The sequence below is a fragment of the Rossellomorea aquimaris genome (assembly GCF_020172085.1).
Classification (GTDB): Bacteria; Bacillota; Bacilli; order Bacillales; family Bacillaceae_B; genus Rossellomorea; species Rossellomorea aquimaris_E.
Map to the genome: position 1 here is coordinate 346029 of NZ_JAIVAT010000007.1, position 113568 is coordinate 459596.

The 113568-nt window shown below is 44.2% G+C and carries 132 protein-coding genes and 1 pseudogene (2 of these 133 running past the window's edge); 99 read left to right on the forward strand and 34 right to left on the reverse strand.

Features of this window, described 5'->3' with window-relative positions; all coding sequences use genetic code 11:
- From LCL96_RS14245 to LCL96_RS14280, 8 genes are all read left to right on the forward strand, one after another.
- Positions 1-661, forward strand: the final stretch of a protein-coding gene (locus tag LCL96_RS14245) for a response regulator (RefSeq protein ID WP_224942111.1). 860 nt of this gene lie to the left of the window's left edge; 661 of the gene's 1521 nt are visible here — the last part of the coding sequence; its start codon lies beyond the left edge, outside the window; its stop codon occupies positions 659-661.
- Between the two features lie 15 nt (positions 662-676).
- Positions 677-1732 (forward strand): D-xylose ABC transporter substrate-binding protein, encoded by a 1056-nt coding sequence (gene xylF / locus LCL96_RS14250; RefSeq protein WP_224942112.1) that lies wholly within the window; start codon positions 677-679, stop codon positions 1730-1732.
- Positions 1733-2048: 316 nt separating this feature from the next.
- The gene (locus LCL96_RS14255; RefSeq protein WP_224942113.1) at positions 2049-2471 is read left to right on the forward strand and encodes a hypothetical protein; all 423 of its coding nucleotides are present in this window, start codon (positions 2049-2051) and stop codon (positions 2469-2471) included.
- A gap of 106 nt (positions 2472-2577) precedes the next feature.
- Positions 2578-2790: a hypothetical protein gene (locus LCL96_RS14260; RefSeq protein WP_224942114.1), complete on the forward strand. Its 213-nt coding sequence runs from the start codon at positions 2578-2580 to the stop codon at positions 2788-2790.
- Positions 2791-3089: 299 nt separating this feature from the next.
- Positions 3090-3470 (forward strand): hypothetical protein, encoded by a 381-nt coding sequence (locus tag LCL96_RS14265; RefSeq protein ID WP_224942115.1) that lies wholly within the window; start codon positions 3090-3092, stop codon positions 3468-3470.
- A 130-nt stretch (positions 3471-3600) separates the two neighbouring features.
- Positions 3601-4029 (forward strand): DUF6526 family protein, encoded by a 429-nt coding sequence (locus LCL96_RS14270; protein WP_224942116.1) that lies wholly within the window; start codon positions 3601-3603, stop codon positions 4027-4029.
- A gap of 59 nt (positions 4030-4088) precedes the next feature.
- Positions 4089-5012 carry an ABC transporter ATP-binding protein gene (locus LCL96_RS14275; protein WP_224942117.1) on the forward strand — a complete coding sequence of 308 codons (924 nt, stop codon included), beginning with the start codon at positions 4089-4091 and terminating at the stop codon, positions 5010-5012.
- Positions 5009-6100 carry an ABC transporter permease gene (locus LCL96_RS14280; RefSeq protein WP_224942118.1) on the forward strand — a complete coding sequence of 364 codons (1092 nt, stop codon included), beginning with the start codon at positions 5009-5011 and terminating at the stop codon, positions 6098-6100. The genes LCL96_RS14275 and LCL96_RS14280 overlap by 4 nt, the downstream gene beginning before the upstream one ends.
- A 38-nt stretch (positions 6101-6138) precedes the next feature.
- Here LCL96_RS14280 and LCL96_RS14285 read toward each other — a convergent pair whose 3' ends face one another.
- Together LCL96_RS14285 and LCL96_RS14290 are read right to left on the reverse strand one after the other, a co-directional pair.
- The gene (locus tag LCL96_RS14285) at positions 6139-6756 is read right to left on the reverse strand and encodes a sterol desaturase family protein (protein WP_224942119.1); all 618 of its coding nucleotides are present in this window, start codon (positions 6754-6756) and stop codon (positions 6139-6141) included.
- The gene (locus tag LCL96_RS14290; protein WP_224942120.1) at positions 6753-7445 is read right to left on the reverse strand and encodes a GntR family transcriptional regulator; all 693 of its coding nucleotides are present in this window, start codon (positions 7443-7445) and stop codon (positions 6753-6755) included. The genes LCL96_RS14285 and LCL96_RS14290 overlap by 4 nt, the downstream gene beginning before the upstream one ends.
- A 147-nt stretch (positions 7446-7592) precedes the next feature.
- Between LCL96_RS14290 and LCL96_RS14295 the strand changes: the two genes are divergently transcribed.
- The 10 genes from LCL96_RS14295 (at position 7593) to LCL96_RS14340 (ending at position 17062) form a co-directional block, all read left to right on the forward strand.
- Positions 7593-7925, forward strand: a complete 333-nt coding sequence (locus tag LCL96_RS14295) for a hypothetical protein (protein ID WP_224942121.1) — start codon at positions 7593-7595, stop codon at positions 7923-7925.
- 130 nt (positions 7926-8055) lie between these two features.
- Positions 8056-8508 carry a MarR family winged helix-turn-helix transcriptional regulator gene (locus LCL96_RS14300; protein ID WP_224942122.1) on the forward strand — a complete coding sequence of 151 codons (453 nt, stop codon included), beginning with the start codon at positions 8056-8058 and terminating at the stop codon, positions 8506-8508.
- Positions 8505-10910: an MMPL family transporter gene (locus tag LCL96_RS14305; RefSeq protein WP_224942123.1), complete on the forward strand. Its 2406-nt coding sequence runs from the start codon at positions 8505-8507 to the stop codon at positions 10908-10910. The genes LCL96_RS14300 and LCL96_RS14305 overlap by 4 nt, the downstream gene beginning before the upstream one ends.
- A 608-nt stretch (positions 10911-11518) precedes the next feature.
- Positions 11519-13018 carry a malate:quinone oxidoreductase gene (locus LCL96_RS14310; RefSeq protein WP_224942124.1) on the forward strand — a complete coding sequence of 500 codons (1500 nt, stop codon included), beginning with the start codon at positions 11519-11521 and terminating at the stop codon, positions 13016-13018.
- Positions 13019-13260: 242 nt separating this feature from the next.
- Positions 13261-14076: a hypothetical protein gene (locus LCL96_RS14315; RefSeq protein ID WP_224942125.1), complete on the forward strand. Its 816-nt coding sequence runs from the start codon at positions 13261-13263 to the stop codon at positions 14074-14076.
- A 15-nt stretch (positions 14077-14091) separates the two neighbouring features.
- On the forward strand, positions 14092-14268 hold the full coding sequence (locus LCL96_RS14320) for a hypothetical protein (RefSeq protein ID WP_224942126.1): 177 nt from the start codon (positions 14092-14094) through the stop codon (positions 14266-14268).
- An 89-nt stretch (positions 14269-14357) separates the two neighbouring features.
- Positions 14358-15293 carry a phosphotransferase family protein gene (locus LCL96_RS14325; RefSeq protein ID WP_224942127.1) on the forward strand — a complete coding sequence of 312 codons (936 nt, stop codon included), beginning with the start codon at positions 14358-14360 and terminating at the stop codon, positions 15291-15293.
- Between the two features lie 40 nt (positions 15294-15333).
- A complete protein-coding gene (locus tag LCL96_RS14330; protein ID WP_224942128.1) occupies positions 15334-16236 on the forward strand; it encodes an MBL fold metallo-hydrolase in 903 nt (300 codons plus the stop codon).
- A 111-nt stretch (positions 16237-16347) separates the two neighbouring features.
- Positions 16348-16530, forward strand: coding sequence for a DUF4177 domain-containing protein (locus LCL96_RS14335; RefSeq protein WP_224942129.1), 183 nt, complete (start codon positions 16348-16350; stop codon positions 16528-16530).
- A 154-nt stretch (positions 16531-16684) separates the two neighbouring features.
- Positions 16685-17062: a hypothetical protein gene (locus LCL96_RS14340; RefSeq protein ID WP_224942130.1), complete on the forward strand. Its 378-nt coding sequence runs from the start codon at positions 16685-16687 to the stop codon at positions 17060-17062.
- 113 nt (positions 17063-17175) lie between these two features.
- On the opposite strand, the gene nagZ is transcribed toward LCL96_RS14340, so the two are convergent.
- The 3 genes from nagZ to LCL96_RS14355 form a co-directional block, all read right to left on the reverse strand.
- A complete protein-coding gene (nagZ, locus tag LCL96_RS14345) occupies positions 17176-18375 on the reverse strand; it encodes a beta-N-acetylhexosaminidase (protein WP_318246432.1) in 1200 nt (399 codons plus the stop codon).
- Positions 18376-18686: 311 nt separating this feature from the next.
- Entirely contained in the window at positions 18687-19379 is a 693-nt protein-coding gene (locus LCL96_RS14350) for an LrgB family protein (RefSeq protein WP_224942131.1), read from the reverse strand.
- A complete protein-coding gene (locus LCL96_RS14355; protein WP_224942132.1) occupies positions 19352-19747 on the reverse strand; it encodes a CidA/LrgA family protein in 396 nt (131 codons plus the stop codon). Before LCL96_RS14355 ends, LCL96_RS14350 begins: the two co-directional genes overlap by 28 nt.
- Before the next feature lie 168 nt (positions 19748-19915).
- On the opposite strand from LCL96_RS14355, the gene LCL96_RS14360 reads away from it, so the two are divergent.
- The 4 genes from LCL96_RS14360 (at position 19916) to LCL96_RS14375 (ending at position 22958) form a co-directional block, all read left to right on the forward strand.
- On the forward strand, positions 19916-20347 hold the full coding sequence (locus LCL96_RS14360) for a MarR family winged helix-turn-helix transcriptional regulator (RefSeq protein ID WP_224942133.1): 432 nt from the start codon (positions 19916-19918) through the stop codon (positions 20345-20347).
- Positions 20348-20488: 141 nt separating this feature from the next.
- Positions 20489-21094 (forward strand): TetR/AcrR family transcriptional regulator, encoded by a 606-nt coding sequence (locus tag LCL96_RS14365; RefSeq protein ID WP_224942134.1) that lies wholly within the window; start codon positions 20489-20491, stop codon positions 21092-21094.
- Entirely contained in the window at positions 21094-22368 is a 1275-nt protein-coding gene (locus LCL96_RS14370; protein WP_224942136.1) for an MFS transporter, read from the forward strand. The genes LCL96_RS14365 and LCL96_RS14370 overlap by 1 nt, the downstream gene beginning before the upstream one ends.
- Positions 22369-22445: 77 nt before the next feature.
- Positions 22446-22958, forward strand: a complete 513-nt coding sequence (locus LCL96_RS14375; protein WP_224942138.1) for a hypothetical protein — start codon at positions 22446-22448, stop codon at positions 22956-22958.
- Between the two features lie 46 nt (positions 22959-23004).
- On the opposite strand, the gene LCL96_RS14380 is transcribed toward LCL96_RS14375, so the two are convergent.
- From LCL96_RS14380 to LCL96_RS14395, 4 genes are all read right to left on the reverse strand, one after another.
- Positions 23005-23766 (reverse strand): DUF3891 family protein, encoded by a 762-nt coding sequence (locus tag LCL96_RS14380; protein WP_224942140.1) that lies wholly within the window; start codon positions 23764-23766, stop codon positions 23005-23007.
- 98 nt (positions 23767-23864) lie between these two features.
- The gene (locus LCL96_RS14385; protein ID WP_224942142.1) at positions 23865-24329 is read right to left on the reverse strand and encodes a FixH family protein; all 465 of its coding nucleotides are present in this window, start codon (positions 24327-24329) and stop codon (positions 23865-23867) included.
- Positions 24330-24345: 16 nt separating this feature from the next.
- Complete coding sequence (locus LCL96_RS14390) at positions 24346-25677, reverse strand: PepSY-associated TM helix domain-containing protein (RefSeq protein ID WP_224942143.1); 1332 nt, start codon at positions 25675-25677, stop codon at positions 24346-24348.
- Positions 25678-25694: 17 nt separating this feature from the next.
- Positions 25695-26264 carry a DeoR family transcriptional regulator gene (locus tag LCL96_RS14395; RefSeq protein WP_224942144.1) on the reverse strand — a complete coding sequence of 190 codons (570 nt, stop codon included), beginning with the start codon at positions 26262-26264 and terminating at the stop codon, positions 25695-25697.
- Between the two features lie 358 nt (positions 26265-26622).
- Here LCL96_RS14395 and LCL96_RS14400 point away from each other — a divergent pair, with 358 nt between their 5' ends.
- From LCL96_RS14400 to LCL96_RS14445, 10 genes are all read left to right on the forward strand, one after another.
- Positions 26623-27390, forward strand: coding sequence for a 3-hydroxyacyl-CoA dehydrogenase (locus tag LCL96_RS14400; protein WP_224942145.1), 768 nt, complete (start codon positions 26623-26625; stop codon positions 27388-27390).
- 196 nt (positions 27391-27586) lie between these two features.
- Entirely contained in the window at positions 27587-29635 is a 2049-nt protein-coding gene (locus LCL96_RS14405; RefSeq protein ID WP_224942146.1) for a sigma-54-dependent Fis family transcriptional regulator, read from the forward strand.
- A 175-nt stretch (positions 29636-29810) separates the two neighbouring features.
- Positions 29811-31334, forward strand: coding sequence for a class I adenylate-forming enzyme family protein (locus tag LCL96_RS14410; RefSeq protein WP_224942147.1), 1524 nt, complete (start codon positions 29811-29813; stop codon positions 31332-31334).
- A 29-nt stretch (positions 31335-31363) separates the two neighbouring features.
- Positions 31364-32509, forward strand: a complete 1146-nt coding sequence (locus LCL96_RS14415) for an acyl-CoA dehydrogenase family protein (RefSeq protein ID WP_224942148.1) — start codon at positions 31364-31366, stop codon at positions 32507-32509.
- Positions 32510-32538: 29 nt separating this feature from the next.
- Positions 32539-33690, forward strand: a complete 1152-nt coding sequence (locus tag LCL96_RS14420; protein WP_224942149.1) for a thiolase family protein — start codon at positions 32539-32541, stop codon at positions 33688-33690.
- A 39-nt stretch (positions 33691-33729) separates the two neighbouring features.
- Positions 33730-34809: a CaiB/BaiF CoA transferase family protein gene (locus LCL96_RS14425; RefSeq protein ID WP_224943461.1), complete on the forward strand. Its 1080-nt coding sequence runs from the start codon at positions 33730-33732 to the stop codon at positions 34807-34809.
- A 30-nt stretch (positions 34810-34839) separates the two neighbouring features.
- Positions 34840-36459: a long-chain fatty acid--CoA ligase gene (locus LCL96_RS14430; protein WP_224942151.1), complete on the forward strand. Its 1620-nt coding sequence runs from the start codon at positions 34840-34842 to the stop codon at positions 36457-36459.
- Between the two features lie 92 nt (positions 36460-36551).
- Positions 36552-36947, forward strand: a complete 396-nt coding sequence (locus LCL96_RS14435) for a VOC family protein (RefSeq protein ID WP_224942153.1) — start codon at positions 36552-36554, stop codon at positions 36945-36947.
- Positions 36948-37130: 183 nt separating this feature from the next.
- Positions 37131-37571: a hypothetical protein gene (locus tag LCL96_RS14440; RefSeq protein ID WP_224942155.1), complete on the forward strand. Its 441-nt coding sequence runs from the start codon at positions 37131-37133 to the stop codon at positions 37569-37571.
- Between the two features lie 335 nt (positions 37572-37906).
- Entirely contained in the window at positions 37907-38140 is a 234-nt protein-coding gene (locus LCL96_RS14445) for a hypothetical protein (protein WP_224942157.1), read from the forward strand.
- Positions 38141-38171: 31 nt separating this feature from the next.
- Here LCL96_RS14445 and LCL96_RS14450 read toward each other — a convergent pair whose 3' ends face one another.
- A complete protein-coding gene (locus LCL96_RS14450; protein ID WP_224942159.1) occupies positions 38172-39107 on the reverse strand; it encodes a nucleoside hydrolase in 936 nt (311 codons plus the stop codon).
- A gap of 55 nt (positions 39108-39162) precedes the next feature.
- Entirely contained in the window at positions 39163-40131 is a 969-nt protein-coding gene (locus LCL96_RS14455) for a helix-turn-helix transcriptional regulator (RefSeq protein WP_224942160.1), read from the reverse strand.
- A 109-nt stretch (positions 40132-40240) separates the two neighbouring features.
- On the opposite strand from LCL96_RS14455, the gene LCL96_RS14460 reads away from it, so the two are divergent.
- The 3 genes from LCL96_RS14460 to LCL96_RS14470 all read left to right on the forward strand — a co-directional run bounded on the left by LCL96_RS14460 (position 40241) and on the right by LCL96_RS14470 (position 42493).
- Complete coding sequence (locus tag LCL96_RS14460; protein WP_224942161.1) at positions 40241-41077, forward strand: SDR family NAD(P)-dependent oxidoreductase; 837 nt, start codon at positions 40241-40243, stop codon at positions 41075-41077.
- A 104-nt stretch (positions 41078-41181) separates the two neighbouring features.
- Positions 41182-41892: a TIGR02206 family membrane protein gene (locus LCL96_RS14465; RefSeq protein WP_224942162.1), complete on the forward strand. Its 711-nt coding sequence runs from the start codon at positions 41182-41184 to the stop codon at positions 41890-41892.
- A gap of 160 nt (positions 41893-42052) precedes the next feature.
- Complete coding sequence (locus LCL96_RS14470) at positions 42053-42493, forward strand: hypothetical protein (protein WP_224942163.1); 441 nt, start codon at positions 42053-42055, stop codon at positions 42491-42493.
- Positions 42494-42541: 48 nt separating this feature from the next.
- On the opposite strand, the gene LCL96_RS14475 is transcribed toward LCL96_RS14470, so the two are convergent.
- From LCL96_RS14475 to LCL96_RS14485, 3 genes are all read right to left on the reverse strand, one after another.
- Positions 42542-43003: a GNAT family N-acetyltransferase gene (locus LCL96_RS14475; RefSeq protein WP_224942164.1), complete on the reverse strand. Its 462-nt coding sequence runs from the start codon at positions 43001-43003 to the stop codon at positions 42542-42544.
- A gap of 159 nt (positions 43004-43162) precedes the next feature.
- Entirely contained in the window at positions 43163-44905 is a 1743-nt protein-coding gene (locus LCL96_RS14480; RefSeq protein ID WP_224942165.1) for an ABC transporter ATP-binding protein, read from the reverse strand.
- 458 nt (positions 44906-45363) lie between these two features.
- Positions 45364-45954 (reverse strand): dienelactone hydrolase family protein, encoded by a 591-nt coding sequence (locus tag LCL96_RS14485; RefSeq protein ID WP_224942167.1) that lies wholly within the window; start codon positions 45952-45954, stop codon positions 45364-45366.
- A gap of 237 nt (positions 45955-46191) precedes the next feature.
- On the opposite strand from LCL96_RS14485, the gene LCL96_RS14490 reads away from it, so the two are divergent.
- Entirely contained in the window at positions 46192-47874 is a 1683-nt protein-coding gene (locus tag LCL96_RS14490; protein WP_224942169.1) for a restriction endonuclease, read from the forward strand.
- A 144-nt stretch (positions 47875-48018) separates the two neighbouring features.
- Here the strand turns inward: LCL96_RS14490 and dcd are convergent, their stop codons facing one another.
- The 4 genes from dcd to LCL96_RS14510 form a co-directional block, all read right to left on the reverse strand.
- On the reverse strand, positions 48019-48621 hold the full coding sequence (dcd, locus tag LCL96_RS14495) for a dCTP deaminase (protein ID WP_224942171.1): 603 nt from the start codon (positions 48619-48621) through the stop codon (positions 48019-48021).
- Entirely contained in the window at positions 48605-50035 is a 1431-nt protein-coding gene (locus LCL96_RS14500) for a hypothetical protein (protein WP_224942172.1), read from the reverse strand. Before LCL96_RS14500 ends, dcd begins: the two co-directional genes overlap by 17 nt.
- The gene (locus tag LCL96_RS14505; RefSeq protein WP_224942173.1) at positions 50029-50457 is read right to left on the reverse strand and encodes a hypothetical protein; all 429 of its coding nucleotides are present in this window, start codon (positions 50455-50457) and stop codon (positions 50029-50031) included. The genes LCL96_RS14500 and LCL96_RS14505 overlap by 7 nt, the downstream gene beginning before the upstream one ends.
- Before the next feature lie 115 nt (positions 50458-50572).
- Entirely contained in the window at positions 50573-51190 is a 618-nt protein-coding gene (locus tag LCL96_RS14510; protein WP_224942174.1) for a GntR family transcriptional regulator, read from the reverse strand.
- A gap of 221 nt (positions 51191-51411) precedes the next feature.
- Between LCL96_RS14510 and garR the strand changes: the two genes are divergently transcribed.
- The 3 genes from garR (at position 51412) to LCL96_RS14525 (ending at position 55176) form a co-directional block, all read left to right on the forward strand.
- Entirely contained in the window at positions 51412-52311 is a 900-nt protein-coding gene (gene garR / locus LCL96_RS14515; RefSeq protein ID WP_224943470.1) for a 2-hydroxy-3-oxopropionate reductase, read from the forward strand.
- Positions 52311-53738, forward strand: a complete 1428-nt coding sequence (locus tag LCL96_RS14520) for a four-carbon acid sugar kinase family protein (RefSeq protein WP_224942175.1) — start codon at positions 52311-52313, stop codon at positions 53736-53738. Before garR ends, LCL96_RS14520 begins: the two co-directional genes overlap by 1 nt.
- A gap of 94 nt (positions 53739-53832) precedes the next feature.
- Positions 53833-55176, forward strand: coding sequence for a GntP family permease (locus tag LCL96_RS14525; RefSeq protein ID WP_224942176.1), 1344 nt, complete (start codon positions 53833-53835; stop codon positions 55174-55176).
- Positions 55177-55224: 48 nt separating this feature from the next.
- Here LCL96_RS14525 and LCL96_RS14530 read toward each other — a convergent pair whose 3' ends face one another.
- Positions 55225-55551, reverse strand: coding sequence for a YnfA family protein (locus tag LCL96_RS14530; protein ID WP_149154292.1), 327 nt, complete (start codon positions 55549-55551; stop codon positions 55225-55227).
- Positions 55552-55688: 137 nt separating this feature from the next.
- Between LCL96_RS14530 and LCL96_RS14535 the strand changes: the two genes are divergently transcribed.
- The gene (locus LCL96_RS14535; RefSeq protein ID WP_224942177.1) at positions 55689-56057 is read left to right on the forward strand and encodes a YkvA family protein; all 369 of its coding nucleotides are present in this window, start codon (positions 55689-55691) and stop codon (positions 56055-56057) included.
- A 66-nt stretch (positions 56058-56123) separates the two neighbouring features.
- Here LCL96_RS14535 and LCL96_RS14540 read toward each other — a convergent pair whose 3' ends face one another.
- The 3 genes from LCL96_RS14540 to LCL96_RS14550 form a co-directional block, all read right to left on the reverse strand.
- Positions 56124-56795: a DUF3885 domain-containing protein gene (locus LCL96_RS14540; protein ID WP_224942178.1), complete on the reverse strand. Its 672-nt coding sequence runs from the start codon at positions 56793-56795 to the stop codon at positions 56124-56126.
- A gap of 69 nt (positions 56796-56864) precedes the next feature.
- Entirely contained in the window at positions 56865-57263 is a 399-nt protein-coding gene (locus LCL96_RS14545; RefSeq protein ID WP_224942179.1) for a hypothetical protein, read from the reverse strand.
- A 3-nt stretch (positions 57264-57266) separates the two neighbouring features.
- The gene (locus LCL96_RS14550; RefSeq protein WP_224942181.1) at positions 57267-57461 is read right to left on the reverse strand and encodes a hypothetical protein; all 195 of its coding nucleotides are present in this window, start codon (positions 57459-57461) and stop codon (positions 57267-57269) included.
- A gap of 364 nt (positions 57462-57825) precedes the next feature.
- Here LCL96_RS14550 and LCL96_RS14555 point away from each other — a divergent pair, with 364 nt between their 5' ends.
- The 27 genes from LCL96_RS14555 to LCL96_RS14685 all read left to right on the forward strand — a co-directional run bounded on the left by LCL96_RS14555 (position 57826) and on the right by LCL96_RS14685 (position 76546).
- Positions 57826-58440, forward strand: a complete 615-nt coding sequence (locus LCL96_RS14555; RefSeq protein WP_224942182.1) for an HAD-IA family hydrolase — start codon at positions 57826-57828, stop codon at positions 58438-58440.
- Between the two features lie 399 nt (positions 58441-58839).
- Positions 58840-59481: an SDR family oxidoreductase gene (locus LCL96_RS14560; protein WP_224942184.1), complete on the forward strand. Its 642-nt coding sequence runs from the start codon at positions 58840-58842 to the stop codon at positions 59479-59481.
- Between the two features lie 53 nt (positions 59482-59534).
- On the forward strand, positions 59535-60296 hold the full coding sequence (locus LCL96_RS14565) for a hypothetical protein (protein WP_224942185.1): 762 nt from the start codon (positions 59535-59537) through the stop codon (positions 60294-60296).
- Entirely contained in the window at positions 60293-61033 is a 741-nt protein-coding gene (locus tag LCL96_RS14570; RefSeq protein ID WP_224942186.1) for a hypothetical protein, read from the forward strand. The genes LCL96_RS14565 and LCL96_RS14570 overlap by 4 nt, the downstream gene beginning before the upstream one ends.
- 99 nt (positions 61034-61132) lie before the next feature.
- Positions 61133-61558 (forward strand): hypothetical protein, encoded by a 426-nt coding sequence (locus LCL96_RS14575; RefSeq protein ID WP_224942187.1) that lies wholly within the window; start codon positions 61133-61135, stop codon positions 61556-61558.
- A gap of 59 nt (positions 61559-61617) precedes the next feature.
- Positions 61618-62046, forward strand: a complete 429-nt coding sequence (locus LCL96_RS14580) for an NUDIX hydrolase (protein ID WP_224942188.1) — start codon at positions 61618-61620, stop codon at positions 62044-62046.
- Positions 62047-62272: 226 nt separating this feature from the next.
- The gene (locus LCL96_RS14585; protein ID WP_224942189.1) at positions 62273-62503 is read left to right on the forward strand and encodes a hypothetical protein; all 231 of its coding nucleotides are present in this window, start codon (positions 62273-62275) and stop codon (positions 62501-62503) included.
- A 157-nt stretch (positions 62504-62660) separates the two neighbouring features.
- A complete protein-coding gene (locus LCL96_RS14590; protein ID WP_224942190.1) occupies positions 62661-63839 on the forward strand; it encodes a hypothetical protein in 1179 nt (392 codons plus the stop codon).
- A gap of 213 nt (positions 63840-64052) precedes the next feature.
- Positions 64053-64523: an S-Ena type endospore appendage gene (locus LCL96_RS14595; RefSeq protein ID WP_224942191.1), complete on the forward strand. Its 471-nt coding sequence runs from the start codon at positions 64053-64055 to the stop codon at positions 64521-64523.
- Positions 64524-65175: 652 nt separating this feature from the next.
- Positions 65176-65337 (forward strand): hypothetical protein, encoded by a 162-nt coding sequence (locus LCL96_RS14600; protein ID WP_224942192.1) that lies wholly within the window; start codon positions 65176-65178, stop codon positions 65335-65337.
- Positions 65338-65474: 137 nt separating this feature from the next.
- Entirely contained in the window at positions 65475-65702 is a 228-nt protein-coding gene (locus tag LCL96_RS14605) for a hypothetical protein (protein ID WP_224942193.1), read from the forward strand.
- Positions 65703-65934: 232 nt separating this feature from the next.
- Positions 65935-66078: a hypothetical protein gene (locus LCL96_RS14610; RefSeq protein WP_224942195.1), complete on the forward strand. Its 144-nt coding sequence runs from the start codon at positions 65935-65937 to the stop codon at positions 66076-66078.
- A gap of 289 nt (positions 66079-66367) precedes the next feature.
- Entirely contained in the window at positions 66368-66757 is a 390-nt protein-coding gene (locus tag LCL96_RS14615; protein WP_224942197.1) for a hypothetical protein, read from the forward strand.
- 88 nt (positions 66758-66845) lie between these two features.
- A complete protein-coding gene (locus LCL96_RS14620) occupies positions 66846-67289 on the forward strand; it encodes a cell wall hydrolase (protein WP_224942199.1) in 444 nt (147 codons plus the stop codon).
- Between the two features lie 280 nt (positions 67290-67569).
- Entirely contained in the window at positions 67570-67833 is a 264-nt protein-coding gene (locus LCL96_RS14625; protein ID WP_224942201.1) for a CD3324 family protein, read from the forward strand.
- A 165-nt stretch (positions 67834-67998) separates the two neighbouring features.
- Entirely contained in the window at positions 67999-69129 is a 1131-nt protein-coding gene (locus tag LCL96_RS14630) for a serine hydrolase domain-containing protein (protein ID WP_224942203.1), read from the forward strand.
- 187 nt (positions 69130-69316) lie between these two features.
- The gene (locus tag LCL96_RS14635; protein ID WP_224942205.1) at positions 69317-70879 is read left to right on the forward strand and encodes a phosphodiester glycosidase family protein; all 1563 of its coding nucleotides are present in this window, start codon (positions 69317-69319) and stop codon (positions 70877-70879) included.
- A gap of 168 nt (positions 70880-71047) precedes the next feature.
- Complete coding sequence (locus LCL96_RS14640) at positions 71048-71836, forward strand: class I SAM-dependent methyltransferase (RefSeq protein ID WP_224942206.1); 789 nt, start codon at positions 71048-71050, stop codon at positions 71834-71836.
- A 34-nt stretch (positions 71837-71870) separates the two neighbouring features.
- Positions 71871-72455, forward strand: coding sequence for a GNAT family N-acetyltransferase (locus LCL96_RS14645; protein WP_224942207.1), 585 nt, complete (start codon positions 71871-71873; stop codon positions 72453-72455).
- Complete coding sequence (locus LCL96_RS14650) at positions 72452-73069, forward strand: NUDIX hydrolase (protein ID WP_224942208.1); 618 nt, start codon at positions 72452-72454, stop codon at positions 73067-73069. Before LCL96_RS14645 ends, LCL96_RS14650 begins: the two co-directional genes overlap by 4 nt.
- Positions 73070-73098: 29 nt before the next feature.
- Positions 73099-73290, forward strand: a complete 192-nt coding sequence (locus LCL96_RS14655; protein WP_224942209.1) for a DUF4083 domain-containing protein — start codon at positions 73099-73101, stop codon at positions 73288-73290.
- 13 nt (positions 73291-73303) lie between these two features.
- A complete protein-coding gene (locus tag LCL96_RS14660) occupies positions 73304-73591 on the forward strand; it encodes a TIGR04104 family putative zinc finger protein (protein ID WP_224942210.1) in 288 nt (95 codons plus the stop codon).
- A 43-nt stretch (positions 73592-73634) separates the two neighbouring features.
- The gene (locus tag LCL96_RS14665) at positions 73635-73961 is read left to right on the forward strand and encodes a hypothetical protein (protein WP_224942211.1); all 327 of its coding nucleotides are present in this window, start codon (positions 73635-73637) and stop codon (positions 73959-73961) included.
- An 80-nt stretch (positions 73962-74041) separates the two neighbouring features.
- Positions 74042-74578: a GNAT family N-acetyltransferase gene (locus LCL96_RS14670; RefSeq protein ID WP_224942212.1), complete on the forward strand. Its 537-nt coding sequence runs from the start codon at positions 74042-74044 to the stop codon at positions 74576-74578.
- A gap of 124 nt (positions 74579-74702) precedes the next feature.
- Positions 74703-75221, forward strand: coding sequence for a DUF1572 family protein (locus tag LCL96_RS14675; protein WP_224942214.1), 519 nt, complete (start codon positions 74703-74705; stop codon positions 75219-75221).
- On the forward strand, positions 75218-76225 hold the full coding sequence (locus LCL96_RS14680; RefSeq protein ID WP_224942216.1) for a phosphotransferase: 1008 nt from the start codon (positions 75218-75220) through the stop codon (positions 76223-76225). Before LCL96_RS14675 ends, LCL96_RS14680 begins: the two co-directional genes overlap by 4 nt.
- Before the next feature lie 18 nt (positions 76226-76243).
- Entirely contained in the window at positions 76244-76546 is a 303-nt protein-coding gene (locus LCL96_RS14685; RefSeq protein ID WP_224942218.1) for a hypothetical protein, read from the forward strand.
- A 15-nt stretch (positions 76547-76561) separates the two neighbouring features.
- Here the strand turns inward: LCL96_RS14685 and LCL96_RS14690 are convergent, their stop codons facing one another.
- Both LCL96_RS14690 and LCL96_RS14695 read right to left on the reverse strand, forming a co-directional pair.
- Positions 76562-77119: a GNAT family N-acetyltransferase gene (locus LCL96_RS14690; protein ID WP_224942220.1), complete on the reverse strand. Its 558-nt coding sequence runs from the start codon at positions 77117-77119 to the stop codon at positions 76562-76564.
- 80 nt (positions 77120-77199) lie between these two features.
- Positions 77200-77625 carry a YybH family protein gene (locus LCL96_RS14695; protein WP_224942222.1) on the reverse strand — a complete coding sequence of 142 codons (426 nt, stop codon included), beginning with the start codon at positions 77623-77625 and terminating at the stop codon, positions 77200-77202.
- 373 nt (positions 77626-77998) lie between these two features.
- Here LCL96_RS14695 and LCL96_RS14700 point away from each other — a divergent pair, with 373 nt between their 5' ends.
- Complete coding sequence (locus tag LCL96_RS14700; RefSeq protein WP_224942224.1) at positions 77999-78370, forward strand: VOC family protein; 372 nt, start codon at positions 77999-78001, stop codon at positions 78368-78370.
- A gap of 39 nt (positions 78371-78409) precedes the next feature.
- Here LCL96_RS14700 and LCL96_RS14705 read toward each other — a convergent pair whose 3' ends face one another.
- Positions 78410-78886, reverse strand: a complete 477-nt coding sequence (locus tag LCL96_RS14705; RefSeq protein ID WP_224942226.1) for a GNAT family N-acetyltransferase — start codon at positions 78884-78886, stop codon at positions 78410-78412.
- Positions 78887-79028: 142 nt separating this feature from the next.
- On the opposite strand from LCL96_RS14705, the gene LCL96_RS14710 reads away from it, so the two are divergent.
- The 10 genes from LCL96_RS14710 (at position 79029) to LCL96_RS14755 (ending at position 86616) form a co-directional block, all read left to right on the forward strand.
- A complete protein-coding gene (locus tag LCL96_RS14710) occupies positions 79029-80786 on the forward strand; it encodes a M3 family oligoendopeptidase (RefSeq protein ID WP_224942228.1) in 1758 nt (585 codons plus the stop codon).
- 43 nt (positions 80787-80829) lie between these two features.
- The gene (locus tag LCL96_RS14715) at positions 80830-81462 is read left to right on the forward strand and encodes a uridine kinase (protein WP_224942230.1); all 633 of its coding nucleotides are present in this window, start codon (positions 80830-80832) and stop codon (positions 81460-81462) included.
- Positions 81463-81594: 132 nt separating this feature from the next.
- Positions 81595-81990 carry a hypothetical protein gene (locus tag LCL96_RS14720; RefSeq protein WP_224942232.1) on the forward strand — a complete coding sequence of 132 codons (396 nt, stop codon included), beginning with the start codon at positions 81595-81597 and terminating at the stop codon, positions 81988-81990.
- 15 nt (positions 81991-82005) lie between these two features.
- A complete protein-coding gene (locus tag LCL96_RS14725) occupies positions 82006-82242 on the forward strand; it encodes a hypothetical protein (protein ID WP_224942234.1) in 237 nt (78 codons plus the stop codon).
- 58 nt (positions 82243-82300) lie between these two features.
- A complete protein-coding gene (locus tag LCL96_RS14730) occupies positions 82301-82720 on the forward strand; it encodes an NUDIX hydrolase (protein WP_224942236.1) in 420 nt (139 codons plus the stop codon).
- Between the two features lie 83 nt (positions 82721-82803).
- The gene (locus LCL96_RS14735) at positions 82804-83118 is read left to right on the forward strand and encodes a hypothetical protein (RefSeq protein ID WP_224942238.1); all 315 of its coding nucleotides are present in this window, start codon (positions 82804-82806) and stop codon (positions 83116-83118) included.
- Positions 83119-83148: 30 nt separating this feature from the next.
- Positions 83149-83724 (forward strand): GNAT family N-acetyltransferase, encoded by a 576-nt coding sequence (locus LCL96_RS14740; protein ID WP_224942240.1) that lies wholly within the window; start codon positions 83149-83151, stop codon positions 83722-83724.
- A 3-nt stretch (positions 83725-83727) separates the two neighbouring features.
- A complete protein-coding gene (locus LCL96_RS14745) occupies positions 83728-85665 on the forward strand; it encodes a DUF2207 domain-containing protein (protein WP_224942242.1) in 1938 nt (645 codons plus the stop codon).
- A 42-nt stretch (positions 85666-85707) separates the two neighbouring features.
- Positions 85708-86001 carry a hypothetical protein gene (locus tag LCL96_RS14750; RefSeq protein WP_224942244.1) on the forward strand — a complete coding sequence of 98 codons (294 nt, stop codon included), beginning with the start codon at positions 85708-85710 and terminating at the stop codon, positions 85999-86001.
- Between the two features lie 21 nt (positions 86002-86022).
- Positions 86023-86616, forward strand: a complete 594-nt coding sequence (locus LCL96_RS14755) for a non-canonical purine NTP pyrophosphatase (protein WP_224942246.1) — start codon at positions 86023-86025, stop codon at positions 86614-86616.
- 295 nt (positions 86617-86911) lie between these two features.
- Here the strand turns inward: LCL96_RS14755 and LCL96_RS14760 are convergent, their stop codons facing one another.
- A complete protein-coding gene (locus LCL96_RS14760) occupies positions 86912-87880 on the reverse strand; it encodes a nuclease-related domain-containing protein (RefSeq protein ID WP_224942248.1) in 969 nt (322 codons plus the stop codon).
- A gap of 386 nt (positions 87881-88266) precedes the next feature.
- On the opposite strand from LCL96_RS14760, the gene LCL96_RS14765 reads away from it, so the two are divergent.
- From LCL96_RS14765 to LCL96_RS14785, 5 genes are all read left to right on the forward strand, one after another.
- A complete protein-coding gene (locus LCL96_RS14765; RefSeq protein ID WP_224942250.1) occupies positions 88267-88464 on the forward strand; it encodes a hypothetical protein in 198 nt (65 codons plus the stop codon).
- Complete coding sequence (locus tag LCL96_RS14770; RefSeq protein ID WP_224942252.1) at positions 88461-88763, forward strand: hypothetical protein; 303 nt, start codon at positions 88461-88463, stop codon at positions 88761-88763. The genes LCL96_RS14765 and LCL96_RS14770 overlap by 4 nt, the downstream gene beginning before the upstream one ends.
- A complete protein-coding gene (locus LCL96_RS14775) occupies positions 88760-89053 on the forward strand; it encodes an RNA polymerase alpha subunit C-terminal domain-containing protein (RefSeq protein ID WP_224942254.1) in 294 nt (97 codons plus the stop codon). The genes LCL96_RS14770 and LCL96_RS14775 overlap by 4 nt, the downstream gene beginning before the upstream one ends.
- Positions 89054-89186: 133 nt before the next feature.
- The gene (locus LCL96_RS14780; RefSeq protein ID WP_224942256.1) at positions 89187-90014 is read left to right on the forward strand and encodes a hypothetical protein; all 828 of its coding nucleotides are present in this window, start codon (positions 89187-89189) and stop codon (positions 90012-90014) included.
- Between the two features lie 41 nt (positions 90015-90055).
- Positions 90056-91219 carry a hypothetical protein gene (locus tag LCL96_RS14785; protein WP_224942258.1) on the forward strand — a complete coding sequence of 388 codons (1164 nt, stop codon included), beginning with the start codon at positions 90056-90058 and terminating at the stop codon, positions 91217-91219.
- A gap of 60 nt (positions 91220-91279) precedes the next feature.
- Here the strand turns inward: LCL96_RS14785 and LCL96_RS14790 are convergent, their stop codons facing one another.
- Positions 91280-92047: a class I SAM-dependent methyltransferase gene (locus tag LCL96_RS14790; protein ID WP_224942259.1), complete on the reverse strand. Its 768-nt coding sequence runs from the start codon at positions 92045-92047 to the stop codon at positions 91280-91282.
- Positions 92048-92638: 591 nt separating this feature from the next.
- Here LCL96_RS14790 and LCL96_RS14795 point away from each other — a divergent pair.
- From LCL96_RS14795 to LCL96_RS14810, 4 genes are all read left to right on the forward strand, one after another.
- A complete protein-coding gene (locus tag LCL96_RS14795; protein ID WP_224942261.1) occupies positions 92639-93724 on the forward strand; it encodes a CotH kinase family protein in 1086 nt (361 codons plus the stop codon).
- Between the two features lie 110 nt (positions 93725-93834).
- Entirely contained in the window at positions 93835-94728 is an 894-nt protein-coding gene (gene cidR / locus LCL96_RS14800) for a cidABC operon transcriptional activator CidR (RefSeq protein WP_224942263.1), read from the forward strand.
- Between the two features lie 187 nt (positions 94729-94915).
- Entirely contained in the window at positions 94916-95452 is a 537-nt protein-coding gene (locus LCL96_RS14805) for an acyl-CoA thioesterase (protein ID WP_224942265.1), read from the forward strand.
- The gene (locus tag LCL96_RS14810; RefSeq protein ID WP_224942266.1) at positions 95449-95823 is read left to right on the forward strand and encodes a hypothetical protein; all 375 of its coding nucleotides are present in this window, start codon (positions 95449-95451) and stop codon (positions 95821-95823) included. Before LCL96_RS14805 ends, LCL96_RS14810 begins: the two co-directional genes overlap by 4 nt.
- Positions 95824-96049: 226 nt before the next feature.
- On the opposite strand, the gene LCL96_RS14815 is transcribed toward LCL96_RS14810, so the two are convergent.
- Complete coding sequence (locus LCL96_RS14815) at positions 96050-97420, reverse strand: PLP-dependent aminotransferase family protein (RefSeq protein ID WP_224942267.1); 1371 nt, start codon at positions 97418-97420, stop codon at positions 96050-96052.
- 143 nt (positions 97421-97563) lie between these two features.
- On the opposite strand from LCL96_RS14815, the gene blaOXA reads away from it, so the two are divergent.
- From blaOXA to LCL96_RS14840, 5 genes are all read left to right on the forward strand, one after another.
- A complete protein-coding gene (blaOXA, locus tag LCL96_RS14820) occupies positions 97564-98346 on the forward strand; it encodes a class D beta-lactamase (protein WP_224942268.1) in 783 nt (260 codons plus the stop codon).
- Between the two features lie 383 nt (positions 98347-98729).
- Positions 98730-98942: a hypothetical protein gene (locus tag LCL96_RS14825; protein WP_224942269.1), complete on the forward strand. Its 213-nt coding sequence runs from the start codon at positions 98730-98732 to the stop codon at positions 98940-98942.
- A 230-nt stretch (positions 98943-99172) separates the two neighbouring features.
- Positions 99173-99613: a GNAT family N-acetyltransferase gene (locus LCL96_RS14830; RefSeq protein WP_224942270.1), complete on the forward strand. Its 441-nt coding sequence runs from the start codon at positions 99173-99175 to the stop codon at positions 99611-99613.
- Positions 99610-99870: a hypothetical protein gene (locus tag LCL96_RS14835; protein ID WP_224942271.1), complete on the forward strand. Its 261-nt coding sequence runs from the start codon at positions 99610-99612 to the stop codon at positions 99868-99870. The genes LCL96_RS14830 and LCL96_RS14835 overlap by 4 nt, the downstream gene beginning before the upstream one ends.
- Before the next feature lie 25 nt (positions 99871-99895).
- On the forward strand, positions 99896-100084 hold the full coding sequence (locus LCL96_RS14840) for a hypothetical protein (RefSeq protein WP_224942272.1): 189 nt from the start codon (positions 99896-99898) through the stop codon (positions 100082-100084).
- Positions 100085-100214: 130 nt separating this feature from the next.
- Here LCL96_RS14840 and LCL96_RS14845 read toward each other — a convergent pair whose 3' ends face one another.
- The gene (locus tag LCL96_RS14845) at positions 100215-101408 is read right to left on the reverse strand and encodes an MFS transporter (protein ID WP_224942274.1); all 1194 of its coding nucleotides are present in this window, start codon (positions 101406-101408) and stop codon (positions 100215-100217) included.
- Positions 101409-101611: 203 nt separating this feature from the next.
- Here LCL96_RS14845 and LCL96_RS14850 point away from each other — a divergent pair.
- From LCL96_RS14850 to LCL96_RS14870, 5 genes and pseudogenes are all read left to right on the forward strand, one after another.
- Positions 101612-101806 (forward strand): annotated as a pseudogene (locus LCL96_RS14850) (KGG domain-containing protein); the annotation flags it as partial.
- Between the two features lie 211 nt (positions 101807-102017).
- Positions 102018-102395, forward strand: a complete 378-nt coding sequence (locus LCL96_RS14855) for a hypothetical protein (RefSeq protein WP_224942276.1) — start codon at positions 102018-102020, stop codon at positions 102393-102395.
- Between the two features lie 78 nt (positions 102396-102473).
- Positions 102474-103367 (forward strand): DUF6843 domain-containing protein, encoded by an 894-nt coding sequence (locus LCL96_RS14860; protein ID WP_224942277.1) that lies wholly within the window; start codon positions 102474-102476, stop codon positions 103365-103367.
- A gap of 80 nt (positions 103368-103447) precedes the next feature.
- Positions 103448-103897, forward strand: a complete 450-nt coding sequence (locus LCL96_RS14865; protein WP_224942278.1) for a flavoprotein — start codon at positions 103448-103450, stop codon at positions 103895-103897.
- A gap of 413 nt (positions 103898-104310) precedes the next feature.
- A complete protein-coding gene (locus LCL96_RS14870; protein ID WP_224942279.1) occupies positions 104311-104994 on the forward strand; it encodes an adenine nucleotide alpha hydrolase in 684 nt (227 codons plus the stop codon).
- 61 nt (positions 104995-105055) lie between these two features.
- On the opposite strand, the gene LCL96_RS14875 is transcribed toward LCL96_RS14870, so the two are convergent.
- Genes LCL96_RS14875 through LCL96_RS14885 form a run of 3 tightly spaced genes read right to left on the reverse strand, consistent with a single transcriptional unit; the run spans position 105056 to position 108680 of the window.
- Positions 105056-106150, reverse strand: a complete 1095-nt coding sequence (locus LCL96_RS14875; RefSeq protein ID WP_224942280.1) for a Ger(x)C family spore germination protein — start codon at positions 106148-106150, stop codon at positions 105056-105058.
- Positions 106147-107241: a GerAB/ArcD/ProY family transporter gene (locus LCL96_RS14880; protein ID WP_224942281.1), complete on the reverse strand. Its 1095-nt coding sequence runs from the start codon at positions 107239-107241 to the stop codon at positions 106147-106149. Before LCL96_RS14880 ends, LCL96_RS14875 begins: the two co-directional genes overlap by 4 nt.
- Positions 107242-107273: 32 nt before the next feature.
- On the reverse strand, positions 107274-108680 hold the full coding sequence (locus tag LCL96_RS14885) for a spore germination protein (RefSeq protein WP_224942282.1): 1407 nt from the start codon (positions 108678-108680) through the stop codon (positions 107274-107276).
- Positions 108681-108916: 236 nt separating this feature from the next.
- On the opposite strand from LCL96_RS14885, the gene LCL96_RS14890 reads away from it, so the two are divergent.
- Both LCL96_RS14890 and LCL96_RS14895 read left to right on the forward strand, forming a co-directional pair.
- Positions 108917-109780, forward strand: coding sequence for a protein phosphatase 2C domain-containing protein (locus tag LCL96_RS14890; protein WP_224942283.1), 864 nt, complete (start codon positions 108917-108919; stop codon positions 109778-109780).
- Positions 109781-110013: 233 nt separating this feature from the next.
- A complete protein-coding gene (locus LCL96_RS14895) occupies positions 110014-111657 on the forward strand; it encodes a CoA-disulfide reductase (protein ID WP_224942285.1) in 1644 nt (547 codons plus the stop codon).
- A 185-nt stretch (positions 111658-111842) separates the two neighbouring features.
- On the opposite strand, the gene ahpF is transcribed toward LCL96_RS14895, so the two are convergent.
- Positions 111843-113369 carry an alkyl hydroperoxide reductase subunit F gene (ahpF, locus tag LCL96_RS14900; protein WP_224942287.1) on the reverse strand — a complete coding sequence of 509 codons (1527 nt, stop codon included), beginning with the start codon at positions 113367-113369 and terminating at the stop codon, positions 111843-111845.
- 12 nt (positions 113370-113381) lie between these two features.
- Positions 113382-113568, reverse strand: partial view of an alkyl hydroperoxide reductase subunit C gene (gene ahpC, locus LCL96_RS14905; protein WP_034761584.1) — the 3' end only. It continues 377 nt past the right edge of the window; 187 of the gene's 564 nt are visible here — the last part of the coding sequence; its start codon lies off the right edge, out of view; the stop codon is at positions 113382-113384.

Here is a 113568-nt window from a genome sequence, read left to right on the forward strand (position 1 = left end):
ACCATTGGAGCCGGAGAAGCGGAAGCGGGCCATGATGGACCAGAAGGAGTTAATGGAGAAGATCAGGCTCGGCAAGTGGGATCAGGTGCTCTCACAGTTCCATACTGCCTTTTCTTTATTGGAGAAAGAACGAACACCTCTCGTCTACACCCAGCAGCGTACCCTTGAGGTACTGTGGATGATTTCAATGACCTTGAGTGAATGCGGCGTCGAAACGGACACGCCGCTTTTCCCGATACAGCCGATGGATTACCGTCAGCTGCGGGAAGAAACCGAACGACTCATTAACGGGATGAAGGATTCCTATGTAGAGCGCTTCAACCGCATGGAGAGCGATACGTTCCAGCAGATCAAACAATTCATTCAAGATCATTCCCATGAAGACATTTCATTGGATACCCTCGCACAAAAAGTGAACTTGAGTCCCATTTACATCAGTAAGATGTTCAAGGAGAAACAGGGGATGAACTACATCGATTTCCTGACAGAGTGCCGGATGGAGAAGGCGAAGGCACTGATGGGCGACATAGAGAAAAGCATTAAGGAAATCACATTCGAAGTGGGATATCATGACCCGAATTATTTCAGCAAGGTCTTTAAAAAGGTCACCCGATATTCTCCGAAAGAATACCGAAAGAGTTTGCTCGGCCAACATGCATAAAGGGGAAGAGACGCCATGGTCCATTGGAAGAAAAGGTTAAATATAGGATGGATATTGATTATTGTCCTGATTCTTGCTGCGGCCTGCGAGGAGAAGAATCCCGTCGAACAGGTACATCAGGAAAAGGAGGAAGCCCCTCCTGAGGTCGTGAAAATCGGATTCTCAATGGATACACTTGAAGAGGAAAGATGGGTGCGGGATCGTGACCTGTTTAAAAAGGCCGTGGAAGACCTTGGTGCGGAAGTGGACATCATGGAAGCGAGGGGAAACGATGCCCTTCAGGTGCTTCAGGCAGAAACCTTGATCAACCAGGGGATCGATGTACTGGTGATCGTTCCGTATAACGCAGAAGCCGCAGCGGCCATCGTACAAAAAGCCCATCGCGCAGGCATCAAAGTGGTTTCATATGACAGGCTCGTAAAGAATGCCGACATTGACCTGTACGTTTCCTTCGATAACGAAAGGGTAGGAGAACTTCAGGCCAAGGCTATCAAAGAACGTGTACCGGAGGGCAAGTATGTATATATCGGTGGGGCTGATACCGACTACAATGCCCACCTTATGAAGAAAGGCGTCTTCAGCGTCCTGAACTCTTCAATAGATAACGGTGAAATTCAGGTTGTATATGATCAGTGGACGGATAATTGGCTCCCAGAGAACGCTTATATCAATATGAAAGAAGCCCTGAAAGCCAATCACAATCATATCGACGCCGTCATTGCAGCCAATGACGCAACCGCAGGCATGGCATTAAAAGCATTGGAAGAAGTCGGTCTCGAAGGGAAGATCCCGATTGCGGGCCAGGACGCAGAGCTTGCCGCTGCTCAAAGGATCGTTCAAGGCACCCAAACCATGACCGTCTACAAACCGATCAACACCCTTGCACGGGAAGCGGCATCACTCGCCATCGCACTCGCCAAAAACGAGTACATCGATACAGATAAAAAAATCAATAACGGTAAAATCGAAGTTCCTTCCGTCCTGCTGGAACCGATCGCAGTGAATCGGGACAACCTGGATCGTACGATTATCGCGGATGGTTTTCATACGCGGGAGGATGTGTATAAGTAAGTCTAGTAAAATTCGTTTTGATGAGAAAGCCGGAGAAGGGGCTTTCTTTTTTTATTACTATTTTCATATTTTAAGGTGAGGTATCGAACCTCAATCAAGAGTCAAGGAAAGGAGCGGAGGCAATTTCCTTGCAGGGATGTGATGGAAAAGACGGTTGCATCGGTCTCATTTAAGTCTCGAAATATAAGATAAATGCGATGAAAAATTGAAAAGAGGTATCCTGAAATGAATAATTTTCCAATGAATTGGAAGGGTTTTTCCATAAGGGGACCGAAAGAAGTAGGATAGGATGATAAAATTCAAAGGAGGAATTTCCTTGAGTGCAAAAAAAGAAATACAGACGATTAATTGGACGATGTTGGGGGTGCTGGCATTGGCCGGTCTTGTTTCTGCCGGCAGGGCACTTGGCGGCTTAAAGAATATGACTCTAGAAGAAGAAACTCAGGGACAAACAAGTTATGAGATTCAATGGGAACAGCCCGAGATCATGTTTGCAGTGGTATTGGGGGGGATCACCCTTTTGCTTCTTTTCTTTTGGAAAAGACTTTTTCCTTATAATGTTCCCTGTGCCATGGTGGTAGGAGGTGCCTGGTATGCCTTCCTATTTCAAGTGACGACCGTCGGATGGGCACGGTTGATAGGTTTTATGGGATTTTTTATTGCGGTTGCGGTGGGATTAGTCATGATGATGATCTATGCGTTTGGTGCAAGGAAGTGGGGATTGAGAAATCGTGGATAAGGAGGGTTACTCTTTGCGGGAGAAACCTTATAGTGGAATATAATGTTAAAATAGTAGCTATTGAGGTGCTCTGACCTTTTTAAGTGTCGTTTCAAGCGATAAGCGCGTGGCGTACATAGAGGCAGGAATAGGGGCGGATCGAAAAAGAAAAGCAGTCGAAGAGGGGCAGCGCGTATCGTTTCTGTTCCCATACAGTCAGCAGGTCGATCAGCTTGATGCGAAGGCCTTTGATGAAAGTGGGCAGGAGCTTTATTATTATGGGTATCCGAAAGAGGCTGTGAATATTTTTGATGATAAAGATTTGAAGTGGCATGAGTAGTTTTTAAAGGCATTTTGATTGAATATTTTGTGGGTGAGTTATTCTTAGTGTTTGTTATGGGGTGCCAGGATGAAAAGAGAGCTAGAGATAGTATATTAGGGGAGTATTAGGGTTAGAGAATGACATCTGTTGAAGGGGATTGCGTCATTTTTAACATTGATTGCGTCATTTTCGCTGTAATTGCGTCATTTCTAAATTTATTGCGTCGTTTTGGAACATATTGCGTCATTTTTTTCGTTTATTGCGTATTTTAACAAAAAATACCAATTTCATCACTTTTCAACAGGAGAATTCACATCATGAGAAAAAGTCGATTGATAATAATTATATTCATATTTTTAGCACTATCATTAGGAATTGCAGAGGGTGCTCCTGTTCAAGTGCTTACATCCATCATCAAATTGGAACATAGAGATGCAAGTACAGTAATTGTAAGAGAAAAGCAGGACCTTCTGACATACGTTTCAAAGTCAGGAAAAACAGATCCGTACAAAATCATTAAAGAAAAAATGCAGGGAAATGGCTGGGTGTACCAAGGGGAATCACACGCTTCCCTTTTATTTGAGAAAGAGGGTGAAGTCTTTGGTACGGATGTAAGGGAGTATTGGAAGAAGTATGTGGTTTGGTCGGCACCGGAAGAACGTGCAAGTACTGATGAAAGAGAACTAGAAATTCATTGACCTCATATGATCCACCTGCATATCCTGATACACTTCAGAATATGCATATTAAGTATGCTCTTTTTTACACCATTGTCCTATCCACCCGCCATCTGGTATATAATGAATCTATAACCCTCAGGAGGTACATATGAAACAACAAAACTATGAAAATCACAGCAAGGTCGATCCGGTGTTCCATGTAGGGATTGCTCTGTCAGCCCTTGTCACTCTCATTTTGACGATCACGTTTTTTGTAATGAATGTGGGCACGGAGACATTGCTAAGCTTTATCGTGCTATTCGTTGTGATCACGTTGATCCTGGTAGGAGTGAGACTCCGTACCTATGCCCTTCAGGTTCAGGACCGCGTGATCCGTGCAGAAGAGAATTTCCGATATTATCGTTTGACGGGGAATGAGCTGGATAGCAATCTATCTCTGAAGCAGATCATCGCTCTCCGGTTCGCACCGAATGAAGAGTTCCCGGCGTTGGTCGACCGGACACGAACGGAAAATTTATCACCGAATGACATTAAGAAAGCTGTACAAAATTGGCGTGCAGATCATCATCGCGTATAAACAACAAAGATTGGACCGCTCATGACTGGGCGGTTACGTTTTTTTAAAGGAGGCTCGTTATGCCGGAGATCATGGTAGATGTAAAAGATTTAGTGAAAAGATATGGCTCCTTCACGGCGGTGAAGGGAGTCCGCTTCCAAGTGGAGAAGGGTGAAATCTTCGGATTGCTTGGGCCGAACGGGGCGGGGAAGACGACGACGATCGAGATGCTAGTGGGACTCCGTAAGCCCGATGAAGGAACAGCTAGCTTAGATGGTTTCGACGTGCGGAAAGATGTGAACAAGGTGAAGGAAGTGATCGGGGTTCAGCTTCAGTCGACCTCGCTGTTTGAACTGCTCAAGGTGGAGGAGATCCTCCATTTGTATGCGAGCTTTTACCCGAAAAATGTGGATATTGATCAATTGATTGAAGATATGCTGCTGACGGAAAAAAGGAAGGACCGGATCAAGGGGTTATCCGGTGGACAGAAGCAGCGGTTGGCGATTGCCCTGGCCTTGATCCATGACCCGAATATCGTGTTTCTCGATGAACCGACAACGGGACTGGATCCACAGGCGAGGAGGACGTTATGGGACATTGTGCTTCGCTTGAAGGAGCGGGGGAAGACGGTCATCCTGTCCACTCACTATATGGATGAAGCCCATGTGCTCTGCGACCGGATCGGCATCATGGATCAAGGGGAACTCATTGCCCTCGATACGCCTGGTAATCTCGTGAAAACATTGCAATCGACAAGCACGATCGAGTTTCATTTGGACAATCCTCCTGAAGAGGAATGGTTCATGAAGATGGAAGGAGTCGAGGAAGTGGCCATAAAGGATACATTCGTCCAGCTTTATACGGATGAACTGCAACAGGCGTTGACCTCTTTGATCGCCCTTGCGACAGAGCATGACTTGAAGATTGAGGACCTCCAAACACGGCAGGCGACATTAGAGGATGTCTTCATTCATATGACAGGAAGGAGGCTGCGGGAATCATGAGAGCGTATTGGCAGCTGACACTGGCACAGTTAAGGATTTTTGCACGAAACAAGCAAGTAATATTCTTTACCCTGCTTTTCCCCGTGATCCTGATGGTAGCACTGGGGTCGTTCGCAGGCGGTGGTAATTCCGTTTCACTCGATGTCGGGGTGGTCGACAGCGATCAAACGGATGCCTCTAAGGAATTAAAGAACTTATTTCATAAAAATGAGGGAATCGAAACAACGGCATTCGAGAACGACAAAGCCGGAAGAAAAGCCGTGAAAAATGGGGATGTCCAGCTTCTGATCGAAATTCCGGAAGGGTACGGGGAAAACGTGAAGGACAGGGAAGAGGCGTTCTCGATCCCCGTCTATTATAACGAAAAGAACCTGGCGACAGCGGAACTGGGGCTCACGGTCGTGAATGGAATCATCGATCAATACAGTAAGGACCTTGTCGATTACAAGCCCGTCGTAACGGTTGAAAAGGTTGGGATTGAGGCATTGAATATTCGCTATGTCGATTTCCTTGTACCCGGGATCGTCGCGATGATGATCATGAGCAATAATATGAACGGGGTGGCAGGTCAGATCTCCGCGTGGCGTGAACGGGGGATCCTCCGCCGGATGCAGGGAACGAGACTGAAAGCCTCCACCTTCATCGCAGCCCAGATCACGGCGCGCTTGATGCTGAACGGAACACAGGCACTGCTTGTCGTACTGATTGCCGATCTGATTTTTGACATAAACGTAGCAGGCTCGTGGCTTGCGATGATTTTCTTCATCATTCTTGGGACCCTGGCGTTTATGTCACTCGGCTTCATCATTGCCGGTATGGCGAAGAACCCCGAAAGTGCGGGGCCGATTGCGGGCTTCGTAACGTTCCCGATGCTGTTTCTCGGCGGGGTATTCTTCCCGATCAATGATATGCCTGACATCATCCAGCCCATCGTGAAGGTGCTGCCGATTGCCCATCTGAGTTCCGCATTGCGGGAGACGATGAATCTCGGGACGCCGTTTTGGGAATTAGGAACAGAGACGTTGATTCTAGGAGCATGGCTCGTAGGCGGGTTTGCCCTGGCTAGCTATGTGTTTAAGTGGGAATAGAAGAAAAGTCCGATCGTCTCAACCCGATCGGACTTTTTTTATGCTCTTTTCTCCAGATCCTTCGCCGTCTCACTCATCTCCACGTCGTTCCCTTCTTTATAGGTCCCGAACAACACATCAACAAAGGGGGTGGAAACGCCGTACCAATAGTTCTCATTTTTATAATGATGGAGGACATGCGTTTTCTTAAGCCAGCGGCCGAACCGGGTCTTCGGCTTCATAGGCCGGTGTGCGACATAGTGCTTCCATTCGTACACAAAGAACATGAAGAGAATCCCGGTGGTAAAAGCAAGGGTGAGAGACATTGACCCGGTCAGGAAATAAAACACCAGACACAGGACAAAGAGATTGGGAGCGCTGTACCAGATCGGAAGAAACAGAAGCTTCAAGTCATTTGGCATTTTATGATGATCATAATGTAAGCGCTGGATTAATTTTAGTAAAAAAGGGTTCTTCGGTGCCTTGATGTGGAAGAGAAATCGGTGGGTGAGGTATTCGCTGAACATGTAGGTGACAATCCCTACCGCGAAACATAATAAGCTGAATAATGATAGCTCCATCGTGACCAGAAATCCGAGTACCACAAGAAAAATACCCACCATAACCAAAATATCAAAATGCAAAAAGAAATCCCGATACAATCGATTCTTCTTCATTTTTTTCTGCCCCCATTCATTTTTTGTTTCCAAAGCTCTATACTCGTTTCCATCATGTCCCGGACTGCCTGTTCGGCTTGCTGGATATCCCCATCTAACACTCTCTTAAGTAGGTGATCGTAATAATCTCGTGAAGCGGCACGATGGGTGGAATCGTTGAAATATTTCTCCGCCATCCTGATATAAACATCCTTAAAGCTGTTCAGGATTAATAGGTAAATAGGGTTCGGAGACAGCATGGCCACCCCATGCTGGATATGCCAGTCGAATTCTGCATACAACTCTGCTGTATCTGCCACGTCTTCGAATGGAGCGAAGAGAGAAATGACCTTCAGTCTGTTATTCTCCAGAGCGTCCCTGAAATAAGCGGGAGTAATCGCTACGCGCAGTTCCAGCATGTGAATGATGAATGCATCCGGGATCTCCTCCTCATGCTGAAGAATGGTGACAATCGTCATCAAGTTCCCTTGCTTCCAGTAATCATTCACGATAGCGGGCATCCCCTTCCGGCTCGTGATCCAGCCGTCTCGTTCCAACCGTTGCAGGGCTTCCCGGATGGTGGGGCGTCCCACTTTGTAATGGGCAGCGAGATCCCTTTCCGATTGAAGGGATTCCTGGATAGCCAGTTCCCCTCTCAATATGGAGCGGGAAATGTCCCTGGAGATGATATCCGAAGAACGTTCTTTCATTATTGGACCTCCTGATTGGTAATACCAATTTTATATGTGGTAATACCATTATATGACCTTACTAGATGTATTTGTCAATAAATTCTGAAAATAATTGTCTTCTTCCTGATCATTCGAGATAATGAGGAAAAAGGGTGAGGGATGCCGATGAGGAAGGTCATTGTGGTTGTATTATTCATGAGTGTTTTCATGAGCGGGTGTATCCTCGAGGATGATCAAGAAGTAAATCCAATGATCAAAACCGCCTATGATTCCCTGTCATCTTCAGAAAAGAACGAAATAAAAGGAGATTGGAAAAACGCTACCCTGAAAGAGGGGACTGTGAATAGTAAGATGGGTGTCTTAACGGATCATAATTATGAAGGAGAAGAGGCGTACATCATCGTTTTCTATACAGGAAACAATCATTCATTAGGAGATATTGACGTGTACATTTCGAAAGACAAACAGGAAGTCATCGGTAAGGGTTACCGGGATTAAAAGAACCTTGAGCGGCGAATGTTCAGCTCAAGGTTTTTTATTTGTAATCATTTACAACATATTTCTTGACTATAACTAGTTGACCCCCTAAACTATAATCAAGTGATATTTAGTTTAGGGGGTCAACTAGTTGGATAAGCGGTTAATTGAAGCAGTCGAGCTGTTCGAGGATGTGATGGTGTTCGGGACAGATCGTGTGCTGAAGAATGTAAAGGCTGAGGTGTGGCAGGAATATTCCCCTGAGCAGATTCAAGTGTTGAAGTTAGTGAATAAGAACGGACCGATTGCAGCCGGGGTGATTGCAGAGCTTCAGGGGGTCCATAAGAGTGCGATTTCCAACCGCCTGAAGAAGCTGGAGGATAAGAAGCTGATTGAAATCGTGAAGGCGGAAGAAGATCAGCGCACCAAGCTCGTATGCCTCACGGATGAAGGACACAGGGTCGTTTCAGAGTCTGATCAAGCGGTCTATACCTATATTGAAGACTTATTTGCCGACCACGTGAAGGATGAGGAACTGGATCAATTCCTGAGCATGTTCCGCAAGATTAAATCGATCTTGAAACTTGAGGGGGAAAAAGGATGAAATCAATCATCAAATTCAAGTGGCCAATTACGATTGGTTTACTCATTGTAACGGTTTTGTTGTTTATCGTATCGCCGAACCTGACGAAGCAGGCAGAAGAAGCAGGCACGTTCCAGCTCCCGGATGATGCGGCATCGAAGAAGGCGATGGAAATGCTGAATGATGCCGGTGCCGGGGATGAAACGATCTCCCTGGTGTACTCACTGGATGAAAAATTATCGGATTCTCTGAAGAAAGACATAGCATCGAATGTAAAAGAATTGAAAGAACTGGGGGATCCGGTCAGCTCGGTCCTCGATCCGTTTGAAAGCCAAGAACTAGAGAACCAGCTCGTCTCTGAAGACCGGAAGACCGTCCTCGTACCGATCACAGTGGACGGAACACAGGAGGAAGTGGTGGAACTTGCTGACTCTATAAAATCAGACATCCTGAAAGGCGAGTCATCCGTTTACCTCACGGGGGAAGCCATCATCAATAACGATGTAAACTTGAGTGCACAGGAAGGGTTGAAACGGACGGAAATCATTACGGTCGTGCTGATTTTTGCCTTATTATTAGCCGTATTCCGTTCCATCGTGACACCATTGATCCCGCTTGTGGCCGTAGGGATCACCTATTTACTCAGTCAATCGATCGTCGCCTTTTTCATCGATTGGTTCGGCTTTCCCGTTTCGAACTATACGCAAATCTTCCTTGTGGCCATCCTGTTCGGAATCGGGACGGATTACTGCATCCTGCTGTTGAGCCGGTTCAAGGAAGAATTGGGAGCAGGTCAGCCCATCAATGAAGCGATCATCCGTACGTATAAGACTGCGGGACGCACGCTTTACATAAGCGGACTCGCCGTGTTCATCGGATTCTTCGCCATCGGCTTTGCCGATTTTCCAATCTTTAAATCAGCTGTGGCCGTGGCAGTCGGAATTGCGGTGTTGCTTCTGGTGTTAAGCACGGTTATGCCGTTCTTTATGGCCACATTGAAGGAAAAATTGTTCTGGCCATCGAAGAAATCCGTTTCTCACAATGACAGCAAGTTATGGGCGTGGATGGGCAAGCTTTCCGTTAATCGTCCGTTGCTTTCAATGGCAGTAGTGGCGATCATCACGGTGCCGCTATTGTTCACCTATGACGATGCCCTTTCCTTTAATACTGTGGATGAAATCGGGGACAGTTATGATTCTGTCAAAGGTTTGCAAGCGATTGAAGACGGATTTGGTCAAGGGGATTCCCTGCCGGTGCAGGTGCTCCTTTCAAGCGATGAGAAGCTTGTGACCGAGGGTACCGTCCCTTATGTTGAAAAACTGAGCCGTGAGCTTGCGAAAGTCGACGGGGTGAAGAGCGTACGTTCCATCACACGTCCTGCAGGGGATGCAATGGAAGAGTTCAATGCGGACTACCAGCTAGGAAAGATCGCGGAAGGTGTGAACGGAGCCGCTGATGGTCTCGATCAGGCGGTAAAAGGCCTTAGCCAGCAGGCAGCCATGGGCGGTCAGGGGCAGACTCCGCCAGCAGGTGCACCGAATCCGTTGGAGGGGTTGAACCAGATCACTGGTGGACTGAATCAAGCAGGTGATCAGCTTCAAGGAATGAGTGACAGCCAGACGATCCGTGATACAGGATTGTATCTTCCTCCAGGCACATTGGAAAATAAAGAATTTGCCCAAGTGATCGATCGCTATTCCTTCGGAGATGAAAAAGGGATGAAGCTCGAGGTCATCCTGTCCGATAATCCGTATTCACCGGAAGCCATCGATACCGTGGATCGCATCAATGAAACGACGGAGCGCGTCATCAAGGATACGCCACTTGAAGATAGCGAAGTCGCCATCGGAGGGGTCTCGAGCATTAATCGTGACTTAAGTGATATCTCAACGAGTGACTTCACCCAGACGGTTACGATCATGCTCATCAGTTTGTTCGTCGTCCTGGCAATTCTGTTCCGTTCCTTCATCATGCCTCTTTACATGATCGGATCTCTGCTTCTGACGTACTTCACATCTGTCGCCGTAGCCGAGTGGATCTTCGTGGAGGGAATGGGATATGACGGCATCAGCTGGGCCGTTCCGTTCTTCGGATTCGTCATGCTGGTAGCCCTTGGGGTAGATTACTCAATCTTCCTCATGGACCGTTTCCGCGAAGAAACATCAGGCGGCATGTCGGTCACAGACGCCATCAAAGCTTCCATGGCCAAGATGGGAACCGTCATCATCACCGCTGCCATCATCCTGGCCGGAACGTTCGGGGCGATGATTCCATCCGGAGTCCTCAGTCTCGTACAGATCGCCACCATCGTCATTACGGGTCTGCTTCTGTACGGACTGATCGTCCTGCCGTTATTGATACCGGCCATGACCGTCTCATTCGGTAACGGGGTTTGGTGGCCGTTCAGACCGAAAAAAGAGTAGTAGATTGATAGGGGGCCCGCTCTGATGGATGGAGCGGGCACTCTTGATTGGACATTTTTCGACAAACGGCTCATAAAAGGGGAGAAGCAGCTTATAAATTTAGATTGGGGATCATAAATGCTCGAAAGCGGCTCATATATTTGAAATCTGGCTCATAAGTAGGGAAAAGCGGCTCATAACTGAAGGATAGATAATTGGAAAGCCGATAAACTGCCGTAAATTGTGATCTATTAGCTGGAAGTAGGATGTGCTATGAAATCTAGTTCTGAAAATGCCCCGATATAGACTAAAACTTCTAATTTTTCAATGAAAGTGCGATTTGAAAAATATTTTTCTGAAAAACTATTTTTTATCTCTACCAGTATAGTCGGATTACTATGACAACACTGAGGTTGAAGGGTGATATGAGTTCTTCCAGACCTTTATCTTCAAGCGTTTCTGACACTATTTGCACTTTTGTTTTTTCTTAAAATAGTTTATAATAATCAGATAATACTAGATATTTTACCCTATGAATCATTATAATAGACGATGGTATGGTTTTTTTTGGACACATGAGGGTGCTGGATTGAAAGCGCCTGCAAATATAGTGGATGAGGAAGGTTAAAATGAGCAGCTTACAGAAGAAAACAGATGTTATCTTAATTGGTGCTGGTGTCATGAGTGCGACTTTAGGGGTAATCCTGAAAGAGTTGGCGCCGGAATGGGAAATCACAGTGTTTGAAAAGCTCGCGAAGCCGGGAGAAGAAAGCTCGAACGAATGGAATAATGCCGGAACCGGACATGCTGCACTATGCGAGCTCAACTATACATCCGAAAAGCCTGATGGATCTATAGATATTACGAAAGCAATCAAAGTCAATGAACAGTTTCAACTTTCAAGACAATTCTGGTCTTATCTTGTCAACCGCAACCTGATTGGAAAGCCACAGGACTTCATCATGCCGATCCCTCATATGAGCATGGTTCAAGGTGAAGAAAATGTGGAGTTTTTGAAAAAGCGATTGGAAGCGCTGTCAGATAGTCCTTTGTTTGAGGGCATGGAATTTTCCGATGATCCGGTGAAATTGATGGAATGGATTCCCTTGATCATGGATGGCCGTGAATCGGATGAGCCGATCGCAGCAACGAAGATCGATTCAGGAACGGACGTCAATTTCGGGGCACTGACCCGCAAATTGTTTGATCATCTGAAGGATCAAGGCGTCGAAATCAACTATAACCACAGTGTGGAAGATATCAAACGTAAATCCGACGGGTCATGGGAAGTAAAGGTTCATGATATCGACGGCATTAAGATGGAATATCATACGGCGAAATTCGTCTTCATCGGAGGCGGGGGCGGAAGTCTTCCGTTACTTCAAAAGACCGGTATCCCTGAGTCCAAGCAAATCGGCGGATTCCCAGTATCGGGACTCTTCATGGTGTGCAACAACCCTGAAGTCATTGAAAAACATCACGGAAAAGTATACGGAAAAGCGAAGGTCGGAGCTCCTCCGATGTCGGTTCCGCATCTTGACACCCGTTACATCGATAATAAAAAATCACTTCTGTTCGGACCATTTGCCGGATTCTCACCAAAGTTCCTGAAAACGGGTTCGAATATGGATTTGATCACATCCGTGAAACCGAATAATCTTTTCACAATGCTTGCAGCTGGTGTGAAGGAAATGGGATTAACCAAGTATCTGATCCAGCAGGTTCTTCTGTCCAATGAAAAACGCATGGAAGAATTACGCGAATTCATCCCGAACGCCAAGAGCGAAGACTGGGATATCGTCGTAGCCGGCCAGCGTGTTCAGGTCATCAAAGACACAGATGCAGGCAAAGGAACCCTTCAGTTCGGTACAGAAGTGGTAAGTGCTGCTGATGGATCCGTCGCTGCCCTATTAGGAGCATCTCCGGGTGCCTCCACAGCCGTTCACGTCATGCTTGAAGTATTGGATAAATGCTTCCCGCAGCATATGAAAGAGTGGGAGCCGAAGATCAAAGAAATGATTCCTTCTTATGGAGTGGCATTAGGAGAAAATCCTGAACTCTTCAGAGAAATCCATACGTCTACTGCGAAGGCGCTGGGTTTGAGAGATAAAGAGGTAGCGTATAGCTAAGTGAATAAGGAGAAATGCCCTGTGGATGCAGGGCGTTTTTTAATTAGGGATCGTTTATTGTAATGAGATTTTTATCATGATTTTAATTGAAGTAGCACTAGTCATCACCATCTTATCTATTGAAGTATAGCTGAGAAAAATGAATAAGACGAACGAGCGGATCGTGGAGCTGCTAGTGGAGATAAAGGAAAAGAAGGAACAAGGATAATAGCTCTGAAATGGAAGGATAAGGGGTGCGGATTTTGAACACAAATCTAATTATCGTCGAGGGGGTCCCTGGCTCAGGGAAGTCGACAACAGCTCATTTCATTAAAGATCACTTAGAGGAAAAAGGGGTCAACGTTAAACTCTTTCAAGAAGGAGATACAAGTCATCCTGCTGATTATGAATCGACAGCATGTTTAAATGAAGATCAGTTCAACGACATGATAGAAAGATTTCCTGAAGATCGGAAAGTCATCGAGGATGTTGCCGAAAAGAAAGGCGAACTGTATTTCATTCGATATCGTAATCTAGTGAATGTTGATTCTGCGCTTGTGGATGCATTGGCTTCCAAGGATGTCTACGAATTGGACCTCGATCGGTTTGAAGAAGTCTCCTTCGATTATTGGGAAGAGTTCGTTGATACCGACTTTGGTGATGAAGTGTACATATTTGAATGCTGTTTCCTGCAAAATCCGTTTACCAAGTTCATCGCCATGCATAATGCAGAGCCAAAGAGGCTGGAAGACCATTTAAAGAAAATCAGTTCATTGATCTTTCCATTGAACCCTCTATTGATCTATTTTTATCAGGAGGATATTGGTCAATCGTTCCAACATGTCTATGAAGAACGCAGTCAGGAGTGGCGTGATTTCTTCACGGATTATCATGTGAATCAAGGGTATGGAAAAGAGATTGGCTTGAAGGGGTATCAAGGGCTCGTGGAGTTTCTTGAGATGCGGAGGGATCTGGAGATGAGGATTCTTGAGGGTTTGCCGATTAGGACCGTGTTGATTGAGAACGGTGATAAAGACTGGGATGGATATTACAATAAAATCACGGAAGAAATAAAGTAGTCGGAGGTCAAATTTTTGTTTTTACTATTTCTCATCATTACAGCCTCCATCATCGGGTTCTTATTAATCCCATTGCACGTTTTCGGCCTGGTCATCGGTTTTGGGATCATCATGGGTTGTCTGGTGAGAGGGTTGTATCTGTTGCATGAAATCAATCAGAAGTTAGATAAACAGAATAGCGAAGGAAAGTAGACGGCTCGAGTAGGGGCCGTCTTTATTTGTGTTGATACCAATAATTTGAAATAATGACATTAAAAGGGATAGGAGGAGGAGGGAAACATGTGAGTCATGTAGTCCGCAGGTTCAAGGAATTGAACTTGAAGCTTCTGAGCAAGAAAGAAATTGTCGGTGCCCATGCAGGAAAGATCTATAAAGTGGAAGCCCTGTGTGAAAGTGAGAATGCAAGACTCCGATACATCTATAAAGAGTTTGCTCACGGTCGGAACAAAGAAGTAGAGATACATATGGATCTAGCAGATCGGGTGAAGCCATTTAGTAGAGTCGTGAACGTATGGGATGGTCCTCCACAAGCAATGTTGATGTGGGATTTGGGGTCTCCAGTAAAAGAGGGATTTTATGCACTGTCTGCAGAGGAAAAGAAGGTCATGATCGGTGATGTTTTAACAAGATTAGCTTTACTTCATAATATGAGTCCCTCTCAAGATAAATTGCCTGTTCATAGAATCAGCTCGGAATGGCGGGATTGGTGCCTGGATCAATTAAGGAGATTGAGCTCTAGAAAATCGTGGGCACTTCCAGGATGGGAGAAAACCATCCGGGAAGCATATGAGCAATTGAATATCCCTTATTATCAAACAAAGTGTCCAGCTGTCATCACTCACGGGGACCCTCATCTGGAAAATGTCTTCTATAAGGATGACGAGATTTGGTTCATCGATTGGGAATGGGCAGCCATGGGATCTCCTTTAAGAGATGTCACGATCCTGATGCAGGATTTATACGACAATGATCTGGTGTCATTCGTTCCTGCATTCTACAGGGAATGTTTACGAGAACGTGGGATAGACCTGACTGACGACGATTTTTGGAGTGATTGGAACTATCTATACATAGACCATTTGACGATGATGCTTGCTTGGGAAGTGGAGAAGTATTTTCAAGGATATGCGTCGGATGAGAGGATTCAAAAAATCATAGATTGGAAGATTGGGGAGGTTGAAAGGGTGAAAGAAAATATAGCGGTGAGGGAATCCTGATCATTCTATACACTAATTGAAGAAAAAAGAGGTGAAACAGATGAACGATGAATTAAATAGTAAACACTTTATGCTAGAAAAGATCAAGGATGGCATCTATGCAGCCATATCAAAGCTTGGTGGCGGGGCAGTAGGAAATGCCGGGTTTGTGGATTTGGGCGATGTGCTAATTGTGTTTGATACGTTTAACACGCAGCAAGCTTCGAAAGACCTGAGGGATATCGCTGAAAGAATCACGAATAAGAAGGTCACATTTGTTATCAATAGTCATTGGCACGGAGATCATATTCGTGGTAATCAAACGTTTAAGGATCTTCCTATCATCTCAAGCGAGACCACTTTGGCAAAAATGAAAGAAATCCATCCTCCCAGAATAGAGAAGCAGAAAGCGGACCTCGATGGACTCAATCAATATATAGAATCTCTTGAAAAGCAGCTTGATGATGAAGACGGTGATTTGAAGCTTCAAGATCAGATTAGCTTTTTACATGAATTGAAACGTTCGTTGCCGGACCTGGAGCTGGTCTTACCTAATGAAACATTTCTGAAAGAGGGAACTTTGACGGGAACAAAGCGAAGCGCAAAATGGTTTACTCTGGGGGGAGGACACTCTTTCTGTGATAGCATGCTTTATATTCCTGAAGAGAAGGTAATCTTCATGGGAGATTTGGTATTTGTTCAGTGTCATCCGACATTCTTTGATGAAACTGATCCAAAGAAGTGGAGGGGGATTTTAAAAGAAGTGAGGGAAATGGATATCGAAAGGGTCATTCCAGGACACGGGCCGATCGGGATGAAAGAAGATATTGATAAAATGATTGACTATATTACGCACCTATTGTCCATTCAAGATATAGAAAATGCTGAAATCCCTCCGTTGTTTAGCGATTGGTCTTCTTCAGAAGTCTACTTCGAGAATATAAAGAGGATTCATACCTATTAAAAACAAAATCGTATGATTTTCTTTTTACATGGAAGTGGAGAGTTGCATAAACAACATGAAACCAACACGTACTCTCATTCGTATAATATGAAAACCCACGGAGGTGCAACCATGTACGAATATACATTTGTTCAAACCAGTTTAGGAGGATTCTTCACCGAGCCGAGGCACAGGGAGATCATCGAGGAGTATGCTGCTGACGGATGGCGATTGGTCCAGGTGCTGCCGCTCAAGTACAACGGGAACGGAAAACCGACGGATTATGAAATCATTTTTGAAAGATCGATATCGTGAATGGCATAAAGAAGAAAGTTGATTGAAAGATAGAGGAATCCATAGAAACCATGGGTTCCTCTATCATTTTTTCTATCACAATGGTTATTCATCTAAGCAATGAAGCTACTACGATCATATACTACATCATCCTCTTACAAAGGAGGTGAATAGTATGCCTTATGCTGTAAAGTTAGTAGGAGCACCGTCTTTCACGACTGTTGGGCAGCAGCAGCCTCTTCAGGTTTGTGCTTTGTCAACGGAAGAAGTCGAAGTGCCAACATATGTTCAAGTGACTTTAGGTGACAAGGATCAAAGGCACGATATTGAATTTTCATTCAGTAATGGATTTCCGATTGAGTTTAATAGTGTCGGAGTTCATATATTTGATCCTGCTACGCTAAACTCTTGTGCAAATATTGTCACCACGTTTAATCGACGAGGATTATATTATTTTTATGTTGAACTAAAAAATAGTAATAATAATGAAACGCTGGATAGAGAAGTAGTAGTTGTGAGAGTGAGTAGAAATAAAGAGTGTGCAAAAAAATAGAACATGTAAGGGGCATTTAGAAAGTTATCGGCGATTCTTTCTAGTAGGGTAGGTAGATTAGGGCTGGCCAAAACATCGATTGATATCGATGTTTTGGGTCAGCCCTTTTTGAATTATTCAAGGATTTTTGAGTTGACTGAGTCGATTGATTGGTTTAGATCCGTCAGGTCGACTTCGCCAGTCTGGGTATCTTCCAGACTGTATGATCGTTTTAATTGAATGATTCTTTTTACACTTTCATCAATCCGTTCCTCTGAGATCTCACCCTTTTCCACCGCTGATTTCAGTGCTTCCAAAGCCGTCACGGCCTTTTGGGCATCATGGGCGATGAGGATCAGGTCGCTGCCGGCTTTGACGGCTTGAACTGCGGCGTCTCCCATTCCGTAGTTATCCGCAATGGCTTTCATGGTCATATCATCGGTGATGACGACGCCTTTGTAGTCAAGCTTTTCCCGTAAAAGCTCTGTCACGACGCTCTTGGATAATGATGACGGATAGGTGTCATCAATCTTGGGAAGCAGGATGTGTGCGACCATGACGAGGTCTGCTCCGTCATCGATGGCACGCTTGAATGGGATCAGCTCAAGGGACTGGAGTTCTTGCAGGCTCTTGTTGACAACGGGGAGCGCAAGATGGGAGTCGACGGAAGTGTCTCCGTGGCCGGGGAAGTGCTTGATCGACGAAATGACTCCTTGGGACTCTATTCCTTTCATCGTCTGGATCCCTAATTCGCTGACGATATCCGGATCAGCACTGAAGGAGCGGTCTCCGATGATGGGATTATCCGGATTGCTGTTTACGTCCAGTACGGGTGCGAAGTTCAGGTTGAATCCGAACTCTTTCAGCTCTTGACCAAGAAGGGTACCCACTTCATAGGAGATGTCGGGATCGTTCGCGTTTCCGATCTTTTGATTGGTAGGGAAGTTGACAAGCCCTCCAGGGAGTCTCGTCACATTCCCCCCTTCCTGGTCGACGCTCAATAGAAGGGGAAGAGGGTTATCGGTGTTGGCGTCCTTCAGTTGGTTCAGGAATCGGACGGTTTGTTCCGGTCCCTTCAAGTGATCCGAGAAGAAGATGAATCCTCCGACTTTGTGTGTCTGGATCAGTTTTTTCGTCGGTTCATCCATCTGGGTCCCATTGACGCCGGCTACGAGCATCTGGCCGATTTTTTCATCGAGGGTCATGTCGGAGATCAAGGAATGGTGGTGATCTTCCCGGTTTTTACCCCCAATCGGATTGATGGCGAAATAGGACAGAATGAATACTAAGATCATGACGGTTAAAAGAGAATAGCCAATCTTTTTTTTTGACATATTGATGTTCCTTTCGATATTGGATACTTGGTATCATTCTGTTCGTATCTGCTGTGCTGTAAACGGAAAAATAGAAAAAGACCCGGTATGAACGGGTCTTTTAGTCATTTTCACTCTTTTTCTTCCAGCATAACACTCCTGATGTACGCTGGAATCCGTTAAATAAACCAATTTTTCTTAGATTTAATCCTTATCTCGGATTTATAATCCTGATATCCGATAATTAATCCTCGATTCGAATAATTGATCCAGACTTTCAATTATTCAACCGTTTTGTCGAAAAATCTTTGCGGACACTCAGAACGCATCATCTAAATCTGAAACATCCACACCACAATCGGACCAAACACTGATCCAAAGAGGGCACTGAGCGTCATGGACACGGAACTCATGGAAACAGTCAGCTCCCCGTATTCCATTGCTTTCGAGGTACCCAGGGCGTGGGATGCGCTGCCGAGGGCGATGCCGCGTCCAAGGGAACTGTGGATGCGCACCATCTTTAGGATCATCGGTCCGAGTATGACGCCCGAGAAGCCGGCGATCATGACGAAGACGACGGTCATGGATGGAACGCCGCCGATACCTGATGCGATCTGGATGGCGACGGGTGTCGTGATCGATTTCGGAACGATGGACAGGATTAAGTCATGGTCGATGCCGAGAATCCGGGCGAACAGAAGTCCACTCACCATTCCGGTCAGAAGTCCGGCGAAGACGCCACCGATGATCGGGAACCGGTACTTCATCAGGATTTTCCGCTGTTTATACAGGGGATAGGCGAGGGCGACGACGGCCGGACCAAGGAGGGAATGAATCCACTTCCCGCCGATCATATACTCCTCATAGGGTATATGCATAGAGATCAACAGTCCGACGATTACGATCGTGGTCGTCAGTACCGGGATCAGTACGGGATACGAAAACCGCTGATACACCTTTACCATGGCAAAATAAAGGACAGCGGTGAGGGTGATGATCAGGATTGCGATAAATGCTTGCTGCATAGATGTTCCCTTCTTTCAGATCGTTTCTCTAAGTGCTGGCTGGCAAATCCGGATGCGGCCATGGTCACGACGGTACTCACCACAACGATGAAAAAGAGCATGGCACCGGTCCCGGAAAGTAGAGACGGATAGTTTATGACCCCGGTCATAGCCGGAATGAATAATAACGGAAGGATGGCGAGTAAAAAGCTTGCTCCATCTTCCACGATCATCACGGGGACTATTTTGAACGACAAGCATGCAAGAAGCAGGATCAACCCGATGATGCTCCCGGGTACAGGTAGATCAAGGACTTGTTCGACGGCTCCCCCTATAAAGGAAAAGGCATAAAGAATGCCGATTTGGATGAGTATCCGAATGATTTTCATAACACAGGGCTTCTACTGGAAAGCCCTTTTTCCCCACCTTTCAATGAAAACGCTTTACTTTTCCTGGGATTACTTGTACGATACAACTATATATATTTGTATTATACAAGTACTTGAATTGATGTCAATGAATCTGTTAGATTGACTGACAAAAAAAGGAGGATATCTGTGTCCGAAGAGAACTCTATTGAGCGGATTGAATATGAATTGACGACCCTGATCAGAAAAGCAGTATTCCGGGATCAGTCCGAACGGAAAATCGGGATATTGGAGCGGTCCGCCTACCTGCTGATGAGGCAGCTGGATGAACACGGGCCATCACGATTGAAGGAGCTTGCCGAAGCGTTCCAACTCGATATTTCGACGTTGTCCAGACAGGCGGCCACACTTGAATCGAAGGGGCTCATTCAAAGATTCTCAGATCCAAGTGACGGAAGGGTAAGCGTATTTGATCTGACGGAGGTAGGAAAGGAAAAGCTTGTTATCGACAGTCGGAAGAGGCTCGAGTGGTATGAAGACCTGCTTGAAGGCTGGTCCAATGAGGAGAAGAAAGTATTCGGGGAACTTTTGGTCCGGATGAACGGGGCATTTGATGAATGAAATAGGTTTGCTTTCTGGTATGTGCAGATATCAGGAGGCAGCCTTTTTTTTGTCGAAAAATAACCGTTGACTATGGAAATATCTAACAGTAAAATAAAAATTGATTAATCAATCATTTTTGAGAAAAGAGGGGGGAGCATTATGTCACGAGAGGAAAAAATGATGAAAAAGAGAGCGGCGATTCTAGGGGCGGCCGTTAAAACATATAGCGAAAACGGATTTGCCGAAACGACCATCTCGGCTATTGCCAAGGAAGCAGGGGTCAGCTTCGGATCCGTGTTTACGTATTTTGCCACAAAGGAAGTGCTCTTTGAAGCGGCGATCCTGGAGCCCCTGGAGGAAATCAAGCCGTACTTTAGTGAGATAGAGGAACGGTACAGCGGGAGCCCGATGGAGATGGTCAGAAGCATGATCGATTGCCAGCTGGATGTGTTTGCAAGAAATAAGGATTTCCTCCGCCTCTCCCAGCAGGTATTGGCGAGGCCTGACCGCTATCCTGTGCTGTTTGCAGACTTGAGTGCCTTTGTCGATGTCTTTGCAGAGCGTATTTATCCCGTCATCGAGAAGGGACAGAAGCAAGGGGTTTTCTATGAAGGATCGCCGGTATTGATCGCTCAATCCTACATATCCCTTTTGAATGGATTGCGGCTAACCTTTGTCGATGACCACACGAATCTGATCTGGAACAATATGAAAATACAGGCCCTGCGGCTATTTGGTCCTGTAACGGAAGGGTGGGAATCGTAATGAGAATACGGGATATTCATCCGAATCTGAAGTTGCGGCTTGCCATGCAGTTCATCGGTGGACTTGTATCCATGGCCGTCATTCCATTCATGGCCATCTATTTCGCCCAGAAAATCGGTGCCACCCAAACAGGGGTCATTCTTGTCCTGATCGTCATCAGCGGAATCATCGGCGGATTTATCGGCGGGCATATTTCCGATAAGGTAGGGCGCAGGAAGATTATGATTTATGCCGAACTCGGAATCATGGCGACGTACTTATTCATTGCCCTGTGCAATTCACCGTGGTTCGACCTTCCGTACGTCACGGCGACGTTCTTCGTATTCAATATGTTTGCCGGCGGGATGTTCCAGCCTGCTGCACAGGCGATGATCATCGATGTGACCGATTCGGTTTCAAGAAAGCTCGTGTTCACGGTCAGCTACTGGCTTGGGAATCTTGCCACGGCCATCGGGGGCATCGTTGGAGCTTTTCTATTTAAAGCGTACCTGTTTGAATTATTCCTCGGGATTACTGGGATCACACTCCTGTCCGTCCTGATCACCATTTTCTTCATCTCAGAAACCTACACACCGGAACCTTCTACTACTCAAAGCAGTTCTTCTTCCAATAAGATGGTTCAGAGCTATTCAATCGTATTGAAAGATAAATTATTCATGATGTACATCATCGGTGCCGTCTTTATTTTGACGCTGGAGCAATCATTGACGAATTACGTCGGGATCCGTCTGGAGAGGGATATCCCTGAAGAGCAGTCTTCTCTCTTAGGCTTTGACTTCACCCTTGACGGTACGCGGATGCTCGGATTCCTGCGGACGGAAAATACGATTATCGTCGTGCTGCTATCCGCCGTCGTCTTATTTCTCTTTAAAAAGTGGAAGGACCGCTGGACGCTTGTGACTGGGATGTTCATCTTTTCTGTGTGTTTCAGCGCCTTTGCCTTCACAAACAATATTTTATTCCTCTTTATCCTGGGGTTTGTCGGAACGTTCGGGGAGCTCATGTATGTGCCGATCAAACAGGCGATGATCGGGGATCTGGCTCCGTCCAACGCCCGCAGTACGTACATGGCCTTTTACAGTCTGACCTTTTATGGTGCCATGATCATTGCATCCCTTCTCATCATTGTAGGCGAATGGGTCAGCCCGCTGATGATGGGAGGTATCCTGTTGATCCTCGGTATGGCCGGGACCGTCATGTATCATATGATTACGAAAACGCTGGAAGCAAAGGGTGAAGTGGTGCAGGAAGTGAAAGCATCGGTTTCTTCGTAGCAACAACTCGAGTTTGAGGAATGATTCAAAAATGAATCGAATATAAGCAGAAATAAAGGAATCAGAGGGATGGCGGGATGAAAAAGTATCTCAAAAGATGGGGAATCTTATTCCTATTGATCATGAGTTGTCTCGGAGCATTCAATCTATTAAGTCATAAAGGAAGGTTCGAAAAAGTAAGTCACGTGTCAGTTGATAAAGGAATTTTTAACGAAAACCAGGTCGTTTATCTTGGCTACTTAATCAAATGGGAGGGGATCGGGACCCCTATCCTGGAGAAAGTAGAGCTGATTCTGAGTGATGGGACAATATTTAGAACAGAAGATGATCCCGATTTCGTTCAGTCTTTTATAAGTAAAAGGGATTTTGGATCAATGGAAGAGAATGAAGCAATAAAAGAAGGGCTGGTTCAATCCTTGCTTCCTGTGAAGGGGTACAAACCAGATAACGACTTCTCCTTAGTATTAAGGGTAAAACCAAAACATATTGAACCTGATCACGATATCAGTTCTGTACGGATATTCTATAAAAAATTTGGTCAGTCTCAAACCCAAACCATTTTGTTTGATGAAGGAATTGTAACAGAGTAACGCTTAATGAGGTCAGCCCCTTTATAAACATGCTGACCTCGTTTTCTTATTGCTTCAATATAATCATCCTTTCCTCCATCTCACTTCTTTCATAGGCCTCCGCAATCCCCACCTTCTCAGTGGCACTCTTAGAGACTTTTTTGTAAGGTAAGTTCACTCGGAAATCCCTTTCAAAAGGATAAGCATCAAACGTCACCTCATGCTCATTCACCCACCTTGCCTGTAGCTTTTGATTATCAGGGTGAAAGCTCTCTGTATTCTTGAATCCGTCCCTGAACCAGGGATGCTCGGTTTCTTTCACAACTCCCGGTTCGTTCAGGCAAAAGTATAGGGAGAGATTATCGGACAGTTGAAGCAACTGAAAATGTTGGGTGAGCAGTTCTTCGTCGAGATTCTGCAGGTGCTGACGGATGTTCTTCTGCCTAATCGCTTCATCCTGTAAAAAATGCAGGCAGTTTGGATCCTTGGATTTGGCAAAGAAGGAGCAGAAATGGAGACTGCACAGGAGTGCCGCATAGAGGTTAACCTCCTCAACCTCATCCACACCAATCTTATAGAATGCAAGTTTAGGGAGGAGGGGATAGTCTGAAAAAGTAAAGGGAATCTGCTTCACGTCATTCCAGATCGGCGTGTCGTCAAGTCCGATCCAGCTCCGGTCGTGCTGATGGGCTGCATATACGAAGTCATCGAAGAGATCTTCGGATTTTAGTAGATTCCGATTGAAATGTTTGATTGTTTCGCCGGATACATAAGCGTGGTCGTGTTGTTTGACCATAAGGAAGGATTCTTCGGTTTCTCGGATAATCATCGAATCAACACCCTTTTTATGACCATTATAGCAAACTAGACATCTTCTATTCAGTCAAAAAAAGATCGAAAGTAGCATGTACTTTCGATCTTTTATCGTTAATGGTGTTGACTGTGATCTCCACTCTCAGCCGGAGCTTGATCATTCAAGGCTTCAACGTCTGCTTTGGATAGTTCACCGACGGCAAAGGGCAGTGTCGGCATGATGGTGGAGCCGTTGTTTCCTGCGTGGACTTTGATGTAATACAGTCCGTCTTCCGTCAGTTTCTTCTTGTATGTGTACTCACCATCTCCGGCATTCTCCGCTTCTTCCATTCCATCATGGAAAGTTCCGTCATTCTTCCATATTTCCACATGGACGAAGTCGGCATCAGCCACTTTTTTCTCGTTTTGTGTAAGTTCGACCTTAATCGGCTCGTTACCGGAAAAATTCTTTGGCAAGCTGATATCAGCCTGTAACGGCGATTCCTGATGATACAATTCCGCTGCATCTTCTTTCGGGGCGCAGGCTCCGAGAAGGGTGCATAGGAAGAGGATACTAATGGTTTTAACAGTTGTTTTCATGACGCATCGTCCTTTCTTATGCCGCACCGAAGAATTTTTTCGTAGCAGGGATTTGTTTGATCAGTAGCCGGTCAAGTAGCAAGACGACAATCAAGGAAGCCCCGACAAGTGGGAACAGGATACCGAGTGCGATCATGACAAGCAGGAAGTACTTCATTTTCAGGATGCCGGGTGATTTCGGTGCACCCATTTCTTTTTTCGGTTTGCGTTTCAGCCACATATAGAATCCGCTAATTGATACGAGCATGATGCCGAGGCAGATGAACAAGCTGAACAGTTGATTGATGAATCCGAATTGTGTGCCCGTATGGAGGGTGATCCCCATGGCGACAATTTTTCCGCCGATTCCGTAGTTGTCGAAACGGTAATCAGCGAGGACCGCACCAGTATATTGATCAAGGTGCATCGTGACCTCGTTCTGTGCTTTGGCAGGGAAAGCGGATAACGTATAAACGCCCGTTTCATCCTGAGGGATGTATACTTTATAGCTCGGGTCGATTCCCTCTCGATCTGCAATCTTCACAACATCATTCAGTGATAATGGTGTATAGCCTTCAAGTGCGGAGACTGGTACTTTCAGGTTTTCCGCTGCCCATGGGACGTCGGCGATTTCCTTTGTTTTGACGACGGACTGTGGAGCTTCACCTGACCAGATGGATGGAGGATAGCCGGCCCCTGCATTCGTCATGAGATTCTGGAAGTTGGTTCCCCAGAAACCTGACCATGGCAGTCCCGTCATAACCAGGAACAGCATGCCCGCTGTGACCCAGAAAGCCGGTACAGCGTGAAGGTCCCTTCTGAAGATTTTCTTACCTTTATTGAATCGGGGAAGAAGCACACCCGAAAGCTTGTCTTTCTTTCGTGGAAACCATAAGAATAACCCAGTGACAATCAAGACGACAACCCAGCAGGCTACAAGTTCGACAATCCGGTCGCCAAGGGTACCAGCCATCAATTCTCCGTGGATTTCTACGACTTTATTCATAAACCGGTCCTCAGGCTTCATCTCACCGAGGGATTTTCCTGTATAGGGGTCCATAAAGACCGTAGTGGATCCTTCTTCGGTGCTGATGCCGATTTCACTGGAACGGTCGGCACTTTCCCCGGGACGGAAGCTTGTGATCTGTGCATCGGGGTGAAACGTTTTCACTTCATTGACTAGTTCAGTGGCAGGAAGCTTTTCTCCCTGTGGGTTGACTTCATAATACTTTTGATAGAGATTCTGTTCGATCTGGGGCTTGAAGAGATAAATCGATCCCGTCACAGCAAGGATAATGAGAAACGGGGCAATGATGATGCCTGCGTAGAGATGCCATCTCCAAATCGTTTGATATGATTTTTTTTCCATACACTTTTCCTCTTTTCTTAGTCGTGGCAGCAGCCCGATCCTTGCATGTCTGTTGAGATGGCCGTTATGGCTTCTTGAAGGTTATGGAGTTTACCCCCGAACCCGGTTTGAAATTGTCCTGCCTGTTTCCTTGATTCAAAGGCGATGACCTGTGGCTGACAGCAATTCAGGTTCAGGTCTGCACCGATCAAGTAAGTGGCTGTTTTCCCGCTGATGGTCACATCCGTCAGGAAGTCCCGGCAGAGGATCTGCACCACATCCTCCTTGATGTCTTCATAGCGAAGTAAGCCGCAGTGAGGGCAACAGGTCTGCTCGATCGTATGATCCTTTTTTACAAGTTGAACCGATCTTCTTGAAGTTGTCGGTTTCAAGCAATACATACACGTATCAGCTGGGAGGCTGTGTGATTCCATTGTTGAAATACCATTCGAGGTCTTTCTGATCTTATTGGCTTCCATTAGGGGCTTAAGGTCCCGGTAGACTGTCATTTCCGATACATCGAGGCGGGAACTGATGTCAGACACTCGAAGCGTTCCCTCTTCTTTGAGCCATGTCAAAATTTGTTCCTGTCGATCAATTGGCAGCATGAGGATCATCCTTTCAGTGTTGGTTGCTAGGTATATCTTAGATAAGCATCATAAATCGTTCAATAGATTTACTGTGAAAAAAAGTGAAAAAATGTTGATGTGTAACATAATGTACAAAGAAACTTTTTATTTTCCACACAATTAGCGTGAGGAAAGATGAGAGAGTCAAACAGTAAACGTGAATGTTGAGGAATTGGATCATTCGAGATGCCACTTTTGGGTGCTATACATCATTGTTCATTAAGTGTCCTTTTTCTGGACAGTTCCAGCCTCTCTAAAACCATGAACACTGCGATATCAAGCTTGGCACAGTTCTTGCAAAGTAGTAGGTGAATAGAGACAAAGGGAGGACACTTCAATGAAGATCAGTGAATCAATCGCCATTGTGACGGGTGGAGCATCAGGTTTAGGGGAAGCGACAGTAAGGCAGATCATCAAAGGTGGCGGGAGAGCAGCCATTTTGGATGTAGCCGATGAAAGAGGCCGAGCGCTTGTGGATGAACTCGGAGGAAGAAGTCTATTTGTCCGAACGGATGTAATGAGTGAGGAGGATGTTTCCGGTGCCATTCAAAAAGCCGTGGAGTCTTTCGGAGCGGTGAATACGGTAGTCAACTGTGCAGGAATCGGAATAGCATCCAAGCTGCTATCGAAAAAAGGAATTCATTCGCTTGATATGTTTTCAAAAGTGATCTCGATTAATTTAATCGGTACATTCAATGTGATCCGACTGGCTTCTGAACACATGGCTAAGAATGAGCCGGGGGAATCGGAAGAGAGGGGAGTCATCATCAATACCGCTTCAGTAGCGGCCTTTGAAGGGCAGATCGGACAGGCTGCCTACAGTGCCTCGAAAGGTGGAGTCGTCGGTATGACACTTCCGATCGCAAGGGAGCTTGCTTCGTACGGCATCCGGGTGATGACGATCGCGCCAGGCTTGTTCCACACCCCAATGTTTGAATCATTACCGGAGGAGGCCATTGAGTCTCTCGGAAAAATGGTGCCTTTCCCTAAGCGGCTGGGGATGCCGGATGAATACGCCCAGCTGGTAGGAAGTATCCTGACGAACCCGATGTTGAACGGGGAGACGATTCGTCTTGACGGAGCTATTCGTATGCAGCCAAGATAAGTAGGTAGAGAATCAGAGGTTGATTAAGCCTCTGATTTTTTTGTAGTGCTTTTTGTGAATTTCATTTGAAACAATCGATTTCCATCAAACGCTACACCCCCCAGAATATTTCCACCAGGAAGTGACCTTTGGATCCCGAAACCTTATAATGAACATAACAGATTGAATTTTCAGATTTCATCAAAGGGGGATGGACATGATTCAATTCCGTGACATGGTCACGTCCGTCGATTGTGTAGTGACGGCTGAAACACCATTGAAAGAAGCAATTGAAATCATAAAAGCAAAGAAATGGAACCTCCTGCCGGTTACAGACAGTGAGCGGAATCTTCAGGGGGTGTTTACACGAAGCGGATTATACCAAATGATCCTGGACCAGATGCCACTCGATACACCCATTAAATCCTACATAAAAAAAGAAGCCCGAACGATCCGGATCGATACGCCGTATCACCAAATTGAGGAACAGGTAAAAACGAGCAAAGCGGGGACGGGGATCGTCCTGGATGAGGAAGACAAAGTGATGGGGCTACTGACCAAAACGGAAATGGTGATGGCCTTATTGAAATCAGCCAATACATTAAAGGATCAGCTGGAGACGATCTTGATGCACTCCAGTGTGGGAGTATTAATGACGGATGAACAGTTACAGGTCGTCTATGCCAATGATTCCTTTTCAAAGATCACCGGTCACTCCATCGAAAGCATTCACGATCATCCTCTTCACGAAGTAATGCCAAACCTGTCCCTTGAAGACAATGGCCATCATCATGACGAAACGTATCAGTGCCTCCTGCATGTTTCATCCTACGAAACCGTGAACCACAAGCAGGGGAAAATCGTTCTCTTTCAGGATATTTCTGAAATTGAAAAGATGGCGGAAGAGTTGCAGACGGTCAAAAAGCTGAAGCTGACCATCGAGACTTCATTAGAGCATGCGTACGATGGCATCCTGATGACGAATGAGCGGAATGTCGTCACGATGGTAAGCCCTCCGCTCCTTGAACTTTTCAACCTGGAAAAGGCGGAGGTGCTTAACAAAGATGCAGACAATGTGCTGCCACAGTTGAAGCTTCGCAAAGTCTTTAAGACGGAAGCCGCTGAAATCAGTGATTTTCACGAAAGAAAAGGCATTAAATATATTGTGCACAGAATCCCCATCAAGAAGGATGGCCGGGTCATCGGAGCCATTGGGAAGGTGATGTTCCGTCAATTAAACGAGGTGAGCGAGCTCTTTAAGAGGCTGCAAAAGGCTGAGAACAAGGCGAGCTACTACCAGGGGCAGCTGCAAAAATCCGAATCCGCGCGGTTCACCTGGGATCATATTCTCAGTGAGTACCCTTATATGGAAAAACTAAAGAAAAGTGCCGCCAAAGCAGCGAGAGGCAGGTCGACTGTGCTGGTCAGGGGGGAAAGCGGGACCGGAAAGGAATTGTTTGCCCACGCTATCCATAACAGCAGCGCACGGAGCGACGGGAAATTTGTCATCGTCAACTGTGCAGCGATTCCTGAGGATTTACTGGAATCCGAGTTTTTCGGATATGAAGAAGGGGCTTTTACGGGAGCGAAGCAGCGGGGAAAAGTCGGGAAGTTTGACCTGGCCAATGGGGGAACGCTGTTTCTCGATGAAATTGGTGATATGTCGATTTCGCTTCAGGCAAAGCTATTACGCGTTCTCCAGGAGCGTGAATTCTACCGTGTTGGGGGAAATGAACGCATCAAAGTCGATGTGCGGATTATCGCCGCCACCAATCGGAATCTGGAGAAAATGGTGAAGGAAGGGGATTTTCGGGAGGATCTTTATTACAGGCTGAACGTCATTTCCTTGAATATCCCCCCACTGCGTGAACGTGTCCATGATGTGGAGCATCTCACCCATAATCTGATGATCGAACTCAATTCCATGCTTGGTACGAGTGTCACCGGCATTACGGGTAAAGTGAAAACGGCCCTTCTTCAATATGAGTGGCCGGGAAATGTCCGGGAGCTTCGAAATGTGCTTGAGCGTGCGATGACATTTGCGGAGCATGGACATATCCAGGTCGAGGACCTTCCGGATTATCTTGTATCAAAGGTGTCAGAACGGGCTAATCCGTCCATCAGTCTGGCGGAGGATGCTGAACTTGGCGCCATTAAACAGGCCCTGAATCAATCAAAAGGCAACAAAGCCCAAGCAGCCAGGCTCCTCGGCATAAGCCGTTCCGGATTATATGAAAAGCTGAAGAAATATCAGCTGACGGTATAGTGCGTGTCAATTATCGTAGAGGTGTCCATATCAAGGTGTCCAAATCCTGGACACCTTGATTGCTGCAGAATCTGTCCATTCCTTATGGTGATTGTTTTCTGAAAGTTGGCATAATTATTGCATGCAAAAAATTGAATGCGTTTTCAAACTATTTGCCAATAGGGGGAAATGAAGAATGGATATCGGGTCTTATTTAGCACAAAATGCGAGGAAAAAGCCGGGGAAGCTGGCGGTTGTATGTGAAGGAAGAACCTATACGTATAAACAGTTGAACGAAGAAGTGAATAAACTGGCTCATGGACTTCTCCATCTTGGAATCAAAAAAGGTGACAAACTGGCTCTGATGATGAAGAATTCCGATCAGTTTGTGCTTGCTTTCCTGGCCGGTGCCAAGATCGGGGCAGTGAACGTTCCTGTCAATTTCCGCCTGACGTCATCCGAGGTTCATTATATTCTCGATCAGTCCGGGGCGGCTGCCGTCTTCTGTGACGGGGAGTTCGAGGAGACAATCACGGCTGCCAGGGAAGAAACCCAAGTCCTGCATGTCATCACGACAGGGACCCCGAGCACAGTGGGACACCATTCATTCCACCGGGTACTTGCAGAGAATACAGAGGAACCGCAAGTTCACGTCAGTGACGATGATGATTTGGAAATTCTCTATACTTCCGGTACGACGGGAAGACCAAAAGGGGCGCTATTCGATCACAAACGGGTATTCAATGTCGGTCTCACGATGATGATCAGCATGGGCATCAATGAGAAAGAGAACTTCCTTCATATTGCTCCTTTGTTCCATTCAGCACAGCTGAACTTGTTCCTTCTCTCAGGGATCGTACTCGGTGCGACCCATGTCATCCACCGGGAGTTCCATCCGGTGAAAACCCTTGAAGCGATACAGGAGCATGGGGTCACCCACTTCTTCGGGGTACCTGCTATGTATACCTTCATGCTTCAGGTGCCGAATGCTGCCGAGTATGATCTGTCTTCCATTAAACGATGTGGATATGGTGCGGCTCCGATGGCTCCTGAGGTCGTAAGAAAGAGCATCGAATTGTTCAAGACAGACCAGTTTTATAATCTTTGCGGTCTGACGGAAGCTGGTCCCGGTGGAATCCTGCTGGATCCAGAGGGACACAAAGCTCACCTTGGAAAGGGTGGGAAAGCCGCCTTCCTTACCGAAGCGAGAGTGGTCAATGAGGAAGGAAAGGACATTTCACCAGGTGTCGTCGGCGAGTTCATCATCAAGGGTGAATCGATCATGAAGGAATATTATAAAAAGCCTGAGGAGACGGCAAAAACGCTGAAGGACGGCTGGCTGTATACGGGGGATCTCGCGACCATTGATGAAGAAGGCTACATCACTCTTGTGGACCGGAAAAAGGACATGATCATTTCAGGCGGTGAAAATGTGTATTCCATCGAAGTCGAAGAAGTCCTTTATGAGCATCCTTCCGTGCTCGAGGCCGCCATCATTGGACTCCCTGATGAAACATGGGGGGAAGCCGTCTGTGCCGTCATCGTTCCGAAGCAAGGTGCAAGCATCGATGAACAGGAACTGAAAGATTTCTGCCGTCAAAAGCTTGCAGGCTATAAGATTCCCAGAAGAATCTTCGTAGAAGAGGCCCTGCCGAGAAATGCATCAGGGAAAATATTAAAATACCAGCTCCGACAGTCCCTTGCCGGAGTCAAACAATAAACGGCGATTTTCATAGAGGAGAGAGGGAAATGAAACATCTTTATTTAACAGATGATCATGACATGTTCCGCAAGTCATTACGGAAGTTTTTAGAAAAAGAAGCGTATCCCCACTATGAAAAGTGGGAGGAGGAGCGGATGATTCCCCGTTCCTTCTGGACGAAGATGGGGGAGCAGGGCTATCTCTGCCCGGATATCGAGGAGCAATATGGAGGAAGCGGCGTGGACTGGGGATTTTCTGTCGTCATCAACGAAGAGATTGAGAGAGTGGGCTCAGGGCTTGTCGGCATCGGTCTTCATAATGATATCGTGGTTCCTTATATCACGGCATATGGCACGGAAGAGCAGAAAAAACGCTGGCTCCCTAAATGTGCAACGGGGGAAATCATCACGGCGATTGCCATGACGGAACCGGGAACCGGATCCGATCTTGCCAACATCAAGACGACGGCGATCCTTGACGGTGACCACTATGTCGTCAATGGTGCCAAAACGTTCATCACGAATGGCATTCATTCAGACCTCGTTGTGGTGGCCTGCAAAACGGACCCGAAAGCGAACCCGAAGCATAAAGGTGTCAGCCTGATTGTGATCGAACGGGACGCACCCGGTTTTTCACGGGGAAGGAAGCTGAATAAGGTGGGGCTGCACTCCCAGGATACGGCGGAGCTCATCTTCGAAGACTGTCGCGTCCCGAAAGAAAACCTGCTTGGAGAAGAGGGAAAAGGCTTCGTATATTTGATGGAAAAGCTGCAGCAGGAACGCCTGCTTGTTGCTATTGCCGCCCAGACCGCATCGGAAGTGATGCTAAACCAGACCATTGATTATGTGAAAAGCCGGGAAGCGTTCGGAAAGCCGGTGAGCAAATTTCAGAATACCCAGTTTAAAATCGCAGAGATGGCAACAGAAATCGAAATGGGCAGGTCGTTCCTTGATCAGCTGATAGCAGAACATATCGCAGGCGAGGATATTGTGACCAAGGTATCCATGGCCAAGTGGAAACTGACCGATATCGCCAAGAAGATTGCAGCGGAATGCATGCAGCTCCATGGGGGATACGGATATATGGAAGAATACGAGATTGCGAGAAGATTCCGCGATATTCCCGTGGCGGGCATTTACGCAGGAACCAATGAAATCATGAAGACGATCATTGCGAAAAACTTAGGATTATAGATTGTGGAATAACAGAAAGGAAGATGGATATGCGTGAAGTTGTCATTGTTGAAGGTGTGAGGACACCAGTCGGAAGAAGGAAGGGACTACTAAAGGATATCCGTCCCGATGATCTTGCGGCACTGGTCCTTGAAGAGGTGGTCAAACGGGCGGGGATCGATCCCGGGCTTGTGGAGGATGTCATTCTTGGCTGCGTGTCTCAGTCCGGTGAACAGGCGGGGGATATTGCCCGTGTTGCTGCCCTGATTGCAGGTTTCCCGATTGAGGTACCGGGAACGACGATTGACCGCCAGTGTGGTTCAAGCCAGCAGGCCGTTCATTTCGCCGCCCAGGCGATTTTGGCAGGAGATATGGATGTCGTTATCGCTGGAGGTGTGGAGAATATGTCCAGGGTCCCGATGGGGTCCAACTATGGGGATGCCGTCCCGTTCAGTCCGAAACTGAAGAGTCGTTACGAAGTCATCCACCAGGGATTATCGGCGGAACGGATTGCCGAGAAATATGGATTCACCCGCAGGGAGCTGGATGAATTCTCTGCCGAAAGCCATCGTCGTGCGTTGAAGGCGCAGGCTGAAGGTCATTTTAAAAATGAGATCATGCCTCTCCAGGTCACGGATGAAAATGGTGAAACCATTATGGTTACCGATGATTCAGGTCCGAGAGAAGGAACGACTCCGGATGTTCTGGCCGGATTGAAGACAGTCTTCAAGGAAGACGGTGTCATTCATGCAGGAAACGCGAGCCAGATCAGTGACGGGGCAGCGGTCCTTCTATTGATGAGCCGTGAAAAAGCGGAGGAGCTCGGATTAAAACCGCGCTTTAAGGTCCATACGCGGGTCGTGGTAGGATCCGATCCCACACTGATGCTCACAGGACCGATCCCGGCAACGGAAAAAGCATTGAAGAAGTCAGGATTGACCCTTGAGGATATTGATGTGTTTGAAGTCAACGAAGCCTTTGCGTCCGTCCCGATGGCCTGGCTCAAGGAGACAGGAGCGAATCCGGAGAAGCTGAATCCAAACGGTGGAGCCATTGCCCTTGGTCACCCCCTCGGTGCTAGCGGTGCACGCTTGATGCTCACTATGATGAGTGAGCTTGAACGAACGGGTGGCCGATACGGCTTACAGACGATGTGCGAAGGTCATGGAATGGCGAATGCCACCATCATCGAGCGGATCTAATGAACAGAGATCCGATAGAGGAGGTGTGAGTTGTCCGACATGCTAAAGGGAATTAGAGTAATTGACTTTACAAACTATATACCCGGACCCTTCACGACCTTAAGACTCGCGGAGCTTGGTGCGGAAGTAATCAAGGTAGAATCCCCTGAAGGAGATCCCGCAAGACATAATGGAAACGGTGTGGTGTTCAGGGCTCATAACCGGGGCAAAAAAAGCATCGTCCTGGATCTGAAGCAGGAGGAAGGAAAAAGGATCGCCTTTGACCTGATCCGGAAGGCCGATGTACTTGTGGAAAGCTTCCGGCCAGGCGTCATGGAAAAGTTCGGCCTCGGGTACGAAGCGGTCAGAGACATCCATCCTACTCTCATCTATTGCTCCATTACAGGCTACGGGAAAAAGGGAAAGATGTCGCAACTCGGTAGTCATGATCTGAATTATATGAGTGTAAGCGGCGCCCTTACCCAGCTGAAGGATAAGAGAGGAATGCCGGTTCATCCGAGTCATACCTTTGCCGACTATATCGGGGGAATGGCGGCAAGCGAACGGATCCTTGCCGGGCTAGTGTCGAGAGGGTTATCAGGTGAGGGGAGCTATCACTGCATATCCCTTGCGGAAACGATGGCTTCCCTGATGACGAACCACGTCCTGTTGGAAAAGGAAACAGGATATCCCAATGGAATTCAGGTGTTAAACGGTACCGTCATTTCATACGGACTGTACGAAACGAAAGATCATGGATACGTTACACTCGCTGCTCTGGAACCGAAATTTTGGCGTAATTTCTGTGTGGCCATCGGCAGGGCAGACTGGGTGTCTGCCCACTATTCGAAGCCGGAAACGGAAAATCCCGTTTACTGTGAATTGGTCGATTTGTTCAAGAGTAAAACACGTGAGGAGTGGTCAGAATTTGGGCAGGCGGTGGACTGCTGTCTTACCCCGGTTCTCGAGGCGGGAGAGCTTGCGGAGTATCCTGTTTTTAAAGAAAAGGATTTTATCACAGATGAAGGGCTAGTGAATATGTACGGGGATCATCGAGGGGCCGTCACACAAGCTCCGGGAAAAGGGGAGCATACGAAAGCGGTGTTGAAGGACTGGCTTCACCTCGTGGATGAATATTAGATTAAGAGTAGCGGAAGGGGAAATGTTTGTATGATGAATGTTCCATTAACAGTAGGTTCACTTTTGGAGAGAGCCGAAAAGTTTTTTCCAAAAAAGCAGGTCGTTTCAAGGACACTTTCCGGAATCCATCGCTTCACGTATAAGGAAATCGGTGAGCGTACCCGGAGGCTGTCGAGTGCACTTGAGAAGCTCGGTGTCGTGAAAGGGGACAAGGTCGGGACGTTTGCATGGAATCATCATCGCCATCTGGAGGCCTACTTTGCCGCACCGGGAATGGGAGCGGTGATCCACACCATCAATATCCGCCTGTCGGCTGAACACATTTCTTACATTGTGAATCATGCGGAAGACAAGGTGTTGTTGGTAGATGAGGATTTACTGCCCCTTATTGAGAAAATCAAGGACCAGTTCAAAACAGTCGAAGCGTATATCATCATGACCGACAAAGATGAACTTCCGGAAACGACACTGGAACCCGTTTATTCTTATGAAGAGCTGCTGCGTGAAGCCAGTCCGAATTTCGAGTTCGTGAAGGATATCGACGAAAATGAACCAGCCGGAATGTGCTACACCTCCGCCACCACGGGTCAACCAAAGGGTGTCGTTTATTCCCACAGAGGGATCGTCCTGCACAGCTATGCTTTCGGTTTGGCGGATACGGCGGCCTTGTCAGAAAGGGATGTCGTCTTACCGGTCGTGCCTATGTTTCACGCGAATGCATGGGGACTGCCTTTCGCTGCCACCTGGTTCGGCTCGACACAAGTGTTGCCTGGTCCGCTGTTTACCCCTAAACTACTGGCTGAACTGATTGAAAAGGAAAAGGTCACCTTTACTGCCGGAGTTCCAACGATTTGGCTTGGCCTTCTGAATGAACTGGAAAAGGGAGAATATGATACTTCTTCCCTGCGATCCATCGTCTGCGGAGGGTCAGCAGCGCCGAGGGGCATGATCAAAGCGTTTGAAACGAAGTATAACATTCCATTCCTACATGCCTACGGGATGACAGAGACGGCTCCCCTGGCGGTTGTTTCACGGCTCAAGAGTTACCAGACCGATCTTGATCAGGAGGAAATCCTCGATATCCGTTCCAAGCAAGGGCTCATCGTTCCAGGACTTGAGATGAAAGTGGTGGGCATCAACGGAGAAGTAAAATGGGATGGCGAGGAAATGGGAGAGCTTCTGCTCCGCGGCCCGTGGATTGCAGATGAATATTATAAGGACGAGCGTTCCCAAGATGCGTTCAGGGATGGATGGCTCTACACAGGTGACGTTGCGACCGTCGATGAAGAGGGCATCATCAAGCTTGTCGACCGGACGAAGGACCTGATCAAGAGCGGCGGGGAATGGATCTCGTCTGTTGATCTTGAGAATGCGTTAATGGCGCATGATGCCGTATTCGAAGCGAGTATTGTGGCCGTGCCTCACGCAGAGTGGCAGGAGCGCCCGGTTGCCTGCGTAGTGTTGAAGGAACCGTATAAAGGGAAAGTCGACAAACAAGAACTCCTCGATTTCATTGCCCCGCAATTCGCCAAGTGGTGGCTGCCTGATGAGATTGTCTTTATGGAGGAAATCCCGAAAACATCGGTGGGTAAATTCCTGAAGAGGGCACTGCGAGAGCAACTGAAGGATTTGTTGGTGGAGAAATCCTAAATAGCTCTGAATATTAATTGGAAAAAAGAAGGGATTCTCTCAGAGATACCGAAATGATAGTGTGAAAGACAATATTCTGGGAGGTACGAATAATGGGGAGAATGGTACATTTTGAAGTACATGTAGATGACATGGACCGTGCAAAGACGTTCTACGGAGAAGTATTCGACTGGAAGTTCGAGGACTGGAGCGAATACGCCGGAATGCCTTACTTCGGGGCTGTGACCGGAGATGAGAATGAGATGGGGATCAATGGTGCATTGATGCAGCGTCAAAGTCCTCCACCTCAAGCGAATCAGCCGATGAACGGGTATTCATGTACGATGGGTGTAGAGAATTATGATGAAACCGAGAAGCTCATCCTTGAAAACGGAGGCAAGGTGGCGATGCCGAAGTATGCTCTTCCAGGAATGGCGTGGCAGGGATACTACATAGACACAGAAGGAAATGTGTTTGGGATTCATCAGCCGGATAAGGATGCGAAGTAGATAGGTGGGGTGTCTGGCCTGAATGGGTCAGGCACTTTTTTTATCATATAGGGGGATATCCCTGAATATATGATTCTTGTGGTTAAACGAAGTCATAAAGTATATACGTATTTTAATGAATGTTGTGCGACGGAAAAGGATCATAACGATTCATCGTGGTTTGCATGGAAGGGAGGTGGAAGCTTGAATGGGAAATGGGTGGTATTCTGCACTATTATAATGGTTGCTACACTCTTCCTTACAGGGTGTCTAAGTAAAGACATTGAAAAAGTGAATGATGAAAAAGTAGTTACTGCAGATGTTGATATCGTTTTTAAAAAAAAGGGATTCAAGTCCTTTCCGAACATTAGTGCAAATGAAATTCAGCATATCATCAAGCTATACAATGAATCTACGTATATTTCAGATATAGAAGATCCAGAGGTCTTAAAACCTACTGAAGATCCATTATCTGCTTCTGCCATCCGGATTGAACTCGATACGAATAAGAGGCTTTCTATTACCTATGTTGAAGAAGGAAGGTTTAAAGTGAACTATGAGTATAAATCTGGAAATCGTTCTTATCTGATCGAACAAGACCTGCTGAGAGATTATCTACAGAGAAAACAAAAAGAGGCTGAATGATGAAGTAGATAGATGGGGTATCTGGCCTGAATGGGGTCAAACACTTTTTCTATGTCTTTGGGGAAGTCCGTTTGAATTTGTGGTAAAATAAGGATGTTAAACGAAGAAGGAAAATCCCATAAGGATGTCTACATCCTCACGCTTTTTTCAATCATCTATAGAACCGTGCAATCCTTGATTAAACTTTTCTCGGTCGCCTACAAACGGCAAGAGCTGTTGAAACGAAATAATCGATGGGCGGTGACCGCATCCATTTTTATTGGTATTTCTACATCTGGCATCTTACCCTTTATTTTAAGAGCATTGTTTACTTGAGAAGAAATGGGGAATCTACCATGCTGAAAATATTGAGACAAACGATAGCCTCCATCGTCCTGGCAGTATCAATCTATGGACTGTTTTCGGACAATAACGATTTGCTTCCTTTTACCATGGCGGGGTTGGCAATCATGATGGTGATCATGGGACTCGAAGACCGCCAGAAGGATCCGAAGTCATACAGGAGTTATTTGTATTATGGTGTATCAGCTTTTCTCCTCTTTGTGTCTGTTGAAGGGTTAATTTATTAAAGATAGAAAAAGGGATGAGGCATCCACTGCCTCATCCCTTTTTCCCTGTCATCACCCCGATAAAATCCTTCAGGAACATTTCATAATCAATCTCTAGATAAATGTTGATATTTCTTTCAGCAGGCTTGGAACTGACCCTGAAGTCGGCGATGGATGTGCCCTGACCGATTCCTGAGGTCAGTACCTCGACGTCCCTTCGGATGGTTTTTCCCATGTCCGGATTCACCATGAGGGAAAGGGTGACAACATCGTGGAGCGGTGCCCCGTTTATACCGGGAACCAGCTTCTTATAAGCATTGATATAGTAGGTCATGACGTCATCCGCAATCTGGACAAGGGGGTTATCAGTCATCTCTTGAATGGTCTTGATGTGATCAAGGGTGACGATGGCCTTATTCGTGACGTTTAAAGGGGCTATATATAGATTGTCGAGTTTTTTGACTACAAGTTCTGATGCTATGGGATCTCCGTAGAAGTTGGCTTCTGCTGAAGGAGTGACATTTCCTGGTACGAGAAAGGCCCCTCCCATGATATAAAACTCCTTTACTTCCTTGGCGATATTTTCTCCTAACACGTAAAGGGTGGCGAGTGATGTGTTTCTACCCACATCAACGATCGTAACGTCCTTATTTTCCTCGATGATTTTATAAATTGTTGAAAAGTTGGTTAGCTCTCCCGAGAAGTTTTCGGGGGGACGAATCGGTCCCAATCCTTCCTGTCCGTGGATTTCAGGATAGTAGGTGGGGATTTTGCCTGATGAAGGGGTGTTGGATCCACCGATGATCGGGATATCCGTCCTTTCGGCAAGCTTGAGCAGATAGGCAATGTTATCAGTGGCCTGCTCCTTTTCGACATTACCGTAACTGGATACGATGCCGAGGACGTTAATGTCCGGATTTAAGAGGGCATACATGATCGCCACAGAATCATCGATGCCGGGATCTGCAAATAGAATGATGTTCTTCATGGGAATTCTCCTCACGATAGTCGTATTTCTATAACGTATCGGAGAATCGCGAGAATTATTCCTGTCTCCGGTAGAATGAAAGAGTGGCCTCAGCCATTTCCAGGATGTAATGCTTGAGGTCGGCAGGTTCTATCACTTTTACCCGATCGGCAAACCCCAGGAGATACGCCTTCGCTTCTTCTTCGGTATCGAAAGAGAGAGTCACAGGTATCCACGCATCACCTCTTCGATCGCCTACTTCAAGTACCCTGGCAAACCGTCCTGTGAATGTGAGCCTCGATAAGGCATCCGGTGATACCTTGACTCTCACTTCATAAGAAGGCAGCTTCTTAATGAAAGATGTGGTGGAGGACGACCAGTACTGAGACAAATTGAAGCCTTGAGGTCTTTTGAACTGCTCGTCCAACGTTTCGACATGGTGAATCCGGGAGACCCGGTAATTACGAATATCCCCATTCTCTTTGGCGGCGACGAGATACCAGAGATCCCCCTTCGCCACGAGCCCGAGTGGTTCAACCGAGCGGTCATTCGTTTCTCCGTCAGCGCGTTCGTAGGAAATTTTCAACATGTTTTCCTGGAATATTGCCTCTTTAATGATTTCCAGAGAAGTAGTTTTGTCTTTCTGCTTTCTCCATGAACTTATGTCGATGTGGATCCGGTTCCATACGTCCTGCGCATTTTCCCGGTAAGTGGATGGGAGGGAGGCGATCAGTTTGTTCCGTGCTTCCTCGGTCGTGCGGGTCAGACCGAGGTCGTCAAGAAGTTGAACGGATGGAGACAGGAACAGAGCACGGATTTCTGCTTCCTTCAAGCCTGTCAGATCCGTCCGGTAGTCCTTAAGGAGCGACCAACCCCCGTTTTGGCCTCGTTCCGCCACCACGGGAATCCCTGTGCCGCTAAGGGCCTCCATGTCCCGGTGAATGGTCCGCTCGGATACCTCCAATTTTTCAGCCAGTTCTTTCGCAGTCATCCGTCCATGTGTTTGCAGTAGTAATAGAATCGATACTAATCGGTCGCCTCTCATTTGCCTCACCCTTTTCAATCATTTAGTTTTATTAAATGAAATATGACAACAGATGTCAAGAATGGAATCGTATAATGGGTGTATCTCACATGTTGAAAGGAATGGTTGGATGAAATCACTGACAGGAAAAGTAGCACTTGTAACAGGGGCGAGCCGGGGAGCTGGACGTGCAATAGCCGTTGAATTGGGAAGAGCCGGGGCCACTGTATATGTAACGGGACGCAGTACGAAAGGGAGATCGACGCAAAACTTTCCGGGGACGATTGATGACACGGCTGCTCAAATTGATGAAGCAGGTGGAAAAGGGATTGCGATTCAATGTGATCATACGATCGACTCTGAGACAGAGGCAGTCATCGAGCAGATTCGAAAGGAGCAGGGGAAGCTTGATATTCTCATCAATAATGTATGGGGCGGTCATGATCTCATCGTTAAACACGGTGCTTTCTGGGAACTGCCACTAGAGATTTGGGATACGATGTTCACTGCAGGCGTCAGGGCACAGCTTGCTACCAATCATTTTGCCATTCCGTTACTTAGGGAAAATAAAGAAGCATTGATCATTCATACGACGTTCTGGGATGACGGCAAATACACAGGACAATTCTATTATGACCTCGCCAAAAACGCCCTCGTCCGCATGGCGTATGGACTATCAGAAGAGTTGAAACAAGACGGGATCGCGGTCATGTCGATATCTCCCGGGTTCATGAGAACAGAGCTAGTGCTTGAGCATATGGGAGTGGACGAAGAAAATTGGCAGGAATCAGAAGACTTAAGGAAATCCGAAACTCCTTATTATGTGGGACGTGCCATCACAGAACTTGCGATGGATCCCGGGGTGATGAAGAAGACGGGTCAAGTGTTGAAAGCAGGAGACCTTGCGAAAGAGTATGACTTTACGGATGTGGATGGGAGGTATATTCCACCGTTTACACTAGGATAGTCCCTTTTGGGGGGCTTTTTCTATTTGAAGAATGCAGTCTTAGTCAACCTCTATGCCGAATAAACTATCCATGATAACCACTTTTCAAAAGGAATAGGGGTGGCATGATGTTTTCCGTGACAGAAATGCAGACGTTTGAGTTGTTTTCTGTTCCCCATGTCTCGGTGCTTTTGATGTTTGTGGCGATATCGTTTTGGCTGGTGATATTCAGGCATTTCCTAAAGAGATATCAGTCAGTCTTGAAGTGGACGCTGTTTTGGATGCTGGTCCTGAGTGAAGTGTCGGGGCATGTCTGGCTTGTGGCAACAGGTACGTGGGAAGTGGGAGACCTACCTCTCCAGCTTTGTTCCATCAGTACATTCATCGCCCTTTTTCTCTTCCTGAAACCGAAACCGAAGCCGTTTTATCTGCTCTTCTTTATTGGATTTCTCCCTCCGATCTTGAGCATGGTGACACCTGAAATTGCGTACCAATTTCCTCATTTCCGCTTTCTTAAATATTTTCTTCATCACGCAGCCATTGCATGGTCCGTCCTTTATTTCATTGTATATGAGGGATACCGGGTACCAAGGAAAGCGGTCTGGACCGGCTTTTTGATGGTCAACCTTCTCGCCCTTCCGATTTTCTTCCTAAACATTCTTCTTGATACAAATTTCTTCTACCTGGCGAATCCGACTGAATCGAAGACGATCTTGTCCTTTTTCGGAACGGGGATCATCTATTATATTAATCTGGAAATAGCGGCACTTGTCGTGTTTTTCGTGACGTATGTCCCGATGGGGATGCTTTTAAAGCGGGAGAGGGTCAAAGGGTAATTTTTTTTGATTCGGCAACCCGTTCAAACATTTGAAAACCAGCTCATATATGAACAGAACCGGTTCATATAATAGAGGACAGGGGGAATCGCCATAACCGGGCTGGAATGGACGCATATTTACCCGTTGTATTGGTTTTTGAACAAAAAGGGGGAACTCTATGAGAAAGATGCTCGTTATCGGTAATGTTCTTGGTATTATTGTCATTCTTCTATTTATTATCCAACCATTCAGCACAGCGCCGCCGACACCGAAAGTGACATCAGGAGAGACTGTCATTCCGGTAACAGAGGGTTCCTATTGCTGGGATGGACCTTTTTCAGGTAAGTGCGTGGATAAGAAGTATTCCAGTATCGTAGCGATGGCAGGGGAAGAGCAGTCCGCCTCCGTAGCTCCAGGTGAAAATGTCACAGTAACATTTAAAAAACAGCCTAAGAAAATGGTAGCAGAGCAGTGGGTAGGGGATTCCCATGTAGAAACCGTGGAAGTGAAGGACCATTCGATCGTGGTTCCAGAAAAGGAAGGAATCTATGTGTATCATCTAGTGGCACACTGGAAGCAAGGGGACGGAAGTTATGTGTTTTCCGTGAAAGTGAAGTGAATGGAGGATTTCCCAAAACGCTTGGAGCTCCAAGCGTTTTGTCATGTCTTACAATTTGAGCTTCAGCCCTTCATGCGTGGCTTGAAAGCCCAATCTCTCATAAAATCTCAGTGCATCCGGCCTTTGCTTATCCGTAGTCAGTTGAATGAGGTGACAGCCACGTGCTTCTGCCCGACGGATGGCCCACTGGATCAGTTTCGTTCCAACCCCTTCACCCCTCACGGAAGCAGAGGTTCTCACGCCTTCAATCGTCGCTCGCCATCCACCTTTGTGAGTGAGGTATGGTGTGAACGTGATTTGCTGAACCCCGACTACTTCTTTCCCATCACAAGCGACCACCAACTCATTATTTGGATCAGAATTGATTGCTTTGAACGCTTGTAAGTAACTTTGGGGAAGGGGATGTTCATAACGCTCACGTTTCGTGCCCAGCACGTCATCGGCGAGCATGGCAACTATGCAATCGACATCTTTTTCGGTAGCTTCTCTGAATCGCAATTCTCTTTCCAAATGAATTCTCCTTTTCGTGAAAACGTCTTTATATCTCCTATGCTAACTGAATTTACCTTATTAGTTAATGAGTATTATTTTATGAAAATCTATAAGTTTACCTTATCGTAAAATGTTAAAAAGGCTCTCACACCAAATGGGTATGAGAGCCTTTTCCGTTTACACCTGCGTCTCAAACTGCCTTGAATACAGTCGGGAATATGGTCCATCTCGCTTCAGCAATGCTTCATGAGTCCCTTCCTCCACGATCTTTCCTTCTGACAAAACAACAATTCTACCAGCGTTCCGAATCGTCGATAATCGATGGGCAATGACGAGGGTCGTTCGTCCCCTGGCCAGCATCTCCAATGATTCCTTGACGATGCATTCACTTTCATTATCCAGAGCGCTCGTCGCTTCATCGAGAATCAGAATGGGCGGATTCTTCAAGAAAACACGGGCGATACTGAGACGTTGCTTCTGGCCGCCGGATAACCGGACGCCACGCTGGCCGATGTCGGAATGATACCCTTTTGGCAAACCTGTAATGAATTCGTCGGCATTTGCCTGCCGGGCAGCCATCATCACCTCGTCGTCTGTCGCTTCGGGATGACCGTAACGGATATTCTCCATGACGGTACCGGAAAAAAGATATACATCCTGCTGCACAATTCCGATGTTGCTTCTGAGAAAATGTAAGTCCAAATCTTTCACATTTATACCATCTACATAAATCCCGCCACCCCTTACGTCGTAAAAGCGGGGGATCAGAGAACCAAGGGTCGTTTTTCCGGCTCCTGATGGTCCGACGATGGCAACGTATTCCCCTGGAAGGACCTCAAGGGATAAACCTTCGAAGACAGGTTCTAAGGATAGATCGTATTGAAAGGATATGTTTTTCAGTGAAACATGCCCGTCAACGGTTGTGAGGGTCTTTGCCTCTGAAACAGACTCAATATCAGGTTTGGTATTCATGATTTCCAAGAATCGTTGAAAACCAGTGGCACCTTCCTGTAATTGAGTGCTCATGTGAGTGAGTCTCTGAATGGGCTCAATCATAAAGGCGATATACAGCAGAAACGTAATCAAGTCAGGCAGGTCAAGAGAAGCATTCACAATCTGGATGGATCCGAAGATGACGATGGTGATTGTGATCAGTTGAATGAAGGCTTCCGTCCCGTTATAGAAGTAAGCCTCCGCTCGATACGTTCCCTTCCGGCTTTCCAGGAAACGGTGATTCTCTACATTGAATTTCTTGATTTCAAGCGCTTCATTGGCAAACGACTGAACGACGCGAATGCCGGATAAGGAATCTTCCACCTGGGCATTGATATCGCTGATCCGCTCTTTATTATTCGTCAACGCACGGTTCAATTTCTTATTGAAATACAGGGAGAAGAAACCGAGGACCGGAAAGAAACAAAAGACGGTAAGGGTAAGCGGAGCATTGATCCAAAATAGAATCACAAATGCCCCAAGAAAGCGAACAAGGTATTTCACATAATCTTCAGGACCGTGATGATAAAGCTCAGATACCATCAAGAGATCATTCGTCACCCGGCTCATCAGCCGGCCGGTCTTCTCTCTATCGTAGAAGCTGAAAGACAGCTTCTGCAGATGGGCGAATAATTCGCCTCGCATATCGCTCTCCATTCGTGCCCCGATCTCGTGGCCCTTGTAATCCACAATATAATTTCCGACGTTCTGCACAATCACAAGAAGAATCATCACACCGCCGATCCAAAGAACATCGGCCAAAGCAGTGGAAAGACTTCCTGCCAAAACATCCTTTGTCACATAGCGGACAAGCAACGGAAAAACGAGCGTCAGGGAAGACGTCATCAACGCACAGAACAATACGAAAAGAAAAATCGAGCGATACGGTTTGTAATACGAAAAAAATTTCTTCACTGGAAAAGACATAAGATACCCCTTTATGTGTTAGTTCACAGAACACATATAAGGGGGAAGACCGTCATCGTTAAAAAGGTATCCCACCCTTATATGAATGTACGGTTACCATAGCCTTGTTTCTCATGAAAACAGCCTCCTTTAGTTTCGATACATTCATTGTATGCTGGGGTAAAAGAAAAATAAAGTTAATTTTCTGAAAATGACATCAGGTTAATTGGGGAAACCTTTTATTTTTAAGGGATCCAGTTTTAAGCAAGGTTGAGGGTGAATGGGGTGAGGGGAGAAGAGAAGGGAGTAAGGATAAACTTAAATTCTGTAAGGGTCATGGCGACCTTCCATTCCACGTGGCCAAAACAAACAGTAGATCTTTAAAGAAAGAAGAGTTAGTAAACAACAACGCGCCTGTAGTGGGCGCGTTGTTGCTGTTGTTTCAAGGGCATGGAAACAAGCAAGATTCATAAATCTATTCAACCAACCAAAAAATCTATGATCCTATCCCTTGTTTTTTGAGCTGATTCCTTATGGTAGTTTGGCGAATAAGGGTCACTGAATCCATGTTTACCGCTATATTTCTGAATGTCGATGTGCTTTTGTTCTAATGCCGCAATGACTTCGTCCACCTGAAAGGAGGGTTCTTCTTCTGGGAAGAACAACATGGTCGGACACAGAGGTGTGACCTCCAAATAGTTTCGGATACGTGAACCATAGTGACCTATAACTCCATCAACCCTTTCATCTTCACTAGATAACCAGGCAATCGTTGCACCTACACTGAATCCTATTATCACGATTCGTTTGTATTTCGGGCGATAGGTTGAGAGAAGGTCCTTTATTTCTTCTGAAGAATTTTCAAAGCCTATGTGCTCTATGAAATGATGGTAAGCGATCTCTTCTTGAGAGTAATCAAAAGGACCTCTTTTCTCTAGTAGATCGGGACAAATGACGTCAGCACCCTGATTTGAAATGAATGTGCAGAAGTCTTGGATATGTTGGTTGATTCCGTATATTTCGTGGATCACGATTACGAGCGTTTTAGAATGTTGTTGAAAGTGAAGCATGTTGTTTCCCCCTTAATATTTCTTTTGTTTTACTGGTTTTCCTGGTTGCATTGAAATGTAAAATTGAACTTAGTTTTGCGATACGGGTTGAGTATAAAACGGACACGTAATTTCCATTTTATATCCAAAATGCAGTAAAATATTACCTGGGTAGATATTATATTAAATAATACTTTTTCGTTATGTGAATACATAAATATAAATATGATACTCATTCAATAAAAGGAGGAGAGGAAATTGGCACCTCGGTACATGTATCAGAGAGAAATCAAACATGATGGACTAAATAAATATAGGGTAATTAAAGGAGACAGTTACTATGTAGTTGAACAAAAGGCTCTAGCACAGGTGAATCAATGGGACGAAATGTGGAGAAAGAAAAAAGAAACTGAAATGAAAAAGGTAGAACGTGACAATATAATTAGAGAAAAAGAAGCAAAAAAAGAACTGGCGATTGAACTTACAACTGAAGCTGGAGGGATCCTACAGGAAGTTGAAAATACATTATTGTTCACTTTAGAAATTGATGATGAGATCAATTGGGAAAGTTTAAAAGATACAAGTACTTTTAGCAAGGCTAAACCTAAGGAGCCAAAGTTGGTAAGTCTCCCAGAAGAACCTACCCAAAAAATGGAGAGGTTCCAACCTAAATTGGGATTTTTGGATAAGATATTTTCTTCAATGAAACAAAAGAAAATTGATTTGGCTAATGAACAATTAAATAGAGCTCATATAAATTGGGAGAAAGAAAAAGATAGAATTAATAAAAAGAATCAAGAAGATTCAGCACTTTTTGGAAAGAAACTACTTTCATGGGAAGAGGAGAAAAAGAAATTCTTAACTAAACAAGAGGAAAAAAATAAAGCAATCCAAAACCAAAAAGAAAATTATCTCAACTCATGTCCTACAGCAATAGTAGATTATTGTGACATGGTACTCACCAATTCAATCTATCCAAATGAATTTCCACAAGAATTTGATATAGACTACAATCCAATTAATAAAATTCTTGTTATTGATTACTCTCTACCTTCACTACATCATATACCAACCTTGAAGGAAGTAAAATATATACAATCAAAAGATGAATACAAGGAAGTACGATTGTCAGCAACAGCAGAGAAAAAGATGTATGATAATCTCCTTTACCAAATTACATTAAGGTCTCTACATGAATTATTCGAAGCTGATGCAATTAACGCATTGGAATCAATAGTATTTAATGGTTGGGTTAAATCAGTGGATAAGTCAACCGGGCAAGAAGTAAATGCATGCATACTATCTGTTCAAGCATCTAAAGAAGAGTTTATGAAAATCAACCTTTCACTCGTAGATCCGAAATTATGTTTTAAGAATTTAAAAGGTATAGGAAGCAGTAAGTTACATAGCATATCTCCTATTGCACCTATTATTAAAATAGACAGGAATGACCCTCGATTTGTCTCATCATATGATATTGCAGACTCCATTAATGAAAGCGATAATTTAGCTGCTATGGACTGGCAAGATTTTGAACATTTAATTAGAGAATTATTTGAAAAGGAATTTAAACATTCTGGTGGAGAAGTGAAAGTCACACAGGCAAGTAAGGACGGAGGAGTAGATGCAGTGGCATTTGATCCAGACCCTATACGAGGAGGAAAAGTAGTAATTCAGGCAAAACGATACACAAATGTGGTTGGTGTATCTGCCGTGCGTGATTTATATGGTACCTTGCTAAATGAAGGTGCTAACAAAGGAGTATTAGTTTCAACAGCGGATTATGGACCGGATGCATACGAATTTGCAAAAGGAAAGCCTATAACTTTGTTGAGTGGGAATAATCTTTTACATTTGTTGGAGAAGCATGGTCATAGGGCTAGGATTGATTTGAAAGAAGCTAAGAAGTTGTTGATGGAGAAGGGGTTGGAAGCTAAGTAATATTTAGAAGATATGTTCTTCTTTTTAAAAATCCCTTTGCATCCTTATAAAAGGAATACATAAAAAAAGACATGGGTCTCAGTCTCATGTCTTTTTTTATGTGAAGTGATAGATAGATCATCCATGTTAGAATTTTATTTGCGATTATAAAGGGAATTTATTTAGGATTTCCAAATCAGTATCCTTGTTAATTTGAGAAAGAATTGGAGAGGTATTACTAATATATTTAGAAACAGAATTCGATATATACGCTTGTGGTACAGCTTCACTTGAGAATAATACTAATTGGACCAGACGCATACCACAAGTTAGATTTATTGCGTTTACTCCGTTATTTTCTAATTGTAAAGTTAGTGTTCCTGCATAACCTGGGTGTACAATTGATGTCACATTTAAACCCAGACGGTTTAAAGAAGACCTTGTACTAATCATTCCTACGATGTTATTGGGTATTCTTATATACTCAAAAGTATTTACTAATACTAATTGATTAGGATGCAGAATAAAAGCCTCTCCAAACTTACGATAAGTAGTCTGAAAAAACTGTTCTATTGGCTCTTCAACAGTACCCAGCAATGGGGACTTGGTGGGAATAGAAACTTTGAACTCTGTTCCTAGTCGTAAATCAATACTAGCACCATTTAATTGGGATTTTTCTAATAATGGTGTGATAATTAATTTATCTTCTAGATTTTCGTCATTTAAAGAGAGCCTCTCTTCAATTAGCTGGCTAGTTAGTACTGACATCGTTCCACCTCCTATGTATGTGAGCAGACATTAATGCTTTCTTTATTAGGTTATTGATCATTTCCCTAATATTATAATCTTGTTCATGTTCAACAAGGTTATCGCTTAATGTGTCTTTGTATACGATATAAGCATGCCATCCTGCATTTAGAATACTAATGCTATCCACAGGACCATCAAATAATTCGTTTGGCGGTATAAAATTAGAAACTTTTTTTGAAAGTTTTGGAACTAGCGAATTATACTGTTGGGCTGTGTAATGTAGATCACCTGGAATAGTAGATACAATAAAATCAATAATGTAATCTAGATTTTCCATTAAAATATTTTCTATTAATGGATATGATTCTTCGTTGAGTGTTAGTCGATAGAGTAGTGTGTCATTAATTTCCCCATCTAAAAAGCTTCTTGCACTATTAGTATTAGCATGTTCCCACTTTTGTTTGCTAATTTCTATAGAATTTTTAATATCTTGATCGAAAATCTGATCATAACCCAGTTGTGCAAATGTTCTAAGTCTAATTAGGCTTCTAATTGAAGATCTAGGATGGGTAGGGGAATATGAGTCTGATAAACTACCATTTTCAGATAATGAGCTGAATGTGAATATACTATCACCGGAAAAATGAGAGGCAGGACCATATAATAAAATGCCAACAATATCAGCTACAAATTCTTTTAACCAATTGACTAAATAGTCTTCACCTAAAACCTTTACTACTAAGTCTTTTTTTATTCTATCTTCTTGCTCGGAATTTAATTTTATATTTGGAGGTATTATTTTTAATTGAACATAATCCTTCAAATTATTGATGTTTTTATGTTGTAATAACTTTGGCAGTAACGATGCTGAAATGTTTAAGTTAGTATGTAAATCAAAATAATGCCCTAGCTCATGTCCCATTACACAGCCTAATAAAACATCATCTTTATGAATAATAGGAAACTGAATTAATATTTTTTTCTTTAAATCTAAATCTAATTCTGGTAATAACCTGGAGAGGTTGTTAGAAAATTTACTCCAAACGTCACCAATTGCATAGTTTAGTATCCAAACTGGTTGAGTAAAGAATAAGGTCTCATCTCCAAATTTCAAGATAAGTTCTTTTGCTGGTACCATAACTTCCATTGGATGATGAGTAATATTTGCTTGAGAAATGAAACTTACGATTTTTTGTAAATAATTTAATGCTTGACGATATAAGATAATTTCTGAGTAACTTGAATTTGGAATCAGTTCGAATTTTTTTAATAGTAGGTTACAAATGGCGGATAGTTCTTCAACAAAATTGGATGCTTCAATTGAAGGATAGGAAGTTAATTTTAGTTTTTCAATTTGATTAAACAATGCAAAAGCTTGATCATGGTGTATTTGAAGTGAATGATCAAAAAAGTAGTCAGTAGAATTTACCAATCGAAGTAGTTCCTTTGATTACTAATTTTTTTTGTGGTCAAATTACTAATTAAACTTGAAAGGAAATTAACTAAAATTTTTCTATCCGCCTCGCTTAATGAAGAAACATTACTTAAGCTGTTTAATAAATGTTCTACATTATCTTTGAAAGAAGATTGTAAAATTTGTTCAGGTGTTAAACTTTTACTTATTAAAGAGTAAATTTCTGAGGTCTCTAATTGATGAAAGTCTAAAAAAATACCTTCGTAATGAGCTTTACCGCTACTTAAAAAATCGGAAATTGTGCTTAAATTTTCTTCAGAGATATTTTTGTTCTCCAGTATTGAGTTTCTAAGCGCATAAAATTGTTGAGTTAAATATAATCTCTCTAATTTGCTATCTTGAATTACTAAATCGTCACGTTTATCTACAGTAACAATCATTATTGTACACTCCCTCCATATAATTTATTATAATAATTCGCTATTTTAAATTATATATCCTTCTTTTGGAAAATAAAACTAAATATAATTCAACAGTCGTTCTGTATCGAGGAATTTACCTCTCCATCACATGCAAACAAAACTCTAAATCTGCCTGAATATGTTCCTTCATCAACCTCTCAGCTACCTCTCCATTATGAGAAATAATAGCGTCATAAATCTCCTGATGCTCATCAATCAAAAACGGCCGATTATGATAAACGACTGTCTTCCTAAAGAGATAGATGATGGATTGCATGCGTTCGATTGTATCAATCATGACGGGGTTATTTGTGGCATTGACGATGACGTCATGGAATTGTTTGTTGGCTTCCATGATTTCTTCGGGTGTCCCAGTTCTGCCAACCTGAATACATTCTTTCAGTTGGTTCAGGTCGTGTTCGTTCATGAAGGTGGCGGCTGATTTGGCAGCAAATCCTTCTAGAAGGATTCGGACCTGGAAGTAGTGTCGAAGGTCCATGTCGGTTGGGTTGACGACGCGTTTTTGCTTGACGAGACCTTCCTGTTCTAGTTTGCGGATCGATTCCCGGATCGGTGTCCTGCTCACTCCAAGTTCTTCTGCCATTTTTTCCTCTATAAGTTTGGTTCCCCGTTCGAGTTCACCGTTTAAGATTTTATCTCTTAGGTATTCATATGATTGTAAATAAGCGTGCTGCTGAGTTTTCTTCTTCAAGTTGATCGACTCCAATGAAAGACTCTGTTTAAGTCTTCTTCCCGTATTCGGCTTCCTTAATTAAAGCCCTTTCTAAAAGTATAGAACGAGTGGGGATGATTTAAAAGTTATAACTAAAAATAATTTTGTATACATTTTATATAATTTTGTATACAAAATATAATTTATTGTGTACAATTGGTGACAATAACAAAATGAAAACGCTTAATCAACAGGAGGGAATGGACATGAGACTTGGATTTATTGGTCTTGGGATTATGGGTAAACCGATGTCACTTAATCTAGTACGGAATGGCTACGATGTAACTGTGTTTGATATTAATGAGTCTGCAGTAGAAGAGTTGGTGGGCTTAGGAGCGAGGGGTGCAGGTTCTCCGAAAGAAGTGGGTGAAAATAGCGATATTATTTTCACGATGCTTCCAAAAGGCGAGCATGTGATGAGTGTGGTCCTTGGTGAAAGCGGTGTCATCTATGGAGCGAATGATGGAACAATTATAGTGGATATGAGCTCGATCTCACCAGTTCAGTCGAAAGAAATCGCCGTGGCTCTTAAAGACAGGGGAATGGAGATGCTCGATGCTCCTGTTAGCGGTGGTGAACCGAAGGCAGTCGACGGAACTCTGGCCATCATGGTTGGAGGAAAAGAAAAAATCTATGAAACAGTGAAACCTGTACTGGAAGTGATGGGGCAGAGTATTACTCTCGTTGGAGATCATGGTTGCGGTACGACAGCGAAGCTTGCCAATCAAATTCTGGTGAACGTCCATATCGCAGCGATGTCAGAGGCACTTACGTTAGCATCGAAAGCGGGAATTGATATCAAGAAGATGTACGAAGCGATCCGTGGAGGGTTGGCTGGAAGTGCAGTGCTGGAAGCAAAGGTACCGTTGATCCTTGAACGGAATTTCGTCGCTGGTGGCCGGATTGATATCAATGCGAAAGACCTGACGAATGTAATGGATACCGCTTACTCCATTGGTGTTCCGTTACCACTTTCAAGTCAGGTACTAGAGATGTACCAATCATTAATGGCAAATGGGAAAGCAGCTGATGATCATGGGGGGCTCATTCAATATTATGAGAAGCTTGCGAATCATGAAGTAAATGGTGTCAGTCTGTGATGAAAACAAACCATGTAGAGAAGATCCTCTCAAATTATCAATCTATCAACGTAGAGGAAGTAAACAAATGGTGGAGGAAAATCAGACCTGGTTTTACACACAAAATTGTCGTCCTTGATGACGATCCGACAGGTGTTCAAACCGTTCATGGGGTTTCGGTTTTTACAGACTGGGAGGAAGAAACCATTGAACAAGGGTTTGCCGAAGATAATCAAATTTTCTTCATCCTGACGAATTCGAGAGCCTTTACGGCAAAAGAAACTGAGCAGGTCCACCGGGATATTGCAGTACGAACCGAGGCGATCTCCAAGAAAGTTGGGCTCCCATACCTCATCATCAGCCGTGGTGATTCAACTTTGAGAGGTCATTATCCTCTGGAAACAGAGGTTCTCAGACAAACGATAGAAGCTGAAAGCCACATGAACGTTGATGGGGAGGTTATCCTTCCGTTTTTTAAAGAAGGCGGTCGATTGACAATAGAGAATACTCACTTTGTTCAACAGGAAGATATACTGATTCCTGCCGGAGAAACTGAATTTGCTAAAGACCGGACATTCGGCTTCAAGTCTAGTCATTTAGGTGAATGGGTCGAAGAGAAGACGAATGGAGCTTTTTCTGAAGCTGGTGTCACGTATATTTCACTAGAATCCATTCGAGGCATGGATATAGAAGGAATCATTGATCAATTGCTTGAGGTGAAGAATTTTGGGAAAGTAGTGGTCAATGCACTTGAGGAAGAAGATGTGAGAGTCTTCACGACTGCCCTGATCATTGCGATCGAGAGAGGGAAACGATTCATCTTCCGAACGGCAGCAACTTTTACAAAGGTAATCGGGGATATTTCTTCACGACCATTGTTAACAAAGGAAGAATTGATCAGCGAGGAACGGGAAAATGGCGGATTGGTAATTGTCGGATCTCACGTTAAGAAAACGACCGACCAGTTAGAGAAACTTAGGGATCTGTCATCCCTGCATTTCATTGAATTTGATGCTCATTTGGTGCTAGATAAAGAGGCGTTTCAAATAGAAATCGAACGTGTGCAGCGTGAAGCGGAGGCCAAAATCACTGAAGGGGTAAGCACGGTCATCTATACGAAAAGAAAGCGCTTAGATCTTGGAGACGGGATGAAAGAACAGGAGTTGCAATTATCTGTCGAGATTTCGAATGCCGTCACAAGTATTGTGCGACATTTCTCCGTAAGACCCAATTACTTGATTGCTAAAGGTGGCATCACTTCAAGTGACATTGGCACAAGAGGGTTATGTGTCAGACGGGCCACCGTTGCAGGTCAAATCGCACCGGGAATCCCGGTATGGAAAACTAGTGAAGAGAGTACGTTCCCGTTCATTCCATACGTTATTTTTCCAGGAAATGTTGGAGCGGTCACGACGTTAAGAGATGTGGTCTCGACACTGGAAGGTTAATGGAACAATGCAGAATTGCCAATGTTTTAAGGGGAATGCTAGGTGGTTCTGCTTGTGATAAAAGTGTTTCACAAAACAAAGGGGGTAATCAGATATGGTTACAGGAAATATGTTGATTGTGATTTTCTTTCTGGCATTAGCAGCACTTTTTTTCTTGATTTTAAAGTTGAAGGTTGAACCATTCCTTTCCTTGATCGGGGTTGCATTCGCAACGGCAGTGGTCATTGGGATGCCGTTAAATGAAGTGGCGGCGACTGTAACACAAGGATTCGGGAACACCTTGACAGGTGTCGGAATCCTGATTGGACTAGGTGTCATCTTCGGACAGTTCCTTGGTGCATCAGGAGCGATTGAAAAAATTGCAGCAGCGGTACTAAAAGCTTTCGGAATCAAAAAGTCACCGGCCGGTCTTGCATTGACGGGGACGGCGGTTTCTATTCCCGTGTTCTTTGATGCAGCATTCGTCATTCTGAGTGGATTGATCAAAAGCTTATCAAAGAAAACAGGTATCTCGGTCATCTCATTTGTTACGGCACTTGGAGTTGGTTTAATCGTTTCTCATAACATGATCGCCCCTACACCAGGGCCACTTGTAGTGGCGGAAAATACAGGGTCAGATCTTGGTTTATTCATTCTTTACGGAATTATTGTGGCCATCCCAGCTACACTAGTCGGTGGATATATCTACGGGCTATTCATAGGAAAGCGTATTAATCACTCAGGTGCCATCGAAGAAGTAGCAGTAAGCTTAGAGGATGCTCCCAAAAAGGAAATCAGCACAGGCTTAAGTTTCTTCATGTTGGCACTTCCTATCGGACTTATCCTGATCAACACTATTTCTCAGTTGCTCATTCCGGATACGGGTCTTGCGAGTATATTAGGATTTATCGGCGACAAGAACATTGCACTGTTCATAAGTGTGGTGGTAGCAATCATTCTGCTTGCCCCATACATCTCTGTTCCCAACAACAGATTGTACTCAGAAGCAATCAACTCAGCCGGGATCATCATACTGGTGACAGGTGCCGGTGGGGCATTTGGAGCAGTGATTAATAAGAGTGGTATCGGCGATTATTTAATCACAACGATGCAAAGCTGGAGTATCCCGGTACTATTACTGGCATTTATCTTCTCCCAAATCCTGCGTGCGTCACTCGGTTCAGCGACCGTTGCCTTGGTGACAACATCCAGTATTCTCGGGCCAATGGCAGTGGAACTTGGAGTTTCCCCAATATTACTGGGGCTAGCCATTTGTGCCGGTGGAATCGGGCTTTCTCTCCCGAATGACTCGGGGTTCTGGGTTGTAAATAGATTCGGAAAATTGACTGTCGTTCAGACATTGAAAGCGTGGACGCTTGGTGGTTTCATTGCCGGCTTGACAGCGATAACGACGGTTTTGATTTTGAGCTTGTTCTCAGGGATACTTCCGGGATTGTAAGAGCTGTAGATATAAGGTCCGTCTCTCAGAATTCTGAGAGACGGCTTTTTACTGCCTCGGCCCAAGTAGCATCACACCAACCCCAACCAGACAAATCCCGGCCCCGACCCAGTCATACACATCCGGTGTTTTCTTATCGATTCCCCATCCCCATAGAACGGACAGGACAATGAACACCCCGCCGTAAGCGGCGTAGACACGTCCAAAGGAAGGGAAGGACTGGAATGTAGCAATGACGCCGTAGAGAGCCAGGGCGATTCCGCCGGCCAGTCCCCAATAGGAAGGCTTGCCTTCCCGAAGCCATAGCCAGATGAGATAGCCCCCTCCGATTTCGGCAATTCCGGCTAAGATGAACAATATGATGGCATTGAGCATGCTGATCACTCCTTACATAGGTTTATGTAGTTGAATTATAACGTAAATCCGCATGTGCAAACATTTGTCTATTTCCACCAAACCTTCTACAATGAAAGGAACAAGAGCTGTTCACTGATAACGGAGGTGGAAATGAAATGGACAACACGGAAAAGCATTTTTCAGAGGAAAAGTTTTGGGATAAGCTGAAGAGGTATGGTGTGAAGGCAGGTCATTCCGTCGTGTATACGGCACTGCTCCTTTATTTTGTCCTGCAGAAGCCAGATGTTCCAAAGAAGTCGAAGATGGTCATCATCGGGGCACTCGGATATTTCATCCTTCCGACAGATTTCATTCCGGATATGGCAGTCGGGATAGGCTTTACAGATGACCTTGGAGCCCTCGGTCTCGCTTTAATACAGGTTTCCATGTATATCGATGATGAAGTGAAAGCGAAAGCCAAGGCGAAGCTGAGTGACTGGTTCGGTGATGATGTGGATACGTCAGAGGTGGATGGGAAGTTGTAGATCCTCATGTATAAATGATAAGCGCATGGATTTGTTGAGTTTTCATTCTTCAAACCCTGCGCCTTTTTATTGAGCATTCATCATGTTCTCAATCCGCTGCCGGTCATAATCCAATATCCAATCATTACGATCGTTGTATAGGGAACGTATGTCTTCTTTATCCGAGGCAATGATATCACACCCACGATCATCGTATAGATGGTAAATGATCTTTCTTGTAACATTCACAAAGTATATTTCTAATCCCGCGTGTTGAAAACCTTTTAACAGTTGAGTTGGATGTGTGAAGTCCTCGTAAGAAATCGCCATGAGGAGCTGTTGATAGCGGATATCCCTTTTTTGACATGGCAGGATGAACCGATGCGTGACCATGTTGTCATCCTCTTCATCATCGACATGTTGGAAGACCCATGGGAGAAGCTTGTATTGAAGCTTGTAGAGAGTATCCTTATGCCTGATGTATTTCTGATACACCTTTGTGGGTCTCTTCTCAAGGAAGCGGTCTTCCTCCACGGTGTTGACGTCCGTTATCAGAAGGATATCATCGGAATCATGGAATACGTGGTCGAATAGACTAGTCGTTCGCTCCTTTATTTGCTTCAGGTTTTCTTTGTTTATATGTTCCTCTCCAGGCATGGAGATTTCAAAGCGCAGACCAAATTCAGACGAGTAGAAAAGGGGTGGACGAAGGATTAGACCGTTAAAGTAGCTCTGCATAAAGTTGGTTAAGTTTTGCATACAAGACTCCTATTTAACTAATCTTTACTAAAAGTAATGGAATGGATCGTTCGTATTTAAAGATGTTCTTCACCACCCAAAAAAGAAATAAGCCAGCATAAAATACACAACAAACCCCGTTTCAAGAAGTAACACTAAGAGATCCCACTTGCTCTTCCGGAACGTCTCCTCATCTTGAATCCCGATGATCAGTCTTAAGACCAACAGGAGGAACCCGAAGATTTTGGCATAGAGGTTGTGAAGGACAAAAGCGGCGATGATATAAATAAGTCCTTTGAAAATAAAGGTGCCAATCAGGATTCCAACTGTTAATCGTAACTGACTGATGGGCATGAGGGCACCTGAATCCTGGAGTTCTATATATTTATTTTTATTCGATCGATATCTGAAAATCAACTCGACATTATTGATTAATAGAATGGCACACCAGACTAAAATCAGTGTTTCTTCTACTGTCATCCCGAACAACTATCATTCCCCCTTGAACGTATCGTCGTTTAGATTCTCATCCCCTTGTGGATCTTTGATTCCATGTTTTTCTTCAAGATAGCGCCCGATGACCGAGTTGTTGATTCCGTCCCGTACGGCTCGTTCTACTATAATATAGAAGATAAAGAGAAACACGATAAGGACAATTACACTTACAAAGATAATAAAGAGTTCCATGTCACTCACCTCCCTTGGTACATTTGTTTTTATTCAATCCACTCATTGAAAACAGTAGTAAACCTAAAAGGGCATAAGAAATAAGGAGACGACGGACTGGTTGAATTTGATAAATATATATAGGATGAGGAAACCCAATTGCGGTAGTGTTCTTGAAAAAAGAATGATTCCTGCGAAAGACAGGATGGCGGAGCTTATAAGAAAAACCGTTTGCTGTGGGTGGATCATGGATATCCTCCTTGGTTGTTCTTTACAGTATTTTAGCATAAATTTCCTATTTTGTATGAATTCTCTTGCATGATGGACGAAGATAACAGTCCTTGTGGTAAAATAAGGATAGTTTACATAAGAAGGGGGAATGGACATGTACAAACATATCATATGGGATTTCGACGGGACGCTTTTTGATACATATCCCGTCATGGCGGGAAGCTTCAAGGAAACCCTTGAAAAGGATGGAATTGATGAACCGTTAGAGGAAATCATGAAACATATGAAGGTATCAATGACAGATGCTTTCAATCACTACGGAGAGAAGTACGGAATCGGTAACGATTTTATCGAAGCCTATGATTCTCGCAGAAAAGAAGTCGAATTTGATTTGTCCAAGCCCTTTGAAGGAATGATGGAGCTTTGTAAGTATATTCATGAAACGGGCAGACGGAATTATCTGTACACCCACAGGGGAGAGTCTTCTATGAAAATGTTGGAGGATTTCGGGATGACTGGCTACTTCTCTGACTTCATCACCTCAGAGCATGGATTTGAGAGAAAGCCCAGTCCAGATGCCATTCAGCATTTGATCCGAACACATGGTATCAACCAGTCGGAAGCGATCATGATTGGAGACAGGGATTTGGACCTGGAATCAGGGAAGAATGCGGGGATCAGTTCCTGCTACTTTACGGATAGAATGGTAGAGAATCCTCATGCTGATTATGTGGTGACGAGTGTGGAGGAGTTGTATAGGATTATTTAAAGATTGGACTATTGAGGGACGGACCTTAATAGTCTTTTTTTGTGGGTATTTTTGGTAATAGACGCATAAAACAAAAAAATGACGCAAATATGGTGGAAAACGACTCAATAAATTAAAAAACGACGCAAATACTCAGAAAATGACGCAATAAATAAAAAAACGACGCAAATCCCGTGCGACGCTCCTTTCTAAACATATATCCGCTACTCAAAAGTCTATGATTCTTTCTTTTTTGTAGAAATCTTCCCACTCGCACTAAGATAAGCACTCACTCCGTTTTAAATCTCTCCATTTCGGATACATTATATGAGCACACACCAAACAGATGATTTGTCATCAACCGGCCAAACATGTGATGATGAATTCATACTAAAATTATCGGAATAAGGAGATGAGAGGATGAACGTAGCAGTTGTTGGAGCAAATGGACAAATCGGGAAGCAAGTGATCGGACTCTTGAAGCGCAGCGAGCATACGCCGAGAGCAATTGTGAGGAAGGAAGAGCAGGTGCCGTCTTTTGAACAGGAAGGCGTGGAGGCTGAACTGGTTGATTTGGAGGGAACGGTTGACCAGATCGCAAATGGATTGAAAGGCGCAGATGCTGTTGTCTTCACTGCAGGATCTGGTGGTAGCACAGGTTCAGACAAGACGCTTCTCATCGATCTTGACGGAGCGGTGAAAACGATGGAGGCCGCAAAGCAGGCCGGAATCGAACGTTTTGTGATGGTAAGTGCCCTGCAGGCTCATCACCGTGAGAATTGGAACGATTCCCTGAAGCCGTATTATGTAGCGAAGCATTTTGCCGATCGTGCACTGGTGGACAGCGGGCTCACCTACACCATTATCCGTCCAGGCGGACTGCTGAATGAAGAAGGAACGGGGAAAGTATCAGCCGCTGAAAATCTGGAACGAGGTTCGATCCCCCGTGAAGATGTGGCGAGTACGATCGTGGCATCGTTAACGGAAGCGAGCACATTCAATAAGGGATTCGATCTTATTTCAGGAAGTACAGGAATAGAAGAGGCTGTTCAAAACGTATAAATAAAATGAAGGAATGATCATCATTCGATGGTCATTCTTTTTTTGTCCGCGATATGGATATAGATGGTAAAATAGGAAGACATATAGAAAAAGGGGGAGATCCTATCGTCAACATCGATGTTTCGTTTAATATCGTAGCCTTTATCATATCCATCATTGAATGGACTTTGATCGGCTATCTCGCCTATAGAGTATATAGAAGGCTCAGAACAAAGCCGAAGGTGTGGAAAGTGTTATTCGCCATTTTGATTGGTTTGTTTTCGTTTACCATCAACATGGAATGGTTTCATACATTTGTGAAAATCCCGATTTTACCACTCGGTGTATGGATTCTCTATGGTGTGCTGAGAAGTAAGGAAGGGCGATGGGACACGTATCGCCGGTTTTCCTGGATCGGATTCCTGGCCAATTTCATTTTCCTGGCAGGAACCTTACTTACCATCCCAGTTCATTCATTTATCTATCCTGAAAATGAACTATCCACCTACATAACAAGGGCCAAAGACGCTTCCATTAACGTCATTCATCCATCTGGAGAGGGACGGACCTTGGACCAGGAGAAACTGATGAAGCAACTTACTGAGATGAAACAGGTCGAATTCGATAGTCAGGTGTGGTACGGAGAGATGAACGGCCGTAATAACAAGTCTGAACGTTTTCCATATCAGTTGATCGGTACTAATCCTAAATGGGGAAGCGGACTGGAATCTGACATTTATTTGGAAGACGACGGGAAAGGCATTCTGATTTCCACCTGGAAGACTCAGTACTATTTCCGCATGCCTCACACAGTGCTAGAGGAGGTGGGCCGATGAAGAAGAAAAGGATCCCTTTTCTAGTTGTTGGAGTGCTGGTAGTAGGATTACTGGCAGTTTACTGGTTGTATATGGAAACAGATTCGCTTCCGCAAGACGAAGATCTTCTTTCCGGTATTAATTCAACCGTGCAGAATGTTCAGGCAATCGAGATCCAGGATTTTATAAAGGTTGATAGCCGGCACGGGGTAGCTCCATTTCGCTCGGACTCAGGTGGTTACGGCATAAGCTATTGGAAGAGGAATATAACAGGATGGAAGGTTAAGCGTATCCGGACCAATGGGGAGCCTAAAGTGTGGATGGTAGATAAAGATGATCCTTCGAGCTTTCGTATTGTCTGGAATATGGCACCTGGAAATCATATTCAAACCCTTCAATTTTACTTCATGAGAGATAGGGGATTCTCGATCAGCGGTGGTCAGCAGCATTATGTCCCCAGTATTCTGATGAATTCGGAGGTCTCCATGAAAGGAACATCATATGGGATGATGAAGCTTCCGAAAGAATGGGTATATGCCATGAAATTATCAAACGGAAGTGAAGGCCAGGCCGATTCTTTTTGGGATGAGTTCGATTTAGGGATGTTTTCGACATTCGGCTGGATTCCCCTCGCGGCTAATGGCAAGGAAGCCGACTTGATGGAACATATGAACAGCTACGGTTACACAAATGGAAATTTTCATGAAGAGCATATGCAAAGGCTTAGTAAGGAACAGCTGGAACAGGGAATATATTAGTCTATTAAAAAAGGATGATCCACTACCGGGTCATTCTTTTTTAGTTGAGAATATGGTTTGGATTTGAAATAATTGGTAGTAGAAGATAGGTGAACTTAAATGAACCATTTTATAAAAATAAATGTGCTCAGCATAATCTATGCCCTTATGATCCTCATCCCTGTAGAGCTCATGGTGAATGTATACAGATTAACGAGGCTGACGGGCTTTGAAATGGATACAGTCCAGAATGTAAGTGGGTTCATGACTGGAGTGGTCGTCATCCTAGGGACAGTCATCATACATTTTCTCACCAAGAAGTGGATGGTGGGACGAAAGGCTGCCTATTGGACGTCGGTACTTTGGTTTCCGTACTTTCTCCTCTCTGCTTTTATCATCGCCTTTTTATTTCCGGTGACAAACGGAGGCGATGCCCCGAATCCGGCAACAGGTTTAGTGATGATCGGAGCACTGGTGTCGTATCCTTTTTATGTGCTGGTTATGAACTTTTTGAGCTTGGAAGAGGACAGAATACAAGTTGAATAGGGATATAATCAGTATGTGATGAAACCGTGTATGAGAAAGTAGAGAATGAAGGTGAATCAATGAAAATGGTCTTCGGAGAAATGATTCCAGGTTTGAACTATCGAAAAAGAAAAGGTGTCTATGCCATTGCCTTTCATCATGAAAAGGATCAAGTGCTGGTGGTGAGAAACGATACGGGGCACTATTTTTTGCCGGGTGGCGGCATGGAAGGTGATGAAAGTCAGGTGGAGTGCCTGGAAAGGGAGCTGATGGAGGAAACGGGTTACCGTGGAACGATTGGCTCTTACGTAGGAAATGCGATGCGCTATTTTCTTACAAGGAAAGAAGAGCCCCTCCTGAGTGACGCCTTCTTTTATCAGGTTGAGCTGAACGAAAAGGTGCAGGAGCAAAGTGAACATGTCACAGAGTGGATTGATTTGGAGGAGGCGAGTCAGCTTCTTTTCCACGAACACCATGATTGGGCGGTAAAAAAAGCGATAGACATGTAGGGGGGCGTAAAGAGCTACGTTATGGATTTGAGAAAGATAGTCGGATCCACTCCATTGATTCTGCCCTGGAGCCGTTATCCTTATCATAAATGAAGAAAAGGACTCCTTCAGCACAGACGGGACGGTGCATGGGGATTGCAGGGCGGCCTGATGGAGTTGGGAGAAAGCCTGGAGGAGACGGAGAGGAGAAAACGGGACTTGAAATCGGGGTATGGAGCTTGTGGGGATGTGCTCAGGTCCTGAATACTATCTGCAACTGCCAAATGGGGATGAGATTTATTCCGTAACGGCGGTTTACGTGACATCCCATGCGATTGGATCGATGAATATGGATGAAACGGAATCGATTGATCTTCGGTATTTTAAGCTGAATGATCTGCCTGAAGGATTGAATGAAGCGAATCGACATTATATTGAAGCGTATATTGGACGGTTAGAAAAATCAAAATCTACTTAAGTAAACATTTGATGGAGCTGCTCATAGGAATGGGCAGTTTTTTTATTGTTCCCCTAAATCGGATGTGTCTTGGTAAAAAAATCTCCTAGCATGGTCTGTTTGTCCATACAATCAAATTCTTATTTTCATATGCTATTACAGAAAGGCGGTGACATTTATGAGCTATTCCGATAATGATAGCTATGGATATTGTAAGGGGTGCTTTAAACAACATCAATTTTGTACGTGTCAGGGTAAGGAAGAGGAAGTGGAGCACACCGACCAAACATTTTCTGAGAATAATCCTCAATGCCAATCCATTGGGGAACAGGAGCAGGAGCAAAAGCAGGAACAAGGCGGTTTAGAGCAGGAACAAGGACCTCAAATACAGGGGCAAAACCAAGATGGGCAAAAACAGGGCCCTCAAACGCAAGAGCAGGGGAATCAATCACAGGGTCCTCAAGCACAGAACCAAAATGAAATTCAGGTACAAAACCAGGATCAAGATCAAACAGAAGACCAGGACCAAAACCAGGGCCCTCAATTACAAGCTCAACGACATGGTGACCAAACCATGACCAATGACCAGAGCATTTCAACCCCAGTGGATGTGGATGGAGTCACTATGGATGTAAAATGTGGTGATTGTAAGCCTATAATTATCATCGATGATGACTTCTTTGAGAAACAGAAAAATAATAAGCGTGGCAAACGAGGGGGTGAAGGCATGGAAAACTGCAATGGCAATGGTTGTGCAAAGGATTGCGATTGTTGTGTACAGAACCTTGCAGGCTTATTAAAAGAAGTCCAGGCATTTCAATCTACGATAACAACCGCGGACGAAAAAGCCATTGATATCTATTTTAGTACGATGAATGGTTTAACGAACCCAACAACCGGACAAGTAATCAATCAGGTTGTAGATTGTTCGGTTCTTAGGTTCAGACCTGCTACACAGGATACGATTGCGCCTAATACAGCTGTGCAATTATGTGATGTTGCAGGTATTTGCGCAACAGATACTGTAGAAACCCCTGATGTGTTTGAATTTCTGCTTGATAAGGCAAATGAAGTGGAAAGCACCGATGACGACTGTAAAAAGAAGAAATCGTGTACCTGTCCTTGCTGTGCTACGGGTATTGGAGAAGAGTTAAGGTGTACAGCTAATTACGGACTCTTGCTGGATGTTTATGTTAAGGGATATACTCCCGTAACCCCCTTATCACTCTATGTGCTGACAGTCAAAGACTGCCTGGTGTATTTTGTCGACAGCCTAACAGATCCAAATGAAATATGCGTGTTTTCTTCATGCGCAATCAGCGGGTTTACAGTCGTTAGTCAAACGATAGGAGGATAACAAGAAGAAGATTGACTGTCTTCAATTGTAGTCAAATTGGATGTTTGTATTAGTGAAATTGCCTGTACACGAAAGACCATGAAACATATATTGATAGGGAAGCCAAAAACCAAGACTCAAGGAGGAAATAATGTGATGATCTATCAATCCGAAGGAAACCACTGTGGTTGTAAGGAAAAATGTACATGTAACATGAAAAAGGAAAATGCTCCAGTGCACCATTGTGTGTATGAGAAATGTGATATGCCCAAAAAGAAATGGTACGAGGAAAAGGAAGCATGTCCTGATCGCGTGAAAGGGTACAATTTATGTAAAAAGAGAAATGAATTAAGATGCTTTAAGCAGTGTCAGCCGATTTCGCAGCCGTGTAGTGATGCAACGGCTCCAGAGTACTTTAACTACTTTACTAGCAGAACGAACTTTGAATTTAGTGGATTAGTAGTCGTTAGCAATACAGGGAACCCTACCAGCGGTTGTTCAATGCTGGTCCGTGTGACAGATAGAGTCGGTACGAATACTGTTGCAGAAGTCAACCCAGGAGCATCGATTCCAATTTTTGTCGAAGGATTAATTGCTCTTGAAATTGCATGTGTTGAAGGTGATGTAGTTCTTCCTGTACCGGCAACTTGTAGTGGAGAAATCATCTTTGACCTAGAATACTGTGCTACAAGAACTTGTCTATAAGAAAAACGTAATGAGAATAACATTCCTCAAATCACGATAATCCCCTCGCCTAAAAAGCAATGTAAACAGCAATGAAAGCCGTTCATTATCCCTTTCCAATAAATTCATATTTATGAGATAAAAGAATCCTTGTCTGATTTTTTAGATGGGGATTCTTTGTTTAGATACAGAGAGCAACAGAATATAATCCAGTCTCCATAATAGGGGATTTAGGTATTAAAACCAATATAAATACCTAAATTGGGCGTTTACCCTGATTCATTCGCCTTTTCCAACCATGCCCTTCTACATATCATAGTAGTAGCTTGAATGAGGGGATAGGGAGGAGGCTTTTGTATGGTTTCTAAAAAAGAATCCTGTGGATGTAACGGTTCAAAGCGATGCAGTCACTGCCGAAGAAGCAAAGAACAACCCAAAGTGTATATTAATCGAGTAGAATCTCATGGAAAATCAGAACGTGTGTTTAAACTTCATGAAAAGAAATGTTGCAAACATCACGAAAAGCACACATGCTGTCATGAGGATTGTGTAAAAGAATGCAAATGCGAACATCATATAACAAAGACGTGCACATGTTGTGTTTGTATGAAGCACAAAAGCCCATGTTCGACATGTGAAAAAGAAATATGTATATGCGAGCATGTGGTGAAGCATGAATGTAAATCGGAAGAATGCATGGGTGAGTGCGATTCTTGTAAAAGACATACCATCATATGTGATTGTGAAGAGCTGGAAGAGAAATGTGAACCAAGTCCAAAGCAATGCCCACCGGAAATTAAAGGATTTGATTTTTGTAGAAAAAAAGAGGAAATAAAGTGTTTCAAGCATTGTGCACCGATTTCACAGCCGTGTGATTGTCATAGCTATAATCATTTTACCAGCAAAGCAAATCTTGAATTTAGCGGCTTGGTTGTGGTAAAAAATACAGGAAATCCAACAAGTGGATGCTCCATGAAGGTTTGTGTGACAGATAGATGCGGTCCTGAGTTCGTTGCTACAGTGAATCCGGGATCATCGGTCCCTATCTTTGTTGAGGGATTGATCTCACTTGATATCTCGTGTTTTAAAAACGTAACGGATCTCGCTGGAGCAGGAATATGCAACGGCGAAGTCATCTTTGATCTAGAATATTGCACCACAACGTATATTGCAATGCCTCATAAAGACGATTGCTGTTAGGGTAAAATGACAAAAGTACTGATTAAGAAACGAATACCCCTCCGAAAATCCTGGGCAGGATCTCCGTAGGGGTATTTCATCAGTAAGGAGAAATAATCTCAGGTGATAAAACCACATATTTCCAGAGGTGTGATATAATAATTCTGAAAAATCACACATTTAATATACTTATTTTTGGATTCATTGTCACTTGGTTGTTAGGTACTAAACAAGTTAATAGGAGGTATTGAGGATGGGATTGTTTATCGGGATCGTAGTATTCTTAGGCCTTGCCGGGGCGCTCGGCAGAAGGACTTTACGGGGAAGCAAAGAAGAACAGCTGCAGGAATTGGAAAGGGTGAAGTCGAGTAGTAATGGGTTTGGGGGAGGCTCGTAAGAAGAATGGTTTTTTAAATCTTAGGTTTTGGACAGGGTGATTGTCATTTTAGCTGATGGTGTAATCTAAACTGGTAAAAGTAGGGTAGAGAGCCAGGGGTTCCTGAAAAAATTTGCAGTGGGGACTTTTGCATGGGGAGGCAAAAAGTATGATGTTCACCTTCATAAAGACAAATCTGTGGAGATCTTTCGAAACAGGGATGGTTCCACTGAGAGAACGGTCTTTCTTACTGAAGAGGCAGGGAAGTTTTTAGAGATGATGACAGGCGGGAAGATGGAGAGGTAAGTTCATGAAAAAAGGAGTCATTCTTTTAACCTTCTTCTTGGGGTTAGGTTTCTTTTATTATATGACTATAGGTTTTAAAGTGGATGATGAAGACATTTCTCTTGAGGAAGCACCTGAGACAATCCGGAAAGAGATTCATGAAAATACAGAACTGAAAGGCTTTCGAGTTTTTCAAGAAGGGTCACATACCTACGTTTATTACAAAAGCAATGACATGAGAAATGACTATATAACTACGAGCCTTGATATGAGGTGGAAAGCCGGAAGCATGGTGGTAACGGCAAGGGTGAATTATGCGGTGGATGATAGTGCGATTAGTTATGAACGGCTGATAAAGATGGATCATAGGTCAGAAAAAGCGATCATATTTAAAGAAAAAATCATGTCACAGTAAGTACCGAATGCTTATCCCAATTCTCTTTATCGAATAATTCCTGACATGAAACCCGGCATTTTTCATAAAATATCCTGAGGTGAGTAAAATGCCAAGAGTCAAATACACCGATGCTGATGTGGCCTTGATGGCGAGGATGATGAGAGCGGAAGCAGAAGGCGAAGGGAAGCAAGGGATGTTGTACGTTGGCAATGTTATCGTGAACCGTGCGAAAGCGGACTGTCTGGATTTCAAGGATGTAAGAAGCATTCGTCAAGTCATCTTCCAGGTCCAGGGCGGGAATTACTCCTTTGAAGCGGTTCAAAAAGGGAATTTATTCTATAACAGAGCAAGATCTGTCGAGAAAAAGTTAGCTAAGCAGAATCTGGATTACTGGGCCCAGCACCCGGCAAAGTATTCCCTGTGGTATTTCAATCCTTATGCTCCATGTCCCTCGACATGGTACGGACAGCCGTTTGCGGGGCAATTCAAGAATCATTGTTACTATGAACCAGCGGCAGGGACTTGTGCAAGTGTGTATACGGGCGGGTGAGGATGATGAGAACTTCCTGGTTGTAATCGGGTGGTTCTTTTTTATTTATTTTCCACTGACCAATGATGAAGAAGGAATTTTATCTCCACCTGTTGAAACTGTATGATGTACCAAAAAATAGTATTTATTTTAAATTATAAACAAATCGTGTTAAAGAGGTGTTTCCATGAGAGAACCATTTACTTCCTGATAGCAAGGGTTGCTATTAGTCGATAACATTAAATCATTTAGGTAGCAGTCTTTGCTAATTTCTTATTTCAATATAAGGAGGAGCAAAGATATGGGATACAAAAAAGCGGATCAAGTCCTTCCCGATGAACTGATCAATAAGATTCAGGATTATATAGACGGTGAATGCCTTTATATTCCCGTTAAAAAGGGAAAGAGACGTTCATGGGGGGCAAGAAACGGTACTAAGAAAAAATTGAACGAAAGAAATCGGAAAATCGTTCATCAATATACACTTGGGGAGTCTATCTCCGACCTAGCAGTAAGGTATTGTCTCTCAAAGAAAAGCATAGAACACATTGTGTATAATGCGTAAGAAGACTTTCAAATAGCAAATCATACACTGCGTAGCTCTAACCAGAGTTACGCAGTTTTTATGTCCTAAAGATTTCTTCGAATGGTTTATTAGGTGGATTGAATTGTTGTACTAGAATAAGATTTTAATAAGAAGAAGCTTTCTAGAATCAAAAAGGAGACAAATATGAATCAAATAAAAGACAAACTGGACCACATAACAGATTTTATCAATCAGATTATGAATGATCAAAACGGAACCGGATTAAGCGTTGCAATCGTAAAAGGCTCTGACATCATCTACTCCAGAGGGTTTGGCTACTCACAGGTTCAACCTATGAACCAACCGATGGATGGAGATACTAAGATGAGTATCCAAAGTATTTCAAAGAATTTCATGGCCCTTTCCATCATGCAGCTTGTAGAAGAGAACCTGGTTTCATTGGATGATCCCGTTGTTCAATATCTGCCATACTTCAGAACGAAAGATAAGCAACAAAGTGATAGGATCACGATACGGCATCTTTTATCCCATACGGCGGGCTTTCCTTCAGAATTGGGGATTGCCAATATGACAGCTCCGAATGTGAGAGACATATTTTCCGACACTCCTACTGAATTTCAAGAAGCATTAGACCACTATGATCTTACAGAAGAAGAGATTGATAGTGTGAAAACGAGAGAGGATGTAACGAGGTGGTTCCAAAAGGTGGAGTTGGAGTATCCGGTAGGGCAGGGGTGGAATTATTGCACCGATGCGTATGTGATTCTGGCAGATTTATTCCAAAAGGTTACAGGGGAAGAGTGGGAATCACATCTTGAAGATAAAATTCTTTCTCCCTTACATATGTATCGGACAACGAGTGACTCAAAGAATGTTGAAGAAGATGCAAACAGTGCCAGGTATTACTTAGGTGAGGAGAAGGTCGAAACGCCATTTCCAAAAAATGCTCTATCTGCTCCGATAGGTTATTTATACTCTACAGCCAATGATTTAGGGAGGTATGTAGCGTTTCATCTTTCGAAAGAGTCGGATGTATTACGGACAGATTTAATTGAAGAAATGCAACAACCTGTTCATCTTGTCAGTGAAGAATGGCGGTTTGGGAGTGAAGTGAGAAGTTATGGGCTTGCATGGTTTACGGACACGTATAGAGGTCTTCGGGTTGTCGAACATGGAGGCGGTCAAATGGCTGTCAGATCCCTCATGACGATGGTACCCGAACTCGACTTGGGAATAGTGGTTTTGCTCAACTTTGACGGGACTACCCATCATGATGTGTGTGATAAGATCATCGATACTTTCTTGGATAGCTAATATGTAAATGGTGAACCTTTCTTTTTTTTAGATTGGCTTTAGGGGTGATCATTTTATCCAAACCCGTACGATAAAGTAAATAAAATCTCATGGAAATTCACCAACTCTTTATACTACTGTAACGTTCTATTTTCAATTTGCTACTACTATGAAGGTGCATTAAAAATTTGTTTGGAGGTTTTACATTATGCACCGCTCTTTCTTAAAAACGGCCATTGTATCTGCGTTATCCCTTTCTACTATTCTGACAGTGGGTTGGCAGGGACAAGATGCCGGGGCTGCGAATTCTCAGGAGCTTTCAATCGGTAAGAATCATTTACCTGAAACGCGAAACACACAGCAATTAGCCAAAGGAGTGACATATACAGATATTACTAGAGGGTACGTTTCAGACAAATCGTATTTTACGGTAGATGTCGCGTTCTTTGATACAAAGGAAGAAGCCGATTCTCTTATCCAAGACCTGAAGAAAAAAGGATACAAAGCAAAGCTTCATAAAGTAGAGAATAAATACTCCCAACATACAGATGTCGAGGACAAAACCATTGGATATGTGGTTCGTACCGGGGAATTCAAAGAAGAAAATTCAGCGAATGATGTGGCTGATCAGCTGAAAACTCAAGGCTTTGAGAAGGCTAGAGCCACTTATTCGGAATATGATGGAACAACGAAAACAACGGGCCCATGGAAAATCGATGTTCTTGAAATTGATCCTCATGAATTTCAGGGTGAGCTGACCAATACATTAGCTAATGATTCAATTACAGGTCGCGAAACCGTGTCATCCATGTCGGGTCGGAGTGAAGCGTTAGCCGGCTTGAATGGAGGCTACTTCGTCGTAGGATCCGAGGATGGAATTCCTGGTGATCCGGCGGGGGTTTCGGTCGTGAATGGCCAATTGGTAAGCGAGGCAGTTGGAGATCGTACAAGTCTTCTTCTAACTAGTAACGAAGCAGAGATTGCCAATACCTCCACTTCATTGAAAGTCGAAACCGAAAGTGGCGAGAGCTCAGTGATTGATGGGATTAACCGGAAGCTGGGATTGATCCGCAGCTGCGGTGGGATCGATGACAAGGAAACCAATGAACCAAAGCATGATGTGACATGTACGGATCCAGATGAAATCATCGAGTACAACGCCTACTTTGGTGATGCAACACCTAAAGGAGGCGGCTTTGAAGTCGTGCTGGATGATGAGGGGAAAGTGGTGGACTCATACACTGAGCGTGGACATGCTATCCCTGAGAATGGAAGCGTGCTTTCAGCAACAGGTGCTCAGGCAGATTGGTTGAAGCAGAATGTCTCAGAAGGAGAGACGTTGTCAATCGCTAGAAACGTATTAGCCGATGGGAAGCAGGTTAAGGCTTCAACTGATTTAGATATCATCGGCGGGGCACCTCAACTACTTGAAGATGGAAAGATCGACATCCAGGCAAAAGAAGAAGGATTTGCATGGAGTCATGACTTCTATTATCATTTTGCACAATATCGTCATCCGAGATCTTTTGCAGGTGTAAAAGATAACGGGAATATTCTGTTGGTCACTGTAGAGGGCCGTAACCCTGAACAGAGCGTTGGTGTCAGCTTCTATGAAAGTGCTCAAATCCTACAATCTCTGGGGGCGGTTAAAGGAATGAATTTTGATGGCGGAGGTTCTTCCGCGATGGTGGTTCATGACCGACTGGTGAACCAACCATCAGACGCCACGGGTGAACGCCCTGTGTCAGACGGCATACTCGTATTACCATAACGGAAAGAACAACAATCAAAGCCCATTCACTTTAGTTCATCAGTGGATGGGCTTTTTATTTTTAAAGGGCTAACGCCAACAGTGTTCCTTGAAATAATCATTGTGATCACACTCTTTATTTGAAATAATTGGTATGGGATATACATAACATTTTTCTGGAGGAAACATATGAACAAGTATGGATCGGAATTATTTAAGGGAGCGGCAACCTATTATTCAAAATATAGACCCATCTATCCTTCTGCGTTAATCAGATTCCTGGTTGAAACATTCTCTTTAAATGGAGAGCAGCACCTCCTGGATCTCGGTTGCGGGACAGGACATCTGACCATACGTTTTTCAGATTGGTGTAAGGAGATCGTCGGGATCGATCTTGAACCGGAAATGATAGAAGAAGCGAAACGTCTCCATGATGAAATAAGGATCGGTCAGATTCAATGGTTCAATGGAAGGTTAGAAGAATATAAACACACGGATCAATATCATCTCGTGATGATTGCCAAAGCGTTTCACTGGATGGACAGGCGGGAGGTGTTGGATGAATTATATGAAATCGTTTCTCCAGGTGGAGGGGTAGCGATCATTGACAATTATGAACCTGATAAGTTACTAACTCCTTGGCAAGAAAGATTTAATGATGTGGTTGAAAAATGGTACGGAAATGAACGGAAAGCCGGGAACTCTACCTATACACACCCTGTCGCCAGTCACGAAGACATCATTTCACAATCTAAATTCCACCTGGAATCCCACACACTGCCTACATATGAAATCACCTGGACAATAGAGTCGCTACTGGGGAACCTTTACTCAACTTCATATGGTTCGAAACGTTTCCTTGGTACGAATGTACCGTTATTTGAGCGCGAAGTGAGAGAGGCGATGCTCGAACTGAGTGAATCGGGAGTATTTAAAGAAGAGGCGACATTGTCGGTGAAGATAGGGAGAAAAAAGTGATTCATACTGAACAGATGGAAAGGGTTAACATTCTATGAAATTAGAAGAACTTTTTACAATTGATTGCGGAGACATCTACCTCCAGGAATTCACCATTAAAGATGCAAATGACATATACAGAATCTCCACCCAACCTAAAATAGCCCACTACCTGCCTGACTGGAAATCAACACTAGAACAAAGACTCGACTGGGTAACCCATTACGAAATGCCAGCGAATAAAGCATTCCTTCAGGCTGCTGCCAAAACAGGGGACATAGAGAATCATTTTTTAAAGATGGGGGTATTTCTCAAGGATACAGATGAGTTCATCGGCTGGTGCTGTACAGGAATAAAAGAAGAACTGCCTGAACCGAATCGGGAAATCATGTATGCCATTTCGGATGAACATCAAGGGAAGGGCTATGCAACGAAAGCCTCTTTGGGATTGATCCATTATTTGTTCACTCAAACAACTGTTGAAATCCTGAACGCGGTAGCTCTCATCGACAATTCTTCGTCTATGAAAGTCATTGAAAAATGTGGATTCACCTATCAGGGGCAAGTGACGATTGATCAAGAAAAGTACCATCATTACCGATTGTGCAAATCGGAATATGAAGGGAGTGCAGAGCGATGAGTGATAAATGGCTGGAATGGGCGAAGCGGATTCAGGCTCTGTCTCAATCGGGGTTGGCCTTTTCAAAGAGCGTTTACGATATTGAGAGATATGAAGAATTAAGGGCGATCAGTACAGAGATCATGCAGGAATATACGGGTCTCGAGATGAAGAAGATCCAGGATTTATTCACGAACGAAAAGGGCTATCAGACACCGAAAGTCGATGTGAGGGGTGTCGTGTTCAAGGATGATAAAATTCTGATGGTTAAAGAGAAAATCGATGACAAATGGGCTCTGCCAGGAGGCTTCTGTGACATTGGTCTGTCTCCGGGTGAAAACATCGTCAAGGAAATAAGAGAAGAGTCGGGATATGATGTGACCCCGGTCAAATTACTCGCACTGCTTGATCTGAATAAGCATCCACATCCCCCTCAGGCATACCACTACTACAAAATATTCATTCAATGCAGAATAACGGGTGGGGAAGCCAAAAGTGGTGTTGAAACGAAGGGAATCGGATTCTTTGAGGAAGAGCATTTGCCGGAGCTGTCGGTTGGACGAAATACAGAATCGCAGATTAAGATGATGTTTGAATTTTTGAGGGATCCTCAGAAGGAAACCGTGTTTGATTAAAAAAATAAAGATAAGTCGGTGAGATTCCAATGTATTTAGGTGATGTGATTTTTCAGATGTTAGTTATACTACTATTGCTGGTGGGAGCACTATCCTTCACTCTCTTCATTAGAAGAATTGTGGTAAACAGTAAAAGTAGTCATTATGCTTCTAATGAGATGAACAAGAAATTAGATAGAATCATAGACCTTTTGGAAAAACAGAATCAAAAAGAAGAGTGAGGGGGAATAACAGGTGGCGCGGTGTGTATATTGTAATGCAAAGATGTCATGGTTTTTAATTTTTAAGAAACTGTTTATCATCAAAGGACCTGACATTCAGTGCCCAGCCTGCCATAAAAGGCTTTATTTCACAAACCGTTCCAAAAAGTGGCTGGTGGGCATGACCATACTGATACCCCTTCTCTTTATTCTTTCATTCATGCTTGGATACATGCCTTTGTTTATGGTGATGATGTTGGGATATATGATCATACTGCCATGGTTTGTGACCGTAACGGATAAGGACGGGCCATTATTGTAATAAAACGATATCCTGAGCCTTTAGAAGGAAGTGGTGAGGAAGGTTGAAATCGTCCCGGTTCATATTGATATATACTTTCTTTGTTCTTATGAGCGGATGCTACCGACAGTTATCAATTGAGATGGTTGCCTTTAACCATTTAAGTCAGGAGGAGAAGACCAAAATCCCGGTCAGCCCCAAGGATTCTGATGTGGAGGAAGTTACGGTTGGTAAAGGTCTTGGCAAACATATAGGTGAGAAATGGATTGGGCGGTCTATTTATAAAGTTGCCTTTAATGGTACCGAAGATGAGTCTTTAGGTAGACTAGTTGTGTATATTGATAAGGATCAAAAGACGGTCATTGGAAAAGAATATGAACGGAAAGAATAGAGTGATAGATGATCGAAGTGAAAGAGATGGAATGTATAAGAAAGAAGGAGAGGTACAATGGATAGTGGAGTTGAATACCTATGAAAATAATTCCGAATACATGGGAGACAGAAAGGCTTTCAATACAGGACATTCGGCAAGAAGAAATAGATGATGCCCAATCTATCTATGAAAAGGGAAGCTACATCCATCAATGGGACGGGAGCAACCTGGATGAGGAATACATCAAACGCTGTTTTCTGGAAGGTGATCTGCCGCCTGGAGGAACGAAAGAACATTTTAAGATTCAAGTGGTCAGGATAAAGGAATCCGATGAATTAGTCGGGCTGCTAATCACCTATCACGGTTACCCTGCTCCGGAATCCTTTTACATCAATTATTTTACCATCGACCCTGACTATCACAAAAAAGGGTTGGGGCGGGAAATGGTGAAGGAATTGTTGGATATCGTGAAGCAGCACAATTTTAAGGAAGTGAGGGCAAATGTCGCGTTGAAGAACTGGGGAGCACTAAGGTTCTGGACAAAGCTTGGGATTGATAAGATTAATGGAATTTATGGTGATCCTGTGTATGAAGAAGATAGCTTTGCGGATATTGAGTTAATGAAGAGACTGTAAAATAGGCTGGGTATGATAGACGGCTCCGCTTATTTTTTTCTGCATATCATTCATTTTTAGGCTTATGGGTTTAGGTTGTAGTTTTAAGTTTTTGTTCTATTGCAGAGCAAAAGGAGGATTATTAGTGAGTACTATAGGTCAAGAATACCTTACAACAATTCAACAGCAATTCCATCATTTTAAAATACGCGCAGAACAAGCAATAGCCCAATTGTCTGAGGAAGATTTACATTGGACACCAGGTCGGGAATCAAATAGCGTAGCCATCATCATGCAACACCTAAGTGGGAATATGCATTCGCGTTGGATCGATTTTTTACATAGTGATGGTGAAAAGGACTTTCGTGATCGAGATTTGGAATTTATCCATCAGTTCAAAACGAAAGACGTCCTCTTGCAGGAATGGAATGATGGCTGGGAGTTGCTGTTCAAAACGATTAACTTTCTTGGAGAAGAAGATTTGCAAAGGACCGTAACATTAAGAGGTAAGCCGCTAAGTGTGATGAGCGCGATCCAAATAGAAGTGGCCCATGTGAGTTATCATGTTGGCCAGATACTGTATATTGGGAAGCAAATAAAGGACGAGGAGTGGATTGTATTGAGCATTCCAAAGAATCGTTCAAAGGGTGGGTGTCATTTGTGAGTGAAGGTAAAGGTATTCGACAGCACGCTTTAATCGAATTAAGCCACATCACTCAACTCGGCGATTGGATTACTGATCCGAAAAAAGTGTCGGGTGGCCTCTTACATACCATGTACGCTGTGGAAACGACGAAAGGAAAATATGCTGTAAAAGCATTGAATCCTTCGATCTTGAAGCGACCGGATGCCCTAGGTAACTACATCCGTTCAGAGCAAATCGCCCGCATGGCATCTGAAAATATACCGGCACTTCCCGCAGTAACGTACAACGGCGATGCCATTCAGAAAGTGGATGATGTGTGGTTTCTTGTGTTTGATTGGGTAGAAGGCAGAAGTATAAAGGCTGGTGAAATCGGCATGGATCATTGTGAAGTGATGGGGGCAATTCTGGCAGATATTCATCGTGCAGATTTCCAAGGGCTCGACTTAGAAAAAGAAGAGGAGGAGGTCCGTCCCTCGATTGATTGGCATTATTATCTTCAAAAAGGCCAGGATGTGAAAGAAGAGTGGTTGGAGGTTTTCAAGGGCAGTATCGAGAATCTGGAAGAGTGGGATGCTAGGGCCCGGAAAGCTGAGGCAAGGCTTGGATCCGACTCGGTGATCAGCCATCGGGATTTAGATCCGAAGAATGTGATGTGGGTAAAGGGGAAACCGATCCTGATTGATTGGGAGTCGGCGGGATACATCCATCCGATGCACGATCTGGTGGAGACAGCCCTATACTGGTCCGGAACGTCTGATCAAGACAAATTTTCAGCGTTTATCACTGGGTACCAAAGGAAACTCGGAGGTCTAAAGGCGAACTGGGAGGTTGTGTTGGCGAAAGGCTTCTCTGGAAAATTGCTGTGGCTGGAGTACAACCTAAAGCGATCATTGAGGATGGAATGTACGGATGAAGAAGAGCGGCGGTTGGGGACCATGCAAGTCATTGAAACGATCCAGGAGCTTGGGGAGTATGAAAACAGAATTCCGGTATTATGGAGATGGTTGAAGGAAGTTGAATAGAAGAATGGGGGTGAAGGAGTGAAACAGAAATCGTATGGCTATGCCTCACTGGGAATGGGACTGTTGATGTTACTTATGGTAGTGGTGAACTTCACCTCATTTGATGTGAATCAAGGCTCCTTTATCCAATCACATTGGGGTATATCAGAGCCGATCGGTACGTTGGTTGGTCTCTTTTGGGTTGTTTTCTTCTTAGGGGCAGCTTTACGCTTCATTTGGGATATTCCGCTAAAAAGAATCATGTTTATTTGTCTGCTTTCAGTAGTAGGGATATCGCTTCTGCCATTCATTCTCATTCTCTTACATGCAGGAGAACTATAACGGGAGATGACCCGATTAGATTTTCAAAGTCCAGATCAATTTCGCTTCATTCTCTACCAAAGAATCACCATATCCATGCTGATCAATCGTTTCTAGTACAAATCCCTTATCAGAGTAAAATTTACATGCAGGTGTATTTACGTTTTGGGTTTCAACCATCAGTGTGGTGTATTCCCGTTCCTTGGACCAAAGGATCACCGTTTCAAGCAGTTTCCCGCCAATTCCCTTCCCCCTCGTTTCGGGCTGAACACGTAAGTCCCATAAGGTTGCGGCACCTTTCTTGAACCCCTCCGTTTCTGGAGCCACTGCAGCCCCGCCAACATACATACCGTTTTCTAATGCTACGAACAATCCCCATTCGTCTAAATCAAACTGTTCTGTCCAAGTCAGTGGATGACAGTCTGGTAAGAGATCATAGTCCTTTACATAGGATGTACACGGTTTTTCGACCAACTGAAGTCCCCCAAGCCCGTCGTTAACGGGGCTTACTTGAAGTATGGTGGTCACTTCGTATGCAATAGAGATGGTCGCATAGTGCGGAATCTTTGAACTGTCAATCTGTTGAATATGCATATGATCCTCCCATTCTGGTACCCTCTAGAACAACAATGGAACTTAGCTCGTTCTATTGTGAGCTAAGATCCATCCGATTCTTATCTTAATCCGAACATCCCTTTGCCATCCTGCATATTGATCGGCAATGAAGAATGCTCGTGGACGATCAGCCATGTATCCTCCACCTTTTTCATGCAAAAGGTAAAACGGTTGGTGATCTGGCGAAGTTTTTCCCCATCCGATTCTTTATGTGCAGCGAATGTCACGGCACAGTGGGCAAAGGCGAGATCAGAAGTTTCCTCGATCATGACATCTTGAAAATCGACTTCCAGGATTTCTTCATCAGCCTTTAATCCGATGAACCATTCGGTCACATTCTCTTGCCATGCAGCAATTCCTTTACTCTCCCATTGTCCCCAGCAGTCATAGATTTGGACTTCTGAATCATAGATTGAGAGGAATCTCTCGATGTCCCTTTCTTGGATGCTGCTACTGTATAGGTCAAGCACATGTTGGACGTTCATTGTCTCATCTCCTTAGATTGTATCTTTAACTATTTCAAGTCATAGTAGAAGAATTCCTTCTTGATCATACAAAGGATATTTTCGGTTACGATCTGGTAACGATGGGGTTGTCTTATCGGTGAGCTTTATATTACCATGAAAGTATAAATTGGATTTGTTTTCCATCGTTGTTTGGAGTGGTTGAAAGGGCGTGAGTTTGCCTGTCTTTAATTGTACTAATAGTGACTCATTAACCATGATGTCAAACGGTGTTCTGACTCTTTTGGATGGAGATTATGTACGGAGAAGAACTTCTATTCTCTGGGTGTTCGAGGAGTTCAAAGTCATTCGTCTAAGAGCATTTCATATTGATGATGAAAGGAGAGCGGAATCAATGAAAAGTCCAATCTTGAATCAAATCAATACTGTATTTGTCCATGTCAGTAACTTGAAGGAATCCGTCCGGTGGTTTTCGGAATTATTGGGGCAGCCCTACGACCTGGAAGAGGTGCAGGATCCTGTATACAACCTGGCGATCAATCATTTTACGGGATTGACCTTGGATGCAGGACCTGAGGGAGTAAAAAAAGAGACTGGTCATAACCATCCACTCTTCAATTTTCACACTGAAAACATTGAGGAAGCCTATTCATATGTAGAACAGCTGAATTATGAGATCGTCTCTGAGATTACAAGGTTTGATGATTTTTCCTTCTTCGTCATTGGGGATCCCGATGGAAACCGGGTGATGATCTGCACAGGATAATGAAACAGGAATGCCCAGATAACGGGCATTCCTGTTTTTTTATATCTTCAGATGAAGAATATGCTGAGGTCCTTTAGGCCCTTCGTAGATTTCATCTTCATCTGTGAAACCTGTCTTGAGGTAGAGGCTGATGGCAGCTTGATTTCGTTTGTTCACGCCAAGGACCACTTCGTCCGTGTCGGGCAGGTGTTCCTTGATGAAGCTTGGTAATTGGTTAAGTCCGCTCTTGGCAATGCCTTGTCCCTGATGTCTTGCATCGATAGAGAACGAGGTTAGTAGTCTGGCTTTTGGATTAGAAGAGTATTTATGAAGCTTTTCTCCTTTTTCCAATGCGAAGTAACCGACGGGCTCTTCATTATGCAGGATGACAATATGGCTAGTGTCTTTCGAGATGGAAGGGTTATGGATTTTATCGAGTGGCATACTCGTGAACTGCAGCTGATCCGCCGGCAGGTGAAAGTCGCTAAGTTTGCGTTCAAATGATGGGTGATATTCTGCTAAAGTGATGTGTGACATATGTGTGATCCTCCGATTCAGTAGTATGAACAAATTATAGTTTATTTGGAATTTTAGGACAAATAAAAAGTTGGAAAAAAGTTCAAGGTGAGATAAAATAAGAACATACGTTTTGTTCGGAAGAGAATAGGGGGAGCTTACGATGATAAAAGAATATAATCCGGTATGGAATCTTGATAGCATTTTTGAAGGGGGAAGTGCATCACCTGAACTACAGGAACATATGAAATGGACAGAAGACAACATCTCTGAATTGAAAGAGCTTATGCAAAAGGTGACGCCGGGGCCGGAGCAACTAGCTGATGCTCTTGAAAGACTAAGGGTCATAAAGGTGTCGATTTCACAGGCAAGGTCCTTTTCAATCTGCCTTCTTTCGGTGAACCCAACAGACCAGGGGGCACAGTTTTATAGAGGAGAAACCACAACCTTTCAATCTACATATGAATCGATAATCAGTGAATTGAAAAGGAAATTAGCACGCATTGGAGAAGAAGAGTGGAAGAGCATGCTTGATTCCAAGAACTTAAAGGAGTATCGCTTTGTGCTCGAAGAATGGAGGACAGAGGCCGAGCGGGAGCCATCAAGGGAAGTATTGGACCTCATGACAGACGGCTACCATGCGTGGGGACAATTCTATCAATCTTTCATGAGCAGCATTAGAGTCAGGGTAAAAGGAGAGGAACTTTCCGTCGGCCAGGCCATCAACCTTCGATCCCATGCGGATGAGTCAGTCAGAAAGGAATCTCATGAGGCACTTGTAGAAAAGTGGACTGAGCTTGAGGGGCAGTTCGCACAGATCCTCAATCATCTGACAGGATTCAGGTTGAATATGTATAAGAGCATGGGCGTCGAGGATGTCCTGCAAATCCCACTCACTCAAAATCGGCTGAAGCCGAAAACGCTGAATGCGATGCTTTCGGTCATGGAGAAGTATAAAGAGCCATTTGCCGAGTATCTGAACGTGAAAGCCCGCATGAATGGCGATACGAAAATGAAGTCGTATCATTTCTGGTCCCCGATGAATCATGATCATCAAGGAATGGAATACGGAGAAGCCGCTTCGCTCATCGAGGAGCGATTTCGTGCCTTCGGTCCTGAAATGGGTCAATTTGCGGAGACGGCATTCCGGGAAGGCTGGGTCGAAGCGGAAAATCGTCCTGGAAAGTCTGCCGTGGCCATTTGTGCTGGATTCCCTTTGACGGGGGAATCGAGGGTGTTCATGACGTTCCCCGGCACATTTAAAGGCGTGTTGACCCTGGTGCATGAACTAGGTCATGCCTTTCATAACCATGCAATGAAATCGGTAAACGGCATGAACAAGTCCTATCCCATGAGCATGGCAGAAACAGCGTCGACCTTCGCGGAGATGGTCATCCTGGAAGCCGCCATGGACAAAGCGGAGACCGACGAAGAAAAGCTGTTCCTCCTGGATGAGAAATTAAAGAGAAGCGTCATGAACTTCATGAATCTGCACGCCAGATTCACCTTTGAGAAGAATGTGCACGAAGAACGGAGAAAAGGGTTCATCCCTGCTGCTCGTCTGAACGAACTGATGGAGTCTGCCTTAGAAGAGGGATATGCTGGTGCCCTTGATGAAGTTCCTGTTCATTCATGGATATGGACGCCCCATTTTTATAGAACAGATTCTCCTTTCTATAACTTTCCGTACACCTTTGGATATTTGCTGGCTCTCCACCTCTTCGCCCGGGCGAAGGAAACGGGGAAAGGCTTCGAGGAGCGGTACATGGATCTCCTGCGTGATTCGGGACGTATGTCGGCAGAAGATCTCGTCATGAAGCATTTAGGGGAAGACATTACGAACGAAGCTTTTTGGGAAAAAGGAATGGAGTTGTGTGTGAAGGATAGTGAGGAATTTGTGAGACTGGCGGGTTTCAAGTGAAAAATCAGCAAGACAATGAATAGTTGAAAGAAGGAGTAAATCCATGGAGAACATCTTACATACCATAGCCGATCGATTGACGAAACAAGAAGGAAGAATGGTGATCGGCATTTCAGGTCACGGTGCTTCAGGTAAAACAACGTTTGCCAAGAAATTGTTGACGCTGCTTGGAGAAGCCAACTATATCAATACCGATCCTTATATCGTGAGTTCTACAGTCAGAAAGCATTCCATCATTGAATATGATTATATGAATGAAGAACATCAATCCAAAATGACCGCATGTCATCCTGACGCCCACCATCTATTCGCCCTCGACCGGGACGTCAAGATGGTGAGGGACGGAATGGATTTCTACACCCTGGACGTCCCCTATGAACCGAGCAGACTTATCTCTTCTGAAAACAACCTGACGATTGTAGAAGGGATGTCGGTTGCGTTCAGCAAACCGGAGTTATATGATCTGAAGATTTACTTCTACACCGATGGGGAGACGGAGCTCATGAGAAGGGGCATCCGAGACGTGAACGAAAGAGGAATGAATGTAGACTATTTACGGAAAACCCATGACGAGCGGAGAATTCAATATGAAGAGTTTATGCATCCGAAGAGTGAGCTTTTTGATGTGGTGGTGAGGAATTCGGATGAGGGGTTTTGGGTGGAAAAGGGATTGTAGTCTATATCAAAGAGAAGTTTATCTTAGAAGGGTGAGCTTCTTTTAATGGAATTAGTGATTGAGTATAATGGGTTATTTTGACATAATTGGTAGTAGTGCGTTGTACTATAAAACAGTGAGGTGAAAGAAGGCATGAAAAGGCCGCTTGGTGTATCAATCATAGGATATTTTTATATTTTCGGTAGCATCGTTTTATTATTTACAGCTATTTTTTATCAAGGTGATGCAGACGCCATCAGCATTTCAGAACGGTTTGGAGTATCCATCCTGCCTGAACGGATGATGAGAATCATCCTGGCATTCTTTTCTTTGTTGATGGTTTATGGGTACATGAGATTGAAAAAATGGGGTTTCTGGTTATTGATCTCGTACTCTGCCCTTTTTGGTCTGATCAGTTCCATTTTAGCAACGAATCAACCCCAACAGCCATTTATAGGGAATGTTGTTTTTTCAGTGGTTGTCTTGATCTATACGATCTATGTGAAAAAGGCATTTTTCACGACTGCTGACAAAGCTCAGCCTATTTAAAAAAAGGGGGATTCTATGGAAGAAAAAAAGAGCAACAACATTCTGATCTTCGCTGGTTGGATTTCCATCCTGCTTGCTGTCATCTCTCCATCCATCCTGGTCGGTGTCATCGTCTTTTGCGTTGGACTTGTCCTGAAAAGGGACTACGGGGAGAAAAGGTACGGAATGTTTTTTATGGTTTTAAGTGTTGTGAGTGTAATACTAGGTTTTGGATTAGGGCCATTACTCATTTGGTACATGAATCACGGATAAAAACAGTGGGGGTTTATCTAGAAAGGTAAGCTCCTTTTTATATGAAGGGGGAAGTATTATGACACACCAAACATACACACCACCAAAACATATCGTTTCAGCTGCGACGATTGTCATAAATGATCAAGAGGAAATTCTATTAATCAAAGGACCAAGACGAGGATGGGAAATGCCTGGAGGTCAGGTTGAAGAAGGAGAGTCGTTGAAGGACGCGGCGATCAGGGAGACGAAAGAGGAATCAGGTATTGATGTTGAGATCGTAGCATTTTGCGGGGTATTTCAGAATGTGAAACGGTCGATTTGCAATACGCTGTTTCTTGCAAAGTCTGTTGGAGGGGAGCCGACGACTTCTTCGGAGAGCCTGGAGGTAGGCTTCTTTCCGATTGACGAGGCGCTTGAAATGGTGACCCATTTGAATTTCAGAGAACGGATTGAGCACTGTTTGAATGCGCAGCAGCCGTTTTATGTTGAATTTTAGGGGAGGGATAAGGTATTTGACAGAAAATTGAAACTTTTAAACGCCCCCATTCGTAAATATGAGAAATACGAGGGGGAATATATATGAAAAAATTCATCTCAAGAACATCATTAGTGACGGCTGTGACACTTGCAATTGCGATTTGGATAGGAAGCCTCCTGTTCGCCTTTTCGTACGGTGAGTGGAGCTTTTTTATAGGTCTTGGTATAACAGTGGTACTCTTCTTTTTTAACAGTAGCGGCGGGGCGTTATCTAAAAATGCCACTCTAAATGCGAGTCAAGCAGGGTGGAAGGTTCAGAAGGATAATGATCTGAAGGCGAATGTAGGGGCAGTGTTTTATGGGGTTCTTTTATTTACGAGTGTTAGTTTTGTTGTAATGATGGTGAGTTATTTTTAAGGGGAGTCTGTTTCAGATAGGAGGGACATCATGCTGGATTTTTGTGGAACCCCCACATTAGAAACCGATCGACTCATTCTTAGGAGGATGCGCCAAGACGATACGCAGATCGTATTTGATCGCTGGCTTTCAGACGAACGAATATCAGATCATCGTATCAGCCCTGCACACAAGAATGTTTTAGAAACAAAGATACGGGTTGAGAAGATTGTGAGTGGGTACGATTCTAAAAAGTTCTGTTACTGGGGTATAGAACTCAAAGATAGTCATGACCTCATTGGAGAGATTGATTTATATGACTTTGACCATGCTACTGGGAACTGTGAGGTCAGTTATTCCATTGGATACGATTGGTGGAATAAGGGGTATGGGACCGAAACGTTGAAAGCGGTCGTTGAGTTTGCTTTTATTCATATGAACCTTCACAAGTTGTCAGCCTCCCATAATACAGATAATCCGGCTTCGGGCAGAATCATGGAAAAGGTCGGGATGAAGCAGGAAGGAATCATACGGCATATGATTCGAAATGCGAAAGGTCAGTATAAAGACTGTGCAGTTTATGGGATGCTGCGGGAGGAGTATGTTGGTCGGAAAGGAGTGAGGTAGCACATGTTTAAGAAACTACTTATTGTCATTATTCTGCTCCTTTCCTATGGTCAAACAGCTTATGCTAAATCAAACAGTATCGATGAAGTCCAAATCCGGGCATGGATTCAGCCCAACGGAAATCTAATGATCAACGAAATGTTCACGTACACCTTTAATGGGAAGTTTAAGAGTGTCAGGAGGTCCATTCCTGAAGATCACCACGAGGGAGTTCAGTGGTTTAAAGCCTATGAACTGATCAATGATGAGGCGGAGCTTGGCTTCACCAAAGATGCGGATCTGCGTCCGCTTGATGTGAAACGGGAGGATGGTACGTATCGTTCACCATTTCCGGTGGAGGACACCAAGAAGACCATTTTTTACGCGTATGAGCTGAAAAATGTCGTGAAATCGTATAATACATACAGCGATCTGACGGTTCCTTTCTTCGGAACAGACAGCAATCATGACATCGATTTACATAACGTGACGATTGACTTTGTTTTCCCACAAAAAGTTGATCCTGCCGAGTATGAAGCTTTCTTACACGATCAAAAGGGGAATGTGGAAGAGGAGGGGCCAGAGGTCGTTCGCTTTACGACCCCTGTTTCTGACATGTATTCCTTAACGGAAACGCGGCTTTTCTTTCCCTCTTCCATCATGACCGAGCAGACAAAGACCGCTGCTTCGAAATCATTGGAAGAGGCCATTCAAGAAGAAGAAGACCGGATGGCACTCGTGGAGAAAAGAAAAACTCAAATGAATACTGTTAAAAAAGTACTTGGTGGGCTCGCACTCACTTTAGGCGGTACCTTATTCATCATGATACTGGGATTCCTGATAGGCAGAATAAGAGGAAGTGGCAGAACGAGGGATGTGTTGGAAGCGGATCCCCTTCTCTTGTACATGGTCCATAGGCGTGGGAAGTTCAGACACGGAGCGTTGATGGCCGGGTTGTACTCGTTGGTGGAAAGAGGGAAAGTGAAGGTTCATAAACAGAAAACGACCACCCGTTTTCTGAGTGATAGCTGGGCTCCGGATGAGACCTTGTTCTTCACACTGATCTCTGAAGACAAATCACTATCATCAATTGAAGCAAAGCTGGTGTCATGGATCTTTAAGAGAAAAGGAAAGAACGGATCGGCCGCATTTGCCATGACGGACCTTGCCGGGGCTACGAAGAGTGAGAAAGATCTCAGCCGCCATGTAAAGAAATATCATACAAAGGTCAAGGCTCACAAAGAGCAAGAGAAGGAATGGTTTGCTGAAGTATTAAAAGAAGCAAAGGAAGCCGGACTCCTGCATGACCGCTGGTTCCATTTTGTCACGAAGCTTGTGCCTCTTTCCGTTGTAATCGGGACCTTATGTGCTTATTATTTTGACATGCAATCGGCATTTGCTCTATGGATGTATGGAATCATAGGTAGTGGATCCCTTGCATTCCTATGGTGGAAGAAAGAAAAGAAGTGGCCGATTTTTATTTTTGGTGTCATAACCTTTTTTGCCATGGCTCAACTTCATAATGAAACAGCAGGCTCTTTCCTGCTTTTATGCCTATTTCTCACTACCATTCTTATGTTCACGGTCCCTCGCCATACGTTGTCGGGAGCGGCACTTGATGTAAAAGCGGGTATCCGCCGGTTCCGAAAACAGGTGAAACGAGAAGGGTTCCCCGCTGGGAATGAGGAGGAGATGGACATATGGATGATCCGGATCCTTCTTTTTGAACGGAAGAGGAAATTAAGACATATGACAGGTGAGTGGGTGGAGAACCATACCGTGTTACCAGCTGCACCACTTTCTGCTCTTATGATCTCAGATCAGAATCCCCATGAGTTCCTCACCAATTCATGGAAATGGAGCGGTCCACCTCCTGGTGAGTCCGGTTCGTTTATTGGAGGATATTCTGATGGAGGAGGCGGATTTGACGGAGGCGGCGGTGGAGGTGCCGGCGCGGATTGATCAAAGAGTGAAGTGAAGATGATCACGAAAGGGGAAAATCCAATGTCAAAAGATAACTTGAACCTTATTATCATCTTAGGTGTTTTATCAGCGATAGCGGGTTTTATTATGCTTTTCTTTTGTGTGTATTTTGGAACTGCTAAGGCTGATGCTTGGTTGTTCAATCGTGGTGGTGCGGACCCTGAATATTACAACGTTATAGTAAAGGGATATATCAATACCTTTTTAGTTGGTGGCAGCATTTTATCCGTGATAGGTGTGCTAGCTATCGTCTTGGGGTATCATCAGCTTCAGTATAAAAAAAGCAGTGACTCACATTTGGATGAAAGTTCTTAGAAGGATCGGGAGGAAGTAACGTTGATAGAAGTACATGAGAAAACGATGAAAGAAATCATTTTCGTCACAACGAATAAAGGAAAAGTTGCTTCTGCACAGAAGGAGTTAACCAACATAAAGGTTTTGCCGATTGAAGCTGAACTAAGTGAACCGAGAAGCGATGATATTAAAGAAATCGCGAAGCAAAAGGTGTTACAGGCATATTCAATTGTGAATCGACCCTGCATCGCTTTGGATTCCGGATTTTTTATAGAGTCGCTAAACGGTTTTCCAAGAGCATACGTCAACCACATGCTGGATACAATCGGCATCGAGGGGATATTAAAGCTGATGCATGGTGTGGAGAACAGAGTTTGTGAATTCAGATCTTGCCTAGCTTATTATGACGGTGAGGAATTGAGATTCTTTGAGAGTAAATCCCCCGGAGTCGTCGCAGAGAAAATAAGAGGTTCAGAGAATGAGAATAGCTGGTCAGATCTTTGGTATATCTTTATCCCGAGGCACTTTTGTAAGACGATGGCTGAATTTGATGAAGGAGACTTTTTGGAGTATAACCGGGTGAAGGAGACGTCGGGGATGAGGAAGTTTGGGGAGTGGTATTCAAATTTAAGATAGGGGGATAGGGATGATTATTGCTTTGTTGATAGTGGCTACTCTTCTTTTGATAGCCGGTTTACTAACACCTATCAGTTCAGTTATGACTTTATTGATGTCTTCAATTCTGTTTGTGGTCGCATTGGTACTCTCTCTTAAGAAAAAGGGATAGATTCAATGTTGGATTGTAGCGATAATTTTTGTAAGGGGGTGCCTTGAATTTAGGGGCACCCTATTTTGTTTGTATTATGATTGTTTTTACATGTAGGAAAAAGATTCTCAATATATGAATGGAAATGAAAACTTCCTGAGTAGACTAAGATCCTTTAGTATAGAACACTCCCTTTTTGGTTCCTATCTTAGTGAGATTGAGTGATTGAAGAATATTTGACGCCGTTTTACGAGAAGGAAGGAGGAGGAAGTCTCTTAATTCCTGATTGGTGATCGATTGCTTGATTAAGAGAAAATAATCTTCAATGGCCTGCACATGAGCCGTTTTAGAGAAGTGGTTACAGTGTTCGCAATGCCACACGCCGGTCATTCTGGTCATGACATGGGTACATTGTTCGCAGAGAACTCCACGTTTAATGTTTGATGGTTGTAATTGATAGGTAGCTAGTATTGAGGAGTTTGGTTCTTGGTGTTGATTCAATAAAAGTCTTTTAGTCTTCTTCAGATCAATGACTTGGTTGTCATCCCGGATATATTTCGTATTTAGTTTGCTTATTTCACTGACAAGGCTTTGGGAATGGATGATTTTATCATGAGGGGGAAGGAGCTTGTGGCCAGACGCCATTTTCAGAATAGTAGAGGGATTGCTGAATACGACTAGGTATTCAATAGGGGGACAGGGTAGTTTGTTGTTGTAAAACCATCTTTGAAGAAATAGTTTCTTGCGGTTTGCCTGTGTAATGGGATCGGGAAATCCCGTTTCAATTCCTTTGTAAGACTTAGTGAATTGATTGAATTCCGGGTCTATGGTCAGGGTGCCGGAGATGTTTTTTACTTCGATAGGAAGTGAGTAGAATGAAGTAATAAGAAGGGAGTCTATTTGAAAGAAATCCGGTTTCATGGGGAGTCGTAAATCACTGAAGATCATATATTTCTTGTCGGTCAGAAACCTAAGATGGTAATCCACAGCTTTTTCACCATTATAACCTGCTTTTCGTTTCTTGAGGTCTTGTTCAATGTCTGGCCGTTTTGAATGGTTTATGGGAACCAGCCTTTTTAATAGAGCCTCGGTTTGGAGAAGTCTTTGAGGGGGTTGTCTTTCTTTTATAATCAAAAAATCACTCCTTTGATGAGGTATTCATAGGTATAGTTCGCCATAAGGAGAGCATCTCCTGCTTTTTTTGAGAATGTATGTCGGTTTTTAGACCAAAACGTAAAGAGCTTACCAAGGCTGTACATAGATATGAGCCGGTTTTGCCCACTTATGAGCTGGATTTAAAATTTATGAGCCGGATTTTCAAAATATGAGCCAGAATCCAGATTAATAATCCGTTATTTACTTTTATGAGCTCTTTGTCGAAAATTCTTTAATAATGAATACAGTAAACTCATCTAAAGGTCTATGCTGCTTCTCTATTCTACAAACGTAACAATTTTATTACTGAGAAACGATTGAAGAGGATAGAAAATTTTGGAATAATAAAGATGAGGAGGAGTACTATGAAAATCAATGCCTATCTCATCCGTTTATCATTCTCCATCATGCTGATCTTCGGCGGGGCGCTTGCGATTTTTTACATAAAAACAGGAGATATTCTTGTGTACAATCTGATCGCGACTTGTGTTGGGATGGTTCTCCTTTTGGCTTCATGGATGTGGAGGACCAAGAAGAAATTAAAAGAGGGGGAAATGATATGATTGGTTGGCTCAATGTAGGAAGCTTGTTGCTTGGAATTCTTGCCTGGACCCTTCCGGTAGTGACGCTTGTGACGTATAGAAAAAATCACCTCACCCTTGCCGTCATGAGCATGTGCGCATGTGCACTGTCTTTGTCTTTCCAGATTTTCTATCACTATCATTTGGTCAAAGTTGGGGACTGGTCGGCAATAATGGATGTATCTGGATCCGTGGCGTTCGCTTCAGCGATCCTGATCATCGTAACGATTCTGTTAAATACCATGACAATGATCCGTCATAAGAAAGAAGTGATATCATGACTTCGAAAGAAAACGTAAGGATTTGCGATAAAGGGCATACCTATGTAAAAAAGAGCGACTGCCCGACCTGCCCTGTCTGTGAAAAAGAACGGAAACCTGAGACCGGGTTTCTATCGGTCCTCTCAAGTCCAGCGAGAAGGGCATTGGAGAATAACGGGATCACGACGTTGGAAGAGTTGGCTGCCTACAGTAAGAAAGAGATTCTTGCTTTTCACGGGATGGGGCCTTCTTCTATTCCTAAGCTTCGGAAGGCACTTGGCGAGAAGGGCTTGGCGTTTAAAGAAGAATAATATGAACTTATATAAAACTTTACGAAAACCGATTTTCATCCCTGAAAATCGGTTTTTTTCGTGAGAGAAGGTGGTACTACCGACAAAAATAAACAGAAAATGTCGAATAGTGTCTATGAAAGGGGGTGAAATCATGCACATCAGATCAATCCTCTTCATGAGTATTTTGATAGGAGCAGCGGCAATCCAGCCGATTCATACATATGCACAAGATCACAGGGAAAACGACCATAGATCAGAGAAAGCCGCTATACATACGGATGCAGAGGATAAGGGGAAGAAAAACGTTCCTGAGAAACAAGACAAAGAAGAAAGCCATGTGAAGACACCCGGTCCACCTCAGGTTTTGCCAGAAAAGGCTCAGGTACCTCAAAAAGGTAAGCAGACGGAAAAGGCTGTGCCTCCTGTTGTCCACCAAAAGGCTAATGCTCAGGAAAAACGGTCTGTGAAGGCTGCTGCAATAGTCAAAGAGTCAATAGATGCAAAGGAAGTAAGAGGAGAGGCGGACACCATCAGGCAAACTGTGCCTAAAGAAATTTCCAAACCTCTCAATGCGGAAAAACGAGAGGTAAAACAATCGGATGAGAAGCTTTCATATGCCGTTTCAAAGGCGGTCGTGAAAGAAGTAGAATCTCCTCCAGTAAAAAAGAAAACCTCAATTCGAACCTCTGTTCAGAAGCCGATTCCAGAACCGGATAACCACTCCCCATCCAAGAAGCAGCTAGTCGATATAGAAGTGATTCACACCTCTACACACCGGAACCAGCCTTCTGGAGGGAAGACTCAAGACCTTCCCGGTACGGGAACAAGTGCGACAAGCTTCATTGCAGTCGGATTCCTTTGGGAAACAGGGTTGTATCTTGGCAACATTTATCATGCTTCTGACGTTCAATACTGGTATCAGTGGATGAATGCCCCGCCTTCGCCACCGCCGGAAAAAGCTCCTTTTCTTACCGTTTAATACGAATTTAAATAACGATATAGAAGAGGAGAAAAACGAACATGAAAACAACAAACAAATGGATGAAATCAATGGTTGTTACGACTGCATTATCATTTGGACTTATGTCTGGAGGCACGTTCGCTCAGGCAGCTGGAATGGATAAAGAAAAAGGGGAAAACGTGAAGGCTGAACAAGCCGTCCATTCAAAGCTTGAACATGAAAGAGAAAAAGAAACTCATGTAAAACCTGAGGCTCCTGAACAGTCGAAAGCAGAAGAAAATCAACATCAGGCAGAGAAGCAACAGGAAGAGCCTAAAAGACAAGCTGAAGAAAAGGCCAACTCTGCTAAACCTGACGTGAAGCCTAACACAGAAAAAAAAGCTGAAAAACCACAAAAAGCTAAAAACAAAAGAGTGAACTCACAGGCAAGCGAGCATGCAAGTGAAACAGCTGTCCAGCATGCAAACGAGAACTCAGCGGTTTTATCTTCAGCTCCGACAGAAGAAACACCTGAACAGCCGGAAGTGCCGGGAGAAGAATCCGAAGTAGTGACAGAATCCAATGAAGCTGAGGCAGCTGCGGACTATGCATACGGAGCGGACTCTGCTTCAACCGCAAACCCTGAAGGGCAGGATTTTTATATCGGGAAGTTAGGGTATGGAAGCAAGGTGCAGTTTGACATGACGACTGGCGGCGGCATTTTCTTCAACAGTGATAGAGCAGAGGAAGCTACGTACCTTTACGGATACTGGTTCCTTTCAGGTATGCAAATCGCACCTGACGGCATCTCTCCGATTGAATGGGGAGAAAATCAGGCGGCACTTGCTCTCGAAACCTATGAAGCAATGAAAAGTGTCTATGGCACGAAAGTCAGACCTGTCATCTTCATTGATGTTGAACCGGCTTATACGGGCATGAATAGCTATGATTATGCGAACAATCAATTGATTTACAGTGCATTCATTGATTATCTTGAAAAGTATGGGGGAGGCGTTAAACCTGGTACATACTCTTCTCCATGGAGCTGGGAAGTGTCGATGGGAGAATACACTCCCAACACGCCTGGTGCTTACTGGGTTGCATACTACCCGATGGAAGTGCCGACAGACCTGACAATGGACAACTCGGAATGGCTTGAATTCCCGGGAACGGACGAGCGGGCGGAAATTTGGCAGTACTTCGGGGGAGAAAACGACTATAATGTCGCTTGGATGCTTCCTTAATATCGTAGGATAACAAAGTCCCATAAAGAAATCCCGGAGCGTGTGTGTTCCGGGATTTTTTTACTTTCTTCCACTTATGATCATTCCATGACCTAGAACTTTTTTATTTAATAGAATACTTGGCATAGGAATAGACTCTGCCAGAGTATAGGATTCGATGTCAGAAACACCATCTTTCATCAAGGAAGCGATAAGCTCGTTTACATCCCCGAAGGCTTTCTCATCTTGAAATAAATCCATGAAGACGAATTCGCCACCGGGCTTTAAGCACCTAAGCGCCTCTTTGATGACCGCGGTCTTATCAGTGGAATCCTTTACTTCATGAAAAGTCAGGCAGCTGACCACAACATCAAATGCACCGTCTTGAAAAGGAAGTTTAGAAGCACTAGCTTTCAAGAAATGGATGCGATACGATACTCCTTCAATCTCAGCGTTTTGCTCGCATTGAGCTTTCGAATATTCCCAGTTCTCTCCCCAGTAGTCGATTCCAGTTAATGTGGAGATCGGAAACGCCTTGGCAAGTTTAATGATCAGTGAACCGCTCCCTGTACCGATATCAAGGATTTTTCCTTCCCCACCATCCACTTTGGACACAATCAAATCATGAATCCTCGATTGATAGTTTCCTCCGAATGCCGCAAATTGATAGATAGAATAAGAGAGAATAAAGGCGATATAAAGAAACGGCAGCGAAAGCACTCCGGATGAGATGCGTAGATATACCGGTATGGGAAATAAAGTGCCCAGGAGAAGTAGGAGTGAAAGTCCTAAGAAAATAAGTAGTTTGTTCATTCGAATCCACGTTTGATAGTTTGGTTTCGTATTCATTTGATTCCCTTCCTTAAGAGCTATAGTAAGTTTGTTTTTATTATAAAGGAATAAGTGGTTATCAGGTACTTGAAATAGTTTAGGAAAGTAATGAAGTTCAGAGGCTCAGAGCATGAATCATATGCTCTGAGCTGTTTTTATTTTGAAAGGAAATGAATTTTTATGAAATAGGGGCTATAAGTACAAACATTTTGCAAAATTGCGATCTGAATTTGAGTAATAAATAAAAATCAGGACAAGAGACGTGTCAACAAGGACAAATACCAAATATAATATTCTATCTTGAATTAAAGGAGGAGAAGATATGCCACCAAGAAAGCCGAAAAAACACTCGAAAAGTTCTACGGGATCATCTAGTTCTACTGGTTCTAGAAGATCTACTGGATCAAGCAGTTCACGCAGTTCAAGCAGTTCACGCAGTTCAAGTAGTTCAAGCAGTTCAAGTAGTTCAAGCAGTTCACGCGGAAGAAGAAACTGCTAACAGAGGAACCAAGGGGGCAAAAAAGTAGAAGATACGTTCTTGTTTCTTCTACTTTTTGTTTCGAGATTTCATTAGAGGACTGATATTACGATGAAAGGAGCATCATGGACATGACTATGTCCCTCCCGTTATATGAATTACTATTTGAGAAAAATGATTTAAGGGAGCTTCAAAGCGATGTGTGGAATGATCTGCCGGTACCTGCTCATATCAAAATTGATCAAGAAACCTATGATATCGATATTTGTTACAGAGGGTCCTACACAAGGGAATTAGAAAAGAAATCTTATTATGTAGAGTTTGTGAATCCGAGGACATATGATGGCAAACTAGATATCCACTTGAATGCGGAATTGTATGATCCTTCGCACTTCCGGAACAAGCTCTCCCTGGATTTCATGAGGGATATTGGCATCCACACTCCAGAAAGCCAGCATATTTTCCTTATTCAGAACGGTAAGCCACTGGGCCTCTACCTCCAACTTGAATCCGTTGACCAAATTTACTTAGGAAGTCGTAATCTCCCATTGGGTCCAATTTATTACGCGACCAATAATAATGCGAATTTCTCCTTGAAAAGAAAAGGAAAAAAGAAAAAATCTTTAGTCTCTGGTTATCAAAGAAAATATGGAAATGAGCAAGAGGATGAATACCTCATCGACCTTGTAAAGACAATCAATACCACACCTAGCTCTTCCCTCTCAGATGTCCTTCCCAACCTTCTAGACGTTGAAAATTACTTAAAATGGCTCGCAGGAGCTGTTTGTACGATGAATAACGATGGCTTCACTCATAACTACGCGTTGTATCGCAATCCAGAAAACGGACTGTTTAGCATCATCCCCTGGGATTATGATGCTACATTCGGGAGAAAAGTCAGCGGCGGAGTCATGAATTACGATTACGTACCCTTAACGGGAAAAGAAAAAAATAAACTAACCACTCGGCTTATGAAGGTTCCTGAATTCAGAAAGCAATATAAAGAGTTATTAGAAGAAATCCTTGAAACGAAATTTACCGTGAAGTACTTAAAAGAGAACATTATGGCGTTACATGCCAACCTGCGGCCATATGTACTGGATGATCCTCATATTAAGCAAGATATCCGGCAGTTTGACCGGGAGCCTTCGTTTATTTTTGAGTTCATTAAAGCCAGGCGTGCTTTTCTTAAAAAGGAATTAAAGATGTTGGATTAGTTATCGTTTCAAATGAATGCAAACAATAGGAGAGCTTGCTAGGCTTTCCTTTTTTATTTGGAGGGTATGATAAGATGATGTCATATGATTCAACATAAGAAGGTGAGCAAATGGACATCAGACACTTAAAATACTTCATAGAGGTGACTCGTTTTAAGAGTTTCACCCGCGCGGCGGATCACTTGTTTGTGACGCAGCCGACGATTAGTAAGATGATCCGGAATCTGGAGGATGAGCTTGGCGTTGAGCTGTTTGACCGTTCCAGGAAGCAGCTCGTGCTGACGGATGCAGGCCGGGCTATTTTGAAGCAAGCCCAGACGATCGATAAAGCATTCGAGAATGTCCAGCATGAGCTGGATGACCTGATCGGCCTTCAGCGGGGGCATATCCGAATTGGACTCCCGCCTATCATGGACGCAGGTCAGTTCATCAAGGTGCTCGGGGAATTCCATGCGCTCTATCCCGGCATCACGTTCCAGCTGATTGAGAACGGGACGAAACGGATTGAAGAGGATATCCTCGCTGATCAACTGGATGTCGGTGTCGGTGTGCTGCCTGCTGCTGAGGAAGATTTCCATTACTTTTCGTTCATGAAAGAGGAACTGCGGCTCGTGGTGCCGAGAACCCACCGATTGGCGGGAAGAAAGCAAGTCAAATTGATGGAGCTTGAGGACGAACAGCTCATTCTATTTAACAAAGATTTTGCCTTGAATGACCGGATCCGGGAGGCATGCAAGAAAGCCGGCTTTATCCCGAAAGTAGTATCCGAAAGCTCGCAGTGGGACTTCATCGGGAAGATGATCGAGGCGGAACTTGGGATTTCGATCCTGCCTTTCAGCGTGTACGAGCAGTTGAAAGAAGATCTGATCGCGATTCGCGTCGTGAAACCCGTCATCGAGTGGGACCTCGCCATCATTTGGAGGAAAAATCAATACTTATCCTATGCCACGAAAGAGTGGCTGACTTTTACCCAGGAACGATTAATGGGGAGCATTTCCGACTGAGGAATGCTCTTTTTTTTGCCTCGATTTAGGGGAAATGGGGATTGATACCATTCAGTTGTAAGCCGTTGCATAGACAGCATCTATGGTGATGATGAGGAACATTCATTTCACTTATCGGAATCAGGGGCGTACACTTTGGGTATCAAACGTTTGAAATACCATTTACACACAGAAAGGACTTGTTTTCATGCCTCAAACCAAGCATCCGAAAGAAAGTCTGGTCGTCAGTACCGATCAGGTTATGATCAATGATTTAAACAACTATAACACCCTATTCGGGGGCGTTTTGATGAAGAAGCTTGATAACAACGCGACGTTATCCGCCAGACGCCATGCACGGGTTAAGGAGTGCGTGACGGCATCAACCGATTCCATTGACTTCCTGTATCCGATTCACCAATCCGATTCCGTATGCGTCGAATCTTTCGTCTCTTACGTCGGAAATAAATCAATGGAAATCTTTTGCAAGGTGATCGCAGAAGACATGATCACAGGGGAAAGACGAATGGCGGCAACGGCCTTCCTTACTTTCGTGGCTCTGGATGAAAATAAAATACCTGTTAAAGTTCCGGAAATCGTACCGGAAACGGAAGAAGAGAAATTCTTGTTCGAATCAGGAAAAGAACGGGCGGAAAGAAGAAGAATCCGCCGCAAACAAAGTAAAATCCTGAATGGCATCATCGGACTAGAAAAACCTTGGAATATGGGAGGGGAAGCATCATGACCACAATGGTAGCGGGAATGAACGAACTCCACGAAGCGAAAAAAGACGTGGAAGCACTGAAACAGGATTACCCGGAGCTGAATGAACAGCTTGTTCACGTCACTAGCCTGACACGTCAACTGCAGCTGAAGTACGGATATATGGGGTCATTACTCCGTGACAAAGAGCTGCCGGATTACGAACCACAGTTTGTACGGGACTCGATTCTCTCACTCTATCAGGAAGAAGTGCAGAAATTAAAAGAACACCCGAATATTGTACAATTGAAAGCGATTATGAAAAAACACAGACAAATCAGCGACTCGAAATTATTCTTATTGATCCTTGGTGCGAAGCCGGAATTGTTGCAGGGGTCGACGATCATAAAGTAATGGAGAGTAAAGCCGGAAGAGGGGAGTCTTCCGGCTTTTGATTATGGCCGTTGTTAGTAAGTGGCACAAGTTTCATGAAAGTGGCACGAGTTTGCCGTAAACTGGCACAAGTTAGGTTGAAAGTGGCACGAGTTTACCCGATAGTGGCACAAGTTCGGGGCTGACTTGGCTAAGGTTAGATATATATGACGCCGTTCAAGTCCCACCACAGTCTAAATATGACCGATTACCTCCAAACCACCCCTTTTTTTCGCTCAATCATCATTTCTTGGATAGTCTCTGCCATAAGCGCAACCCCTTCTCCAATCATGCCATCCTCGACATGGGATACACTGAGCCGAAGCTCGTCTCGTCTCATGAAATTCTCAAGATACATGGATTCGGTACTCTGCACCAATACATGTTTCTCCTTTAAGCGTTGGATCAGCCCGTCGGTTCTCAACGGAGGTGGCAGTCTGACGGTTGAGTAGAATCCGGATGCAGGACAGGTATACATCGTCCCCTCGGGCATGAAAGTTTGATACGCCTCACGAAGCACCTCCCCCTTTTTTCTGTACAGCGTCCGGATCTTTTCAATATGGGCAGCAAACATCCCGTTTTTTAGATAGATTTCCAAAGCTCCCTGTGTGATGACCGGCGTGTGGACGTCAGCGGCAAACTTCGCCCTTGTGAATTCTTCAATTAATTCGTGGGGCAGGACAGCAAGCCCGAGACGCAGACCGGGGAGAAGGGTTTTGGAAAAGCTCTTCGTATAAATGACCCTTCCATTCGGTTGTAAGGCAAACATGGGATCCTGCTTTAAATCAGGATCCAGGTCTCCCATATAATCATCCTCCACGATGTAAACATCATAGCGTTCAGCGAGCTCGACGATTTTCCTTTTTTCTTCATTGGTATAGCTATGCCCAGTGGGATTATGAAACCGTGAGACTACGTAGAAGAATTTGATGTCCCCTTTTTTAAAAATGGTCTCGAGCTCCTGGAGGAAAGGTCCGTCCCTCCCGATATCGATTCCTGTGCTGGGCTGGTGCTTTAATGATTCTATGAAACTTGGATGAGCAGGCTGCTCGGTCAAGATGGTCCGTTTCCCATTCGGGAATGCGAGGCGGATCAACAGGTGGAGGGCCTGCTGTGATCCTGTTGTCACCGCGATTCGTTCCGGTGTCGTGAACACCTGGAGGTCACGCAGGTGCCGGGCGAGTTCTTCACGGAGGGAGAATAGCCCGAGAAGTTCGGAGTAGGTGAACATATCCTCTTTGTACCGGTCTATGGCCTGATTCATGCAGTGCTTATAATCCAGGTAGGGCATGGCATGCTTATCGGGACCGGCAGATAAGAAGTCATAGACGGGTCCTTCACAACCGCGTTGTTTTTTATATGGAAAATCTTCTACCAGATAATAGCCGCTTTTTCTAACCGCATAGATCTTATGGCTGAACTCCAATTCTTTATATGCTTTGATTACGGTATTCAAGCTGCAGGAGAACGTATCGGCAAGGGATCTGATCGACGGCAGGCGGCTTCCGGGCTTGAGTTCTCCAGACTCGGCCAGCTCCTCGATGTGATGGATGATTTCTTCAAATTTGGCACGGGACATCTTGTTTTCCTCCCATCTGTATGGGTACAGTCTGTGAAAAACGGCATTGGGACGTTCCTTTTCTGTCAGTATACTAGAAATCGAGAACGGGGGGCATGGACGATTGGCCTGTCATTCTAGTAAACCAAAAGGAGTGGAACCCAATGAAACGAATCGCTGCACTAGTTATGAGTTTGGTCCTGATTGTGATGGGAGGAACGTATGCAGACGCCAAGACCTCTATCCAGACGGACATCACCGACATGCTGAACGGGAAAGACGCGACAATCATCATCCGGAACCTGAAAACGGACAAGGAATTCATATACAACAAGGAGAGGAGCGAACGGAGATATACCCCGGAATCCACGTATAAAGTGCCACATGCCCTGATTGGATTATCCACGGGAGCCGTAAGAGATGAATATGAGGTAAAGAGATGGGACGGAACAGTGAGGGAGTTTCCGGACTGGAATCGGGATCACACCCTTGCATCGGGCATGAGATACTCGGTAATTTGGTACTATCAGTCTATGGCCCGTGATATCGGAGAAGAGCGGATGCAGGAAAATCTGAAGTTGTTGAATTACGGGAATGAAGACCTTTCAGGAGGAATCGACTCCTTCTGGCTCGACAGCAGTTTGAAAATATCGGCGCGTGAACAGACCGACTTTTTCGAAGGGCTGGTTGAAGAAACTCTCCCCTATGACAAGCAGAAGATGAGAACGGTGAAGCGCATCATGATTAATGGGGGGGAGGATGGCTACACGTTGCATGGCAAGACCGGGACACGTTTATCTGACTTCGGCCTCGGCTGGTATACGGGGTATGTGGAAACCGATAAAGGAGACTGGGTATTTGCCGTTAACCTGGACGGAAGCGGGACAGAAGCGAAGAATGTGACGGTGGCTGTGTTGGAGAAATTAAAAATCATTCCAAAAGAGTAAAAGGGAAAGAGCTTACCTGTGTGGGTGAGCTCTTTATTGTGTGAACTGGAAAGAATTCTTGAATAAATATATCTTAAGCGTTAAAGGGGTAATCAGTCCCCAGCAGTCCTATATGTTCCACTCTGGTTAACATATTATCCTGTATCAAGGCCAAAAAATCACTTTTTAAGCTTCAATCATTATCGTAAAAAAAGATTGAGAAAGATTTCAATATTTGAAATAATTAGGAAAAACAGAAGAAGGGGATGAGAAAGACATGGTCTATCTTGTAAACGGCATCTTCGACATCCTGAGTGGGGTCGGCATCGTCTTTTTAATTTTGATCTCCTTTTTGATTTTTACGGTTTTAAGAAAGGGAAAATAGGGTTCTGGAGGAGCATTATATGAAATTGAAAAAGAATTGGCTTATGATTTTTCAAATGATTGGTGTGGCAGGTTGTGTATTAGGGATTTTCCAATTTAAACTCGGATTCTTCATTGCTTTTCTCTGTACGGGTCTTTTTTTTATGCTGGATCATGCAAAGAACGTGAAAAGTCTTGGCATGGTAACCGGGATTATCGCTTTTTGCTATTCTTTTTACTCCCTGACGCTTTAGGCCATGATGAAACGATTGGTGGAAAGGCTCATATATCTTGTCTTCACGCTGTTTATCTTCATCGTGTTATGGAAGGGAATGGCATTTTTATGGGAGGAGTTCGTGCCGTGGAACTTTAAAACCGATATGACGATGTTGTTTATTGTGACGCCTATTCTTATGGGGTTGTCCTTTATCTTATCAAGTCTTGCTTTTCAATACACAAAAGACTCATGAGGAGAGATGCATGGATGAACGCAGACATTATTCCCTTTAGCCGGCAGTATGCTGAAGAAACCGTAGCCATGTGGCGGGAAAGTAAAGAACGGGCCATTGGCCAAAAGGAAATACATAGCGTGGACAGTCACATTTATTTTTTAACTCATATCCTGCCGGAGGAATGTGAAATCCATTTGGCTCTGCTCGATGGAAAAGTAGTCGGGATCGTCGCATATAATGATACGGAAATCAATCAGCTTTACATTCACTGTCATTATCAAGGATTGGGGATCGGGCAGATGTTACTGGATCAAGCGAAAGCGAAGTCCAGCGGGCGTTTGACTCTTTACACTTTTGAAGTAAACCTAAACGCACAGAGGTTTTATGAAAAGAACGGATTTGCGGTGGTCGGCAGGGGGCATGAGAATGAAGAAAATCTGCCGGATATTCAATATGAATGGAGGGCGAAATGAGAAAATATTTAGGTCTCCTATCCATATTCATTTTATTGGTCACGTTCTTGATCTTACAATCCCTCGTAGGAAAACAGATCGGACATCTATGGGTGTGGATCATCGCAATAGGGTTTGCCGGTGCAGCCTTTGCATCTTGGTATAGTGCACCTGGTTTTTGGAGGAAGGCATCGGCCGTGATTCTGGTGGTGCTTCCAGTTGGGTTCATCCTTTTTATTGTGTTGTTTATGGTTGCGTTGATGGGGAGCGGATTCTAAAGTGACCATCATGAAGGAGGGACACATGATGAGGCATACAAATGAAAAGCGTAAGCGGATTCAAAGGTTATATCGAAAACGAAAACAGGAGGGTTCTTCCAACAAAACCTGGAACCTGATCCTGATTCTGTGTCTCATCCCGGTCTTGATCCTCCTTGTAACGAGCGCTCTGTTCGATCTGGGGGTTCATTTGCCGGAGTTTTTTGGAAGATAGGGTGTGTCGAGATGAAACAATTATGGGTTGGGTTAACATGCTTAGTGGTCAGTGCGATTTTATATGGTGGAATACGGATGCCGGAGTGAAAGGGTGAATGAGAGAAGAGGACTTCTTGGGAAGTCCTCTTTTATATTGTTCCCGGGAGCTTTCTTCTCCCGAGCCTCATGGATATCCCAATGGAAATTAGGGAGAGGAGCACGATCATCCACACGACACCCGGCCAGTTCCATTGATGATAGAAGCTTCCGCTGACGGTACCGCCGATACTTGAGCCTGCGTAGTAGGCGGATAAATAAAGTGCCGAAGCCTGTGCTTTGTCGTGGACGGCGAGGCGTCCGACCCAGCTGCTTGCAATCGAGTGGCCGGCGAAAAAACCGTACGTGAAGACGGAAATCCCGATAATTTTTATCAAAAGGTTTGGATGCAAGGTTGTCACGACGCCTGCTAGCATGATAACCAGGGATAAAGGCAGGATTCTCTTTTTTCCATACTGATCCGCCAGCATCCCCATCCAGGTCGAGCTGAACGTGCCGACGATATAGACGATGAAGATGAAACCGACGACGGTTTGGCTGAGAGAGTAGGGCGGTGCAATCAGCTCGAATCCGATGTAATTGTAGAGGGAGACGAATCCGCCCATCAACAGAAATCCGATTGTGAAGAGAAACGCGAGCCCAGGTACCTTGAACTGACTGAACAGGGAACCTGCCAATGATTTCAGTTTGAAGGTCTGGGGTTTGAAATGCTTTGATGTGGGAAGCAGGGCCATGAAAATAATGCTCGAAAGCAGGCTGATGATCCCCACTCCCATCAGTGCGACGTGCCAGCTGAAATAATCGGTGAGGACACCGCTGATGATTCGTCCCGACATTCCGCCGATGGAGTTTCCGCTGATGTATAGTCCCATCGCCATCCCGAGACTCTTCGCTTCAATTTCCTCTCCTAAATATGCCATAGCAACAGCTGGTAGTCCTGCAAGCGTGATCCCCTGTAGAATGCGTCCGGCTACAAGCGTGTGAAACCCCGTGGCGAATCCCGTACAGATGGCAAGGATCGAAGACGCTAGTAAAGAGAAGGTCATCACGGATTTCCGTCCGTACACATCCGATAGCGATCCCGCAATTAATAAACTGATGGCGAGGGCGATGGTGGTGGAAGACTGGCTAAGACTAGAAGTTGCAGGTGAAACATCGAACTCACGAGCAATTTCCGGAAGCAGAGGCTGCGTCCCCCACAGGATGGCAAAAGTGCTGAACCCGCCAGCAAACAACGCGAGATTGGCATTCTTAAAGGTTGATGTTCCCCGCTTGATGTATTCCATATAGCAAGTCCCCTTTAATCGATTCTTGTACCCCCATCATACACCTCCCCGGAAAGCACTTCTATTCAGTTGCTTGTTGAGTGTAAATTAAATTACAAAAATGTTAAAAGAACCCAAATCTGTTTATTTTTAAAATCACGAGGTATATAACCAATGTACAATCGTACAACACCATTTTACTAAACTTAAGGAGGATTTTATTTATGTCTAACAGTAACAATAACGGAAACAAAATGAGTTACGAAGAAGCTGGCCGCAAAGGCGGAGAACAAACAGCGAAAAATCACGACAAAGAATTCTACCAAGAGATCGGTGAAAAAGGTGGAGAAGCAACTTCAGAGAATCATAACAAGAAATTCTATCAGGAAATCGGGGCAAAAGGCGGACAATCCAGTAATTCAGGCGGATCGAATAACTCAAACAATTAAATCTAGCAGCCGGATCGTTTCGGGAATAAATGTAGACCTGTCAGGGATTGATGACAGGTCTTTTGTTTGTTTTTATATATCATTTCAAAAAAAAACGCTTGGAAATAATCTCTATTAAGTGTAAAATTACACTAATGAACTGTGCGTCAAACGTACAAATGGATTGGAATGGGGGAGTCCAATGAAGAAGATTCTATTTTCCTTTATGTGTGTACTGCTTATGAATCTATGTATATTTGTTTTCACTGACATCCTTAGCAATACTTTGTCGTGGAAAACGATCCTTATTGCTGCTGTTGGATCAGTGCTGCTGAATGGGCTTTTCGTTTCGATCTGGTATCATCAAGGAAATTTTTATAAAAGGGGACTGTACCCGATGGTATTTTATCAGGTCTTCTTTCTGCTCGTGATCGGAATCGTGGTCATCGCATCCTCCGATAAACAGTATATAGTGGATGCCTGGGATGGACTGTCTCCTTATGCGATGTTAGTGCTTGTTTCAATGATTCATGGATTAGTGCTGTTGGTGATGGTGAAGTGGAATAGGAAATTCGTGTAATTTTAATTGAGGATAATCACAATATATGGTAAAGTTATAATGTGAAAATGTTCACAATCTCATTGGGAGGTTGCTTCCATGAATAAAATCAAACCGGCACTTTACACGAGTCTGATTCTCTCTACATTCATGATGATCATAAGTATTACGGACGGCGGGCTCTGGATTTTTCCAATTGTCCTGATCTATTCCCTGGCAGGAAACATGGCATATGGTATTCCCGTATCTCTTCTTTCTGATTGCTTGACGAAAAGGATGTCGAAGGGGCGGATGTTGGCTGCTGGCTTTATCCACGCGTTCTTTGGGGGCGTTACATATTTTGTCATCGACGGGTTTGCCTGGTTTGGGGTCATCTGTGCGGTGATCTTTTTCTTCATTGATGAATGGTTGAAAAGGAAGGATTCGTCGGGGGTTGATCGTGACAACAAGCGATTTTATCTGCAATTATTGAGTGTTATTTTCTTATTGGCAGTCGTGATTGTGGCTGTGAATTGGATACCTGGTATGGATAGGGAAGAGGGAATCAAGTCTCAGTATCTGATCCCCGAAGGTTTTGAGGGGACGGTTGTCATCCTCTATGGGATAGAGAATCGTCCTGCCCTTGAAGAGGTGGGAGATTTCTCCGTGGTCCCTGTAGAAATCGAGAGTTTACCCACGCTCATGCGTACGGATATTGAACGGTACGGGCTTTATCAAACATCTACTCAGAACCAAATTCTTCAAATCAGTCAAAATCAATATTACTATGTGGATGAAGAAGGAAATCGAACGCTTCTTGAAGATGACTGCATATACCATAGCGGGGGTGGAGCAGTGACTAGTTCCGATGGAGAAGAGAGAGTATTTGATGAATTCCAGGTGACGAATTCTGCATGTGGTGAAGAATTTTCCTCACACGGGTATGAAAGATACTCTGCACAGGGACGAGAAATCGGTAAATACTTAGATGAGAATGGAAGCTTGACTGAATAAGTCAGGCTTCTTTTTTATGGGGATTGAGATTGAGAGTGTGATTTGAAATAATTGGTAGTAACGAAGTTTAGGAGGTTATCATGGACAATCAATCGTTTAGAGACGTTCTAGATGCATTTTTACAAGCTTGGGAGAAATCATCACTCACAGAATTGGAGAGATTTATTTCTACTGAGTATGAAGCGCGGGAAGTCAGGGATGGAGAGATGGAGGCATTCGGATACGCGGAATCAATCGAAGGCTGGAGGCAAGGATTTGAGTTTGTGAAAGGGAAGGGTGCAGCATGGGAGATCCGGGAAGTGGCGGTCATACCCATGAAAGAAGATGAGGTCATGGCTGTCTTGTTTGCCACCATCTTACTCGATAGTAAACCGATGGAAACCGGCAACCTATTCTTCGATACCTTCAAGAATGTAGATTACAATTGGAAGCTAGTTAGAAGTTACATCGAGACGGGAGTTGAGAGAGGACTTGTTAGAGGATCTGCTAGAGGATCTGCTAGAGGGACGGACCTCAAATTGGACTTGTGAGAGTTCGTTCGCTTGGAGTTTGGAGGTCCGTCCCTCTTAATAGGGTAATTCGCCGATAAATTTGAAATATCGCCGATAAAATGAAAATTTCGCCGTTATATTGTGGATTTCGCCGATAAAATCCGAATTTCGCTGATAAATGGATGTGCAGGTGGCTAATACACTGTCAAAGGCTGGAAGAATCCAGTATTTACGTTATTAAGTTATCGAATTTTTACTTAAAGATGCATTTTAACTGAGGGAAACGGTGAAAAAGTCGTGAGTGATGTCCTAAGTACAGGGAGATCTATTACGATTTATAGAAAAAATCATCAACTGAAGGCTGAAGCACACTCCGGCTTTTTTTATTTGAGTTATAAGACAGGGTTTGGAATAATGAATAGTGAGAAAACTCGAAAAAACGGAGGTCCCATATGAAAACAGTCATCGCCTACAGTGGTGGAAAAGATTCCACCCTGGCATTATATAAAATTCAGCAAAATCCCGATTATGAGGTGGATTCACTTCTTGTCACACTCACGGAAGGCTTCGACCGTGTATCGATTCACGGTGTCCGCTATGAAATGTTAAAGCAGCAGTCGAAGGCCCTTGGCATTCCGCTCAGGGAAGTATGGATTCCGCAAGATTGCCCGAATGAGGTGTACCAGGAACGGATGGGAAAGGCGGTCTCCGGCATGCTTGATGACGGAATCACTCATATGATCTTCGGGGATATTCATCTCGAGGATGTGAAGGCGTATCGGCAAGAGATGCTTGAAGGAACGGGGATTACACCGGTCTTTCCTATTTGGGGTCGACCTGTCCAAGAACTGGGACGTGAATTTATCGAACTTGGGTTCAAAACCGTTCTTACCTGCGTCGATCTGGAGCAGCTGGATCGATCCTTCGCGGGAAGAGTATATGATGAGGATTTTCTAACAGATTATCCTGAAAGCTGCGATGTTTGCGGAGAAAATGGCGAATTTCACACGTTTGTGTTTGACGGACCGAATTTTGAATGTCCGATTCCGTACGAGCTGGGAGAGGAGCGGGTGACACCGGATTATCTGACAAATAAAGATCGGTTTTTATATAGGGATGTTGTGCCGATTAAGTGATCAAACTCTATACGAATGATTGAATGTAAAAACGGCCAAAGGAAATTTGGCCGCTTTCCATCTACTGGAGATTTTGAGTCTCAATAATATCAACGCGGACCTTTGGTTTAAAGACCACTTGTTGGTAATCTTGTTTCCACGTATCAGGATTCCAGGATTCATGATCGTTTGTAGAGAAATATTTTGCGACGCCTAAAGCATCACTATTGGCTTTAAGTAATAAGTCAGTAAGCTCTTTCGTTTTTTTGGTCAGTTCTTTTGAAGCAATCGTATTGAGTGTTTTGATCGTTTTATTGGTTTTGTTTTCATAGTAACTTATGATCCTCACTTTAAAGTCAGCAGCAATCGTGCATATCACTTTTTCATCTTCTTTTGTTACTTCTATATTGGTCCTTGCTTTTTCAATGCCAATGACTAAAGGCTGGCTTAACCTATCTGATTCGATGCTTAGCTTCGTCCCCCTCTTAATATCATTTCGTAATAGTAAGAGCAGTGAGGTTTGACCGGTGGAGAGGGTGTGCCCGCTGAACCGATCTCCATTGAATAAAGCAGAACCCGCAAGCTTCAGGTTGTCCCCCTTATCTTTTTTAATATAAGGAATGATGACATCCTTTGTGTCGTCTGATATTTCATTCCAAGCTGTAAACACCGTATGTTCAGGAATATAGCCATCCTTGACACAACCGGTCAACAGGTTATCAATCTGAAATACGATAGGGCTATCTTGAATATCCAAAGAGAGAATATCGCTCCCCAATCCCTCACTTATCAGAATTCGAGAGGAAATATACGCATGGGTGGAGCGAATAATCGGTTCAACTATGGGAGTCAGTCCTTTTGTCTTGGCCAGATCTTCCCCCATAATCAGAATAAACGCTTTCCCCACGTCCAAATTGCCGGATACTTTATTTTGAAAATCCGTTTCGATTTCCGATACGGTTTTACTTTCAGATATGTAAAATTCATCCTTCACGTCGAGGTTCCCTGCACCAGAACTGCGAACATTAATCGCCCTTACTGTTCCGAGGATGTCATCGGACTCTTCTGCTACGTCAAAGCTAGCGCCGTTCACAAGACGATTGTCTTTTAACTGATTTTGGTCCCAGCACCCTGACAGTAAGAACATCGCAATGAACAAAATGGGAATCTTTTTCAAGAGGATACCTCCTTTCCGTGCTTTTTAAATAGGAATGAAAGTAATAGCAACAGGCCTGGAATGGTGAATACGACACCATAGCTTAAGTATTCTAAGGTAAGTGAATACAGCTTTTGGGAAGCTGGATCTTTTTTTGCAATGGTAAATAGAACGAAAACCAATGCGCTATTCATAATGACCAGGTGTTGAGGTTTCCCTTTATAGAATGTGAGACTTTTACCGCCTAAATGTATAAAGATGACGATCGATACTGCCAGGGGCACAATCCAGATGGATACAAAGAGCATGTCAAGACGGTCAATCATTTGAAAATGGAGTGGACGCAAAAAATAGATAACCGGGTATTTGATTTTATCCAAGGCCGATTCGCTGAAAATCAATATGCAGAGCATCACAAAATAGGAGGTCAACCCTGTTACGAAGACATTGGCCCATGTGACCACTTTTAAAAACGTGGTTCCCTTCTTGGAGGCAAGTGGATATAAAAACAGGATGATTTCAAATCCTAATACGGATAGCAGACAATCTTTACCTCCGAGAATAATGTTCTTCATGCCACTGCTCCCCAGAGGAAGAATATGATGGAGGTCCATAGGCAAAGAAAACGAAAAAAAGGAGAACCCGAATTTAGCCACAATGAGAAGGGATATGAGCACAAAGAACCTGGCGATGATCCGGATGTCACTAATGGCTAAATAGGTACAAGTCAGCATCATGACTAGCCCCAGGACCCAATAAGGAGTGTCTAATAACAGATGTTCTTTGATGATGGTTGAAAACTGTAATAAGACAAATGCCGCGGCCAGGATAAAATAAACAAAGATAATGATATTGATAAAAGTCCCCGTCATTTTTCCAAGTAAAAATGTGGAGATTTCGGAGTAGGTCAATTGGGGAAATCGCCTTAATAACAGCCAAATGATGACTAAAAATAACTGGATCACCAATCCTGCCAAAAGGACTGACATCCACCCGTCTCCTTTACTGGTCGCTTGCAACACATTTGGCAATGTCAGAATGCCGAATCCGACTTGGGTTTGAACCATAAGAAAGAAAATTTGCACGTTCGTTAGGGATTCTGTCTTTGACATGGGCAATTCCACACTTTCCTTATCTAAATTTCCTACGTTTGTTTTAAGGAGTGATTTTTCTTCTTGGTTTTGATGATGGAATCTTTCAGTCCCCTTAAATGTAATGGTGCAACTGGCTGCAGGTAAGGCTTTCCGAACGACTCCAATCGGCATAAATGGATCAATACGACGGTAAGGGCGAGAACAATTCCTAAGAAACCAAACGTATTGGCGGCTAGCATGATCGGAAAAGCCATAATTCTGGCACCTGTTCCCATTTCATTGACAGGTGCTACGAAAGAGGCAATGGCCGTAAGTGCGATGACGACAATCATCGTGTTGGAAACAAAACCGGCTTCTACGATGGCCGTTCCGATGACTAACCCGCCGACGATCCCAATTGTTTGGGCGATTGGCGAAGGAAGACGAATGGCGGCTTCCTTCAACAGCTCGAGGACAAGCTGCATCGCCATGGCTTCAAATAATGGAGGAAGCGGCACGTAGGCAATTTGAATCCTGATCGCATACAGAATCCAAAGAGGCAGAACTTCTGAATGAAAGGATACGACCGCAATATAGATGGCAGGTAAACAAAGTGCCACTAAAAAGCTGAAAATCCGGATTAGTCTGAAGAAAGATCCAATCAGCCACCTGCTATTATAATCATCAGGTGATTGATAAAAACTAAAAAAGTCGATCGGGGAGATGAGGACGTTAGGATTTCCATCGACTATGATAACGGATTTCCCTTCCAATAAATAGGCGGATGCCCGATCAGGCCTTTCTGTTGTCAGTAGTTGTGGGAAAAGGGAATAACGATTATCCTCGATTAATTCTTCTAGCTCCCCGGTTGATTGGATTTCTCCTACATCTATGCTGTCCATTCTTTGAAATAAGACGTTTAAAGGATCATGCTCCACCAATTCCTCAATATACACAATCGATGCTTTTGTATTGGTTTTAGATCCGAGAGTGTAACTTTTTATTTGGAAGCTGGGATCTTTCACTCTTTTTCTGAGCAAGAAGATATTCTTGTTCATATTTTCTGTAAATCCATCATGGGCCCCTGTGATGGTATGCTCGTTTTGAGGCTCTTGGATGGCTCTTTCATTATCTGCACCAACAGGTATCAAAAGAGCGGTAGGGTCATCTTCTGCAACGAGAGCACAGCTTCCTTGGAGTAGACTTTTCACTGTGGATTCTAAATCGCTTGTCCTGCTATATTCTGCGCTATTAATGACCGTTTCCGGGATTGTTTCTGCCTGGGAGTTCAGGAGCGGCTCGATAATATTTCGTTCTATTAAGTTTTTATCCACTAAAGAATCAATATAAATGAGTTGGCAAGGGGTATTCAGAAAGGTTAAATCCCTGATCTTAAAATCTTCAGCCTCATAGACGGCGGCTTTTATTGCTTCGATATTTTCTTTCATGATCGTTGATAGTTTGTCTGAAGAACTCATTCATGGCTCACCCGCCGTTCAGTTAGTGTTTCTTTTATGGTTGCCTGAAATGGTGTTTTTATGTTCGATAGTTGGAAAAGGCAGAGGGGTAAATGCGATCGTAATAGGACAATTTTTTATCAGAATATAATGGAAACGTGTAATATGGGAGGTGTAGGTTTCAATAAGACAATTGATTTACATATCCGGAAATGAATGATAGAAGTTGATTACACAACCTACTAGGAGGGAATCACATGAAATTACATCACATCACGATTAAAGGGGACGGACCTTTAAACGAAGACGCGTTGATTATGAATGAGAAGCTATCATTATTCGGAGTCGCAGACGGTGTATCTTCTTTAGTGCCGTTCATTTTAGAAGAGAACCTGACGGGTGGGTATATGGCTTCCCACATGGTAAAAGAACATATGGAGTCCAGTGATTTGGATAATCAGTCATTGCTTCAAATTTTAACGAAGAGTAATGAATGTTTACATAACAAAATGAGGGAATATGGAATCGAGCTCAAGAATAAAGATGATCTTTGGGGGACCGCCGTTGCTGTGGTTCGGTTAGTGGAGAACGGGATCGAGTTCATCCAAACAGGGGACTGCATGATCCTCGCCGTGTATGAGAGCGGAGAGGTCCGTCCCTTAACAAGACTTCAGGTCGAGCACTTGGAAGAGTATGCAATTGAAATATGGAGGGAGTGCATCCGAAGGGGATTCAGGACCAGGGATGACATCATACCTCACGTGAAAGAACAGTTAATCGCCAACCGAAAGAAGAGTAATACGGTAGAAGGGTATGGTGTTTTGAATGGGGAAGAGGAAGCTGTGGACTATTTCGAATACGGAAAGATCAATAAGGTGGGCGTTACCCATCTAATCCTGATGACGGACGGACTGTTCCTGCCGGCGGAATCAATTCCAGAAGGAGAATCCTACTGGGAACACACAGCCGAAAGCGTCCTCCAAAAAGGAATCAAGCAATATGCCCAAGACCTCATCAACCTAGAAGAAACAGACCCCCAATGCATCACCTACCCACGATTCAAAAAAAGCGACGACAAAGCCGGCATCGTGCTGGAGTTTGATAGAGGGACGGACCTATGAAGTAAGGTTTGGAACAATGGATAGGGTGTATAGAGAGGGACGGACCTCCACACAGGCTTGAGTGTATGAGTATTTGATGCGAATGGAGGTCCGTCCCTCAATGTGTCACAAAATATACACGCAGGGGTATATTGATTTCCAGAAAAAGAGTCATATAATAAAAGTGTAAGGAATACTTATTGGATGATTTGTGAAACACTTAACAAACTTTATTCGGAAAGAGGGAAAGGGTCATGAAGAAGAAAATCGTGATTGTGGGTGGAGTTGCCGGGGGAGCCACTGCAGCAGCAAGGCTTCGCCGTTTAAGTGAGGAAAATGAGATCATCATGGTGGAAAAAGGAGAATACATTTCTTTCGCTAATTGCGGGCTACCGTATTATATCGGGGAGGTCATTACGAACAGAGAGGCACTATTGGTTCAAACTGTGGAGGGGATGTCCAAGAAGTTCAATTTGGATATTCGAAACCTTAGTGAGGTAGTGGAGATCCACCGTGACCGTAAGACCGTTTCAATTAAGAAAGTGGAAACGGGAGAGATGTATGAAGAAAGCTACGATAAACTAATCCTCTCTCCCGGTGCGCGTCCAATTGTTCCACCACTAGAAGGTCTAGAGGAAGCAAAAAATGTCTTCACTCTACGCAACGTCCCTGATACAGACCGAATCAAAGCATGGGTCGATGAAACGAAACCGGAAGAAGCGGTGATCATCGGCGGAGGATTCATCGGCCTTGAAATGGCTGAAAACCTGCATCATCGGGGAGTCAACGTGACGGTGGTGGAGCTAGGGAACCAGGTGATGGCACCGATTGATTATGAAATGGCAGCGATTGTCCACCGTGAACTGAAGAATGCCGATGTGGATTTGTACTTAAATGATGGAGTGAAAGCCTTTAAAGATAACGGACGTACCATCGTCCTTCAAAGCGGAAAGGAATTACACAGTGACCTGACCATTCTGTCCATCGGGGTCAGACCTGAAAATGAACTTGCCGGGAAAGCGGGACTTACACTTGGTGAACGCGGAGGGATTGTGGTTAATTCCCATCTTCAAACCGATGACCCTGACATCTACGCTATCGGGGATGCGATTGAAGTGAAGGATTATATACAGGGAGTTCCTGCGATGATTCCACTTGCCTGGCCCGCGAATCGTCAAGGACGCCTAGCTGCAGATCATATCAATGGAAAAGATGCAGAGTATAAAGGCAGTCTCGGAACATCCGTTGCTAAAGTCTTCGATTTGACCGTGGCGGCAACAGGTAATAATGAAAAAGTATTGAATCGCCTTGGAGTAGAATATGAAGCGGTGCACATTCATCCAAACTCCAATGCAACGTACTATCCAGGAGGAAGTCAGCTTTCTCTAAAATTACTATTCCATCCTGAAACAGGTGAGATATTCGGTGCCCAGGCTGTCGGATACAAGGGAGTCGAGAAACGGATCGACGTCATTGCAACGGCCATCAAAGGGAAGTTGAAGGTATGGGACTTGGCCGATCTTGAGCTTGCCTATGCCCCTCCTTATTCATCTGCCAAAGACCCAGTCAACATGGCAGGGTATGTAGCAGGAAATGTTGTCGATGGTGAACTGAGCGTTGTGCATCATCACGAGATTGATGACATCGTTAAAAAAGGCGGGTATCTCCTGGACGTGAGGGAGCCGGAAGAAAGAGAGTGTGGCTTCATCATGGGATCTGTTAATATTCCACTCGGACAGCTGCGGGACAGGTTGGATGAACTCCCTGAACAGCAGCACATCTACATCAACTGCCAAGTAGGATTAAGAGGATACCTTGCAACCAAAATCCTCACCAACAACGGATTCCAAGCCAGCAACCTGAGTGGCGGCTACAAAACATATGTATTGGGAAAATAAAATCGGAGGGACGGACCTTCTGTTTCGGTGAAACAGAGGTCCGTCCCTCTCTCTTTAATAGTAAATAATATAATAGATATGTTAAAATTTAGGTGGTTAATAGTGTAATACAGGAATAAGAATCCCGAAAACAGAAAGAGGTCCGTCCCTCAAAACGAGGGACGGACCTCCATAATCCATTCATCTTAGTTCCGAATCAGATAGTCAAACGCGCCAAGTGCAGCGGTTGCTCCTGATCCCATGGAGATGATGATTTGGTTGTAGGCACTGTCTGTACAGTCTCCTGCGGCGAATACGCCAGGGACGTTGGTGGCACCGTGTTTGTCGACGATGATTTCACCGAATTTCGTGCGTTCTACAAGATCGCCGAGCCAGTCTGTGTTAGGAACAAGACCGATTTGGACGAATACCCCTTGCAGTTCGACGTGTTTCTCTTCACGAGTATCACGCTCGGTGTAGGTAATGCCGTTCACCTTATCCGTACCCGTGATCTCCTGCGTTTGAGCGTTCGTGATCACTGTCACGTTCGGCAAGCTGTAAAGACGTTTCTGCAGCACGTCGTCGGCTTTCAGTTCGGAATTGAACTCAAGGACCGTTACGTGCTTGACAATTCCTGCAAGATCGATGGCTGCTTCGACACCGGAGTTTCCTCCGCCGATGACAGCGACATCTTTCCCTTCGAACAGAGGTCCGTCACAGTGAGGGCAGTATGCCACTCCTTTGTTCTTGAACTTCTCTTCACCAGGAACGCCGATGTTGCGCCAGCGTGCACCTGTTGAGATGATCAAACTTTTACTCTTCAGGACAGCACCGTTTTCAAGCTCAAGCTCCACAAGGTCTTTTTTCTCGAGGCGGCTTGCACGCTGAAGGTTCATGACATCGATGCCATAGTCCTTCACATGCTCTTCAAGACTCGCCACAAGTTTCGGACCTTCCGTCTGCTTCACGCTGATGAAGTTCTCGATGCTCATCGTGTCAAGGACCTGACCACCGAAGCGTTCTGCGACGATTCCTGTACGGATTCCTTTACGTGCAGCATAAATAGCCGCGCTGGCTCCAGCAGGACCGCCACCTACGACAAGGACGTCATATGGGTCTTTATCCGATAGCTCATCGGCACTTGGACCTTGTACAATTTTAGATAGAATTTCTTCTAAGCTCGTTCGCCCACCGTTAAAGAATTCCGCATTCAGGTAGACTGTAGGGACTGCCATAACGTTCTTGCGTTCCACTTCTTCCTTGAAGGCAGCTCCATCAATCATCGTGTGCGTGATGTTCGGGTTCAGGACACTCATGATGTTCAGTGCCTGCACGACATCAGGGCAGTTATGACAGCTTAGGCTGACATACGTCTCGAAGTGGTGTTCGCCTTTGACACTCTTGATCTGGTCAATGACGCTTTGATCCACTTTCGGTGCTCTGCCGCTCACTTGAAGAAGGGCTAGAACCAAGGATGTGAATTCATGCCCAAGAGGGATCCCGGCAAAAATGATGCCGGTTTCCTCACCAGGACGATTCACGCTGAAGCTAGGTGTTCTTGTCAGTTCAGTGTGTTCAACACTGATGCGTGATGACATGGAAGATAGCTCATCAACAAGAGCCACCATATCCTTTGAAATGTCATCTTCCCCTGCACTGACTTTCAGGACGATGTCGCCTTCCATCATCTGCAGGTACTGTTCTAATTGTGCTTTAATATCTGCTTCGAGCATGCGTAGCACTCCTTATAATTTACCAACTAGATCAAGGCTTGGCTTAAGTGTTTCAGAACCTTCCTGCCATTTAGCCGGGCAAACTTCGCCTGGGTTGTTACGTACATATTGTGCAGCCTTGATTTTGCTTACTAAGATGTCTGCGTCACGGCCGATTCCGCCAGCGTTGATTTCAACTGCTTGGATGACACCATCTGGA

Coding starts and splice junctions, on each gene's coding strand:
- xylF (WP_224942112.1), top strand. CDS start 677: ATGGTCCATTGGAAGAAAAGGTTAAATATAGGATGGATATTGATTATT.
- LCL96_RS14265 (WP_224942115.1), top strand. CDS start 3,090: ATGAGAAAAAGTCGATTGATAATAATTATATTCATATTTTTAGCACTA.
- LCL96_RS14270 (WP_224942116.1), top strand. CDS start 3,601: ATGAAACAACAAAACTATGAAAATCACAGCAAGGTCGATCCGGTGTTC.
- LCL96_RS14275 (WP_224942117.1), top strand. CDS start 4,089: ATGCCGGAGATCATGGTAGATGTAAAAGATTTAGTGAAAAGATATGGC.
- LCL96_RS14280 (WP_224942118.1), top strand. CDS start 5,009: ATGAGAGCGTATTGGCAGCTGACACTGGCACAGTTAAGGATTTTTGCA.
- LCL96_RS14285 (WP_224942119.1), bottom strand. CDS start 6,756: ATGAAGAAGAATCGATTGTATCGGGATTTCTTTTTGCATTTTGATATT.
- LCL96_RS14290 (WP_224942120.1), bottom strand. CDS start 7,445: ATGAAAGAACGTTCTTCGGATATCATCTCCAGGGACATTTCCCGCTCC.
- LCL96_RS14295 (WP_224942121.1), top strand. CDS start 7,593: ATGAGGAAGGTCATTGTGGTTGTATTATTCATGAGTGTTTTCATGAGC.
- LCL96_RS14305 (WP_224942123.1), top strand. CDS start 8,505: ATGAAATCAATCATCAAATTCAAGTGGCCAATTACGATTGGTTTACTC.
- LCL96_RS14310 (WP_224942124.1), top strand. CDS start 11,519: ATGAGCAGCTTACAGAAGAAAACAGATGTTATCTTAATTGGTGCTGGT.
- LCL96_RS14330 (WP_224942128.1), top strand. CDS start 15,334: ATGAACGATGAATTAAATAGTAAACACTTTATGCTAGAAAAGATCAAG.
- LCL96_RS14335 (WP_224942129.1), top strand. CDS start 16,348: ATGTACGAATATACATTTGTTCAAACCAGTTTAGGAGGATTCTTCACC.
- LCL96_RS14340 (WP_224942130.1), top strand. CDS start 16,685: ATGCCTTATGCTGTAAAGTTAGTAGGAGCACCGTCTTTCACGACTGTT.
- nagZ (WP_318246432.1), bottom strand. CDS start 18,375: ATGTCAAAAAAAAAGATTGGCTATTCTCTTTTAACCGTCATGATCTTA.
- LCL96_RS14350 (WP_224942131.1), bottom strand. CDS start 19,379: ATGCAGCAAGCATTTATCGCAATCCTGATCATCACCCTCACCGCTGTC.
- LCL96_RS14355 (WP_224942132.1), bottom strand. CDS start 19,747: ATGAAAATCATTCGGATACTCATCCAAATCGGCATTCTTTATGCCTTT.
- LCL96_RS14365 (WP_224942134.1), top strand. CDS start 20,489: ATGTCACGAGAGGAAAAAATGATGAAAAAGAGAGCGGCGATTCTAGGG.
- LCL96_RS14370 (WP_224942136.1), top strand. CDS start 21,094: ATGAGAATACGGGATATTCATCCGAATCTGAAGTTGCGGCTTGCCATG.
- LCL96_RS14375 (WP_224942138.1), top strand. CDS start 22,446: ATGAAAAAGTATCTCAAAAGATGGGGAATCTTATTCCTATTGATCATG.
- LCL96_RS14380 (WP_224942140.1), bottom strand. CDS start 23,766: ATGATTATCCGAGAAACCGAAGAATCCTTCCTTATGGTCAAACAACAC.
- LCL96_RS14385 (WP_224942142.1), bottom strand. CDS start 24,329: ATGAAAACAACTGTTAAAACCATTAGTATCCTCTTCCTATGCACCCTT.
- LCL96_RS14390 (WP_224942143.1), bottom strand. CDS start 25,677: ATGGAAAAAAAATCATATCAAACGATTTGGAGATGGCATCTCTACGCA.
- LCL96_RS14395 (WP_224942144.1), bottom strand. CDS start 26,264: ATGCTGCCAATTGATCGACAGGAACAAATTTTGACATGGCTCAAAGAA.
- LCL96_RS14400 (WP_224942145.1), top strand. CDS start 26,623: ATGAAGATCAGTGAATCAATCGCCATTGTGACGGGTGGAGCATCAGGT.
- LCL96_RS14405 (WP_224942146.1), top strand. CDS start 27,587: ATGATTCAATTCCGTGACATGGTCACGTCCGTCGATTGTGTAGTGACG.
- LCL96_RS14410 (WP_224942147.1), top strand. CDS start 29,811: ATGGATATCGGGTCTTATTTAGCACAAAATGCGAGGAAAAAGCCGGGG.
- LCL96_RS14415 (WP_224942148.1), top strand. CDS start 31,364: ATGAAACATCTTTATTTAACAGATGATCATGACATGTTCCGCAAGTCA.
- LCL96_RS14420 (WP_224942149.1), top strand. CDS start 32,539: ATGCGTGAAGTTGTCATTGTTGAAGGTGTGAGGACACCAGTCGGAAGA.
- LCL96_RS14425 (WP_224943461.1), top strand. CDS start 33,730: ATGCTAAAGGGAATTAGAGTAATTGACTTTACAAACTATATACCCGGA.
- LCL96_RS14430 (WP_224942151.1), top strand. CDS start 34,840: ATGATGAATGTTCCATTAACAGTAGGTTCACTTTTGGAGAGAGCCGAA.
- LCL96_RS14435 (WP_224942153.1), top strand. CDS start 36,552: ATGGGGAGAATGGTACATTTTGAAGTACATGTAGATGACATGGACCGT.
- LCL96_RS14445 (WP_224942157.1), top strand. CDS start 37,907: ATGCTGAAAATATTGAGACAAACGATAGCCTCCATCGTCCTGGCAGTA.
- LCL96_RS14450 (WP_224942159.1), bottom strand. CDS start 39,107: ATGAAGAACATCATTCTATTTGCAGATCCCGGCATCGATGATTCTGTG.
- LCL96_RS14455 (WP_224942160.1), bottom strand. CDS start 40,131: ATGAGAGGCGACCGATTAGTATCGATTCTATTACTACTGCAAACACAT.
- LCL96_RS14460 (WP_224942161.1), top strand. CDS start 40,241: ATGAAATCACTGACAGGAAAAGTAGCACTTGTAACAGGGGCGAGCCGG.
- LCL96_RS14465 (WP_224942162.1), top strand. CDS start 41,182: ATGATGTTTTCCGTGACAGAAATGCAGACGTTTGAGTTGTTTTCTGTT.
- LCL96_RS14470 (WP_224942163.1), top strand. CDS start 42,053: ATGAGAAAGATGCTCGTTATCGGTAATGTTCTTGGTATTATTGTCATT.
- LCL96_RS14480 (WP_224942165.1), bottom strand. CDS start 44,905: ATGTCTTTTCCAGTGAAGAAATTTTTTTCGTATTACAAACCGTATCGC.
- LCL96_RS14485 (WP_224942167.1), bottom strand. CDS start 45,954: ATGCTTCACTTTCAACAACATTCTAAAACGCTCGTAATCGTGATCCAC.
- dcd (WP_224942171.1), bottom strand. CDS start 48,621: ATGTCAGTACTAACTAGCCAGCTAATTGAAGAGAGGCTCTCTTTAAAT.
- LCL96_RS14505 (WP_224942173.1), bottom strand. CDS start 50,457: ATGATTGTTACTGTAGATAAACGTGACGATTTAGTAATTCAAGATAGC.
- garR (WP_224943470.1), top strand. CDS start 51,412: ATGGACATGAGACTTGGATTTATTGGTCTTGGGATTATGGGTAAACCG.
- LCL96_RS14520 (WP_224942175.1), top strand. CDS start 52,311: ATGAAAACAAACCATGTAGAGAAGATCCTCTCAAATTATCAATCTATC.
- LCL96_RS14525 (WP_224942176.1), top strand. CDS start 53,833: ATGGTTACAGGAAATATGTTGATTGTGATTTTCTTTCTGGCATTAGCA.
- LCL96_RS14530 (WP_149154292.1), bottom strand. CDS start 55,551: ATGCTCAATGCCATCATATTGTTCATCTTAGCCGGAATTGCCGAAATC.
- LCL96_RS14535 (WP_224942177.1), top strand. CDS start 55,689: ATGGACAACACGGAAAAGCATTTTTCAGAGGAAAAGTTTTGGGATAAG.
- LCL96_RS14540 (WP_224942178.1), bottom strand. CDS start 56,795: ATGCAAAACTTAACCAACTTTATGCAGAGCTACTTTAACGGTCTAATC.
- LCL96_RS14550 (WP_224942181.1), bottom strand. CDS start 57,461: ATGGAACTCTTTATTATCTTTGTAAGTGTAATTGTCCTTATCGTGTTT.
- LCL96_RS14555 (WP_224942182.1), top strand. CDS start 57,826: ATGTACAAACATATCATATGGGATTTCGACGGGACGCTTTTTGATACA.
- LCL96_RS14560 (WP_224942184.1), top strand. CDS start 58,840: ATGAACGTAGCAGTTGTTGGAGCAAATGGACAAATCGGGAAGCAAGTG.
- LCL96_RS14565 (WP_224942185.1), top strand. CDS start 59,535: ATGGATATAGATGGTAAAATAGGAAGACATATAGAAAAAGGGGGAGAT.
- LCL96_RS14570 (WP_224942186.1), top strand. CDS start 60,293: ATGAAGAAGAAAAGGATCCCTTTTCTAGTTGTTGGAGTGCTGGTAGTA.
- LCL96_RS14575 (WP_224942187.1), top strand. CDS start 61,133: ATGAACCATTTTATAAAAATAAATGTGCTCAGCATAATCTATGCCCTT.
- LCL96_RS14580 (WP_224942188.1), top strand. CDS start 61,618: ATGAAAATGGTCTTCGGAGAAATGATTCCAGGTTTGAACTATCGAAAA.
- LCL96_RS14585 (WP_224942189.1), top strand. CDS start 62,273: ATGTGCTCAGGTCCTGAATACTATCTGCAACTGCCAAATGGGGATGAG.
- LCL96_RS14590 (WP_224942190.1), top strand. CDS start 62,661: ATGAGCTATTCCGATAATGATAGCTATGGATATTGTAAGGGGTGCTTT.
- LCL96_RS14600 (WP_224942192.1), top strand. CDS start 65,176: ATGAATGTAAATCGGAAGAATGCATGGGTGAGTGCGATTCTTGTAAAA.
- LCL96_RS14605 (WP_224942193.1), top strand. CDS start 65,475: ATGAAGGTTTGTGTGACAGATAGATGCGGTCCTGAGTTCGTTGCTACA.
- LCL96_RS14610 (WP_224942195.1), top strand. CDS start 65,935: ATGGGATTGTTTATCGGGATCGTAGTATTCTTAGGCCTTGCCGGGGCG.
- LCL96_RS14615 (WP_224942197.1), top strand. CDS start 66,368: ATGAAAAAAGGAGTCATTCTTTTAACCTTCTTCTTGGGGTTAGGTTTC.
- LCL96_RS14620 (WP_224942199.1), top strand. CDS start 66,846: ATGCCAAGAGTCAAATACACCGATGCTGATGTGGCCTTGATGGCGAGG.
- LCL96_RS14625 (WP_224942201.1), top strand. CDS start 67,570: ATGGGATACAAAAAAGCGGATCAAGTCCTTCCCGATGAACTGATCAAT.
- LCL96_RS14630 (WP_224942203.1), top strand. CDS start 67,999: ATGAATCAAATAAAAGACAAACTGGACCACATAACAGATTTTATCAAT.
- LCL96_RS14635 (WP_224942205.1), top strand. CDS start 69,317: ATGCACCGCTCTTTCTTAAAAACGGCCATTGTATCTGCGTTATCCCTT.
- LCL96_RS14640 (WP_224942206.1), top strand. CDS start 71,048: ATGAACAAGTATGGATCGGAATTATTTAAGGGAGCGGCAACCTATTAT.
- LCL96_RS14645 (WP_224942207.1), top strand. CDS start 71,871: ATGAAATTAGAAGAACTTTTTACAATTGATTGCGGAGACATCTACCTC.
- LCL96_RS14650 (WP_224942208.1), top strand. CDS start 72,452: ATGAGTGATAAATGGCTGGAATGGGCGAAGCGGATTCAGGCTCTGTCT.
- LCL96_RS14655 (WP_224942209.1), top strand. CDS start 73,099: ATGTATTTAGGTGATGTGATTTTTCAGATGTTAGTTATACTACTATTG.
- LCL96_RS14670 (WP_224942212.1), top strand. CDS start 74,042: ATGAAAATAATTCCGAATACATGGGAGACAGAAAGGCTTTCAATACAG.
- LCL96_RS14690 (WP_224942220.1), bottom strand. CDS start 77,119: ATGCATATTCAACAGATTGACAGTTCAAAGATTCCGCACTATGCGACC.
- LCL96_RS14695 (WP_224942222.1), bottom strand. CDS start 77,625: ATGAACGTCCAACATGTGCTTGACCTATACAGTAGCAGCATCCAAGAA.
- LCL96_RS14700 (WP_224942224.1), top strand. CDS start 77,999: ATGAAAAGTCCAATCTTGAATCAAATCAATACTGTATTTGTCCATGTC.
- LCL96_RS14705 (WP_224942226.1), bottom strand. CDS start 78,886: ATGTCACACATCACTTTAGCAGAATATCACCCATCATTTGAACGCAAA.
- LCL96_RS14710 (WP_224942228.1), top strand. CDS start 79,029: ATGATAAAAGAATATAATCCGGTATGGAATCTTGATAGCATTTTTGAA.
- LCL96_RS14715 (WP_224942230.1), top strand. CDS start 80,830: ATGGAGAACATCTTACATACCATAGCCGATCGATTGACGAAACAAGAA.
- LCL96_RS14720 (WP_224942232.1), top strand. CDS start 81,595: ATGAAAAGGCCGCTTGGTGTATCAATCATAGGATATTTTTATATTTTC.
- LCL96_RS14725 (WP_224942234.1), top strand. CDS start 82,006: ATGGAAGAAAAAAAGAGCAACAACATTCTGATCTTCGCTGGTTGGATT.
- LCL96_RS14730 (WP_224942236.1), top strand. CDS start 82,301: ATGACACACCAAACATACACACCACCAAAACATATCGTTTCAGCTGCG.
- LCL96_RS14735 (WP_224942238.1), top strand. CDS start 82,804: ATGAAAAAATTCATCTCAAGAACATCATTAGTGACGGCTGTGACACTT.
- LCL96_RS14740 (WP_224942240.1), top strand. CDS start 83,149: ATGCTGGATTTTTGTGGAACCCCCACATTAGAAACCGATCGACTCATT.
- LCL96_RS14745 (WP_224942242.1), top strand. CDS start 83,728: ATGTTTAAGAAACTACTTATTGTCATTATTCTGCTCCTTTCCTATGGT.
- LCL96_RS14750 (WP_224942244.1), top strand. CDS start 85,708: ATGTCAAAAGATAACTTGAACCTTATTATCATCTTAGGTGTTTTATCA.
- LCL96_RS14765 (WP_224942250.1), top strand. CDS start 88,267: ATGAAAATCAATGCCTATCTCATCCGTTTATCATTCTCCATCATGCTG.
- LCL96_RS14770 (WP_224942252.1), top strand. CDS start 88,461: ATGATTGGTTGGCTCAATGTAGGAAGCTTGTTGCTTGGAATTCTTGCC.
- LCL96_RS14775 (WP_224942254.1), top strand. CDS start 88,760: ATGACTTCGAAAGAAAACGTAAGGATTTGCGATAAAGGGCATACCTAT.
- LCL96_RS14780 (WP_224942256.1), top strand. CDS start 89,187: ATGCACATCAGATCAATCCTCTTCATGAGTATTTTGATAGGAGCAGCG.
- LCL96_RS14785 (WP_224942258.1), top strand. CDS start 90,056: ATGAAAACAACAAACAAATGGATGAAATCAATGGTTGTTACGACTGCA.
- LCL96_RS14790 (WP_224942259.1), bottom strand. CDS start 92,047: ATGAATACGAAACCAAACTATCAAACGTGGATTCGAATGAACAAACTA.
- LCL96_RS14795 (WP_224942261.1), top strand. CDS start 92,639: ATGACTATGTCCCTCCCGTTATATGAATTACTATTTGAGAAAAATGAT.
- cidR (WP_224942263.1), top strand. CDS start 93,835: ATGGACATCAGACACTTAAAATACTTCATAGAGGTGACTCGTTTTAAG.
- LCL96_RS14805 (WP_224942265.1), top strand. CDS start 94,916: ATGCCTCAAACCAAGCATCCGAAAGAAAGTCTGGTCGTCAGTACCGAT.
- LCL96_RS14810 (WP_224942266.1), top strand. CDS start 95,449: ATGACCACAATGGTAGCGGGAATGAACGAACTCCACGAAGCGAAAAAA.
- LCL96_RS14815 (WP_224942267.1), bottom strand. CDS start 97,420: ATGTCCCGTGCCAAATTTGAAGAAATCATCCATCACATCGAGGAGCTG.
- blaOXA (WP_224942268.1), top strand. CDS start 97,564: ATGAAACGAATCGCTGCACTAGTTATGAGTTTGGTCCTGATTGTGATG.
- LCL96_RS14825 (WP_224942269.1), top strand. CDS start 98,730: ATGAAATTGAAAAAGAATTGGCTTATGATTTTTCAAATGATTGGTGTG.
- LCL96_RS14830 (WP_224942270.1), top strand. CDS start 99,173: ATGAACGCAGACATTATTCCCTTTAGCCGGCAGTATGCTGAAGAAACC.
- LCL96_RS14835 (WP_224942271.1), top strand. CDS start 99,610: ATGAGAAAATATTTAGGTCTCCTATCCATATTCATTTTATTGGTCACG.
- LCL96_RS14840 (WP_224942272.1), top strand. CDS start 99,896: ATGATGAGGCATACAAATGAAAAGCGTAAGCGGATTCAAAGGTTATAT.
- LCL96_RS14845 (WP_224942274.1), bottom strand. CDS start 101,408: ATGGAATACATCAAGCGGGGAACATCAACCTTTAAGAATGCCAATCTC.
- LCL96_RS14855 (WP_224942276.1), top strand. CDS start 102,018: ATGAAGAAGATTCTATTTTCCTTTATGTGTGTACTGCTTATGAATCTA.
- LCL96_RS14860 (WP_224942277.1), top strand. CDS start 102,474: ATGAATAAAATCAAACCGGCACTTTACACGAGTCTGATTCTCTCTACA.
- LCL96_RS14865 (WP_224942278.1), top strand. CDS start 103,448: ATGGACAATCAATCGTTTAGAGACGTTCTAGATGCATTTTTACAAGCT.
- LCL96_RS14870 (WP_224942279.1), top strand. CDS start 104,311: ATGAAAACAGTCATCGCCTACAGTGGTGGAAAAGATTCCACCCTGGCA.
- LCL96_RS14880 (WP_224942281.1), bottom strand. CDS start 107,241: ATGTCAAAGACAGAATCCCTAACGAACGTGCAAATTTTCTTTCTTATG.
- LCL96_RS14885 (WP_224942282.1), bottom strand. CDS start 108,680: ATGAGTTCTTCAGACAAACTATCAACGATCATGAAAGAAAATATCGAA.
- LCL96_RS14890 (WP_224942283.1), top strand. CDS start 108,917: ATGAAATTACATCACATCACGATTAAAGGGGACGGACCTTTAAACGAA.
- LCL96_RS14895 (WP_224942285.1), top strand. CDS start 110,014: ATGAAGAAGAAAATCGTGATTGTGGGTGGAGTTGCCGGGGGAGCCACT.
- ahpF (WP_224942287.1), bottom strand. CDS start 113,369: ATGCTCGAAGCAGATATTAAAGCACAATTAGAACAGTACCTGCAGATG.